95 protein-coding genes, 1 tRNA gene, 1 other RNA gene and 1 pseudogene are annotated in these 113,246 nt (G+C 72.4%); 35 read left to right on the top strand and 63 right to left on the bottom strand.

Features of this window, described 5'->3' with window-relative positions:
• Window positions 1-37 precede the first annotated feature (37 nt).
• The 3 genes from ACFYZS_RS13010 to ACFYZS_RS13000 form a co-directional block, all read right to left on the bottom strand.
• Window positions 38-424, bottom strand: a complete 387-nt coding sequence (locus tag ACFYZS_RS13010; protein ID WP_048475565.1) for a hypothetical protein — start codon at window positions 422-424, stop codon at window positions 38-40.
• A 218-nt stretch (window positions 425-642) separates the two neighbouring features.
• Window positions 643-1,368 carry a ribonuclease PH gene (gene rph, locus ACFYZS_RS13005; protein ID WP_030299875.1) on the bottom strand — a complete coding sequence of 242 codons (726 nt, stop codon included), beginning with the start codon at window positions 1,366-1,368 and terminating at the stop codon, window positions 643-645.
• Between the two features lie 107 nt (window positions 1,369-1,475).
• A complete protein-coding gene (locus ACFYZS_RS13000) occupies window positions 1,476-1,781 on the bottom strand; it encodes a glucose PTS transporter subunit EIIB (protein ID WP_389010510.1) in 306 nt (101 codons plus the stop codon).
• A 127-nt stretch (window positions 1,782-1,908) separates the two neighbouring features.
• Between ACFYZS_RS13000 and ACFYZS_RS12995 the strand changes: the two genes are divergently transcribed.
• Both ACFYZS_RS12995 and ACFYZS_RS12990 read left to right on the top strand, forming a co-directional pair.
• Window positions 1,909-3,213 (top strand): PTS transporter subunit EIIC, encoded by a 1,305-nt coding sequence (locus tag ACFYZS_RS12995; RefSeq protein ID WP_389010508.1) that lies wholly within the window; start codon window positions 1,909-1,911, stop codon window positions 3,211-3,213.
• Between the two features lie 275 nt (window positions 3,214-3,488).
• Window positions 3,489-4,766, top strand: coding sequence for a PTS transporter subunit EIIC (locus tag ACFYZS_RS12990; protein ID WP_389010505.1), 1,278 nt, complete (start codon window positions 3,489-3,491; stop codon window positions 4,764-4,766).
• A gap of 83 nt (window positions 4,767-4,849) precedes the next feature.
• On the opposite strand, the gene ACFYZS_RS12985 is transcribed toward ACFYZS_RS12990, so the two are convergent.
• A complete protein-coding gene (locus ACFYZS_RS12985) occupies window positions 4,850-5,602 on the bottom strand; it encodes an MBL fold metallo-hydrolase (RefSeq protein ID WP_389010502.1) in 753 nt (250 codons plus the stop codon).
• 205 nt (window positions 5,603-5,807) lie between these two features.
• On the opposite strand from ACFYZS_RS12985, the gene ACFYZS_RS12980 reads away from it, so the two are divergent.
• Both ACFYZS_RS12980 and ACFYZS_RS12975 read left to right on the top strand, forming a co-directional pair.
• The gene (locus ACFYZS_RS12980) at window positions 5,808-6,227 is read left to right on the top strand and encodes a hypothetical protein (RefSeq protein WP_389010498.1); all 420 of its coding nucleotides are present in this window, start codon (window positions 5,808-5,810) and stop codon (window positions 6,225-6,227) included.
• Complete coding sequence (locus tag ACFYZS_RS12975) at window positions 6,224-6,571, top strand: DUF488 domain-containing protein (protein WP_389010495.1); 348 nt, start codon at window positions 6,224-6,226, stop codon at window positions 6,569-6,571. Before ACFYZS_RS12980 ends, ACFYZS_RS12975 begins: the two co-directional genes overlap by 4 nt.
• Window positions 6,572-6,679: 108 nt before the next feature.
• Here ACFYZS_RS12975 and ACFYZS_RS12970 read toward each other — a convergent pair whose 3' ends face one another.
• From ACFYZS_RS12970 to clpS, 7 genes are all read right to left on the bottom strand, one after another.
• Complete coding sequence (locus tag ACFYZS_RS12970) at window positions 6,680-7,630, bottom strand: PLP-dependent cysteine synthase family protein (protein ID WP_030158636.1); 951 nt, start codon at window positions 7,628-7,630, stop codon at window positions 6,680-6,682.
• Complete coding sequence (locus ACFYZS_RS12965; RefSeq protein ID WP_030866524.1) at window positions 7,630-7,908, bottom strand: MoaD/ThiS family protein; 279 nt, start codon at window positions 7,906-7,908, stop codon at window positions 7,630-7,632. The genes ACFYZS_RS12970 and ACFYZS_RS12965 overlap by 1 nt, the downstream gene beginning before the upstream one ends.
• A gap of 79 nt (window positions 7,909-7,987) precedes the next feature.
• Entirely contained in the window at window positions 7,988-8,095 is a 108-nt protein-coding gene (locus ACFYZS_RS12960; protein ID WP_361920146.1) for a putative leader peptide, read from the bottom strand.
• Between the two features lie 77 nt (window positions 8,096-8,172).
• A complete protein-coding gene (locus ACFYZS_RS12955; RefSeq protein WP_389010490.1) occupies window positions 8,173-8,595 on the bottom strand; it encodes a Mov34/MPN/PAD-1 family protein in 423 nt (140 codons plus the stop codon).
• A 76-nt stretch (window positions 8,596-8,671) separates the two neighbouring features.
• Window positions 8,672-10,132, bottom strand: coding sequence for an amino acid permease (locus ACFYZS_RS12950; protein WP_389010487.1), 1,461 nt, complete (start codon window positions 10,130-10,132; stop codon window positions 8,672-8,674).
• 316 nt (window positions 10,133-10,448) lie between these two features.
• Window positions 10,449-11,069, bottom strand: coding sequence for a DUF2017 domain-containing protein (locus ACFYZS_RS12945; RefSeq protein WP_389010484.1), 621 nt, complete (start codon window positions 11,067-11,069; stop codon window positions 10,449-10,451).
• On the bottom strand, window positions 11,069-11,383 hold the full coding sequence (clpS, locus tag ACFYZS_RS12940) for an ATP-dependent Clp protease adapter ClpS (RefSeq protein ID WP_030866534.1): 315 nt from the start codon (window positions 11,381-11,383) through the stop codon (window positions 11,069-11,071). The genes ACFYZS_RS12945 and clpS overlap by 1 nt, the downstream gene beginning before the upstream one ends.
• Window positions 11,384-11,464: 81 nt before the next feature.
• Here clpS and ACFYZS_RS12935 point away from each other — a divergent pair, with 81 nt between their 5' ends.
• Window positions 11,465-12,793, top strand: coding sequence for a nicotinate phosphoribosyltransferase (locus ACFYZS_RS12935; protein WP_389010481.1), 1,329 nt, complete (start codon window positions 11,465-11,467; stop codon window positions 12,791-12,793).
• A 105-nt stretch (window positions 12,794-12,898) separates the two neighbouring features.
• Complete coding sequence (locus ACFYZS_RS12930; RefSeq protein ID WP_389010478.1) at window positions 12,899-13,501, top strand: nicotinamidase; 603 nt, start codon at window positions 12,899-12,901, stop codon at window positions 13,499-13,501.
• A 205-nt stretch (window positions 13,502-13,706) separates the two neighbouring features.
• Here the strand turns inward: ACFYZS_RS12930 and ACFYZS_RS12925 are convergent, their stop codons facing one another.
• Window positions 13,707-14,009, bottom strand: coding sequence for a hypothetical protein (locus tag ACFYZS_RS12925; protein ID WP_030158646.1), 303 nt, complete (start codon window positions 14,007-14,009; stop codon window positions 13,707-13,709).
• A 113-nt stretch (window positions 14,010-14,122) separates the two neighbouring features.
• Complete coding sequence (locus ACFYZS_RS12920; protein ID WP_389010475.1) at window positions 14,123-16,534, bottom strand: immune inhibitor A domain-containing protein; 2,412 nt, start codon at window positions 16,532-16,534, stop codon at window positions 14,123-14,125.
• Between the two features lie 384 nt (window positions 16,535-16,918).
• On the opposite strand from ACFYZS_RS12920, the gene ACFYZS_RS12915 reads away from it, so the two are divergent.
• Entirely contained in the window at window positions 16,919-17,287 is a 369-nt protein-coding gene (locus ACFYZS_RS12915) for a hypothetical protein (protein WP_389010472.1), read from the top strand.
• Between the two features lie 24 nt (window positions 17,288-17,311).
• On the opposite strand, the gene ACFYZS_RS12910 is transcribed toward ACFYZS_RS12915, so the two are convergent.
• Both ACFYZS_RS12910 and ACFYZS_RS12905 read right to left on the bottom strand, forming a co-directional pair.
• Entirely contained in the window at window positions 17,312-18,040 is a 729-nt protein-coding gene (locus tag ACFYZS_RS12910; protein ID WP_389010469.1) for an RDD family protein, read from the bottom strand.
• 91 nt (window positions 18,041-18,131) lie between these two features.
• The gene (locus tag ACFYZS_RS12905) at window positions 18,132-19,886 is read right to left on the bottom strand and encodes an RDD family protein (protein WP_389010467.1); all 1,755 of its coding nucleotides are present in this window, start codon (window positions 19,884-19,886) and stop codon (window positions 18,132-18,134) included.
• Window positions 19,887-20,161: 275 nt separating this feature from the next.
• Between ACFYZS_RS12905 and ACFYZS_RS12900 the strand changes: the two genes are divergently transcribed.
• Complete coding sequence (locus ACFYZS_RS12900) at window positions 20,162-20,641, top strand: SsgA family sporulation/cell division regulator (protein ID WP_389010464.1); 480 nt, start codon at window positions 20,162-20,164, stop codon at window positions 20,639-20,641.
• 65 nt (window positions 20,642-20,706) lie between these two features.
• Here ACFYZS_RS12900 and ACFYZS_RS12895 read toward each other — a convergent pair whose 3' ends face one another.
• The gene (locus ACFYZS_RS12895) at window positions 20,707-22,101 is read right to left on the bottom strand and encodes an FAD-binding oxidoreductase (RefSeq protein WP_389011639.1); all 1,395 of its coding nucleotides are present in this window, start codon (window positions 22,099-22,101) and stop codon (window positions 20,707-20,709) included.
• A 114-nt stretch (window positions 22,102-22,215) separates the two neighbouring features.
• Here ACFYZS_RS12895 and ACFYZS_RS12890 point away from each other — a divergent pair, with 114 nt between their 5' ends.
• Complete coding sequence (locus ACFYZS_RS12890; RefSeq protein WP_389010461.1) at window positions 22,216-23,853, top strand: hypothetical protein; 1,638 nt, start codon at window positions 22,216-22,218, stop codon at window positions 23,851-23,853.
• An 80-nt stretch (window positions 23,854-23,933) separates the two neighbouring features.
• On the opposite strand, the gene hppD is transcribed toward ACFYZS_RS12890, so the two are convergent.
• Window positions 23,934-25,088, bottom strand: coding sequence for a 4-hydroxyphenylpyruvate dioxygenase (gene hppD / locus ACFYZS_RS12885; RefSeq protein ID WP_389010458.1), 1,155 nt, complete (start codon window positions 25,086-25,088; stop codon window positions 23,934-23,936).
• A 129-nt stretch (window positions 25,089-25,217) separates the two neighbouring features.
• On the opposite strand from hppD, the gene ACFYZS_RS12880 reads away from it, so the two are divergent.
• From ACFYZS_RS12880 to ACFYZS_RS12870, 3 genes are all read left to right on the top strand, one after another.
• Window positions 25,218-25,688, top strand: a complete 471-nt coding sequence (locus tag ACFYZS_RS12880; protein WP_389010455.1) for an Lrp/AsnC family transcriptional regulator — start codon at window positions 25,218-25,220, stop codon at window positions 25,686-25,688.
• A 64-nt stretch (window positions 25,689-25,752) separates the two neighbouring features.
• Window positions 25,753-26,367 (top strand): ArsR/SmtB family transcription factor, encoded by a 615-nt coding sequence (locus ACFYZS_RS12875; protein ID WP_389010451.1) that lies wholly within the window; start codon window positions 25,753-25,755, stop codon window positions 26,365-26,367.
• A 101-nt stretch (window positions 26,368-26,468) separates the two neighbouring features.
• Window positions 26,469-27,779, top strand: coding sequence for an MFS transporter (locus ACFYZS_RS12870; RefSeq protein WP_389010448.1), 1,311 nt, complete (start codon window positions 26,469-26,471; stop codon window positions 27,777-27,779).
• On the opposite strand, the gene ACFYZS_RS12865 is transcribed toward ACFYZS_RS12870, so the two are convergent.
• The 6 genes from ACFYZS_RS12865 to ACFYZS_RS12840 form a co-directional block, all read right to left on the bottom strand.
• The gene (locus tag ACFYZS_RS12865) at window positions 27,709-28,506 is read right to left on the bottom strand and encodes a PDZ domain-containing protein (RefSeq protein ID WP_389010445.1); all 798 of its coding nucleotides are present in this window, start codon (window positions 28,504-28,506) and stop codon (window positions 27,709-27,711) included. The genes ACFYZS_RS12870 and ACFYZS_RS12865 overlap by 71 nt on opposite strands.
• A gap of 173 nt (window positions 28,507-28,679) precedes the next feature.
• Window positions 28,680-29,321 carry an IclR family transcriptional regulator gene (locus ACFYZS_RS12860; protein WP_030158675.1) on the bottom strand — a complete coding sequence of 214 codons (642 nt, stop codon included), beginning with the start codon at window positions 29,319-29,321 and terminating at the stop codon, window positions 28,680-28,682.
• A 417-nt stretch (window positions 29,322-29,738) separates the two neighbouring features.
• Window positions 29,739-31,523: a DEAD/DEAH box helicase gene (locus tag ACFYZS_RS12855; RefSeq protein ID WP_359175069.1), complete on the bottom strand. Its 1,785-nt coding sequence runs from the start codon at window positions 31,521-31,523 to the stop codon at window positions 29,739-29,741.
• Between the two features lie 116 nt (window positions 31,524-31,639).
• A complete protein-coding gene (locus ACFYZS_RS12850) occupies window positions 31,640-32,023 on the bottom strand; it encodes a type II toxin-antitoxin system death-on-curing family toxin (RefSeq protein WP_389010441.1) in 384 nt (127 codons plus the stop codon).
• A complete protein-coding gene (locus ACFYZS_RS12845; protein ID WP_389010438.1) occupies window positions 32,020-32,220 on the bottom strand; it encodes a hypothetical protein in 201 nt (66 codons plus the stop codon). Before ACFYZS_RS12845 ends, ACFYZS_RS12850 begins: the two co-directional genes overlap by 4 nt.
• A gap of 111 nt (window positions 32,221-32,331) precedes the next feature.
• Entirely contained in the window at window positions 32,332-33,876 is a 1,545-nt protein-coding gene (locus tag ACFYZS_RS12840) for an MFS transporter (RefSeq protein ID WP_389010435.1), read from the bottom strand.
• Window positions 33,877-34,057: 181 nt separating this feature from the next.
• Here ACFYZS_RS12840 and ACFYZS_RS12835 point away from each other — a divergent pair.
• Window positions 34,058-34,129: transfer RNA gene (locus ACFYZS_RS12835), tRNA-Cys, on the top strand.
• A gap of 62 nt (window positions 34,130-34,191) precedes the next feature.
• On the opposite strand, the gene ACFYZS_RS12830 is transcribed toward ACFYZS_RS12835, so the two are convergent.
• The 13 genes from ACFYZS_RS12830 to ACFYZS_RS12770 form a co-directional block, all read right to left on the bottom strand.
• Window positions 34,192-34,737: a hypothetical protein gene (locus ACFYZS_RS12830; RefSeq protein WP_389010433.1), complete on the bottom strand. Its 546-nt coding sequence runs from the start codon at window positions 34,735-34,737 to the stop codon at window positions 34,192-34,194.
• Entirely contained in the window at window positions 34,737-37,046 is a 2,310-nt protein-coding gene (locus ACFYZS_RS12825) for a hypothetical protein (protein WP_389010430.1), read from the bottom strand. Before ACFYZS_RS12825 ends, ACFYZS_RS12830 begins: the two co-directional genes overlap by 1 nt.
• A gap of 11 nt (window positions 37,047-37,057) precedes the next feature.
• On the bottom strand, window positions 37,058-37,483 hold the full coding sequence (locus tag ACFYZS_RS12820) for a hypothetical protein (RefSeq protein ID WP_389010427.1): 426 nt from the start codon (window positions 37,481-37,483) through the stop codon (window positions 37,058-37,060).
• A 25-nt stretch (window positions 37,484-37,508) separates the two neighbouring features.
• Window positions 37,509-38,738, bottom strand: coding sequence for a type VII secretion-associated serine protease mycosin (mycP, locus tag ACFYZS_RS12815; protein WP_389010424.1), 1,230 nt, complete (start codon window positions 38,736-38,738; stop codon window positions 37,509-37,511).
• A 9-nt stretch (window positions 38,739-38,747) separates the two neighbouring features.
• A complete protein-coding gene (gene mycP, locus ACFYZS_RS12810; RefSeq protein WP_389010421.1) occupies window positions 38,748-39,926 on the bottom strand; it encodes a type VII secretion-associated serine protease mycosin in 1,179 nt (392 codons plus the stop codon).
• Between the two features lie 21 nt (window positions 39,927-39,947).
• Window positions 39,948-41,393 carry a WXG100 family type VII secretion target gene (locus tag ACFYZS_RS12805; RefSeq protein ID WP_389010418.1) on the bottom strand — a complete coding sequence of 482 codons (1,446 nt, stop codon included), beginning with the start codon at window positions 41,391-41,393 and terminating at the stop codon, window positions 39,948-39,950.
• A complete protein-coding gene (locus tag ACFYZS_RS12800) occupies window positions 41,393-41,911 on the bottom strand; it encodes a DUF2563 family protein (RefSeq protein ID WP_389010415.1) in 519 nt (172 codons plus the stop codon). The genes ACFYZS_RS12805 and ACFYZS_RS12800 overlap by 1 nt, the downstream gene beginning before the upstream one ends.
• Window positions 41,912-42,064: 153 nt before the next feature.
• Complete coding sequence (locus tag ACFYZS_RS12795) at window positions 42,065-44,410, bottom strand: xanthine dehydrogenase family protein molybdopterin-binding subunit (protein WP_389010412.1); 2,346 nt, start codon at window positions 44,408-44,410, stop codon at window positions 42,065-42,067.
• Complete coding sequence (locus tag ACFYZS_RS12790; RefSeq protein WP_389010409.1) at window positions 44,407-46,515, bottom strand: 2Fe-2S iron-sulfur cluster-binding protein; 2,109 nt, start codon at window positions 46,513-46,515, stop codon at window positions 44,407-44,409. Before ACFYZS_RS12790 ends, ACFYZS_RS12795 begins: the two co-directional genes overlap by 4 nt.
• Window positions 46,516-46,529: 14 nt before the next feature.
• Window positions 46,530-47,432, bottom strand: a complete 903-nt coding sequence (locus ACFYZS_RS12785) for an FAD binding domain-containing protein (RefSeq protein ID WP_389010406.1) — start codon at window positions 47,430-47,432, stop codon at window positions 46,530-46,532.
• Between the two features lie 557 nt (window positions 47,433-47,989).
• Window positions 47,990-49,696 carry a beta-N-acetylhexosaminidase gene (locus ACFYZS_RS12780; RefSeq protein ID WP_389010403.1) on the bottom strand — a complete coding sequence of 569 codons (1,707 nt, stop codon included), beginning with the start codon at window positions 49,694-49,696 and terminating at the stop codon, window positions 47,990-47,992.
• 206 nt (window positions 49,697-49,902) lie between these two features.
• Window positions 49,903-50,187 carry a DUF3039 domain-containing protein gene (locus tag ACFYZS_RS12775; protein WP_030161320.1) on the bottom strand — a complete coding sequence of 95 codons (285 nt, stop codon included), beginning with the start codon at window positions 50,185-50,187 and terminating at the stop codon, window positions 49,903-49,905.
• A gap of 29 nt (window positions 50,188-50,216) precedes the next feature.
• A complete protein-coding gene (locus ACFYZS_RS12770) occupies window positions 50,217-50,777 on the bottom strand; it encodes a YqgE/AlgH family protein (RefSeq protein ID WP_134075669.1) in 561 nt (186 codons plus the stop codon).
• Between the two features lie 263 nt (window positions 50,778-51,040).
• On the opposite strand from ACFYZS_RS12770, the gene murA reads away from it, so the two are divergent.
• A complete protein-coding gene (gene murA, locus ACFYZS_RS12765) occupies window positions 51,041-52,384 on the top strand; it encodes a UDP-N-acetylglucosamine 1-carboxyvinyltransferase (protein WP_385475018.1) in 1,344 nt (447 codons plus the stop codon).
• Window positions 52,385-52,654: 270 nt separating this feature from the next.
• Here murA and ACFYZS_RS12760 read toward each other — a convergent pair whose 3' ends face one another.
• From ACFYZS_RS12760 to ACFYZS_RS12725, 8 genes are all read right to left on the bottom strand, one after another.
• Window positions 52,655-52,936 carry an HU family DNA-binding protein gene (locus ACFYZS_RS12760; RefSeq protein ID WP_030161324.1) on the bottom strand — a complete coding sequence of 94 codons (282 nt, stop codon included), beginning with the start codon at window positions 52,934-52,936 and terminating at the stop codon, window positions 52,655-52,657.
• A gap of 363 nt (window positions 52,937-53,299) precedes the next feature.
• A complete protein-coding gene (locus tag ACFYZS_RS12755) occupies window positions 53,300-54,703 on the bottom strand; it encodes an NAD-dependent malic enzyme (RefSeq protein ID WP_389010398.1) in 1,404 nt (467 codons plus the stop codon).
• A gap of 463 nt (window positions 54,704-55,166) precedes the next feature.
• A complete protein-coding gene (locus ACFYZS_RS12750; protein ID WP_389010396.1) occupies window positions 55,167-57,473 on the bottom strand; it encodes a HelD family protein in 2,307 nt (768 codons plus the stop codon).
• 126 nt (window positions 57,474-57,599) lie between these two features.
• Window positions 57,600-58,169 (bottom strand): CGNR zinc finger domain-containing protein, encoded by a 570-nt coding sequence (locus tag ACFYZS_RS12745; protein WP_389010393.1) that lies wholly within the window; start codon window positions 58,167-58,169, stop codon window positions 57,600-57,602.
• Window positions 58,170-58,266: 97 nt separating this feature from the next.
• Window positions 58,267-58,791: a GNAT family N-acetyltransferase gene (locus ACFYZS_RS12740; RefSeq protein ID WP_389011636.1), complete on the bottom strand. Its 525-nt coding sequence runs from the start codon at window positions 58,789-58,791 to the stop codon at window positions 58,267-58,269.
• Between the two features lie 170 nt (window positions 58,792-58,961).
• Window positions 58,962-60,131: a uroporphyrinogen-III synthase gene (locus ACFYZS_RS12735; protein ID WP_389010390.1), complete on the bottom strand. Its 1,170-nt coding sequence runs from the start codon at window positions 60,129-60,131 to the stop codon at window positions 58,962-58,964.
• 126 nt (window positions 60,132-60,257) lie between these two features.
• Entirely contained in the window at window positions 60,258-61,637 is a 1,380-nt protein-coding gene (locus ACFYZS_RS12730) for a nitrate/nitrite transporter (RefSeq protein ID WP_389010387.1), read from the bottom strand.
• A gap of 97 nt (window positions 61,638-61,734) precedes the next feature.
• Window positions 61,735-62,706 (bottom strand): LysR family transcriptional regulator, encoded by a 972-nt coding sequence (locus ACFYZS_RS12725; RefSeq protein WP_389010385.1) that lies wholly within the window; start codon window positions 62,704-62,706, stop codon window positions 61,735-61,737.
• An 84-nt stretch (window positions 62,707-62,790) separates the two neighbouring features.
• On the opposite strand from ACFYZS_RS12725, the gene ACFYZS_RS12720 reads away from it, so the two are divergent.
• Genes ACFYZS_RS12720 through ACFYZS_RS12710 form a run of 3 tightly spaced genes read left to right on the top strand, consistent with a single transcriptional unit; the run spans window position 62,791 to window position 64,596 of the window.
• Window positions 62,791-64,038 carry an MFS transporter gene (locus tag ACFYZS_RS12720; RefSeq protein ID WP_389010383.1) on the top strand — a complete coding sequence of 416 codons (1,248 nt, stop codon included), beginning with the start codon at window positions 62,791-62,793 and terminating at the stop codon, window positions 64,036-64,038.
• A gap of 28 nt (window positions 64,039-64,066) precedes the next feature.
• On the top strand, window positions 64,067-64,342 hold the full coding sequence (locus ACFYZS_RS12715; protein WP_053784891.1) for a type II toxin-antitoxin system Phd/YefM family antitoxin: 276 nt from the start codon (window positions 64,067-64,069) through the stop codon (window positions 64,340-64,342).
• Window positions 64,339-64,596: a Txe/YoeB family addiction module toxin gene (locus ACFYZS_RS12710; protein WP_099891968.1), complete on the top strand. Its 258-nt coding sequence runs from the start codon at window positions 64,339-64,341 to the stop codon at window positions 64,594-64,596. Before ACFYZS_RS12715 ends, ACFYZS_RS12710 begins: the two co-directional genes overlap by 4 nt.
• A 71-nt stretch (window positions 64,597-64,667) precedes the next feature.
• On the opposite strand, the gene ssrA is transcribed toward ACFYZS_RS12710, so the two are convergent.
• The 5 genes from ssrA to ftsE all read right to left on the bottom strand — a co-directional run bounded on the left by ssrA (window position 64,668) and on the right by ftsE (window position 68,554).
• Window positions 64,668-65,056: a transfer-messenger RNA gene (gene ssrA, locus ACFYZS_RS12705) on the bottom strand.
• An 84-nt stretch (window positions 65,057-65,140) separates the two neighbouring features.
• A complete protein-coding gene (smpB, locus tag ACFYZS_RS12700) occupies window positions 65,141-65,626 on the bottom strand; it encodes an SsrA-binding protein SmpB (RefSeq protein WP_389010378.1) in 486 nt (161 codons plus the stop codon).
• A gap of 18 nt (window positions 65,627-65,644) precedes the next feature.
• Window positions 65,645-66,847, bottom strand: coding sequence for a S41 family peptidase (locus ACFYZS_RS12695; RefSeq protein ID WP_389010376.1), 1,203 nt, complete (start codon window positions 66,845-66,847; stop codon window positions 65,645-65,647).
• Window positions 66,848-66,914: 67 nt separating this feature from the next.
• Window positions 66,915-67,847, bottom strand: coding sequence for a permease-like cell division protein FtsX (gene ftsX, locus ACFYZS_RS12690; protein ID WP_384712222.1), 933 nt, complete (start codon window positions 67,845-67,847; stop codon window positions 66,915-66,917).
• 17 nt (window positions 67,848-67,864) lie between these two features.
• Window positions 67,865-68,554, bottom strand: coding sequence for a cell division ATP-binding protein FtsE (ftsE, locus tag ACFYZS_RS12685; RefSeq protein WP_030161344.1), 690 nt, complete (start codon window positions 68,552-68,554; stop codon window positions 67,865-67,867).
• A 264-nt stretch (window positions 68,555-68,818) separates the two neighbouring features.
• Here ftsE and ACFYZS_RS12680 point away from each other — a divergent pair, with 264 nt between their 5' ends.
• Window positions 68,819-69,013 carry a hypothetical protein gene (locus ACFYZS_RS12680; protein ID WP_389010371.1) on the top strand — a complete coding sequence of 65 codons (195 nt, stop codon included), beginning with the start codon at window positions 68,819-68,821 and terminating at the stop codon, window positions 69,011-69,013.
• 101 nt (window positions 69,014-69,114) lie between these two features.
• Here ACFYZS_RS12680 and prfB read toward each other — a convergent pair whose 3' ends face one another.
• On the bottom strand, window positions 69,115-70,224 hold the full coding sequence (gene prfB / locus ACFYZS_RS12675; RefSeq protein ID WP_389010368.1) for a peptide chain release factor 2: 1,110 nt from the start codon (window positions 70,222-70,224) through the stop codon (window positions 69,115-69,117).
• A 313-nt stretch (window positions 70,225-70,537) separates the two neighbouring features.
• Between prfB and ACFYZS_RS12670 the strand changes: the two genes are divergently transcribed.
• A complete protein-coding gene (locus ACFYZS_RS12670) occupies window positions 70,538-71,569 on the top strand; it encodes an isopenicillin N synthase family dioxygenase (protein ID WP_389010365.1) in 1,032 nt (343 codons plus the stop codon).
• A 148-nt stretch (window positions 71,570-71,717) separates the two neighbouring features.
• On the opposite strand, the gene ACFYZS_RS12665 is transcribed toward ACFYZS_RS12670, so the two are convergent.
• Both ACFYZS_RS12665 and ACFYZS_RS12660 read right to left on the bottom strand, forming a co-directional pair.
• Window positions 71,718-72,977: a serine/threonine-protein kinase gene (locus ACFYZS_RS12665; protein ID WP_389010363.1), complete on the bottom strand. Its 1,260-nt coding sequence runs from the start codon at window positions 72,975-72,977 to the stop codon at window positions 71,718-71,720.
• A 162-nt stretch (window positions 72,978-73,139) separates the two neighbouring features.
• Window positions 73,140-74,942, bottom strand: a complete 1,803-nt coding sequence (locus ACFYZS_RS12660; RefSeq protein ID WP_389010360.1) for a serine/threonine-protein kinase — start codon at window positions 74,940-74,942, stop codon at window positions 73,140-73,142.
• Between the two features lie 449 nt (window positions 74,943-75,391).
• On the opposite strand from ACFYZS_RS12660, the gene ACFYZS_RS12655 reads away from it, so the two are divergent.
• The 5 genes from ACFYZS_RS12655 (at window position 75,392) to ACFYZS_RS12635 (ending at window position 84,624) form a co-directional block, all read left to right on the top strand.
• On the top strand, window positions 75,392-78,430 hold the full coding sequence (locus tag ACFYZS_RS12655; protein WP_389010357.1) for an FHA domain-containing protein: 3,039 nt from the start codon (window positions 75,392-75,394) through the stop codon (window positions 78,428-78,430).
• A 117-nt stretch (window positions 78,431-78,547) separates the two neighbouring features.
• A complete protein-coding gene (locus ACFYZS_RS12650; RefSeq protein ID WP_389010354.1) occupies window positions 78,548-79,957 on the top strand; it encodes an ABC transporter substrate-binding protein in 1,410 nt (469 codons plus the stop codon).
• Between the two features lie 4 nt (window positions 79,958-79,961).
• Window positions 79,962-81,332: a carbohydrate ABC transporter permease gene (locus tag ACFYZS_RS12645; protein ID WP_389010351.1), complete on the top strand. Its 1,371-nt coding sequence runs from the start codon at window positions 79,962-79,964 to the stop codon at window positions 81,330-81,332.
• Window positions 81,329-82,240 carry a carbohydrate ABC transporter permease gene (locus tag ACFYZS_RS12640; RefSeq protein ID WP_389010348.1) on the top strand — a complete coding sequence of 304 codons (912 nt, stop codon included), beginning with the start codon at window positions 81,329-81,331 and terminating at the stop codon, window positions 82,238-82,240. The genes ACFYZS_RS12645 and ACFYZS_RS12640 overlap by 4 nt, the downstream gene beginning before the upstream one ends.
• 134 nt (window positions 82,241-82,374) lie before the next feature.
• Window positions 82,375-84,624 carry a CDP-glycerol glycerophosphotransferase family protein gene (locus tag ACFYZS_RS12635; protein WP_389010345.1) on the top strand — a complete coding sequence of 750 codons (2,250 nt, stop codon included), beginning with the start codon at window positions 82,375-82,377 and terminating at the stop codon, window positions 84,622-84,624.
• 55 nt (window positions 84,625-84,679) lie between these two features.
• Here ACFYZS_RS12635 and ACFYZS_RS12630 read toward each other — a convergent pair whose 3' ends face one another.
• Window positions 84,680-85,321, bottom strand: coding sequence for a TetR/AcrR family transcriptional regulator (locus ACFYZS_RS12630; protein ID WP_389010342.1), 642 nt, complete (start codon window positions 85,319-85,321; stop codon window positions 84,680-84,682).
• Window positions 85,322-85,468: 147 nt separating this feature from the next.
• On the opposite strand from ACFYZS_RS12630, the gene ACFYZS_RS12625 reads away from it, so the two are divergent.
• Window positions 85,469-86,386: an ABC transporter permease gene (locus ACFYZS_RS12625; protein ID WP_389010339.1), complete on the top strand. Its 918-nt coding sequence runs from the start codon at window positions 85,469-85,471 to the stop codon at window positions 86,384-86,386.
• On the top strand, window positions 86,379-87,209 hold the full coding sequence (locus tag ACFYZS_RS12620) for an ABC transporter ATP-binding protein (protein WP_389010336.1): 831 nt from the start codon (window positions 86,379-86,381) through the stop codon (window positions 87,207-87,209). Before ACFYZS_RS12625 ends, ACFYZS_RS12620 begins: the two co-directional genes overlap by 8 nt.
• A gap of 94 nt (window positions 87,210-87,303) precedes the next feature.
• Here the strand turns inward: ACFYZS_RS12620 and ACFYZS_RS12615 are convergent, their stop codons facing one another.
• The 3 genes from ACFYZS_RS12615 to ACFYZS_RS12605 form a co-directional block, all read right to left on the bottom strand.
• A complete protein-coding gene (locus ACFYZS_RS12615; RefSeq protein WP_389010333.1) occupies window positions 87,304-92,271 on the bottom strand; it encodes an NAD-glutamate dehydrogenase in 4,968 nt (1,655 codons plus the stop codon).
• A 353-nt stretch (window positions 92,272-92,624) separates the two neighbouring features.
• Window positions 92,625-93,311, bottom strand: coding sequence for an HAD family hydrolase (locus tag ACFYZS_RS12610; RefSeq protein WP_389010330.1), 687 nt, complete (start codon window positions 93,309-93,311; stop codon window positions 92,625-92,627).
• A complete protein-coding gene (locus ACFYZS_RS12605) occupies window positions 93,308-93,808 on the bottom strand; it encodes a DUF6912 family protein (protein ID WP_389010327.1) in 501 nt (166 codons plus the stop codon). The genes ACFYZS_RS12610 and ACFYZS_RS12605 overlap by 4 nt, the downstream gene beginning before the upstream one ends.
• Window positions 93,809-94,167: 359 nt before the next feature.
• Between ACFYZS_RS12605 and ACFYZS_RS12600 the strand changes: the two are divergent.
• Window positions 94,168-94,542 (top strand): annotated as a pseudogene (locus tag ACFYZS_RS12600) (Rv3235 family protein); the annotation flags it as partial.
• 123 nt (window positions 94,543-94,665) lie between these two features.
• Here the strand turns inward: ACFYZS_RS12600 and secA are convergent.
• A complete protein-coding gene (secA, locus tag ACFYZS_RS12595) occupies window positions 94,666-97,455 on the bottom strand; it encodes a preprotein translocase subunit SecA (protein WP_389010324.1) in 2,790 nt (929 codons plus the stop codon).
• Window positions 97,456-97,696: 241 nt separating this feature from the next.
• Here secA and ACFYZS_RS12590 point away from each other — a divergent pair, with 241 nt between their 5' ends.
• Together ACFYZS_RS12590 and ACFYZS_RS12585 are read left to right on the top strand one after the other, a co-directional pair.
• Window positions 97,697-98,278 carry a GNAT family N-acetyltransferase gene (locus ACFYZS_RS12590; protein WP_389010321.1) on the top strand — a complete coding sequence of 194 codons (582 nt, stop codon included), beginning with the start codon at window positions 97,697-97,699 and terminating at the stop codon, window positions 98,276-98,278.
• Window positions 98,279-98,287: 9 nt separating this feature from the next.
• Window positions 98,288-99,457, top strand: coding sequence for a winged helix-turn-helix domain-containing protein (locus tag ACFYZS_RS12585; RefSeq protein WP_389010319.1), 1,170 nt, complete (start codon window positions 98,288-98,290; stop codon window positions 99,455-99,457).
• Window positions 99,458-99,492: 35 nt separating this feature from the next.
• Here ACFYZS_RS12585 and ACFYZS_RS12580 read toward each other — a convergent pair whose 3' ends face one another.
• The 6 genes from ACFYZS_RS12580 to mtrA all read right to left on the bottom strand — a co-directional run bounded on the left by ACFYZS_RS12580 (window position 99,493) and on the right by mtrA (window position 106,759).
• Window positions 99,493-100,194, bottom strand: coding sequence for a response regulator transcription factor (locus ACFYZS_RS12580; RefSeq protein ID WP_030161389.1), 702 nt, complete (start codon window positions 100,192-100,194; stop codon window positions 99,493-99,495).
• A gap of 199 nt (window positions 100,195-100,393) precedes the next feature.
• Window positions 100,394-101,089 (bottom strand): ribosome hibernation-promoting factor, HPF/YfiA family, encoded by a 696-nt coding sequence (gene hpf, locus ACFYZS_RS12575; protein WP_385589001.1) that lies wholly within the window; start codon window positions 101,087-101,089, stop codon window positions 100,394-100,396.
• 262 nt (window positions 101,090-101,351) lie between these two features.
• The gene (locus ACFYZS_RS12570) at window positions 101,352-102,104 is read right to left on the bottom strand and encodes a ComF family protein (protein ID WP_389010316.1); all 753 of its coding nucleotides are present in this window, start codon (window positions 102,102-102,104) and stop codon (window positions 101,352-101,354) included.
• Window positions 102,105-102,203: 99 nt separating this feature from the next.
• Window positions 102,204-104,057 carry an LpqB family beta-propeller domain-containing protein gene (locus tag ACFYZS_RS12565; RefSeq protein ID WP_389010313.1) on the bottom strand — a complete coding sequence of 618 codons (1,854 nt, stop codon included), beginning with the start codon at window positions 104,055-104,057 and terminating at the stop codon, window positions 102,204-102,206.
• Window positions 104,047-105,999: an MtrAB system histidine kinase MtrB gene (gene mtrB / locus ACFYZS_RS12560; RefSeq protein WP_389010310.1), complete on the bottom strand. Its 1,953-nt coding sequence runs from the start codon at window positions 105,997-105,999 to the stop codon at window positions 104,047-104,049. The genes ACFYZS_RS12565 and mtrB overlap by 11 nt, the downstream gene beginning before the upstream one ends.
• 70 nt (window positions 106,000-106,069) lie before the next feature.
• Entirely contained in the window at window positions 106,070-106,759 is a 690-nt protein-coding gene (mtrA, locus tag ACFYZS_RS12555) for a two-component system response regulator MtrA (RefSeq protein ID WP_189973359.1), read from the bottom strand.
• A gap of 241 nt (window positions 106,760-107,000) precedes the next feature.
• On the opposite strand from mtrA, the gene ACFYZS_RS12550 reads away from it, so the two are divergent.
• From ACFYZS_RS12550 to ACFYZS_RS12525, 6 genes are read left to right on the top strand one after another with little or no spacing between them, the layout of a single operon-like run.
• Window positions 107,001-108,308 carry a hypothetical protein gene (locus ACFYZS_RS12550; RefSeq protein WP_389010307.1) on the top strand — a complete coding sequence of 436 codons (1,308 nt, stop codon included), beginning with the start codon at window positions 107,001-107,003 and terminating at the stop codon, window positions 108,306-108,308.
• Window positions 108,309-108,315: 7 nt separating this feature from the next.
• Entirely contained in the window at window positions 108,316-108,996 is a 681-nt protein-coding gene (locus tag ACFYZS_RS12545; protein WP_389010304.1) for a DUF4129 domain-containing protein, read from the top strand.
• Complete coding sequence (locus ACFYZS_RS12540; RefSeq protein ID WP_389010301.1) at window positions 108,993-110,192, top strand: DUF4350 domain-containing protein; 1,200 nt, start codon at window positions 108,993-108,995, stop codon at window positions 110,190-110,192. Before ACFYZS_RS12545 ends, ACFYZS_RS12540 begins: the two co-directional genes overlap by 4 nt.
• A complete protein-coding gene (locus ACFYZS_RS12535; RefSeq protein WP_389010298.1) occupies window positions 110,189-111,151 on the top strand; it encodes an AAA family ATPase in 963 nt (320 codons plus the stop codon). Before ACFYZS_RS12540 ends, ACFYZS_RS12535 begins: the two co-directional genes overlap by 4 nt.
• Complete coding sequence (locus tag ACFYZS_RS12530; RefSeq protein ID WP_389010296.1) at window positions 111,151-112,461, top strand: DUF58 domain-containing protein; 1,311 nt, start codon at window positions 111,151-111,153, stop codon at window positions 112,459-112,461. The genes ACFYZS_RS12535 and ACFYZS_RS12530 overlap by 1 nt, the downstream gene beginning before the upstream one ends.
• 50 nt (window positions 112,462-112,511) lie before the next feature.
• A complete protein-coding gene (locus ACFYZS_RS12525; RefSeq protein ID WP_389010293.1) occupies window positions 112,512-113,108 on the top strand; it encodes a Uma2 family endonuclease in 597 nt (198 codons plus the stop codon).
• The last annotated feature ends 138 nt before the right edge of the window (window positions 113,109-113,246 follow it).

The following is a 113,246-nucleotide window of genomic DNA, read 5'->3' as shown; positions in this document are numbered from 1 at the left end:
CCGCCCATTATCCGGCCCCGTCCGAGCGGCCTGCGGATCAGCCCGGGGTGCAGACCTTGGAGAGTTCCTTGGCCGCGTCGGCCACCGGCTGGATGTCCGGGGTGGTGTTGCCGTTCTCGATGGCCGTGCGGACGTTCTTCACCGCCGTGGTCATGGAGGAGACGGCCTTGCTCAGGTCGGCGTTGTCCGTCTGGTCGCCGACCTTCTTGAGGTTCGCCTCGATCTGGTTGAGCGCGTTCTGGGCGTCCTGCGGGCTGTTGCCCGCCTGGGAGACCGCCTGCTGGAGGTCGTTGGCGCCGTCCGTGATGGCGACCGCCGTGTTCGCGCAGTCCATCGCCGTCGAGATCGCGTCACAGGACGTCAGCGCCGGTACGGCGAGAGCCGCGGCGAGCACGACCGCCGCTATGCGGTGCTTCGGGTTCATGTTCGGGTCTCCCAGGGATCGACACGGATGTGAGGACGGGCGCACGGCTTTGACACCGTGCGCCCGTACCCACGGGGACGCACCAGCGGCCCCTTCGGTTCTTTCTGTTGCCCGGAACCGCGGCCGGAACCGCGGCCGGAACCGCGGCCGGAACCGCGGCCGGAACCGCGGCCGGAGCTGTGACCGGAACCGCGACGGGGCCGCGGCCGGAGCCGCGCCTAGAGCTGGAGCGCGCCCAGCTGGATGGCCTCGAGGTCGGCGCAGCCGCCGGCGGCCAGGTCCAGGAGGGCGTTCAGCTCCTTGCGGTCGAACGGCTCGCCCTCGGCGGTGCCCTGGACCTCGACGAAGCGGCCGTCGCCGGTGCAGACCACGTTCATGTCGGTCTCGGCGCGCACGTCCTCCTCGTAGCAGAGGTCGAGCAGCGGGACTCCGTCCACGATGCCGACGCTGACGGCGGCGACGGTGCCGGTGAGCGGCTTGCGGCCGGCCTTGATCAGCTTCTTCTGCTGGCCCCAGGCGACGGCGTCGGCCAGGGCCACGTAGGCGCCGGTGATGGCGGCGGTACGGGTGCCGCCGTCGGCCTGGAGGACGTCGCAGTCCAGGACGATGGTGTTCTCGCCCAGCGCCTTGTAGTCGATCACGGCGCGCAGGGAGCGGCCGATGAGGCGGGAGATCTCGTGGGTGCGGCCGCCGATCTTGCCGCGTACGGATTCGCGGTCGCCGCGGGTGTTGGTGGAGCGGGGCAGCATCGAGTACTCGGAGGTGACCCAGCCTTCGCCGCTGCCCTTGCGCCAGCGCGGCACGCCTTCGGTGAAGGAGGCGGTGCAGAAGACTTTGGTGTCACCGAAGGAGATGAGGACGGAGCCCTCGGCGTGCTTGCTCCATCCGCGTTCGATGGTGACCGGGCGGAGCTGTTCGGGCGTACGGCCGTCGATGCGAGACATGCGTCCGAGCCTAGTCGGTGGCCGGGTGGGCGAGAGCCGGGTACGCGAAGACCCCGTCCGGGTGGGTCCGGTACGGGGTCTGGCGGAGGTCCGAGCGGGAGCTCAGCTCACATCATGTCTTCGATGTCGGCGGCGATCGGGTCGGCGTCGGTGCCGATGACGACCTGGACCGCGGTGCCCATCTTGACGACGCCGTGGGCGCCGGCGGCCTTCAGTGCGGCCTCGTCGACCAGGCCGGGGTCCTTGACCTCGGTGCGCAGGCGGGTGATGCAGCCCTCGACCTCTTCGATGTTGTCGATGCCGCCGAGCCCGGCGACGATCTTCTCAGCCTTGGTGGCCATGTTTTCTCCCTGAGTTCTACGAAGAACGACCTGCGCAATCCGCTTTGTCACGGTAACGCACGGTTGGCCCATCTACACGAGCGCGTGACCGAGGTCTGCCGAATCATGACGATCAGCAGCAGCCCGCCTCGCAACTGGTCTACACCAGTGTGCCGCACGCGCTGCCCCTGCCAAAACGGGCCGTTCAGGGAGGACGCCGATGAGCGCGAGCAGCGCCGCAGAAGCACCGCAGCAGCGGAAGTGGTGGAGCGGCTTGTACCCGGGGCTGCAGAAGATGGGGCGGAGCCTGCAGCTGCCGATCGCGGTGCTGCCCGCGGCCGGGCTCCTCAACGGACTCGGGCAGCCCGGAGTCTTCGGCGAGGACGGCCTGAACTGGACCATCGTGTCCAAGGTGATGGTGGCCGCGGGCGGCGCCCTGCTGAACGCGGACCTCGGCCTGCCGCTGCTCTTCTGCATCGGTGTCGCGATCGGCATGGCCAAGAAGGCCGACGGCTCGACGGCCCTCGCGGCGGTGGCGGGCTTTCTCGTCTACCGGGGCGTACTGCACGCCTTCCCCAACACCTGCCCGGTCGGCACCGCGGACATCGGCGGCGGCTGCCTGGGGCCGAACAACACCTTCGTGGAGTTCACGTACCAGAACCCCGGAGTGTTCGGCGGCATCATCATGGGCCTGCTCGCCGCCTGGTTCTGGCAGCGCTTCCACCGGGTCAAGCTGGTCGACTGGCTGGGCTTCTTCAACGGGCGCCGCCTGGTCCCGATCATCATGTCGTTCGTGGCGATCGGGTTCGCGGCGCTCTGCCTGTGGATCTGGCCGCCGGTCGGCAGCGCACTGGAGAGCTTCTCCGACTGGCTGGTGGGGCTGGGCTCCTGGGGTGCCGGAATCTTCGGCGTCGCCAACCGCGCGCTGCTGGTGATCGGCCTGCACCAGTTCCTGAACGTTCCCGTGTGGTTCCAGTTCGGCAGCTACACCAAGCCGGACGGACAGACGGTGCACGGCGACATCAACATGTTCCTGGCGGGCGACCCGAACGCCGGGCAGTTCCTGACCGGCTTCTTCCCGATCATGATGTTCGCGCTTCCGGCGGCGGCACTGGCGATCACGCACTGCGCGAAGCCGGCCCGGCGCAAGGAGGTCGGCGGCCTGATGCTGTCGGTGGCCCTGACATCCTTCGTCACCGGCATCACCGAGCCACTGGAATACTCGTTCCTCTTCGTGGCGCCGGTGCTGTACGCGATCCACGCGGTCCTGACAGGCGTGTCGATGGCGGTGACCTGGGCGCTGGGCGTCCACGACGGCTTCAGCTTCTCGGCGGGCCTGATCGACTACCTCATCAACTTCGGCCTGGCGACGAAGCCCTTGCTGATCATTCCGATCGGCCTGTGTTTCGCGGCGGTGTACTACGCCGTCTTCCGCTTCGCGATCACCAAGTTCAACATCCCGACCCCCGGACGCGAGTCGGACGAGGAGATCGCGGCCATGCAGGCGGAGAACACGAAGGCGTAACGAACCGCGCGCCGCGCGAGGCCCTCGGATCCGCGGATCCGGGGGCCTTCCGCTTGTCCCGGGCCCCGCCCGCGCGTCCGGCCGCTCCCGGAAGCGGAATGTGGCGTAGGCCACAGGAAATCGAAGGTTCCTTATCTATCCCCGACCATGCTACAACTGGTCTACACCATCAATTGGTGTAGACCACGCGGCCCCATCGGGGAGCCTGCGTACCCCCAACGAAGACGTCGCCGTCCCCATCTCCTCCGGCGGCGCCTTGCCCTCTGGAGGAAGTTGTGACCACGGCTGCCGCCGCCCCCGCGGCCCAGAAGAAGAAGGGCTCCGGCGCGATGGCTGTCATGCAGCGCATCGGCCGCAGCCTCATGCTCCCCGTCGCGGTGATGCCCGCCGCCGCGCTCCTGGTCCGCTTCGGCCAGGACGACATGCTGGCCCGCGCGTCCTTCCCGGACTTCATCCAGAAGCTGGCCGGCTACATGGCCGCGGGTGGCGACGCCATCCTCGGCAACATGGCGCTGCTGTTCTGCGTCGGCATCGCGATCGGCTTCGCGAAGAAGTCGGACGGCTCCACGGCGCTGGCCGCGGTCGCCGGTTACCTGGTCTTCCAGAAGGTGCTCGCCACCTTCACCGACTCGAACCTGCCGAAGGTGGCCAAGGTCGTCGAGGGCAAGATCGTCAACGTCGAGGCCCCGGTCAACGCCGGCGTCCTCGGCGGCGTCGTGATGGGCATCGTTGTCGCGCTCCTCTACCAGAAGTTCTACCGGACCAAGCTGCCGGACTGGGCGGGCTTCTTCGGCGGGCGCCGTCTCGTCCCGATCCTCTCCTCCTTCGCCGGCCTGGTCATCGGCATCGTCTTCGGCCTCATCTGGCCGGTGCTCGGCGCGGGTCTGCACAGCTTCAGTGAGTGGCTCGTCGGTTCCGGCGCCGTCGGCGCGGGCATCTTCGGTGTCGCCAACCGTGCGCTGATCCCGATCGGCATGCACCACCTGCTGAACTCCTTCCCGTGGTTCCAGGCCGGCTCCTACACCGACGGCGGCACCGACTACCACGGTGACATCGCCCGCTTCCTGCACGGCGACCCGACGGCCGGCCAGTTCATGACCGGCTTCTTCCCGATCATGATGTTCGCCCTTCCGGCGGCCTGCCTGGCCATCACCCACGCGGCCCGCCCCGAGCGCCGCAAGGTGGTCGGCGGCATGATGTTCTCGCTCGCGCTCACCGCCTTCGTCACCGGTGTGACCGAGCCGATCGAGTTCACCTTCATGTTCATCGCCCCGGTGCTGTACGCGATCCACGCGGTGCTGACCGGTGTCTCCATGGCCCTGACGTGGGGTCTGGGCATGAAGGACGGCTTCGGCTTCTCCGCCGGCGCGGTCGACTACCTGCTCAACCTGGGCAAGGCCAGCAACCCGCTGGGCCTGGCGGTCGTGGGCCTGTGCTTCGCGGCCCTCTACTACGTGATCTTCCGTGTCGCGATCACCAAGTTCAACATCCCGACGCCGGGCCGCGAGTCCGACGAGGAGCTCGCCGAGCTGGCGAAGGCCGAGGCCAAGTAGCCACGGCGGCGCAGTACGGCGAAGCCCCCGCTCTCCCTTCCGGGAGGGCGGGGGCTTCCTCGTGCGTGCGGCCGGGCCCGCGCTCAGACCTCGTAGACCGCGCCCGCGTACGCCAGGTCCACCGGGCCGTCGTAGACCGCGCGGGCGTCGGCCAGGTTCTGGCGGGCGTCCGTCCACGGCGGGATGTGGGTGAGCACCAGCCGGCCGACCCGGCCGCCGTGCGCGAACTCCCCGGCCTCGCGGCCGTTGAGGTGGAGGCCCGGGACGTCCTCCTTGCCGTGCGTGAAGGAGGCCTCGCACAGGAACAGGTCCGTGCCCTCGGCCAGCATCCCCAGCTCGGGGCAGACGCCCGTGTCTCCGGAGTACGTCAGGGAGCGGCCGCCGTGCTCGACGCGGATGCCGTAGGCCTCGACGGGGTGGCTGACGCGTTCGGTGCGGACCGTGAACGGGCCGATCTCGAAGCTGCCGGACTTCAGGTTCCGGAAGTCGAAGACCTCGCTCATGGAGCGCTCGTCGGGGACGTCGTCGTACGCGGTCGTCAGGCGCTTCTCGGTGCCCTCGGGGCCGTAGACGGGGATCGCGGCGCACCGGCCGCCCTCGTGCCGGTAGAACCGGGCGACGAAGTAGGCGCACATGTCGATGCAGTGGTCGGCGTGCAGATGGCTCAGGAAGATCGCGTCGAGGTCGTAGAGACCGATGTGGCGCTGCAGCTCGCCCAGGGCGCCGTTGCCCATGTCGAGGAGCAGCCGGAAGCCGTCGGCCTCGACGAGGTAGCTCGAGCAGGCCGATTCCGCGGACGGGAACGACCCCGAGCAGCCGACGACGGTGAGCTTCATGGAGCGAGAACCTCCGGGGACGGTCCGTGGACGGAATGCGGGCCGTGCGTGGGTCGAGCGTAAGGCGCGAAACGTCAGGTCGCTCCTCCGCGGCAGGCCGTTGTGGGGGGAATCACCTGTGCTGTCACCCGGGGGAGCGACGGTGGGCACGGGCGTGCCGGTGCACTGCCGTGCCGGGGGGTGGGGGCGAGGCTACCTTCGGAATATGGACACGTCCTGGTGGCCCGCGGCGGCCGCGGTGGTGGCCGTGGTGCTGGTGGTGCTGGTCGCGGGGCGGCGGCAGGGGCCGTCCCGGCGGATCCCGCCGCCGCACGGGCCGGGCGCGGCCCCGCGGCCGCGCCCCGGTGAGCTGTGGTCCCTCGCCGACGGGCGGCTGTGCCTGGTGCTGGCGGTGGCTTCCGTACGGGCCCACCGCGCGCGGGTCGCGTGGATCACCGGGAAGTACGACGACCGGCGGGCCGGGGTGATCCCGCTGCCGCCGGGGACGGTGGGGGCGCAGGGCCGGGCGGGCTTCCTGGAGGCGGACCGGCCGGCGGAGGTGTGGGTGTGGGAGTTCGCCGTGCGGCTGGGAGTCCTGGATCCCGCGGTGTGGGACGAGGTCAAGGGACTCGGAGGTGGGGCGTGATCCGGTTGAGGCGCGTGTACGACCCCCCGGAGCCGGAGGCGGACGGGGTGCGGGTCCTGGTGGACCGGCTGTGGCCGCGGGGCCTGGCGAAGGCGGCGGCCGCGGTGGACGAGTGGCCGAAGGCGGTGACCCCGTCGGGGGAACTGCGGAAGTGGTTCCACGCGGGCGGATCGCGGGAGGAGTTCCGGCAACGGTACGAGGCGGAGCTCGCGGAGCCGGCCGCCGCCGCGGAGCTGGACCGGCTGCGCGGCTTGGCCGGGGCGGGCCCGCTGACCCTCCTGACCGCGGTCAAGGACCCCGCGTCCAGCCACGCCGCCGTCCTCGCGGAGCTGCTTTCCGGCTGACACCAGGCCGCTACGCGGGGTGCCGGACCCCGCGAGCCCGGCCTGTTCGGCGGGACGCCCCCCAGGGGGTGTCTTGCCGCGAGCCCGGCATGATCGGCGAGACGCCCCCTAGGCCCAGAGCTGGCCCTGGAGGGTCTCGATCGCTTCCTCCGTCGTCTTCGCCGTGTAGACGCCCGTCGACAGGTACTTCCAGCCGCCGTCGGCCACGACGAAGACGATGTCCGCGCTCTCTCCGGCCGCGACCGCCTTGCGGCCCACGCCGATCGCCGCGTGCAGGGCGGCGCCGGTGGAGACGCCCGCGAAGATGCCCTCCTGCTGGAGGAGTTCGCGGGTGCGGGTCACCGCGTCCGCCGAGCCCACCGAGAAGCGGGTCGTCAGGACCGAGGCGTCGTACAGCTCGGGGACGAAGCCCTCGTCGAGGTTGCGCAGGCCGTAGACCAGGTCGTCGTACCGCGGCTCCGCCGCCACGATCCGTACGCCCGGCACGTGCTCGCGCAGGTAGCGGCCCACGCCCATCAGGGTGCCCGTCGTGCCCAGGCCCGCCACGAAGTGGGTGATCGAGGGCAGGTCCCGCAGGATCTCGGGGCCGGTGGTCGCGTAGTGCGCGCCCGCGTTGTCGGGGTTCCCGTACTGGTAGAGCATCACCCAGTCGGGGTGCTCCGCCGCCAGCTCCTTGGCCACCCGGACCGCGGTGTTCGACCCGCCCGCCGCCGGCGAAGAGATGATCTCGGCTCCCCACATGGCCAGCAGGTCGCGCCGCTCCTGGGAGGTGTTCTCCGGCATGACGCACACGATCCGGTAGCCCTTGAGCTTGGCCGCCATCGCCAGCGAGATGCCGGTGTTGCCCGAGGTCGGCTCCAGGATCGTGCAGCCGGGGGTGAGCCGGCCGTCCTTCTCGGCCTGCTCGACCATGTGGAGCGCGGGGCGGTCCTTGATCGAGCCGGTCGGGTTCCGGTCCTCCAGCTTGGCCCAGATGCGGACGTCGTCCGAGGGCGACAGCCGGGGCAGCCGGACGAGCGGCGTGTTGCCGACCGCGGCCAGCGGGGAGTCGTAGCGCATCAGACGGAGCCGCCGGCGACCGCCGGGAGGATGGTGACGCTGTCGCCGTCCTTGAGGGCGGTGGAGATGCCGTCCAGGAAGCGGACGTCCTCGTCGTTGAGGTAGACGTTCACGAAGCGGCGCAGCTTGCCGCCGTCCACGATGCGCTCCTCAATGCCCTTGTGGCGCGTCTCCAGGTCCGCGAACAGCTCGGACAGCGTGGTGCCCTCACCGCTGACGGCCTTCTCGCCGTCGGTGTAGGTGCGGAGGATGGTGGGGATGCGGACCTCGATGGCCATGGCAGGCTCCAGTGGTGAAGTAAGCGGGAGGGGCGAAAGGGCGCGCGGCGCAAGGCCCCCGCGCGAGGGGCTGTGGTGCTCAGGCGGCAGGACAGATGCTGCTGGCGAGGCGGCACAGGTCGACGTGCAGCCGCGCCACGAGCAGCAGGCTGCCGGGCGTCTCGATGCTCACGTCGTGGGGAACCATGCGGTCATGTTAACGATTCCCGGTCCCCCGTTTGGAGTGTGATCCCGCATTGTGGACGCAAACCGCTCACATCGTGGTCAGTAGCCCGCTACGACCTGCACTTCTTCCTCCGTGATGACGCCTTCGACGATCCGGTACGAGCGGAACTGGAACTCTCCGAGGCCGTCGGTGTCCGCCGTGGAGACCAGGACGTAGTGCGCGCCGGGCTCGTTCGCGTACGTGACGTCCGTGCGGGAGGGGTAGGCCTCGGTCGCGGTGTGCGAGTGGTAGACGATCACGGGCTCCTCGTCCCGGTCGTCGAGCTCGCGGTAGAGCTTCAGCAGATCCTTCGAGTCGAACTCGTAGAACGTGGGCGAGCGGGCCGCGTTGAGCATCGGGACGAACCGCTCGGGGCGGTCGGTGCCGGCCGGACCGGCCACGATGCCGCAGGCCTCGTCGGGGTGGTCCTTGCGGGCGTGCTCGACGATCCGGTCGTACAGCGCCTGGGTGAGGGTCAGCATGGTCGACAGGATAAGCAGACGGGCCCTCCCGTACCGAGGTGTGGTACGGGAGGGCCCGAATGCTGGACACGGCCGGTCAGGCGACCGGCTCCGAGACCTTGCCGGCCTTGTTGAAGGCGGCTCCGGCCGGGTTGCGCTTCTTGAGCACCAGGTAGGAGACGCCCAGGATCAGGCCCCACAGCGGCGCGCAGTACAGCGAGACGCGGGAGTCCTTGTCGATGCCCATCATCACGATGACCATGCCGATGAACAGCAGGGCGAACCAGCTGGTCCACGGGGCGCCGGGAGCCCGGAAGGGGGACTGCGGCAGCTCGCCGCGGTCGGCCTTGGCGCGGTAGCGGATCTGGCAGACCAGGATCATGATCCAGGCCCACATGCCGGAGATGGTGGCGAAGGAGACGACGTAGTCGAAGGCCTTGCCCGGGGCGACGTAGTTGATCCAGACGCCCACCAGCATCAGCGCGGCGGAGAAGGTGGTGCCCACGAGCGGGGTGCCGCTCTTGGTGAGCTTGGTGAAGAACTTCGGGCCCTGGCCGTTGAGCGCGAGGTCGCGCAGCATGCGGCCGGTGGAGTACATGCCCGAGTTGCAGGAGGAGAGCGCGGCGGTCAGCACGACGAAGTTGACGATCGCGGCGCCGACGCCGAGGCCCATCTTCTCGAAGGCCAGCACGAACGGGCTCTCGCCCGCCTTGAAGTTGGACCACGGGATGACCGACATGATCATGATGAGCGCGCCGACGTAGAAGACGGCGATGCGCCACGGCACGGTGTTGATGGCCTTGGGCAGGGTCTTCTCGGGGTCCTTGGACTCGCCGGCGGTGACGCCGACCAGCTCGACCGCCAGGAAGGCGAACATGACGATCTGGAGCGTCATCAGCGTCTCGCCGATGCCGTTCGGGAAGAAGCCGCGGTCGCTCCAGAGGTTGGAGACGGAGGCGGTGGCGGCGGCGTCGGAGAAGCCGACGGTGAGGATGCCGGCGCAGATCAGGATCATGCCGACGATGGCGGTGACCTTGACCATGGAGAACCAGAACTCGAGCTCGCCGAAGAGCTTCACCGAGATCAGGTTGGCGGCGTAGAGGATGACCGTGAAGATCAGCGCGTAGGCCCACTGCGGGAAGCTGTCATGGGTCCAGTACGACATGTACTTGGCGGCCGCGGTCACCTCGGTGATGCCGGTGACCACCCAGAAGAGCCAGTACGTCCACCCGGTCGCGTACCCCCAGAAGGGGCCGAGGAACTCCCGGGCGTAGTCCGAGAAGGAGCCCGAGACCGGGCGGTACATCAGCAGCTCGCCGAGGGCGCGCATGATGAAGAAGATGACCAGGCCCGCGATGGCGTAGGCCAGGATCAGGCTGGGGCCCGCCTTCGAGATCGCCTTGCCGGCGCCCAGGAAGAGGCCGGTGCCGATGGCTCCGCCGATCGCGATCATCTGGATCTGGCGGGCTCCGAGTGCGCGGTGGTATCCCTCGCCACCCTCGGCCGCGGCGCCCTCGCCGGGCGTCTTGTCGTGCTGCTCGACCTGCACAAAGGTCATGTCTTGGTGCGCCTTTCTCCACGCCGACCCGCGCCTCGAAGGCAGCGGATCGGGTCCTCGATCCCCCCGGATACGGATGGAGTTGCACCCGGCGGTCAGCCGGTTCAAGCGGGCCGGGGACATGGGTGGCGCCCCGCGGCGGTCGTGAAGATTTATCACGGGCTTATTGATAGCCGCGGCAGGGAAAAGTGATCCGGGTCACAAGAAATTCGGGACAGAGGTCCCGAAACGGATCAGACCACCGCATCGCGGTGATCTGATCGTTATCCGGATTTGAGCGTCCGCTGAGCGAACGGCGTTCGTGTCGTCGGAATTCTCAGAGCGTTTCGATCAGCGTCTCCTGGAGGCCACCGAGCCACAGGTACGCCATCACCATCGGCTTGCGCGGATCCTCGTCCGGCAGCCGGAAGAGCACCGCGCTCTCGTCGTCCTCGGTGATGTCCAGGCGCGCGGCGATCGTCAGGCGCAGGTCGTTGAGCGCGCCCAGCCAGCGCAGCGGGAGCTCCCCGGTGAGCTCCAGCACGGCCGCCCCGCCCTCGCCGTCGGGGGCGAGCCCGTCCAGGCTCCGTACGACGGCCAGCGCGTCCTCCCGCTTGCGGGTGCGCAGGTCGTTCTCGGTGAACCTGCGGAACTCCGCCGACCGGGCGGCCAGCTCGGCCGGGTCCACCTTCTGGTCCTCGGGGCCGGGGCCGCCGTAGGCGTCGGGGAAGAGCCGGATCAGCGCGGGGTCGGAGGGCCGCTCGGTGGGTCCCTGGTTGGCCTCGGCGAAGAGCACGGCGAGCGGGTCGGCGTCCTCCTCGGGCTCGGGCGCGCCCGGCCCGATGAGCTCCAGCAGCTGTACGGCCAGCGAGCGCAGGATGGAGATCTCGATCTCGTCCAGCGCGATGGCGGCGCCGCCACCCCCCAGGGCTTCGAACATCCCGGCGGAGCGCCCCATCAGATGCGGTCCTGGGAGAGGGTCGCCCACAGGCCGTAGCCGTGCATGGCCTGCACGTCGCGCTCCATTTCCTCGCGGGTGCCGCTGGACACGATCGCCCGCCCCTTGTGGTGGACGTCGAGCATCAGCTTGTGCGCCTTGTCCTTCGAATAGCCGAAGTACGCCTGGAACACGTACGTCACGTAGCTCATGAGGTTGACCGGGTCGTTGTGCACCAGGGTCACCCAGGGAACGTCGGGTTCTGGGACCGCGAAGGTCTCTTCGGCCGACTCGGTGCGTTCGATCTCAATGGGAGCAACACTCACTTGTCCCATGCTGCCACTGCGACCGGCCGGTCGCACAAACGGGTCCCGAGATCTCGTCACTCTGACGAAATGTGCGCTAGCATCCGAGGCATGAACCCTGCGGACCTGGGCCTGCCGGTGGACGTGCCGTCGACAGCGCTCTTCACGGATCATTACGAGCTCACGATGCTGCAGGCCGCCCTGGCGAACGGCACCGCCGACCGCCGGTCGGTCTTCGAGGTCTTCACCCGCCGGCTGCCCGAGGGGCGCCGCTACGGGGTGGTGGCGGGCACCGGCCGCGTCCTGGACGCGGTGGAGAACTTCCGCTTCGACACGGCCGTGCTGGAGTTCCTGCGCGAGCGGGCCGTCGTCGACATGCGGACGCTGGACTGGCTGGCCTCGTACCGCTTCTCCGGCGACATCTGGGGCTACCCGGAGGGCGAGGTCTACTTCCCCGGCTCGCCGCTCCTGCGCGTCGAGGGCAGCTTCGCCGAGTGCGTGCTGCTGGAGACCGTGATCCTGTCGATCCTGAACCACGACTCGGCGATCGCGGCCGCGGCCTCCCGGATGGCCTCGGCGGCCGGCGGCCGGCCGCTGATCGAGATGGGCGCGCGGCGCACGCACGAGCTGGCCGCGGTGGCCGCCTCGCGGGCCGCGTACGTCGGCGGCTTCACCTCCACCTCGGACCTGGCGGCCGGCTTCCGGTACGGGATCCCGACGGTCGGGACCTCGGCGCACGCCTTCACGCTGGTGCACGACACCGAGCGGGACGCCTTCCAGGCCCAGGTGGCCTCGCTGGGCAGCGGGACCACCCTGCTGGTCGACACCTACGACGTGGCCGAGGCCGTGCGGACGGCCGTCGAGGTCGCCGGTACGGGGCTGGGGGCGGTCCGGATCGACTCCGGCGACCTGCTGCTGGTCGCGCACCGGGTGCGCCAGCAGCTCGACGAGCTGGGGGCGACGGGGACGAGGATCGTGGTCACCTCGGACCTCGACGAGTACGCGATCGCCTCGCTGGCGGCGGCCCCGGTGGACGCGTACGGGGTCGGCACGCAGCTGGTGACGGGCAGCGGGCACCCGACGTGCTCGATGGTCTACAAGCTGGTGGCACGGGCCGCCTCGGCCGACCCGAAGGCGCCGCTGGTGCCGGTGGCGAAGAAGTCCTCGGGCGGCAAGACCTCGATCGGCGGCCGCAAGTGGGCGGCGCGGCGGACGGACGCGGAGGGCGTCGCGGAGGCGGAGGTCGTCGGGACCGGCGCGGTCCCGGCTTCGCTCGCGGACACCCAGCTCCTGGTCCAGCTGGTCAAGGCGGGCGAGGTCGTGGCGCGCGAGTCCCTGGAGGCCGCGCGCGACCGCCACCGCGAGGCCCTCGCGAGCCTCCCGCTCTCCGCGACGCAGCTGTCGCGGGGCGAGGCCGTGATCCCGACCGAGTACGCGTAGCCCCTGCGGGCAGGCCCCGCGGGCGGCCCGCCCCGGTTTCGGGGAGGGGCGGGGCGGGGGAAGAGCCCGCCCAGCGGCACACACGACAACCGAAGGACACGCGACATGCACCGCGCACTGATCGTCGTCGACGTACAGAACGACTTCTGCGAAGGCGGCAGCCTCGCGGTCACCGGCGGGGCCGATGTCGCCGCCGCGATCACCGAGCTGATCGGCCAGGCCACGGCCGGCTACCGGCACGTGGTCGCGACCCGCGACCACCACGTCGACCCCGGGTCGCACTTCGCGCACCCCCCGGCCGAGCCGGACTACGAGACCTCCTGGCCGGTCCACTGCGTCGCCGGCACCGAGGGCGTCGGGTTCCACCCGAACTTCGCCCCCGCCGTCGCCTCCGGCGCCGTCGCCGCGGTCTTCGACAAGGGCGCGTACGAGGCCGCGTACAGCGGTTTCGAGGGCGCCGACGAGAACGGCACCCGGCTCGCGCAGTGGCTGCGCGACCGGCAGGTCGGCGAGGTCGACGTCGTCGGGATCGCCACCGACCACTGCGTACGGGCCACGGCCCTCGACGCCGCCCGCGAGGGCTTCGCCACGCGCGTGCTGCTGGACCTGACGGCCGCAGTGGCCCCCCAGACGACCGCACGGGCCGTGGAGGAGCTCCGCTCGGCCGGCGTCGAGCTGATCGGCGAGAGCCCCCGCCAGGGGTCCTAGGGGGTGTCCGCAAAGTCCCGCCTGCCCCGCGGCGCCCGGCACGCGCTCTCGGCGCACCGGGCGAAATCCCGAGTACGTCCAGTACACGGGCTTCCGCCCGGCACACCGAGAGCACGCACCGGACGCCGCGGGAGCGCCCTGCGGGCGCACGGCGCTACTTTGCGGACACCCCCTAGGGACGCCTGGCGGGGGCCCCTCGCCAGGCCTAGTGCCCCAGCAGGGCCCGGATCGGGTGCCAGAGCTCCTGCGCCCGGTCCGGGGCGCCGCGCCACAGCAGTCCGTCCGGGTGGTGCAGGACGGCCGTGACCTCGTCCGGGGTCGGCGGCTGTGCGTTGCCGCGCAGGTACACCGCCCGCATGCCGAGGTTCCGCAGCCTGGTCAGGGCGCGGGCCCGGTTCGCGGCGTGCACCAGGACGCGGACGTTCCCGCCCTCGCCGCAGGGCCTCGGCAGCGTGAGCGCGACCACCACGCTGCCGCCTGGCAATCTGACGAAACCTCCACCGGGCATGATCTTCAGCTCCCCCGTCAATAAGAAAAACTCGCACCCGCATCTAAACGCGATCGGCCGCCGCCCGCTAGGGGGCGACGGCCGATCATGCTTTGACCTGCAGGTTTACCGAATTACTTGGCGGCGGGGCCGACCTCGACCGTCATCTGGAGACCGTCGTACGGCTCCTTCACGATCTTGATCTTGGTGTTGGTGTCAGCGACCTTCACCGAACCGGTCGGGTTCTCGTCGTAGTAGTACTTGCCCTTGTGGTCGTCGAAGACCAGGTTCGCGGGCTTCGGCTTCAGGAACAGCGACTCACCGTTCTTGTGCAGGGTGAACGCGTCCGTCGAGTACGCGCTGAACGTCGCGTCGTACGGCTGGATCTTGTTGCGCAGCAGGGTGCCGTCCGACCACTTCATCGGCTTGGCGTTGGCGTCGATCGGGAGGATCAGACCCGAGCCCGGGTGCTGGCTGGTGTTGTTGTCCTTCTGGGACTTGTCCCACAGCCAGATCAGCAGGCCGTCCTGGTACGGGTAGTGCTCGACCCAGCCCGGCTTGGAGTTGGCCCAGCCGAAGTTGTACGGGCCCACCTTGAGGGTGGAGTCGTACGAGACGTAGCGGCGGTTCTCCGCGATGTAGTACTGCGGGTACTCCTTGGTGAACCCGGCACCGACGCGGGAGAAGCCCTTGCCGGTCCAGCCGTTGTCGCCGTTCTCGGCGCCGTCGGTGAACAGGGTCTGGCCGTCCGCGGTGATCGCGAGGGCGTCGGCGGTGAAGCCCTTGCCGCCCGCGCCGCCGTCCGTCTGGTAGCGGAAGCGGAGGTCGATCTTCTTGCCGGCGTAGGCGTCGAGCGGGAACTTCAGGTCCTGCCAGCCGCCGGAGACGTCGGTCAGACCGGCGTTGCCCGCGGCGTCGGCCGGGATGGCCTTGCCATTGGCCGTGCCGTTCAGGACGGTCCAGGTGGCGCCGCCGTCGGTGGACACCTCGGTGTAGAGGTAGTCGTAGTCCTTCTCGATGTCCCACCAGCCCTTGAGGGACAGGGCGGCGGAGGACTTGCCGGTCAGGTCGACCGAGCGGGTGAGGGTGTTCTTGAGGTCGTCACCCATGTTGCTCCACCACTGCGAGGAGCCCTCGGCGGGAGCGACGATGTCGGTCTTGACCTGCTTCTTCGGCAGCTCGACGACCAGCGCCTGCTTGTCCTTGGTGTTGTACTCCGACACACCCAGCTTGTGGGTGGACTTCGTCGCGGCCTTGGCCGTGTCGTAGTTCAGCCAGCCCAGCTGGAGCTTGTCCCAGGCGGTCATGTCGCCCGGCATGTCGCCTATGGAGTCCTTGCCCTCGCCGAGCCAGGAGCCGGCGGACATCAGGGACCAGAAGCCGACCGAGTTCTCGCCGCCACCGGAGGTGTCGTAGAGGTCCGGCAGACCGAGGTCGTGGCCGTACTCGTGCGCGAAGACGCCGAGGCCGCCGTTCTCCGGCTGCATCGTGTAGTCGCCGACCCAGATGCCGGTGCTGCCGATCTGGGTGCCGCCGGCCTTGTTGTTCGCCGGGCCGGTCTTGCCCGCGTCGGTGCCGTAGGCGTACCAGCGGTGCGCCCACAGGGCGTTGGTGCCCTGCACGCCGCCGCCGGCCGACTCGTCCTCGCCCGCGTGGACGATCTGGAAGTGGTCGATGTAGCCGTCGGGCTCGTTGAAGTTGCCGTCGCCGTCGAAGTCGTTGCGGTCCCACTGGTCGTACTGGGCCAGCGTGGCCTTGATCTCGGCGTCGGTCTTGCCGGCCTTCTTCTGGGCGTCGACCCACGCGTTGACACCGTCGCGGACGGTGTCCCACACGTTGGCGCAGTTGGTCTGGCCGCAGTAGTTCGAGCCGTAGCGGGCCTCGTTGTTCGGGATCTTGACCCAGTCGGCGACCTGGCCGTCGACCGAGTAGCGACCCGAGGAGGTCTTCTCGTAGTAGGTCTTCAGCGAGTCCTTCCCCTTGCCGGTACCGAAGTACAGGTCCTGGAAGTAGTCGCGGCTGAAGTCCTTGCGCCAGGCGGTGCTGTTGTTGTCCTTGCGGTCCGGCTGCGCGATGGTGTTGTGCAGCGGACCGGGGGTGCCGCCGTACTTCGGGACCGCCGGCTTGGGGCCGTCGGGACCGTCCGGGTCGAACATGGTCGTGTTGTCGACCTGGTCGCCGAACTCGACGAGGATCGTGAAGATCTTGTCGGTCTTCTCGCGGCCGAGCTCCACGTACTTCTTGTCGTCGAGCTTGACGACCTTGGAAGCGCCCCGCTGCTCCACGGTCTTCTTGCCGGACAGGACCTGGTCCAGGGCGGCTTCGCGCGCCTGCGCCTGCTGGTCGCTGAACGGGCCCTTCAGGTTGTGCTGGACCTGCTCCTTGGCGGGAGCGGTCGGGTCCTGGCGGTCCGCGGCGGGCGCGGTCGACGGCGCCTCGGAAGCCTGGGCGGTGACGAGGAAGGCGCCGGAGGCCGCGGTGGCGGCCAGGGTCACACCGACGGCTGCGGCGCGCAGCGCTCGTCTGCGAGCGGAATTGCTGGTCACTTGATGTCGTTCCCCTCCCGCGGCCGCGACACAGGTCGGAACATCTCCGTTGGAGTGGGGGGTTCCGCGCGGCGCGCGTCTCAAGTGACGACATTTGACCGGAGAGTCGAGGGAAAAGACAGACCTTGACTTGTTCCTTACAACTGCACTATGCGGTCAGGCAGTTCCGGTATACGGACGTTCCTCTGCCATATGGGACGAAGGCCGCTTCCCACCCCCGGCGCGTGACACGGGAATGATCCCGTACGCCCCCCATGCGCCGGGCACCGTGGGTTAGGTCACGCTTACTGGCGGTTCCGCCCGGGAATCCACCGACGTAGAGTCCCTTCACGCGCGACCTAGTTGAGCAGACTCCCCCTCCCCGCCTTGAGGACGGATACCGCCATGCCGCGTCCGACTGCAGCCCAGTTGTTCTACGGGTCCGCGACCGTCGTCGTGTCGACCATCGCCATGCTGCTGCTCTCGCAGACGAGCACGGGGCGCGGGATCGCCGTCATCACCACCGCCGCCCTGGCCCTCGGACTGCTCGTCGCGCTCACCGCGGCCAGCCCCCGCCGGCGCGGCCGCCACGCGACTCCGGCCGGGACGGCCCGCGTCACCGCCCGTACCGCCCGGGTTTCCCCCGGTGTTACCGAAATCACGCCCGCGAGCGGGCCTCAGGCCGCGCCCGAGCCGGCCCCCGCGGACGCGGCGGCGGCCGCCCGGGTGCCTGAGCCCCGGGCGGCCGCCGTCGAACAGCCGGTGCACCACTGAGCCGTACGCCGGTGCACTCCTTCGTTATGCGCTGACCACCACCGTCTTGCCCACCTTGTCGTGAAGGCCCTGCTTGTAGGGCTTGTCCACGAGGATCGACACGATCAGCACGATCTGCCAGAGGCAGGGGCAGCAGATGAGCGCCGGCAGCCAGAGCATCGCGGCGCGCCCGAGCGAGGCGCCCGACTGCGGGACGCTGCCGTCGTTGAGCATCGCCACGCGCAGCCCGAGCGCCCTCTTGCCGATGGTCCTGCCGTCCTTCTTCGCGAACCACCAGTCGTAGCCGACGAAGAACAGGATCGAGATCAGCGTCATCGCCAGGCCGCTGCCGCTGTACGACTTGGTGAAGACCTCACTGACGTCCTCGCCCTTGTTCGTCTCGACCGTGTACCGGTTGGTGCCGAACGCCAGCTGGATGAGGAACAGCGGGATGAGCACGATGATCACGTCGATGATGCGGGCGCCCAGCCGCTTGCCGAAGTCCGCGAGCGGGGGCATCCCGGCGAGCGGGTCGGGCATGCCGTAGCCGCCGCTGCCGCCGTACGGGCCTCCGGGCGGCGGGGGCGGCGGCGGGGGCGGGTATCCGCCGCCGCCTCCCGCACCGCCGTACGGGCCGCCCGGCGGCGGGGGCGGCGGACCGCCCGGGGGCCGGTCGTACGGCGACCCGCCCGACGGAGGCGTCGGTTCCTGGGGCTTCTTGAGGAACGGGTCGTCCTCGGGCGGCTGGCCCGGCGGCGGCTGATCGGTACTCATGGCCCGAGTCGAACCCGGCTCCGCGGACCCCGCAACGGGACGGCGTCCGTTCGGGGGAAGGGGTCTCCCCCCGGCAGGCTGTCGGCCGCGGTCAGCGGGCCACGTACGTCTTGGCCGCCCGGTCGTGCCAGCCCCGGCGGCGGGGCCGGTCCCCGAGGCACCAGAGGCTGCCGGGGAGCCCGAGGACCGCGTACACCAGCCAGCGGCGCAGCGCCGCGCCGAAGGTGGGCGGGCGCAGGGTGGCGGCGGCCAGCACCCGGATCCCGAGGAGCTTCTTGCCGGGGGTGCGGCCCCAGCGGGCGGTGGGGAGCGCCTCGTAGAACACCCCGAAGAGCAGTACGGCGCCGAGGACGAGGCCGAGGTACCCGGCGATGGTGGCGTCGAAGAGCCACACGGTGGTGGTCCGGCCGCTGCCCTTGGCGGCGTCGACCTTGGCTTCGAGGTGGGCGGTGGCGGCGGGGACGAGCGGCCAGGCGGCGGCCGCCGCGACCGCGCCGAACACGAGGGTGTCCAGCGCGCGGGCCACGGCCCGGCGTACGAGCCCGGCGGGCCGGGTGGCCCGCTCCGCCATCCGCTCGAACACGGCCCGGTCGGTGACCCGGGGAACGCCGCGATCGGCCGCCGGTGCCGGTGCCTGTGCCGATGCCGACCGGCCGGGGGAGGCCGGGTCCGGGTCGGAGGCCTGGGCCTGGGCTTGGGCTTGGGCCGGAGCCTGGTGGCCGGAAGCCGAGCGGCCTCCCGCCGGGGCCGACGCGGCCTCGGGCGCGGACCGGCGGGCCGCCGGAGCCCGCGCGGCCGACGACGCCTCCGGCGCGAACCGGTCCTCCGGGGCCGCGGGCCCGCGCCGGGGCGGGGTCTCGGACCACGGGGCCCGGTCCACCGGCCCCTCGGGCCGGGACGGCGCCGACCGGTCGGGCCACATCGGCGCCTCGGGCTCGGGGCGGGCCGCCGGCTCCCAGCCGGCCGGGATCTCCGGCTCCGGGCGGACCGCGCGCTCGCGGTGGACCGGAGCCTGCGGCTCGGCGCGGACCGACGCGTCCCAGGCGTCCGGGGGCTCCGGCGCCGGGCGGGGTGCCGGGTCGCGGTGGAGGGGGGTCTGCGGCCAGGACGAGGTGAGGCCCGACGGGCCGGAGCCGCCGCCCGCGGCGGGCCAGTCGGGCTCGGCGGGAACCGGGGCAGGAGCGGGAACCGGGGCAGGAGTCGGGACCGGGGCAGGGGCAGGAGCCGGGGCGGCCGCCGGGGAGCGGGCCGACAGGATGCCCACGCTCTCGGCGGAGCCCCGTACGGCGGCCTGCGCGGGGAACCGCTCCGCGGTCGCGGAGGGCGTACGGGCGAAGGAGACCCCCGGCCCGCGCTCCGCACGGTCGGCCGCCTCCAGCGGCTCCGGGTGCGGCCCGCGGCCCTGGGGGACCCCCGCCGGCGCCGAACGGGCGGGCGCGTGGCCCCCGTCGGGCTCCGGCTGCGCCGGGCCGCCCCAGGACACCCGGTGGTCGCGGGGCCCGCCGAAGCCGGACTGGTGCAGGGGATCGGCCTGCCACGAAGCCGCCGGTGCCGCGGGCGCGACCGGCTCCGGCAGCGGTACCGGCAGGGGCTCCGGCTCCGGCAGCGGTACCGGCAGGGGCTCCGGCTCCGGCTCCGGCAGCGCCTCCGTCACGCCGGTCTCGTCCAGGAACACCGGCCCCGTCTCGTCGGCCCGGGCGGTGGCGGCTGCAGCGGCGGCCGCGGGGCGGCTCGTACCCGGAACCCAGTTCAGGCCGTTCCAGTACCGGACGAACCCGGGGATGGACGGATCGGGGTAGTAGCCCTCGCGGGCCGCGTGCTCGCCGTCACCAGGGGAGGCCGTCAATGTCCCCAACTCCGATCGTGGCTTGAGGCTTGTGCAAGGGGAGGACCATAGCCAAGAACCGTGCCCCGACAGGTCCGGTAACGGGAGAATCCAAGCCTTTGAGCGAACACGGTCGCCTACGACTGTTTTCGGTCACCCGACAGGATCCGGCCAATCCCCGATCCGGTGCACGAAGTCGCGTCATACCCGGGCACATCGGCGCTCTCTCCGGGTGTGGGGCCCGGACCCGGCCCCACGACGCCACCGGAGCACCGAAGAACCGAAGTGAGGCCGCCATGCACCACCCCGTCGTCGAACGCGAGCTGGAACTCAAGCTGGTCCTGTCCCCCGAGCGCAGCGTCGCCGTCCCGGCCCGGCTGGTCTACCTGACGGACGACCCGTACGCCGTGCACATCACCTTCCACACCGGCTCCAGCACCCCGGTCAACTGGACCTTCGCCCGCGAGCTGCTGGTCGAGGGGGTGTTCCGCCCGTGCGGCCACGGAGACGTCCGGATCTGGCCCACCAAGGTCGACAACAGGGCCGTCCTCTGCATGGCGCTCACCTCCCCCGACGGCGACGCCCTGCTGGAGGCCCCGGTCGCCGTCGTGTCGGCGTGGCTGGAGCGCACGCTGCGCGTGGTCCCGCCCGGCACCGAGGCCGAGCGGCTGGGCCTGGACGCCGCGCTGGCGGAGCTGCTCGCGCCGACCCCGGCCGACGACCTGTGGATGCGGGACCCGTGGCCCTCGGACGAGTCGGCGGACGGGGACCTGTGATCATGCGGATCCGCCACCTCCGCCTCGTCCGCCCCGTACGGTCACGGTCCATACCCGGCGTACGGTCAGAAGAGCTTTCCGGGATTGAGCAGGCCGAGCGGGTCGAAGGCCTGCTTGACCGCGCGCTGCATCTCCATCCCCACCGGCCCCAGTTCGCGCGCGAGCCACTCCTTCTTGAGGACCCCGACCCCGTGCTCGCCGGTGATGGTCCCGCCGAGGGCCAGGCCGAGCGCCATGATCTCGTCGAAGGACTCGCGGGCCCGCCGCGTCTCGTCCTCGTCGGCCGGGTCGAAGCAGACCACCGGGTGCGTGTTGCCGTCGCCGGCGTGCGCGCAGACCCCGATGAGCAGGTCGTACGCGCGGGCGATGGCGGCCGTCCCGTCCAGCATCTCGGCGAGCCGCGAGCGCGGGACGCAGACGTCGTCGATCATCGTGGCCGGGCGCAGGGCGTCGAGGGCGGTCAGCGACATCCGGCGGGCCTGGAGGAGCAGTTCGGACTCCGCCTCGTCCTCGGCGGGGACGACGGCGGTGGCCCCGGCGGCCCGGCAGAGCTCCCCGACGGCTGCGAGGTCCTCGGGCGCGTGCGGGGTGTCGAAGGCGGCCAGCAGCAGGGCCTCGGTGGTCTCGGGCAGGCCCATCTTGCCGAGCGCGTTGACGGCGCGGACGGTCGTACGGTCCATCAGCTCCAGCAGCGAGGGGGTGAGGCCGGCCTCCATGACGGCGCAGACGGCCGCGCAGGCGGCCGCGGCCGAGGGGAACTCGGCGGCCAGCGCGAGCTGCCGGGGCGGCGCCGGGCGCAGGGCGAGCACGGCCCGGACGACGACGCCGAGGCTGCCCTCGGAGCCGACGAAGAGCCGGGTGAGGTCGTATCCGGCGACGCCCTTGGCGGTGCGCCGTCCGGTACGCAGCAGCCGTCCGTCGGCGAGGACCACGTCGAGGCCGAGCACGTACTCGGCGGTGACCCCGTACTTGACGCAGCACAGGCCGCCGGACGCGGTGCCGATGTTGCCGCCGATCGTGCACTGCTCCCAGCTGGAGGGGTCGGGCGGATAGAACAGGCCCCGTTCGGCGACGGCCCGTGAGAGCACCGCGTTCACGACGCCGGGTTCGACGACGGCGACGCGGTCGACGGTGTTGATCTCCAGGATCCGGTCCATCTTGACGAGGGAGAGCAGGATGCAGCCGTCGGAGGCGTTGGCGGCGCCCGAGAGGCCGGTGCGGGCGCCCTGCGGCACGACGGGGACCCGCAGGGCGGTGGCGGTGCGCAGCACGTGCTGCACCTGTTCGACGGTGCGCGGCAGCACCACGGCCGCCGGGGTCCCGGCGGCGCAGAAGGCGGCCATGTCGGTGGCGTAGGAGGCGGTCACCTCGGGGTCGGTGAGGAGGGCCTCGGCCGGGAGCCCCTCCAGGAGGCTCGCGCGCAGCCGGAGCGAGAGATCGTCTTCCCCGGCGTCGTCCATGACATCGATGACATCCATGAGCCCAGCGTGGCACCGGGGGCCATCGGTGTGAACACGGCCGCGACGGGCTTCGGACACCTCGGCGAACTCTTCATATTGACGCACAGTGACCCCATGGACCGTGCCACCCGTACCGCGCGCATCTCCCGCATCGCCCGTACTGCTCGTGCTGCTCGCGCCGCCCGCATCGAAGAGGAAGCGCAGCAGCCCGCGCCACCCGTGACCTTCACCGGCCGCAAGACGCTCGTGGCGGCCGGGGTCGCGGTGGTTCTCATCGCCGGGGCCCTGCTGATCCGGCCGGCCCGCCAGGGCGACGACGCCCGCCCGCCGGGGCCCACCGAGCGGGCCGCCTCGGCGGTCGGCATGGGCGCGCCCGCTGCGGCGGTGGACCTGACGGCGCTGGTCGCGGACCGGGAGAAGTGGGTCGCGGGGCACGAGAAGGACGACGCCTCCTGGGCGGTGCTCGGGGCGGCCTACCTGGAGCAGGCCCGCCGGACGGCGGAGCCGGCCTGGTACCCGAAGGCCGAGAAGGCGCTGAAGCGGTCGCTGGAGATCCACCCGGCCGAGAAGGGCAACTTCGACGCGATGACGGGCATGGGCACGCTGGCCAATGCCCGGGGCGACTTCGGGACCGGCAAGAAGTGGGGCGAGCTCGTCCGGGCGCAGGCGCCGAAGCGGTGGACGGCGTACCCGGTGCTGGTGGACGCGTACACGGGCCTGGGCGACTACAAGGCCGCCGAGCGGTCGATGGAGCGGCTGCTGGACCTGCGGCCGGGGCTGGCCGCGTTCATCCGGGCCTCGCAGGTCTACCGGGACCGCGGCTGGCGCGAGGACGCGACGATGGCGATGGAGCACGCGGGGGGCGCGGCGAAGGCTCCGGCGGAGAAGGCGTACGTCCTGTTCCGGCTCGGGGAGCTGTCCTGGGAGCGGGGCGACGCGGCGGAGGCGCTGCGCCAGTACGAGGGCGCGCTGCGTGCCGATCCGGCGCAGGCCGAGGCGCTGGGCGGCCGGGCCAGGGCGCTGGCCGGGCTGGGCCGGGGCGGGGAGGCGGTCCGGGACTACCGGATGGCGCTGGGCCGGGCGCAGGTGCCGCGGCTGGCGCTGGAGCTGGGCGAGCTGCTGGACGCGCTGGGGCGCGCGGACGAGGCGAAGGCCCCGTACGACATGCTGCGGACGGCCGCGGCGCGGGGCGCGGCGGACGGGGTGAACGAGGCGGTGGTCCTCGGCCTGTTCGAGGCGGACCACGGGGATCCGGCGGCGGCGGTGCGGCGGCTGACGCAGGAGTGGTCGCGGCACAAGAGCATGGAGGTGGCGGACGCGCTGGCGTGGGCGCTGCACAAGACGGGCGACGACACGGCGGCGCTGGAGTACGCGAAGAAGTCCACGGACCGGGGGGTGCGCAACGCGGACTTCGCGTTCCACCGGGCGATGATCGAGCGGAGCCTGGGTGATGACGCCGGGGCCCGGCGCCACCTGCAGGAGGCGCTGCGGACGAACCCGCGCTTCTCGCCGGCCCGCGTCCCGCAGGCGAAGGCGGCCCTGGCCGCGATCGGCCAGCCGCCGGCGGGCGGCCCGGAGAACATGCAGCCGGCCAAGCCGTGGGTGGCCCCGGAGCTCCCGAAGGCGGCGAAGCCGAAGCCTGCGGCGAAGGCGGACAAGCCCGAAAAGGCAGAGAAGCCCGAAAAGACGGAGAAGACGGAGAAGACGGAGAAGGCGGACAAGCCCGCGAAGTCCGGCTCCGCCAGCACCTGAGACGCCGGAGGCCCTCCGGCGCCCCGGGTGCGCGGGGAGGGTCCGGGGGCAGGGCCCCCGGATCCCGGATCCCCGACCCGCTAGAGGTTGCCCCGCTTCTCCTGCTCCCGCTCGATCGCCTCGAACAGGGCCTTGAAGTTGCCCTTGCCGAAGCCCATCGACCCGTGGCGCTCGATGATCTCGAAGAACACCGTCGGACGGTCCTGCACCGGCTTGGTGAAGATCTGCAGCAGGTAGCCGTCCTCGTCGCGGTCGACGAGGATCTTCAGCTCGCGCAGGGTCTCCACGGGAACGCGCGTCTCGCCCGCCCACTCACCCAGCGTGTCGTAGTACGAGTCCGGGGTGTCCAGGAAGGCCACGCCCGCCGCCCGCATCGACCGTACGGTCGCCACGATGTCGTTCGAGGCGAGCGCGATGTGCTGGACGCCGGCGCCGCCGTAGAACTCCAGGTACTCGTCGATCTGCGACTTCTTCTTCGCGATCGCCGGCTCGTTGATCGGGAACTTCACCTTGAGGGTGCCGTCCGCGACCACCTTCGACATCAGCGCCGAGTACTCGGTGGCGATGTCGTCGCCCACGAACTCCTTCATGTTCGTGAAGCCCATGACCTTGTTGTAGAACGCGACCCACTCGTTCATCCGGCCGAGCTCGACGTTGCCCACGCAGTGGTCGATGGCCTGGAAGGTGCGCTTGGCCGGGGCCTCGACCAGCGGGTCGACGGCGACGTAGCCCGGCAGGTAGGGGCCGGTGTAGTCCTTGCGCTCGACCAGCGTGTGGCGGGTCTGGCCGTAGGTGGCGATGGCGGCGAGCACGACGGTGCCGTGCTCGTCCTTCACCTCGTACGGCTCGTCCAGGCCGCGGGCGCCGTGCTCGACGGCGAACGCGTACGCGGCACGCGCGTCCGGGACCTCGATCGCGAGGTCGACGACGCCGTCGCCGTGGTCGGCGACGTGCTCGGCGAGGAAGCGGCCGTGGTCCGTCGTCGCCTTGATGACCGAGGTCAGGACGAAGCGCGCGGCGCCGTTGGTCAGGACGTAGCTGGCCGTCTCGCGGACGCCGTTCTCCGGTCCGGAGTAGGCGACGAGCTTCATGCCGAAGGCGGTGGAGTAGTAGTGCGCGGCCTGCTTGGCGTTGCCCACGGCGAAGACGACCGCGTCCATTCCCTTCACCGGGAAGGGGTCCGCCTCACGCGCGGTGTGCGGGGCGGTCTCGAGGTTCACCAAAGACTCAGTCATGAGCGCAGAGTCCCGCCCTTCCACAAGCTGCGCAATAGTTTCCATTTCTGCTGTACAGACTGCCCAGCACGGGCGGAGGATGGCTGAGAGATCTGTGCAGTATGACCAGCCGATCGAGGGAAGGTTTCCATGGGCATCGACGAACTCGACGGCCGGCTCATCGTCCTGCTGGCGCGCGAGCCCCGGATCGGGGTCCTGGAGGCCTCCCGCCGGCTCGGCGTGGCCCGCGGCACCGTGCAGGCCCGGCTCGACCGGCTCCAGTCGAACGGGGTGATCCGCGGCTTCGGCCCCCAGGTGGACCCGGCGGCGCTCGGCTACCCGGTGACCGCCTTCGCGACGCTGGAGATCAAGCAGGGGCAGGGGGCCGACGTACGGGCGCACCTGAACGGGGTGCCGGAGGTGCTGGAGCTGCACACCACCACCGGCCACGGGGACATGCTGTGCCGGCTCGTGGCCCGGTCCAACGCCGATCTGCAGCGGGTCATCGACCGGGTGGTCGGGTACGAGGGGATCGTGCGCGCCTCGACGGCGATCGTCATGGAGAACCCGGTGCCGCTGCGGGTGATCCCCCTGGTGGAGCAGGCGGCCCAGGAGGGCTGAGTTCCAAAGGACACGCTGCAAAGAAACCCTTGCATAGAAGTCTTTGCAACTCTACGGTCGAGCCATGCCCGAAGAGCCGAACCCCGAAGAGCCCGGACCCGAAGCGCCCGGACCCGAAGAGCCCGACGTCCGTACGCTCGACGCCCGCTCGCTGCGCGGCCTCGCCCACCCGCTGCGCATCCGCATGCTGGCCGCGCTGCGCCACGACGGGCCGGCCACCGCCTCCCAACTGGCCGGGCGCCTCGGTGAGTCCAGCGGCTCCACCAGCTACCACCTGCGCCAGCTCGCCGCGCACGGCTTCGTCGAGGACGCGCCGGAGCACGGCAAGGGCCGCGAGCGGTGGTGGCGGGCGGCCCACGACGGCACCCGCTTCGACGAGAAGCTGCTGTACGACGAGGACCCGGCGACCCGCGGCGCTGCGGACCTCTTCCTGCACGAGATCGCGACGATCCACACGCAGGAGATGAGCACCTGGCTCGGCACGGCCCACGGCTGGTCCCAGGAGTGGCGGCGCGGCTCGGACATCAGCGACTTCACGTTGCGCCTGACGCCCGCGCAGAGCCTCGAACTCATCCACAAGATGCACGAGTTGATCGACGGCTACCGCGACCTGCCGCCCGCCGAGGGCACCGCGACGGTCCGCTTCCACACGCACGCGTTCCCGCGCGCCGACGGGTAGTCCGGCGCGTACCGCCCGCCCCGTCTCGCATTCCGAAGAAGAAGGAGTCCTGCCGTGCACGCCTTCACGCCCGCCGAGATCCGACCCGAGACGCACGCCGCATGAGCCGGCGGCCGTTCGCGGCGGTCCTGGCCGCCAACACCATCTCCATAGCCGGGAGTTCCGTCACCCTGATCGGCGTCCCGTGGTTCGTGCTCCAGACCACGGGCAGCGCCGGCCGGGCCGGGGTCGTCGCCTTCTGCGCCACCCTGCCCGTGGTCATCGCCGCGCTCGTCGGCGGCCCGGTCATCGACCGGATCGGCCGCCGCCGGGTCTCGGCCGTCTCCGACCTCGTCTGCGCCGTCTCGGTCGGCTCGATCCCGCTGCTGCACTACGGGGGCGTGCTGGAGTTCTGGATGCTGTGCGCGCTCATGGCCGTCGGAGGCCTCGTCCACACCCCGGGCCTGACCGCCCGCGGCGTCCTGCTGCCGAGCCTCGCCGAGCACGCCGGCACCCCGCTGACCCGGGCGGCCAGCCTGTACGACGCGGTCTCGCGCGGAGCCCGGATGATCGGGGCCGCGCTGGCCGGCGTACTGATCGCGGCCTTCGGGGCCGAGTCGGCCCTGCTGCTGGACGCGGCCACCTTCGCCGTCTCGGCGCTGCTGGTCGGCGCCTTCCTGCGCGGGGTCCCCGCCGCCGAGCCGCAGCCGGCCGCCGGGAAGATCTCCTTCTCCGGCTACCGGGCCGAACTGGCCGAGGGCTGGACCTTCCTGACCCGCGCCCCGCTGCTGATGGGCATCACCCTGATGGTGATGATGACCAACGGCCTGGACCAGGGCTGGTCCGCCGTACTGCTCCCCGTACACGGCCGCGAGGCCCTCGGCGGAGCCACGGCCGTCGGCCTGCTCGTCTCCGTCTTCGGCGGCTTCGCCCTGCTGGGCGCCCTGCTCTACGGGGTGTGGGGCGAGCGGTTCCCCCGCCGGGCGGTGTTCACGGCGGCCTTCCTGCTGTGCGGCGCACCCCGGTACGCGGCCGCCGCCTTCACCGACACCCCGCTGCCGCTCGCGGTGACGATGGCCCTGTCCGGGCTGGGCGCGGGCATGCTCAACCCGATCCTGACCACCGTGGTCTACGAGCGGATCCCCGAGGAGCTGCGCAGCCGCGTCTCGGGCGTCACCACCGCGGGCTGCGAGCTGACCATGCCGCTGGGCGGGCTCACGGCGGGCCTGCTGGTCGACGGGTTCGGGGCGACGCGGGCACTGCTGCTGTTCGGCGGCACGTACCTGCTGGTGACGCTCTCGCCGCTGGTCTTCCCGGCCTGGCGCACGATGGAGCGCCCACCGCGGAGCGCGTCCGCCGGGGTCAGCAGGACGGAACCGGCTCCCCCCGGGTCAGAGCACGCAGCGCCTGCACCGCGTCCGTCAGCGAACTGACGGGGATCAGCCGGAGCCCCTCGGGGAGTTCGGACTGCGCGTCGGAGCACTCCGCCTCCGGTACGAGGAACACGCTCGCCCCGTCGCGCTGCGCGGCCTGGGTCTTCAGGGCCACGCCGCCGACGGCGCCGACCTTGCCGTCCGCGCTGATGGTGCCCGTACCGGCGATGGTGCGGCCGCCGGTGAGGTCGCCGCCGCTGCCGTCGCCGTCGAGCTTGTCGACGATGCCGAGGGAGAAGAGCAGGCCGGCACTGGGGCCGCCCACGTCGGCGAGGTTCAGCTGGACCTTCACGTCCTTCGGGTCCTTGTGGAGGAAGCCGAGGGCGGCCTGGGTGGCCGTGGACTGCGACGCGGCCATTTGCTCCAGGTTGTGCGCCTCGATCTCCTTGTCGCTTCCGCCGGAGGGGTAGACCGCCTCCTTGGGCATGACCGCCCGGGTGCTGTCGAACCAGTCGTCGACGAGCTCGGGCAGGGTCACGGTGGTGGAGGGACCGGTGGCCTGGATGGTGGTCATCCGGAGCTGGCCGGTGGTCTGCCGGGTCGGGGCTCCCGTCACGGAGATGACCGGCTTGCCGTCGCGGTCGCCGAGCACGTCGGCCGTGAGGCCCGGCTGGGCGATCACGAAGGGCAGCGGCGCGAAGGCCGCCACGGCGAACAGCCCGAGCACGGGCACGGCGCAGACGGCCAGGGCGACGGGACGCGGCAGACGTGTGAGGCGAGAGAGCACCCGGCCAATGTATCGGGCGCCCCCGCCGCCCCCGCGCCCCACCGTGCGGGACGCGGCGGTGCGGCCTCCCCCGCGCCGCCGTCGCGCGCCCCGCGGCACGCACAAGCGCACCCGGTCCGGGCGGAGGCCAGGGGCCGGGTGTCGGGTGTCGGCGTACGTCCCGTACGCACGGCTCAGCGCAGGGCGTCGGCCACCTCTCGGGCCGCGTCCACGACGCGCGGGCCGACCCGCTCCGGCACGGCGTCGGCCAGCATCACGACGCCCACGCTGCCCTCCAGCCCCGTGATGCCCACGAGCGGCGCCGCCGCTCCGCTGGCGCCCGCTTCGAGCTCCCCGTGGGTCAGCGTGTACCCGGGCTCGGTGAGCGTGCCCTGACGGGCGGCCAGAATGGCCCGGCCGGCCGCCCCCCGGTCCAGCGGGTGGCGGAAGCCGGCCCGGTAGGCCACGTGGTAGTCGGTCCAGGTGGGCTCGACGACGGCCACGGCGAGCGCCTCGGTGCCGTCGACGAGGGTCAGGTGCGCGGTGGCTCCTATGTCCTCGGCGAGGGACCGCAGCGCGGGCAGGGCCGCCTCGCGTACGAGCGGATGCACCTGCCGCCCGAGCCTCAGTACGCCGAGCCCGACGCGGGCCCGGCCGCCGAGGTCGCGGCGGACCAGGGCGTGCTGCTCGAGTGTGGCCAACAGGCGGTAGACCACGGTGCGGTTCACACCGAGGCGGTTGGAGAGCTCGGTGACGGTCAGACCGTGGTCGGTGTCGGCGAGCAGTTTGAGGACTCTGAGTCCTCGGTCCAGAGTCTGGGAGGTTTCCGCGGTCACGACGCCTCTCCCTCTCTCGGTGAGCGGCGGTGACTCTCGGGGTGTATGCGGCGCCGGTCCCACGGCGACGCACGAGAGGCCGCCGGTAGCGGCCATGGCACCGGCTGCGCTCCCGCGGCGGCTCTGCCACGGGGCGTTCGATGCGGGGACATTAGCGAGCGGGTCCGCTCAGCGGAAGGGCTCGTCCAGAATCCGGGCGCCAACTACCCCTTTGTGCCGGTTGGCGATCGCCGGCGGAGTCGATTCGTCACCCCGGCCGACCGGTGGCGCCTGTGCGATCGGCCGACCCGGACCGGGGGTCGCGGGCCCCGGGCGCCGCCGGCCCAGGCCCCGGGTCCGGACACGGAGCGTGACGGCGCCCCCGTAGGAAGCTCCGCACCGCGCCCGCTTCCCGGTCCGTACGAACGGTGGCCGGGGTCACCGCATCCGGGTGGCCCACTCCTGCACCTTCTTGATCCGCTCCCGCAGCTGCCCCGCCGTCGCCTCCGCGCTCGGCGGCCCGCCGCACACGCGGCGCAGCTCGGTGTGGATCACCCCGTGCGGCTTGCCGCTCTGGTGGACGTACGCGCCCACCATCGTGTTCAGCGACTTCCGCAGTTCCAGCAGCTCCTTGTGCGAGACCACCGGCCGGCGCTCGGCCGGCAGCTCCAGCAGGTCCGCCTCCGCGTCCGGCTTGCGACGGCTGTGCGCGATCTGCCGCGACTGCCGCTTCTGGAGCAGCATCTGCACCTGGTCCGGCTCCAGCAGCCCCGGGATGCCGAGGTAGTCCTGCTCCTCCTCGCTGCCCGGGTGCGCCTGCATGCCGAACTCGGCGCCGTCGTACAGCACCCGGTCGAAGACGGCGTCGGACTCCAGCGCCTCGAAGGACATCTGCTCGTCCTCGCCGGTGTCCTCGTCCTCCTGCCGGTTCGCCTCGTCCATCTCCTTCTCGGACTCGGCGTACGGGTCCTCCTCGCCCTTCTTCTTGGGCTTGTCGAGGACGTGGTCGCGTTCGACCTCCATCTCGTTGGCGAAGCCCAGGAGATAGGGGATGGTCGGCAGGAACACGGAGGCCGTCTCGCCGCGCCTGCGCGACCGGACGAAACGTCCGACGGCCTGCGCGAAGAACAGCGGGGTGGAGATCGTCGTCGCGTACACGCCCACCGCGAGGCGCGGGACGTCGACGCCCTCGGACACCATGCGGACGGCGACCATCCAGCGGTCGTCGTTCCCGCTGAAGGTGTCGATGTTCTTCGACGCGCCGGTGTCGTCGGAGAGGACGAGGGTGGCCTTGGTGCCGGTGATCTCGCGGATCAGCTTGGCGTAGGCGCGCGCCGAGTCCTGGTCGGAGGCGATGACGAGGCCGCCCGCGTCCGGGATGCCCTTGCGGACCTCGGTCAGCCGCTGGTCGGCGGCGCGCAGCACGTTCGGCATCCAGTCGCCGCGCGGGTCCAGCGCCGTGCGCCAGGCCTGGGAGATGGCGTCCTTGGTCATCGGCTCGCCGAGGCGGGCGGCGATCTCGTCGCCGGCCTTGGTGCGCCAGCGCATGTTGCCGCTGTAGGACAGGAAGATCACGGGCCGGACGACGCCGTCGCCCAGCGCGTTCCCGTATCCGTAGGTGTAGTCGGCGGAGGACCGCCGGATCCCGTCGTTCCCCTCCTCGTACGTGACGAAGGGAATGGGGTTGGTGTCGGACCGGAAGGGCGTACCGGTCAGCGCGAGCCGGCGGGTCGCCGGGTCGAAGGCCTCCAGGCAGGCCTCGCCCCAGGACTTCGAGTCACCGGCGTGGTGGATCTCGTCGAGGATGACCAGCGTCTTGCGCTGCTCGCAGCGGTTGCGGTGCAGCATCGGCCGCACGCCCACACCCGCGTACGTGACGGCGACCCCGTGGTAGTCCTTGCTCAGCGGCCCGGCGGAGTACTCCGGGTCCAGCCGGATGCCTATCCGGGCGGCGGCCTCGGCCCACTGCTTCTTCAGGTGCTCGGTCGGCGCGACGACGGTCACCTGCTGCACGACGTGGTGGTGCAGCAGCCAGGACGCGAGCGTCAGCGCGAAGGTCGTCTTGCCCGCGCCGGGCGTGGCGACCGCGAGGAAGTCGCGGGGCTGGGTCTGGATGTACCGGTCCAGTGCACCCTGCTGCCAGGCGCGCAGCTTGCTGGCGGTACCCCAGGGGGCACGGCCGGGGAAGGCGGGTGAGAGGTGGTGGGAGGCGGTAGTAGTCACGGTCTCCGGTTCGGCTCTCGGCGGCGGTCGTACGTAGGACAACCGGGCCACCCTACCGGGGCCGGCAGGCCGCCCGGGGAGGGACAGGCCCGTGACCTCGGCGGGTGCGGCGAGCGTCACATCCGGCGCAACCGCCCGGCGATGCGGGCGACATCGGCCTCGGCGCCGGCGGCGACGTCGATGACCAGGTCGTACGCGGCGTCCTGGTCGGCGTCGGCGAGGTCGATGCCGTTCGCGGCCAGGAAGGTCGCGGCGGCGAGCCAGGCCGTCCGCTTGTTCCCGTCGACGAGGGGGTGGTTGATCGCGATCCCGTGCAGCAGCGCGGCGGCCTGCTCGTACGGGTCCTCGTACGCGGGCGTCCCGAACATGCGCGCCCGCGGCCGGTGCACGGCGGACTCCAGCAGCCCGGGGGCGCGCAGCTCGACGCGCTGCTCCAGGCAGGCGAGGCGGGCCAGGTCGAGCACCTCGGCAAGGGTCAGGTGCCGCACGTCGCGGCTCACTGGCCGAGCCGCTTCAGCAGCGCGTCGTGCCGCTGCGCCAACCGCGAGGCCGCGGCCGCGACCTGCGCCCGCTCGTTCCGCAGGTACTGCAGCACGGCGTCCCGCGCGACGTCCTCGGGGGACCGCCCGGTCGCATCGGCGAGATCGGCAAGCTCGGCCAGGTCGCCGCCCTCAAGCCGAATGATCAAGCTCTCCATCCCCGCAGCGTACGCACCGGCTCCCCCGCGCCTCACCACCTTTTCGGGCCCGGCGGTGCGGGCGCCGACCGTGCGGGCCCGGCTCCGGCCCGGGGCCCGGCTCCGGCCCGCTCACGCCCGGGCGGCCGCCGGCTCCGGGCCAGGCTCCGACCCCGGATCCGGCTGCTGCCTCGGCTGCTGCCCCGGCTGCTGCCCCGGCTTCGGGCCGTCCACGTACAGCCGGGTCGCGACCCACGCCCCCACCAGCGCCACACAGGCCATCGGCAGGAAGACCACGGCGAACGCGGCGGGGTGCGAACCCGAGGCCGCCCCCTCGGCGGCGACGGAGTGCGCGGCCCCCACCGCTCCCCCGCCGAGCGCGGCGAACGCCGCGCCCCCCGCCGCCAGCAGCACCACGTTGGCCAGCGCGTCCGAGATCTGCAGCGAGGCCGAATTGGCTCCCGCCTCCTCCGGCGCCGACAGCTCCAGCAGCAGCACGCTCGTCGAAGCGGTCACCAGCCCCATCCCCAGGCACCCCACCGCCCAGGCGACCGCCGTCGTCCACACCGGCACGGACTCGATCAGCACCGCCGGCGCGGCCGCGATGGCGAAGGCCACCAGCACCATCCCCACCACCATGAGCCGCGCCCGGTACGGCGCCATCCGCCCCTTGGACTGCAGCCACGAGCCGCCCGCCCAGGTCACCCCGCCCGCCGCCAGCGAGAAACCGGCCAGCGTCGGGCTCAGCCCCCGCTGGGTGACCAGCATCAGCGGTACGAAGCTCTCCGCCGCGATGAAGGACCCCGCCGCCACCCCGCGCAGCAGTACCACCGAAGGCAGCCCGCGCCGGGCCAGGTACGTACCGCGCGGCAGCAGCCCCCGTACGGCCGGCACCAGCAGCCCCGCCCCCGCGGCGGCCGGCAGCAGCGACAGCCACCGGAGGTCCTGGGCGGCGTACTGCAACAGCGCCGCCCCGGCGGAGATCCCGAACGCGAGCCGGATCCGCCGCCCGTCGAAGGCCGCGGGCGGCGCGTCCGGATCGACCGGCCCGGCCGCGGTGCGCCGTATGGCGGGCAGCGCGACGACGAGCGGTACGACCACGAGGACCGGTATCCCGACGAACACCCAGCGCCAGCCGAGGTGCTCGGTGACGGCCCCCGAGGCCAGCGGCCCGACGATGGACGGCACCACCCAGCTCGCCGCGAAGGCGGCCATGATCGCGGGCCGCAGCCGCTCCTCGTAGGCCCGGCTCACCACCACGTACAGCGCGACGATGACCAGCCCGCCTCCGAACCCCTGCACGGCCCGCCCGAGCACGAACACCCACATGACGGTGGCGGTCCCGGCGAGCAGCAGCCCGGCGGCGAAGGCGCCGATCCCGACGGTCAGGGGCCAGAGCGGCCCCTTCCTGTCGGCCCACTGGCCGGCCAGGACCATCCCGAAGAGGCTGGTGGTGAAGTAGGCGGAGAAGCCGAAGGCGTAGAGCCCGATCCCGTCCAGCTCGCGCGCGGCGACGGGCATGGCCGTCCCGACGGCGGTCGCCTCGAAGGCGATGAGGAAGACGACGGAGATGATCCCGATGCTGAGCGCCCGGTACGCGGACCCCAGAATCCCGCCCTCCGGCTCCGCCGGGACCGGCACACTGCTCTGCGACACACGGTCTTCAAGGGCACTCATCGCCCCAGAGTAAGCCCCGCTCCCCAGCTACGCCCCTGTCAATTGGACCTATCCCCCTCTGGTCCCCCGGACCTAGGCCCCCTGCCCCGTGAACGCAGCATGGCAATCACATTGCACCCCCCGCGCCCGCCTTCCCCACCCCGCCCGACAGCCCGTACGGTCACACCCATAACCACCCCACAGCCGTGTGCCCGAGTGGTTGAGGGACTCGCCTGCAAAGCGAGGCACGCGGGTTCAATTCCCGCCACGGCTTCTCCCGAAGGCCGCTCAGAAACACTCTGAGCGGCCTTCTCTTTGCCCAGCACGGTGCGCCGGCTAGACCCCGCACTGCGTCTGCTGCTTGCCCGCGTCGACGAACTTCTTCATGAGCCGGGTGAACAGTGGGCGGGAGCCGCCTTTCTCGACCTGGTCGGTGGAGCCGCTGAGCGACAGCTCGACCTGAAAGGTGTCCTGGCTCCCCTTGCAGATGAGGAGTACCCGAGCCCCGGTGTCGTACACGATGCCCTTGTCGCCCAGGGGCAGCGTGTCCGCCGGCGGCTTGATCAGCTGGGCGTTCCAGAAGAAGCTCTGCTCCAGGGGTTGGCGCGTCGCGGAGGCGAGGAAACGGCCCTCGCCGTCCACAGCGACGTTGCACGTGGCGGTCCGGCGGTACGCGTTCAGCTGCATTTCGGCAGGACCCGACTCCTTCACCTCCTGGCCGTTGCCCATCAAGGGCTCCAGGTCGGATCGGGTGAAGACACCGAAACAGGTGCGCTCGGGCAGCTTTGGGGCAGCGGCTTCACTCCCCCCGGTGCAGCCGGCCAGGACGGCAAGGGTCACCGGCGCCAGGGCCAGCGAGCGGACGGTGCGGTTGACGTGCATCAAGATCCACCGTTGGACGTCGCGACCTGGCCGCGGCCGACCGCATGGGCGTTCGCCGTCTCGGTCGACGCCACACCTGCGAGGGCATCTATGGTCCTCTGGCTCATACCTGTTCCCTCGGCCGCTTTCCGGACGGACTGCGCCGCCGACAGTCCGGCTTCCTGCTGCGCGTCGGTGTAGTCGATCACCGCCTTGTGGTCGGCCTCGCCGATCTTCTTGGCCTCGTCCTTCGTCGCCCGCTCGACCACACCTTCCGTGATGTCCTCCTGGAGCCACTCGACGACGTCCCCGGCCAGCGGAACCATTTCCAGGTACTTGCCGCCCGCCGCACTGATGGCGCGGTTGACCCACTTGGCGTTGTCCTCGACGCCCTTTACGTACTCCTCCTGCTTGTGGCCGTTCTCGGCGAACGCGCCCTCAGCCCTCGCCTCCGACAGGATTCCGGCGACCTGACCGCCCGGGTGGACGGCACTCTTGATCGCCGCGTCCACGTCGTCGTACTCGGCTCGATGCGCGATGACGTCGTTGACGAGCGTGGTCGTGAAGGCGCGCTGGGAGACGGTCATGGCACCGTACGCATCCGGGTCCTGGCCCACCGCTCCGATGAAGGCCGCCATGTCGGCCTTGTGGAACTCGGCCATCACCCCATTGGCCTTGATCATCCCGCTGCCGTTCTCCGCCGAAGCCTGGATGTCAGGCATGTATTCGGCGGCCATCTGACCGAAGTGGCCGGCCATTGCCTTCAGTCGACCGTCAGGCTCGCCCGGCTTCGCCGCGATCAGTTCCGGCTCATCGCCGATCTTTTCGACGACGCGTTCCATGATCGACGTCATTTCCTTGGTGTGCGGGACGGGCTTCGCGTCGTCGTCGCCCGGTACGCGGCCCGAGACGGCAGCTTCCAGGGCGCCGCCGAGGGCCTCCTGGGCCGGGCCCGCTTCGCCGTAGGGGTGGGTGGGCGTCCGGTCGAAGGCGTCCGCCCAGGACTCCTTGTCGAGCATGTAGTCGACCATGCCCCGCGCCTTGCCGTGCTGGCCGGACACGGGCTTGTCGGCCGTCGTGACGATGCCGTCGCCGTTGCTGTCCTGGCGGACCGGCTCGTTGAAGAAGGCCGTCGCCGCGTCGGGGTTGTGGGACATCGCGTCCATCAGGCCCGTCAGCGGGTAGAAGCCGCGGCTGCCGTCCTTGCCCTGGCTGAGCACCGTCTTCGGGTCGTACGGAGAGCCGTGCTCCCAGGCCTTCGGGTTCTCGCGGTCGAACGCGACCATGTCGCGGCCGACCGAGGTCAGGAAGTCCTTGTCGTACTTGCCCTCGTGGAGCAGCGCGCCCAGCGCCTGGTACCCGTAGATCTTGCTGGTCAGATCGCCGGTGACCTGCATCTCCTTGCGACCGGCCTTCATCAGGCCGGTGGTCCACGCCGCATCCAGGTAGCCGGGCGAGCTCTTCTGGGTGGCGAGCCCCAGCATCGCGCCCATGTCGTTCTGGATGTTGCCGACCATCGCCAGGCGGTCCTTGCCGGCCTCGCCCAGGGTCGACGCGTCGATGGACAGCTTCGCGTACGCCTCGAGCGTGCCCTCGGGGCCGAGCTTGCGGTAGAAGTCCGTCGAGAAGTCGGCCTCGTTGCGGTTGTCGTCGAGCAGGTCCTCCAGCTCGCGCAGCGCCCCGGGGTCGCGGGCCACGCCGCCCGGCTCCTTGCTGAGCTTCTTCATCAGCTCGGCCGCCCGGTCGGCCTGTTCGCCGTCCAGGGTCGTGTACTTCGGCGCGGTGAAGTCGTGGTCGTCCGAGACGTTCGCGCGCAGCGCGCGCACCAAGGAGTCGTCGGCGTCCGCGCAGTCCTCGACGAGCCGGTCCACCCTCGCCTGCCAGGCCTTGCGGTTCTCCTCCTGCTTGCGCTTGAACTCGGCGTAGTCCGGGTCGTGCCGGGCCGCGTACTCGGTCTTCGGGTCCATCGGGACGATCGAGACCTTGCCGGCCGCGTCCACGCGGAACCCGGCGGCCGGGATCTCCTCGTCGGCGGCCTTCTTGAGCGCGTCCCGGGCCGTCTTGAGGGTGGTGTGGCCGTCGCTGAGGAGCTGGTGGACGCCCTTGGCCTCTTTGGCCGCGTCCTCGAACTCCTTGGCCGTCTTGTCGACGAACGCCCGCCCGACGCCCGCGGTGACCCCGCTCCACTCGGCCTTGTCGGCCTTGGCCTTCATGCCGCCCCGAGCGGCCTCGGCCATCTCGTCCAGCTTGTCGGCCATGGCCTTCCAGTCCGTGACCGCCGTCTGGAGCTTGTCCAGGGGAGCGTTCATGACGTTCTCGTACGTCAGCATGGGAGCGCCGCCTACTTCAGGTACTTGTCGATCGCGGACGTGGTGAAGTCGGCGTGCAACTGCTGCTCTTCCTTGGCGTGGGAGGAGAGCGAGTAGTTGAGCCCGTTGGAGACGTTCGCACAGGCGGCCACGAGGGTCTTCACCTGGCTCTCCCACATGGTGTTGAGCCTCAGCAGCGCCGCCCCGCTGGCGAAGCTCTCCTTGGTGAGCGCCGCCGCGGCCTCGCCGGTGGCGGAGGCGGCGTGCTTGCCGTCCGTCTGGAGCCGCGAGTGCAGCTTGTACGCCTCGGTGCCGATGGCACCGATGTGGTCCTGGTTGAGCTCCAGGTCACCGCCGCCACCGCCGCCGCCGGGCTCGACCGGTACGTGGTTGAGCCGCATGGAGACGTTGGCAGCGGCCGTGGCGCGCGCCGCCGACCATTCCTCGTCGAACGACATCGCGTGCATTCCTCCTTGTGTCACATCAGCCTCTAACACGCTGATGTGCGCATGTGGTTACGGCCCCGGCCACGAGCAGGCAGGCTCCCATGCCGAGGACGATCCAGGGAAGGAACCTGCCGCCGTTGTTCGCCTTGTTCTGTACGTGCGACGCGGACACCGGAGCCGGTACGGATCCGGGCCGGCCCGGGGCTGGAGATGGTATCCCTTCGGCCGAGCCGAGGTCAGGGAGCGGGTGGACGTCCGCGGGACCGGGGTCACCGGGGGTGGTCAGCGCGCGGACGGGGCTGACGACTCCGTAGCCGAGGTGGTCGTCGTGCTGGATGCCGGGGCCGGGGTCGGGGCCGGGGTCCGGCTTTTCGGCCGTGTTCAGCAGGACGCGGAGTACCTGGTTGCCGGTCCAGCCGGGGTGGGCGGACCAGAGCAGGGCGGCGGAGGCGGAGACGAGGGCGGTGGCCTCGCTGGTGCCGTGGCTGACGCAGAGCCCGGAGTCGGGGCCGGGGGCGGGGGCGGAGTCGAGCTCGGATTCATCGGCGCAGCCGGTGGCGATGTCGACGCCGGGGGCTGACAGGTCCACCTGAGGGCCGTGCTGGGACTCCTGGGTCGCGGCACCGGAGTGGTCGACGGCGGAGACACCGACCACTCCGGGCGAGCCGGAGGGGTACATGACCTCGTTGGGCCCCTCCCCGTCGTTGCCGACGGAGGAGAAGACGAGCTTGCCGTGGTCCAGGGCGTACCGGACGGCGGCGTCGAGTTCCGCGCTCCTGCCCGGGCCGCCGAAGGAGATGTTCAGGACCTTGGCTTCGGAGTCCGCGGCGAAGCGGATCGCTTCGGCGATCGACTGATGGAGGCGGAGGTTCCCACCGCCCTCGGAGACCCGGAGCGGAAGGATCTTGGCCCCGGGTGCCAGCCCGTACGCCCCGTCGCCCGAGGGACGCCTGCCCGTACCGGCGATCAGTGCGGCGATGCCGGTGCCGTGCTTGCCGTAGTCGGTGCGTTCGTCGCCCTCGTAGCCGTGGGAGAAGTCCTTGCCCCGGACCACTTGGCCGTCGAGCTCGGGGATCCTGGCGACGCCGGTGTCGATGACGGCGACGGTGACGCCTTGGCCGGTGCCGAGTTTCCAGACGTCCCGGGCCTTCATGGCATCGAGATGCCATTGCTCCGGCCGAGCCGTGTGGGCGTGGGCGGCCGGGGCCGCGGCGGCCCCGGCCAGCAGGAGGCCGACCAGGGCCGAGGTCGTCCGAGGCGGCCGCACGGACCGCCGTCAGGCGTTCCTGCGCCGCACGACGACCGCCGTCACGGCTCCGCCGATGAGCACGCAGGCGCCGAGCCCGAGCCCGATCCAGAGGACGGGACTTCCGCCGTCCTCCTTGGCCTCGGCCGCGTCCTGGGGCGCACCCGACTCGGGCTTCTTGCCGCCGGCCGACGGGGAGGGCGCGTTCTTCGCGTCCGCCGCCGCGAGGTCGGGAAGCGGATACACGTCGGCGGGTCCGGGGTCACCGGGCGTGGGCACGGCGATCCGCGGCCGCACCGCGCCGTACCCGACGTAGTCGTTCCGCGGACCGTCATCGGGCTTGCCGGCCGTGTTCAGCAGGACCCGGAGCACCTGGTTGTTGGTCCAGTCGGGGTGAGCGGACCAGAGCAGCGCGGCCGAGGCCGAGGCGAGGGCCGATGCGTCACTGGTGCCGTGTGTTTTGCACAGCCCTGTCTTACCCGCGCACCCCGAGACCATGTCGATACCCGGTGCAGAAAGGTCTACCTGGGGGCCGTGCTCCGACTCCTTGGTCGCGACGCCGTCGGCGTCCACCGCGCCGACGCCGACAACTCCGGGCGTTGCAGCTGGATAGTTGACTCTGTTGAGGGTGTCTCCCTCATTCCCGACGGCAGCGAAGATCAGCTTGCCTTTTGAAAGCGCGTACTTCACCGCTTCAGCACGCGCCCGATCGTCTTCTGCTGTCCCCGGTCGCCCCTGGGAGATATTGATTACCTTGGCTTCCGAGTCGGCCGCAAACCGGATCGCGGCGACCCAGGAAGGGGTCGCATCCCCTTCCAGCACGTTGGGCACTCGGATCGGAAGGATCTTGACCCCGGGAGCGAGTCCGTAGGCGCCATCACCACTCGGGTGCTTCCCTGTACCGGCGATCAGCGCAGCCATACTCGTGCCGTGACCGTCGTAGTCATCTCGCCCGTCGCCCTCGGCCTTGGCGGGATCAAAGCTCTTGCCGGGCAGAACTTGCCCTTCGAGTTCCGGAATAGAACCGACACCGGTGTCGATCACCGCCACGGTGATGCCCTTGCCGGTACTGATCTTCCAGATGTCGTCGGCCTTCATGGCGTCGAGATGCCATTGCTGCGACCGAATGGTCGCCGCCTGGGCCGGGGTCGCGGCGACCCCGGCCAGCAGGAGGCCAGCCAGGGCCGCGGTCGCCTTGCGCATGCGCATCCCGTGCAACGTCCGTTCTGCTCAGTCGACCACCGGCGGAACAACGCGATCGTTGCTCTGCCAGGTCTCTTCGTCTTCGGCCAGGTAGTCGGGGCGCTCACCGCCCTGCTGGTCACGCCGGTTGCCCGGAGCGTGGAGGCCCGCACCCGCATGCCCCATAGCGCCGCGGGCTGAACCGGCCCCGGAGCCATTGCGTACGAGCCCCGAGCCGCCCTGCGTGAACGGCTGGCCTCCCGTGGTCGGACGGCCGATCGGGGCGGACTGACGCCCGCCGACGACACCGCCGGGCTCCATGGCGAGCCTACGGCCCATCGCGGAACCACCCGGGCCGCCGCCGTGGGGACCGCCCCCGCCTCCCGGGTGCATTCCGCCGCCCATGCCGCGACCGAGTCCCTGCTGGCCGCCGCCTTCCTGGCCGATCACCGTGCCGCGCGGGATACCCGCACTGGGCCCATTGGTGGTCACCGGGCGACCGCCCATGATCCCCGTGTCGCGCGGCAGAAGGCCGCCGGTGCCACTGACCTTGCCGAGGGGCGGGGTCGCGACCTGGAACTTACCGCCAGGTCCGCCGCCAACCGGGCTCGGCGCACCGATGGGCGGGAGGGCGACGGGGGGTGTGAACACCGGAGGGGTGCCACCAGTGGTCGGACTCGGCCCGGGAACGGTGGGCAGCCCCGTGACCGGCGGAAGGGTCTTGTCGGGAAGCGTCGAAACGTGGTTGAGGTCCACGTTGACGTCCTGGTCCGGGAGCCTGGGTACGGGCGTTGTGGGTCCGGTCGGCGATGGCAGAGTGGTGTCCCGCTGATGACCGGGGACGTCTCCGGTCGGGTTCGAAGGGGACGGACTGCTCGGCGAGTAGGACGACCCGTGCGACGAACCAGTCGCTCCGCCTGCCCCTCCACCCCGTTCCATGTCCACCCCATCGTTGTAATTCGATGGCGTGAACTCACCCGGCGGCGGCGGGAACGTCGGGATTTCCGCCTTGCCCATCTGCGTCGTCGACTGGTCGTACGAGCCGGCCAGCTTCGTCAGGGCGTCGACCGCCTTCTGGTGGTCGCCGTTCAGCTTCGCGTGGGCCTCCTGGCCCATCTTCTGGGCGTCCGGGTCGTTGTGGAAGTCATGGGCCGCCTTGAGGTTGGCCGCGGCGTCCGCGTCGTACGCCGGCATGTTCTTCTTGACCTCGACCATGGTCTGCGCGGCCTCGGTCATCCACTTGCCGCCGGCCTCGCTGTAGTCGCCCAGCCGCAGCGTCGCGCTGCCCGTCTGGCCGACCCAGTTCTCGAACGCCGTGGCGGCCTCGCCCTCCCAGCCCTTCACACGGTGCTTCTTGAGGCTCTCGCCGATCTCCTTGATCGTCTTGGCCGCCTCCGTCAGCTGCGTGCCGCGAGTCTTGACCGTCTCCGCGTCAAGAGAAGCGATCATGGCGAGCAGCTGCTGGTGCGTGTAGCCCTCGAAGTTCGTCGCCATTAGAGCTTGGTCCTCCCGTCCTTGCGCTCGCCCGTCGGAGCCGGCTGCGCCGCCTTCTCCTTTTCCTTCTCCTTGACCAGCGGGTCGCGGTCAGGAACGTAGTCCTTCTTCGCCTGCGCGACGATGGCGCGCATCCGCGCCTCCGTCTCCGCGTCGACCCCGCCGTAGCCCTTGCCCGCCGTCAGGATCGCGATGCCCAGGGCCTCGATCTGCCCCGCCAGGCCCTTCGACAGGTTCTGCAGCTGCGTGTGCACCGTCGAGTACGTCTTGTGGAGGGCTTCCGCCTCTCCGAAGCCGTGGCCCAACGCCCCATCGGGCAGGGTGCCGTGGGCCAGCTTCTTGTCGTCCGCCTGGGAGCCGTCGAGCTTGTCCAGGAGGTCGTCGACCCGGTTCTTGAAGTCCTTCATCGACTCGAACTCGACCTCAAGCGCCCTCGCCTGCGTCATGATCGCGTCCGCCAGACCCGAACCGAGGCCGCCCAGCCCCACCAGCGCGTCCGGTGCCTTCTCCTCTGCCACGATGGCCTCCCCGACTCCCCGTAATCCCCGGGGTCGCGGCGTTTCCGCCGCGGCCCCTCCCCGTTCGCACCGCTTTACGTCTTGCCGATCACTCTAGCGACCGGTGCCGACAGTCCCAACCTCAGGGTTGCACGTGCAATGCGGGTCACACGGTCATGAGTTGGGCGCCGCCACCGCCGCCGATGGCCGGATCGGGAGCCTGTTCACCGGGCGGCCCGTTGCCGCGCGCACCGCCGAGGCTACCGCCGCCGGGGCCGTCACCACAGGGATCGCGCTCGCCGCCTTCGCCCCGAACGGGGCCACCACGTCCCGCTCTTCGACCAGCTTCACGATCCGGACCACCGGCGCGTCCAGCGACGTCGGCAGCGCGTAGCCCGTCAGGTCGGGGTGGCGGACCAGACCCGACACCGAGCGGAGGTTCTCGCTCAGCGCCGCGCCCACGCCCTGCGTGACGCCCGCTTCGATACGGGCCTCCAGCTGGCGGGGGTTGAGGACGCGGCCCACGTCCTGGGCCACCGCCAGTTCGACCACCCGCACCGAGCCCAGTTCGATGTCCACGTCCACCACCGCGCGGATCGCGCAGAACGCGAGGCCCACGAAGGCGTCGCCCTGGCCGTCGCCGTCCAGGGGCTCCGTCGGGTGGGGGCGGCACTGGGCCGTCGCCCAGAGTTCCTTGCCCGCCATCGCCTCCGCGACCGTCGTCGAGAACGCGCCGTCATAGGACGTGATCCGGCCGTCCTGGACCTGCAGGAGTTCCGTCGACATGCCCAGCTTGTGGGCCATCGGCTGGAGGAGCTGGGTGCGGACCATCTTCGCCGCGCGCTCGACGGCGCCGCCCGACACCCACGTGTGGCGGCCGTGCGCCGCCGGGCCCGCCGGCGGCTGGTCGGTGTCGACCGGGGCCGTCACCACCTCGTCCACGCCCAGCGTCTCCTGGACGATCTGGCGGGCCAGCGTGGCGAAGCCCTGGCCGGTGTCCACGGCCGCGCAGATCACCGTCGCCACCCCGTCGACGACCTTGACCGTCGCCGTGGAGACCTCGTCCGTGCCCTCCGCGCCGAGCATGTGGACCATGCCCACGCCGTACCCGACCCCGCGCCGCACCGCGCCCGGCTCGCCCGCGCCCTCCGGGCCGCCGGGCAGCAGCCACTCCTCCTCCGGGGTGTCCTTGGGGAGGGAGGGCAGCTCGAAGTCCCGCACCGCGCGCAGCAGTTCCGCCACCGGCGCCGGACAGGTCACCGTCTGGCCCGTCGGGAGCAGGTCCCCCGTCGCCAGTACGTTGCGCAGGCGCAGCTCGGCGCCGTCGATGCCGAGCGCGGCCGCGAGCTTGTCCATCTGGCCCTCGTACGCGGCGCAGACCTGCATCGCGCCCTCGCCCCGCACGTGGCCCGACGGCGGGTTGTTCGTACGGACGGCCCAGCCCTCGACGAAGGCGTGCGGGACCACGTACGGGCCGCACGCGAACGCCACCGCCGCCGCCAGCGACTCGGAGGACGAGTCGGCGTACGCGCCCGCGTCCATCAGGATCTGGGCCTCGACCTTGACCAGCCGGCCCTCCGCGTCCGCGTGGTGGCGGTAGCGCAGCAGCGTCGGGTGGCGGTGGGTGTGGCCGAGGAAGGATTCCTCGCGGGTGGCGGCGAGCTTGACCGGGTAGCCGGTCCGCAGCGCGAGCAGCCCCAGCGGCAGCTGGAACGCCGCGTCCTCGCGGTCGGCCGTGGCGCCCGGGACGCCCGTGACCACGACGCGCACCCGGTCGGGTTCGAGGCCGAAGCAGGCCGCCGCCAGGTCGCGGTCCAGGTGCGGGTCGGTGGAGGCGGTGTAGATCTCCACGCCGCCGTCGGGCCGCGGCACGGCCAGCCCGGCCTCCGCGCCGATGGGCGCGGGGTCCTGGCGGCCGATCCGGTACAGGCCCTCGACGACGACCTCGCCGGTGGCCTCCGGGTCGCCGTAGCGGAGCGGGATGTGCCGGATCAGGTTGCCGTCGGGGTGCAGGGCGGGGGCGCCGAAGGACTGCTCCGGGTCCGTCACCGCGTCGAGCAGCTCGTACTCGACCGCGATCGCGGCCGCGGCGAGGCGCGCGGTGTCCGGGTGGTCGGCGGCGACGGCGGCGATGGGCTCGCCGTGGTGGCGCACGACGTCGTGCGCGAAGACGGGCCGGTCGGCGATGCGGCGGCCGTGCGTGGTGGCGCCGGGGACGTCGGCGTGGGTGACCACGGCGCGCACGCCGGGCATGGCGGCGGCCGCGGAGGTGTCGACGGACAGGATGCGGGCGTGGGCGTGCGGGGAGCGCAGGACGGCGGCCCACAGGAGGCCCTCGGCCCACAGGTCGGCGGCGTACGGGAAGGTGCCCTCGCTCTTGGCGCGCGTGTCGGCGGCGGGCACGGAGGCCCCGATGCCGCGCGGCACCTCCTGCTCGCCCGCCTCGGGCGCCGCGGCGGCCGAGGCGCCCGCGGAGACCGATACCGTCGTCGTGGCCGTGGCCGCGTCGTGCCCGCTCACGCCATGCCTCCGTTGTGGTGGATCCCGCCCTCGCCGGGCGGCGCCTGGTGCGGAATACGAGCCTCCGCACCCGAGCCGCTCCCGGCACCGTGTCCGGCCCCGCCCCCGGACGCGGGCGCGTCGGCCGCGGCCGACGCCTCACGCTCGGCGACGACCTCGCGGACGGCCTCGATGACGCCCTTGTACCCGGAGCAGCGGCACAGGTTCCCGCACAGGGCCTGCCGCGTCTCCAGCTCGCTGGGGGCGTGGTTGCCCTCCAGCAGGTCATGGATGGTCATGGCCATGCCGGGCACGCAGAACCCGCACTGCACCGCACCCGACCTGCACAACGCCTGCTGCACGTCCGAGAGTTCCCCGCCCCCGGCGAGCCCCTCCACGGTCCGCACCTCACTGCTCGCCGCCGTCGCGGCCGGGACCAGGCAGGAGGCGACGAGCCGGCCGTCGACCTGCACCGCGCACGCCCCGCACTCGCCCTGCGAGCAGCCGTCCTTGGCGCCGGCGAGGCCGAGGCGCTCGCGCAGCACGTAGAGCAGGGACTCGCCGATCCACGCACCGGTGACGGGCCGGTCGGCGCCGTTGACGCGCAGGACGTAGGAAGCCAGCGGGTGCTCGTGATGGGCGACGGCCTCGGCGGTCGCGTTTTCCTCGTACGCCTCCACCGCGCCCGGGAGCCCTTCGGGGCCCCCCGCGTCCGGCGTCGCCACGGCGATGTCGGCATCGTCCGCACCCGGCGCTCCCGGAGCCCCGGCTCCGCCCGGACCGGGGCCGGCCCCGAATCCCCGCCCGTCCGTGCCGCCGGGCTCCGCGGCGGGCTCCGCCGTGAACCCGTGCTCACCGCCCGGCCCGGGCTCCGCCCCGGCGGGGCCGTGGCCGGACACCGTGAACCCGTGCCCGTCGGTGTCCCCGGACTGCGCGAAGCCACCGTCACCGCCCCCGGCGACGCCGCCGACCCCGTGCCCGCCCGACAGCACGTACTCGGCGGCCGCGACGCTCGCCGCCTCGCGCTGCGGGGCCCGCTCGGCGTCCGCGCCGGCAGGAGCAGCCGCTGCGGCGGCCTCCGCACCCGGATGCGGCCGCTCCGCCGTGACCGGCGTCGGCGCCGGACCGTGGTCGGCCTCGATGTCGTGCGGGGCCGGGTGCGCCGGCTCCGGCTCCGCCGCCTCGGGGAGCGTGCCCACGCCGGGCCCGCCCAGGACGCGGGGACCGCGCCCGGAGCCGCCGACGCCGGGGCCGCCGAGCCGCCGCAGGCCCGCGCCCGAGGTGCCGGTGTCGCCCGCGTCGGGCCGCGCCTCGGGCAGCACGCCCGAGCTCATCGACGCGTCCGGATCCGGTACCTGGCCCGGAAGCGCGGCCGCCGCGGCCGCGAAGTCGGGGTGGGTCGCCCAGGGGGCCGCTGCGCCGCCCGGCAGCGTCGCCGGAGCCTGGCTCCAGTCGGCCGCCGGAGCGCTGTGGCGGAACTCGCCGGTCTGCTCGGGAAGTTCCGGGAGGGTCCACTGGCCGGTGGTCACGGGCTCGGAGTCCTGGACCGCCTCCGGGAACCGCCACTCGGCGGTGGCCCCGGGATCGTGCGCCCCCTCGGCCGAAGCCGAAGCCTGGCCCGAAGCAGAAGCCGAAGCCGAAGCATGATCCGGACCCTGGCCCGGAGCCTGCCCCGCGTCCCGCCCCGGCTCGGCACCCGAAATCCTGACGGGCTCGCGGCCCGCGGCCTCGAACGCCGCCGCCACGGACGCCGGAAGCGGGATCGAGGCCGGGATCGGCCCCCCGACCGGCGCGGGCGTGGACGTGGGCGCGGAAGCACTCCCGGCGCTCTGGCCCGCCGTCCCCGCCGTCCCCGCCTCCGGCCACTGCACCGGAATCGTCCACGTCCCCGTGGCCGCCGGATCCGCGCTCGCGGAGCCCAGCGGCACGATCATCGGCGGCGGCACGTAGCCGTGCCCGGGCGCCGCGAGCGGCTCACCGGTGCCGAGCGCGTCCAACATGTCCTGCGGCAGCTTCACGAAGGCCGTCGCGTCGGAGTCGTACTCGCCGCCCTGCGGGACCGGCTCCCAGCCCCAGCTCGTGCCGGTGTGGCCCGCGGGACCCGCGTCCCCCGTCGTTCCGCTCACGTTCTCGTTCCCACTCATGAGCTCAGCGCCCTCCCCAGGGCCCTCCGTGCCAGCACGGCGACCGTCCGCCGCAGATGCAGTACCCCGGGTGCCACCGGCTCCCCCTGGTCGGGGACGCAGGCGGCCGCGACGTACTCGCCGAAGGCCTCCAGCGCCTCGGGGGCCAGGGTCCGCTCCCCGTCCCAGTCGATCAGCGAGGCCACCCACTGCTCGGCCTCCAGCGGCCGCAGCGGCATGGGCGCGACCGCGCCGATCGCGCAGCGCACACCGCGGCGCGCGGGGTCCAGTACGAGCCCCACGGACGCCACCGCGCGCCCGGGTCCCGTACGCCCCGTGGCCTTCAGGAAGACCTGCGGCGCGTGCAGCAGCGGCACCCGTACGAAGCCGATCAGTTCACCGGGCCGCAGCATCTCGCGGCCGGCCAGCAGGTGCGAGACCGGGATCTCCCGGCGGGAGCCGCCCGGGCCGTGGATGACGAGGACCGCCTCCAGCGCGGCCAGCACGGGCAGCGCGTCGCCCGTCGGCGCGGCGGTGGCGATGTTGCCGCCGAGGGTGCCGGCGTTGCGGATCTGCGGGGGTCCGGCCGCCCGCGCGGCCGCCGCCAGCGCGGGGATCAGAGCGGCGAAATCCGGCCGTCCCATCCGCGCGTGGGTGAGCCCGGCGCCGAGCAGCGCGTGCCCGTCCTGGTACTGCCAGCCGCGGATCTCGTTGATCCGGCCCAGCCCGACGAGCGCGGCGGGCCGCAGCAGCCCGGCGTTGACGGAGGCCATGAGGTCGGTGCCGCCGGCGACGGGCACGGCGGCGGGCATGGCGGCGAGTGCCGCCACGGCCTCGTCGAGCGAGGCCGGCAGCGTCACGGACTGCGCCGCCTGCGGCCCCTGAGATGAATGCAGTGCATGCGGTGCGTGCGTGGTCAACCCAGCTGCCCCTTCCCGATGTCCCGGTCCCGGCGCTCACGCCTGTCCGCCGTACGGTACGTGCTCACCGCCGGGACGTGGCAACTCTGGCACATCTTCCCCACCGCCCGGCGCGAGGGTCCGGCGGGCGCCCCTTGACGCTTCCGGACGCCCGCTTTCCCCCGTATTCACCGAATCAACCGAATCGGTTCCGATCCACCGAATACCCCGAAATCGAGCAAGAGTTCCCGACCGCCCCCAAGAACGAAGGACGTCCCGGAACCCTCGGGAGTTCCGTGGAAGTCCGAAGCGTTCCGATCGGTACCGAACCGTCCGCAGGGCCGCCGGACCCGCCCGGGCATCGCGGAGGGCACCCGGAGGGCAGGGGAGGGCAGGGAGAGGACAGGGGGCGGGCAGGGGGCGGGCAGGGGGAGGGCAGGCAAGGCCGCGGGCGGGGGCAGGACGGCGCGGAAGGGTGTGCGGAAAGGTTCCGGCCATCCGCGGCCCCACCCCGGCGCCCCCGGCCGCCCCAGGCCGCCCCGCCGCCGCCCCCGACCACCCCTCGCGCCCCTCCCACGTCACACGTTCGGGGGCTCCCCCTCGATCGGACGCCCGAGCACCCCCGGCCGCCGCTGCCACGGCAACGGCCCGCCCGGCGGCCGGTAGTCCACGCCGAGCGCGTCAAGCCGCCGGTAGTGCGCGCCCATCCGGGCCTCGAAGCCGGCGTAGTCCCGCTCGCCCGGCTCCGGCAGCCGTGACCACACCACCTCCGCGAAGGCCGCCAGCCTCGGGAACACCTGGTAGTCGACCCGGCCCTGGTTCTCCATCACCTCGGTCCACACGTTGGCCTGCGCGCCCAGTACGCGGGACGCGGCCCGCTCCGACAGCTTCGGCGGCACCGGCTCGAAGCGGTACACGTCCTCCAGCGAGCGCACGTACCCGATCGGCATCGGCTCGTCCGGGCCGCCCGCCTGACGGTGGTCCAGGTACACCTGCTGCTCCGGGCACATCACCACGTCGTGCCCGGCCTCCGCCGCGGCGATGCCGCCCGCGTACCCGCGCCACGAGGAGACCGCCGCCCCCGGCGCGAGGCCGCCCTCCAGGATCTCGTCCCACCCGATCAGCCGCCGCCCGCGCTCCGCGAGCCAGCCGTCGAAGTGCCGGATGAACCAGGACTGCAGCCCGTCCTCCCCGTCCACCCCCAACTCGCGGATCCGCTCCTGCGCGAGGGCCGACGCGCGCCACTGGGTCTTGGGGCACTCGTCGCCGCCCACGTGCACGAACGGGGAGACCTCCGCCGGGAAGAGTTCCAGCAGCTCCTCGAAGACCCCCTCGTAGAAGCGCAGTACGGCCTCGGTCGGCGCGAGCACGTTCTCGTTGATCCCCCAGTCGTCCCACACCTCCAGCGCGCCGGTGTCCACGACGTCGGTGTTGCCGAGCTCCGGGTACGCGGCGATCGCGGCCTGCGAATGCCCCGGTACGTCGATCTCCGGGACCACCCGCACGTGCCGCTCGGCGGCGTACGCGACGATCTCGCGGATGTCGTCCTGCGTGTAGAAGCCGCCGTGCGGGGTCTCGTTCCACAGCGGCGAGGCCCGGTGCCCCCAACGGCTGCGCGGCCGCCACGCGCCGACCTCGGTGAGCCGCGGGTACCGCTTGATCTCGACCCGCCAGCCCTGGTCGTCCGTCAGGTGCAGGTGCAGCACGTTGAGCTTGTGCGCGGCGAGCAGGTCGACGTAGCGCAGCACCCCGTCCTTCGGCATGAAGTGCCGGGCCACGTCGAGCATCATCCCGCGCCACCCGAACCGGGGCCCGTCCTGGACCCCTCCCACGGGCAGCCGCCACTCGCGGCCCGCGGCCGCGGGCGCGCGCCGGTAGGCCTCGGGCCCCAGCAGCTGGCGCAGCGTCTGCGCGGCGTAGAAGAGGCCCGCCGGGTCGGCGCCTTCGAGCAGCACCCCGCGCCGGTCGACGTGCAGCTCGTACGACTCCGCGCCGACGCTCCGCGCGAGCTCCGGGCGGAGCACCAGCCGGATCACCGAGCGCCCCTCTGACGCCTCCCCCGGAGCCGGCGCGGGCAGCTCCCAGCCGGTGGCCGCGCCGAGCTCCCGGCGCAGCCAGCGGGCGGCGTTGCCGGTGCCGGGGCCGGCGTCGAGCAGCGGATCGTCCAGTACGCACACGCCATCGGCACCATCGGCGCCGTCGACGCCGTCGGCACCGGCACCGCCGTCCCCGCCGGCATCGCGGGCGAATCGCGCGTACCGCGGCTCCGGAATCAACTCGGGCATGGCCTCGACCCCTCCACCGTCCAGCCGTTGCGCGATGCGCAACGCGCGTTTCACAGGGCGCCCTGCGCCCGTGCGGCCGACCCTAGCCCTCCCCCCGGACGCGGCAAAGGCCCCCGGACGCGCATCGGCGCATCCGGGGGCCTTCGAGGGTTTTCGAGGACCTTGGGCCTACGGGAAAGGGGCCGGACGGACCCGACGGACCGGGCCTACTTGTCCTTGCCGCCCTTGTCCTTGTCCCCGCCGGGACCCATGGACTCGTAGATCTCCTTGCACATGGGGCAGACCGGGTACTTCTTCGGGTCGCGGCCCGGTACCCACACCTTGCCGCACAGCGCGACGACGGGGGTCCCGCCGAGCGCGCTCTCCATGATCTTGTCCTTCTGGACGTAGTGGGCGAAGCGCTCGTGGTCGCCGTCGCCGTGGGACACCTGCGGCGTCGGCTCTACGAGGGTCCCCGTACCAGTCCCGCGCTCGGGCTCAAGAGTGCTCATAAAAGCCAGGGTACCGACCCGTGCGCGGGTCAGTTGAGCGACGGGTCGTCGGGATACGTGGCGACCATCGCGAGCTCGCTGCGCTGGCGGCGCAGCACCGCCCGCCACAGCCTTTCCGGATCCGGGTACGACACGTCCCCCGGCTCGGACTCCACGACGTACCAGGCCCCGTCGCCGAGCTCGACCTCCAGCTGGCCCGGGCCCCAGCCCGAGTACCCGGCGAAGATCCGCAGCGAGCCGAGGGCCGCGGCCAGCAGTTCCGGCGGGGCCTCCAGGTCGACCAGGCCGATCGCCCCGTACACGCGGCGCCACCCGAGCGGCCCCTCCTCCCCGGGGATGACCGCCACGCCGAGGGCCGAGTCCAGGCCCACGGGCCCGCCCTGGAAGACGACCCCCGGATCGCCGGCCAGGGTCGCCCAGGGCAGCAGGATGTCGCCGACCCCCACGGGGGTGGGCCGGTTGAGGACCACGCCGAGCGACCCCTGCTCGTCGTGATCGAGCAGGAGCACCACCGCGCGGTCGAAGTTCGGGTCCGCGAGGGCGGGGGTGGCCACGAGCAGCCGCCCTGTGAGGGAGGACACCTCGGTCATGCCGACATGATCCCGCACATCGGCCGATCCGGGGAGCGGGCGGGGAGATCGGATCGCCCGCAGCTCAGGGCGCACGGCAGCAGCGGGCGGCGCGTGCCGCCGAAGCGGTGCGGAACGCAACACTCCGCCATGCGGTGGATACGGAGGGTGTTGTGCCGAATTCATGACAGTCCTACGGCCACGTCGGCCTTACGAACAAGGGGGTGGTGGCCCTTACCCTTTTCCCTGGCCCCCTGCCCACCCCTCTCCGGAACGCGAGATTCATGACCGGCATCAGTGACGATGTACTGCTTGTCCACGGCGGCACCCCGCTCGAGGGCGAGATCCGTGTCCGCGGTGCGAAGAACCTCGTGCCCAAGGCCATGGTCGCCGCTCTGCTCGGCAGCGGACCCAGCCGGCTGCGCAACGTCCCCGACATCCGTGACGTGCGCGTCGTACGCGGGCTGCTCCAGCTCCACGGGGTGACGGTCCGCCCCGGCGAGGAGCCGGGTGAGCTCGTGCTCGACCCGACGCACGTCGAGAGCGCGAACGTCGCGGACATCGACGCCCACGCGGGTTCGTCGCGCATCCCGATCCTGTTCTGCGGCCCGCTGCTGCACCGCCTCGGCCACGCCTTCATCCCGGGCCTGGGCGGCTGCGACATCGGCGGCCGGCCGATCGACTTCCACTTCGACGTGCTCCGCCAGTTCGGCGCGACCATCGAGAAGCGCGAGGGCGGCCAGTACCTGGAGGCCCCGCAGCGCCTCCGCGGCTGCAAGATCCGCCTGCCCTACCCCTCGGTCGGCTCGACCGAGCAGGTGCTGCTGACGGCCGTCCTGGCCGAGGGCGTCACCGAGCTCAGCAACGCCGCGGTGGAGCCGGAGATCGAGGACCTCATCTGCGTACTGCAGAAGATGGGCGCCATCATCTCCATGGACACCGACCGGACCATCCGGATCACCGGTGTCGACCGCCTCGGCGGCTACAACCACAAGGCGCTCCCGGACCGTCTGGAGGCCGCCTCCTGGGCTTCGGCCGCGCTGGCGACCGGCGGCAACATCTACGTCCGCGGGGCGCAGCAGCGCTCGATGATGACGTTCCTGAACACGTTCCGCCGCGTCGGGGGCGCGTTCGAGATCGACGACGAGGGCATCCGCTTCTGGCACCCGGGCGGCCCGCTCAACGCGATCGCGCTCGAGACGGACGTGCACCCCGGCTTCCAGACCGACTGGCAGCAGCCGCTGGTGGTCGCCCTGACCCAGGCCGCGGGCCTCTCGATCGTCCACGAGACGGTCTACGAGTCCCGTCTGGGATTCACCTCGGCACTCAACCAGATGGGTGCACACATCCAGCTGTACCGGGAGTGCCTGGGCGGCAGCGCCTGCCGGTTCGGGCAGCGCAACTTCCTGCACTCGGCGGTCGTCTCCGGCCCGACGAAGCTGCAGGGCGCCGACCTGGTCATCCCCGACCTGCGCGGCGGGTTCTCGTACCTGATCGCGGCGCTGGCGGCCGAGGGCACCTCGCGGGTCCACGGCATCGACCTCATCAACCGCGGCTACGAGAACTTCATGGAGAAGCTCGTGGAGCTGGGAGCCAAGGTCGAACTCCCCGGCGGAGACCTCGTCTGAGCCGTACGGCGGACCGAGAGCCCCCCGCGCCCCCACCAGGGGCCGGGGGGCTCTCGCATGCGCTCACCGGCCCGTACGCGGCCGTTCACCGGCCCGTACGACCGCCACCGGCCCGTACGCGGCCCGGGCGGCCCGTACGGCGCCACGGGGCCGGCAGGCCCCGGACAGGCCGAAGGGCGGCCTCCCCGCCCGGGGATGGCCGCCCTTCGCCAGTACTGCGTACTGCTCTGCCGCTCCGAAGGCCCGTACGGGCCCCGGTACGGGCAGGACTTACTTGCCCTTGGCGGCTTCCTTGAGCTTGGAGCCCGCGGAGACCTTCACGCTGAAGCCGGCCGGGATCTGGATGGGGTCGCCGGTCTGCGGGTTGCGCGCGGTGCGAGCGGCACGGTGGGTGCGCTCGAAGGTCAGGAAGCCGGGGATGGTGACCTTCTCGTCGCCCTTGGCGACAATCTCGCCGACGGTCTCGGCGAGCGCGGCCAGAACGGCGTCGGCGTCCTTGCGGGTCACCTCGGCGCGCTCGGACAGAGCGGCCACCAGCTCACTGCGGTTCATGTTGTACTCCCGTGTTCAACTTGCCTTAGAGGCGTGAGATCGAAGCCGATGCTGCCAGGGCCCTCGGACAGTCCCCGGACCCGGGTCTGAACGTCAGACCCTCTCGCCCGGTTACGCATCCTGCCCCCACCAGCGGCGGGAAAGCCAATCCGGCACCCGCCAGGGTCACACGAAAAGCGCCACAGTCACGCCGCGGTGACGCTCCGTCCGCACTCGGTGGATGCGGACCGCGGACCTCGCGGGCATCCCCGCAACCCTAGAGGCGGCCCGCCGGGCCCGCATCTCGCGACGCGCCGGGAGAGGCGAGCCGTGAGGGCCGTCACAGCGGCGGCCGGGCCCGGCGCGACTTCGTCCGACTCCGCGTCAGATCCCCGAGGCGGCCTTGCGGACGGCACCGGCGACCGCGCCGGCCACCTTGTCGTTGAACACCGACGGGATGATGTAGTTGGCGTTGAGCTCGTCCTCGCCGACGACGTCCGCGAGCGCGGTCGCGGCGGCCAGCATCATGTCCGTGTTCACCGTGCGGGACTGGGCGTCCAGCAGACCGCGGAAGACACCCGGGAAGACCAGCACGTTGTTGATCTGGTTCGGGAAGTCGGAGCGGCCGGTGGCCACGACGGCGGCGGTCTGGCGGGCGACGGCCGGGTCCACCTCGGGGTCCGGGTTCGCGAGCGCGAACACGATCGCACCCTCGGCCATGGCGGCGACGTCCTCGCCGGACAGCACGTTGGGGGCGGAGACGCCGATGAACACGTCGGCGCCGACCACGGCCTCCTTCAGAGTGCCGGTGTAGCCCTCGGGGTTGGTGTTGTCGGCGATCCAGCGCAGCGGGGAGTCGACGGCCGCGTCGACCAGGTCGGGGCGGCCCGCGTGCACGACACCGTGGATGTCGGCGCTGACCACGTTCTTCACGCCAGCCGCGAGGAGCAGCTTGAGGATGGCCGTACCGGCCGCGCCGGCACCCGACATGACGACCTTGACGTCGCCAACTGCCTTGCCCACCACGCGAAGTGCGTTGGTGAGGGCGGCGAGGACGACGATGGCCGTGCCGTGCTGGTCGTCGTGGAAGACGGGGATGTCGAGGGCCTCGCGCAGCCGGGCCTCGATCTCGAAGCAGCGGGGCGCGGAGATGTCCTCGAGGTTGATGCCGGCGAAGCCGGGGGCGATCGCCTTGACGATGGCGACGATCTCGTCGGAGTCCTGGGTGTCGAGGCAGATCGGCCAGGCGTCGATGCCCGCGAAGCGCTTGAAGAGGGCCGCCTTGCCCTCCATGACGGGCAGCGCGGCCATCGGGCCGATGTTGCCGAGGCCCAGTACGGCGGAGCCGTCCGTCACGACTGCGACGGAGTTGCGCTTGATGGTGAGGCGGCGCGCGTCCTCGGGGTTCTCGGCGATGGCCATGCACACGCGGGCGACGCCCGGGGTGTAGATCATCGAGAGGTCGTCGCGGTTGCGGATGGGGTGCTTGGACGCCATCTCGATCTTGCCGCCGAGGTGCATCAGGAAGGTTCGGTCGGAGACCTTGCCGAGGCTGACGCCCTCGATGCCGCGCAGCTTGCCGACGATCTCGTCGGCGTGCGCGGTGGAGGTCGCGGCGATGGTGACGTCGATACGGAGCTTCTCGTGACCGGAGGCGGTCACGTCGAGGCCGGTGACCGACCCACCGGAAGACTCCACGGCGGTGGTCAGCTGGGAGACCGCGGTTCCGCTCGCGGGCACTTCCAGGCGGACCGTCATCGAGTACGAGACGCTGGGCGCCGTTGCCATGGCCGTGTTCCTCTTCTGTCCCTGGTTTTTTGTACACACACAGGGCCCGCTGCGCCGACCAAGAACATGGCAGGTGCGGCAGGACCTGTTGTCCGATCGTCCCACCTACCAGCCAGTACAAGGTAACCAGCTACAAATTTCGGAAAGACACTTCCACCATACGAGATAGATCAGGCGTGCGGAAGCGTAGGGGCGTACGAAAAAGGTCCGCGCCCCTCGGAATCCGAGGAGCGCGGACCTGTATGAACGTCTATGACACCGACCCGCCATGCTCGCCTCGCGGCAAGTGGTCGCTCTAAGCGACGAAGGTTGGGCCCGGGGGCTTGGATCGAGTCGGTGCCGTACCCAGGCTAACAAAGGATCGCCGGAAGCGATCCCCCTCCGGGGAGTTGACCTCGTCTCACCACGCGTGTGGCCGCAGGCCATCCGGGTCCCGCCGGCGCAGCGCCGGCGAGGCCGTCCGCTACGGCTTCAGCAGCGCCGGGACCCCGTCCGCGTCGGGCTCGTCGCGGCCGGCGGAGACCACCGTCAGCTGCTGCGTCGCGCGCGTCAGGGCCACGTACAGGACCCGCAGGCCCGCCGGTGACTCGTCCGCGATCTCCGCCGGGGAGACGACCACCGTGGCGTCGTACTCCAGGCCCTTGGCCTCCAGGCTGCCGAGCGCCACCGCCCGGTCCCCCAGGTCCGCCAGCCAGCCCGCGGCCTCCGCGCGCCGGTCCATGGCCACGACCACGCCGACCGTGCCGTCGACCTGCTCCAGCAGCCGGCGCGTCTCCTCGCGGACCGCCGCGCCCAGATCCTCGCCGGCGGCCGCGAAACGGGGCTCCAGGCCCGTGGAGCGGACCGCTCTCGGCGGCTCCATGCCCGGCATCGCCAGCCGCAGCACCCGCGCCGCGACCTCCGCGACCTCCGCCGGGTTGCGGTAGTTCACCGTGAGGGTGAACCGGCGCCGCGGCCGGGACCCCAGGGCCTCGTCGCGCGCCGCGGCCGCCTCCTCCGGGTCCGTCCACGAGGACTGCGCCGGGTCGCCGACCACCGTCCACGTGCCGTGCCGGCCGCGCCGGCCCACCATCCGCCACTGCATCGGCGTCAGGTCCTGCGCCTCGTCGACGATCACGTGCGCGTACTCGGTGCGCTCCGCCGCGATCCGCTCCGCCCGCTCCCACTGGGTCTCCTCGCGGGTCGGCATCAGCTCCTCCAGCCCGCTGAGCTGGTCCAGCGGGTCCATCTGCCGCTTGCGCTTGGGCCGGGCCGGCGCGCCGAGCAGCAGCTGGAGCTCGTCCAGCAGCGCCACGTCGTGCACCGACAGCGGGCCCTTGCCGTCCGGGCCCACCCGGCGCAGCGAGCGCGCCAGCTGGCGGGTCTCGCGCGGGTTCAGGACCCGCCGCGACCAGCGGCCGAGCCGGCGTTCGTCGGCCATCGCGGCGAGCACCCCGCGCGGGGTCAGCTCGGGCCACCAGGCGTTCAGGAAGTCGATGAAGGCGTCCTCGGTGGAGATGTCCTCGTCGAACGCGGAGCGCAGCTCGGCCGCCAGCTCCGGGTCGCTGTGCCGGCCGGCCCCGCCGGATCTCGCGTACAGGGCGTCGAGGAGCAGCTTGCGGGCGCGCGGGCGCAGCAGGTTCACGGGCGCGGTGCCGCCGAGCACGTTCTGCCGGATCCGGTTCAGCTCGTCGGCCTCCAGCTCCTGGCGCCGCCCGAAGGCCACCACGCGCAGCCGCTCGGGCGCGTCACCGAGCTCGAGCGCGCCCCGGACGGCCTTGTGGAGCACCTTGCGCATGCGCGAGGAGCCCTTGACGCGGGCCACGGCCGGTTCGTCGTACGTGGTCGCCTCGGCGCCGTCGACCAGCGAGCCGAGCGCCCGGATGGCGACCTGGCCCTCCTCGCCGAGCGAGGGCAGCACGCCCTCGGTGTACGCGACGAGCAGCGGGGTCGGCGAGACGATCAGGATGCCGCCGGAGTAGCGGCGCCGGTCCTGGTAGAGCAGGTAGGCGGCGCGGTGCAGGGCGACGGCGGTCTTGCCGGTGCCGGGTCCGCCCGCGACCTCGGCGACCGAGGCGGCGGGGGCCCGGATCACCATGTCCTGCTCGGCCTGGATGGAGGAGACGATGTCCCGCATCGAGTGCGTGCGGGCCCGCCCGAGCGCGGCCATCAGGGCGCCGTCGCCGATGGCGGGCAGCTCCCGGCCGTCGAGGGAGGCGGTGATCTCCGGGCGCATCAGGTCGTCCTCGACGCCGAGCACCTTGCGGCCCTTGGAGCGGATGACGCGGCGCCGCACGACCCGGCCCGGGTCCTTGGGCGTGGAGCGGTAGAACGGCGCGGCGGCCGGCGCGCGCCAGTCGATGACCAGCGGCGCGTAGTCGGCGTCGAGCACGCCGATGCGCCCGATGTGGAGCGTCTCGGCGATGTCGGCGGTGAGGTCCGCGCGGATCGCGTCGTCGGCCGGCTCGACGGAGGTGTACGCGCCGTCGGGCCCGCGCTCCCCGTCCTTGCCGAGGACCAGGTCGATCCGGCCGAAGAGGAAGTCCTCGAACTCGTTGTTCAGCCGGTTCAGGTGGATGCCCGCCCGGAAGACCTGGGCGTCGCGCTCGGCGAGCGCGCCGGGCGTGCCGACCTGACCGCGTTTGGCCGCGTCGTTCATCAGGAACTCGGCCTCGTCGATCTTCTCCTCGAGGCGGCGGTACACCTGGTCCAGATGCGTCTGCTCGACCGCGATCTCCCGATCGCGGACGGAATCCGCCGTGCTGTCGACAGCGGCATTCTGCGCGGCCACCAAGGCCCCCTTCTGACGTGCATGGGCGACCGTCAACCGTACGCGAAGCGGCGCCCTGTCCGCACGCCCGTTCCGGTGACCGGGCGAAGATCACTGCCCGGCCGCCGTCCGGTCGCCACCGGGTCCCTACCCGGGACGGGCCGCGAGCACCCTGCGGCGGTGCCGGGCGACCCGCTCGCGGTTGCCGCACAGCTCGCTGGAGCACCAGCGCCGCCGGTGCCCGCGCGAAGTGTCCAGGTAGACGCGGGTGCAGCCGTCCCCCTCGCAGGAGCGCAGCAGGTCCCGTTCCCCCGGGTCGGTGAGCAGTTCCACGGCGTCGCGGGCCACGGCGGCGAGCAGCGCGCCGCATTCCACCCCGCCGCACAACTCCCGCACGAGGTGACCCTCTTGGTCCTGTACGGCACACAGTCCCGGGGGTGGACCGGCGGCCAGCGCGTTGACCCGGGCCAGCGCGCCCTCGTCGGGACCGGTCCCGGCGAGCCCGGCCCGTACGAGGCTCTCCACATCGCGGCGCAGCGCCCGGAAGGCCTCCACCCAGTCGGGGCCCACCCGGGCGATCGGCGTCCGGTCGGGCACGAGCCCGGCTCCGGCGAGCCAAAGGCGCAGCTCGTCGCCGTCGCGGATCTCCTCGGCGCCCGCGGGGGCGGCGAAGGTGGCCACCAGGTCCAGGCACACCCGCCCGGATTCGAACCACATGCCCGTCACCGCCTCTTGCCTAGGGGGTGCGTGCCTCTCAGAGTGCCGCGCGCCGCTGCGATGCGGAACCCCCCGTACGGGGGCCGGACGACACCCCCTAGAGGGGCGGCTCGTCGTGCAGGAGGCGCTGGAAGAGGCGGTGGTCGCGCCAGGCGCCGTTGATGTGCAGGTAGCGGGGCGCGAGCCCGTACTGCTCGAACCCGGCCTTCGCCAGGACCCGCTGCGAGGCCAGGTTGTCGACCAGGGTCCCGGCTTCGACGCGGTGCAGCCCGTACGCGTCGCGGGCGATGCGGCAGACCTCCTCGACCGCGGCGGTGGCCAGCCCCTTGCCGTGCCAGGCCCGGTCCACCCAGTAGCCGATGCCGCCGCTGCGGAAGGGGCCGAGGGCGATGCTGCCGAGGTTGATCATCCCGACGGGCGCGCCGGAGCCGGCCTCGACGAGCACGTACGAGGCGGCGCGCCCGGCGTCGCGCTCGGCGAGCAGCGCCCCGATCCGCGCGGCCTGCCCCTCCGCGGTGAAGAACACCTCGGAGCGCCACGGCTCGAACGGCGCCATGAATTCCCGGTTGCGCGTCAGCGTGTCGGCCAGCCCGGCGGCGTCCCCGACCCGGACGCCGCGCATCTCCACCCCGTCAATGATCACCAGGGCACGCTAGCCAACCCCGCCCGCCACATCCACCCCACCGGCAACCCCGAGGCGGAGTCCCGGCAGCGGCCCGGCACCCGATCCGCCCGGCCGAAGGCACGGGCCCCCAGGCAGCGCCCCGGCCGCGGCCGCGGAACCCGACCCGTTCAGCCGGCGGAGCCTCCTGCACACTCACCCGCGTCCAGTGCCAGCCGGTAGCCCCTCTTCACCACCGTCTGGATCAGGTTCGGCGCCCCCAGCGCCCCCCGCAGCCGGGCCATCGCCGTCTCCACGGCGTGCTCGTCCCGCCCCGCCCCCGGCAGCGCCCGCAGCAGCTCCTGACGTCCCACGACCCAGCCCGGCCGGCGCGCCAGCGCCCGCAGCAGCGCCATCCCCGCCGGCGGCACCGGCCGCAGCTCGGCGTCCACCAGCACCGCGTGCCCCCGGATCTCCACCCGGTGCCCCGCCACCGGCAGCACCCGGGCCCGCCCCGGCAGCTCCTGGCACAGCAGCTGCACCAGCGGCCCCAGCCGGAACCGCTCCGGCTGCACCGTGTCCACCCCGCGCGCCTGCAGCGGCAGCGCCGTCACCGGCCCCACGCACGCCGACAGCACGTCCCCCCGCAGCCCCGCGAGCACCGCCTCCGCCATCCCCCGCTCCTGCGCCCGCGACAGCAGCGAAGCCGCCGCCGGGGCCGAGGTGAAGCTCACCGCGTCGATCCCGCCCCCTGCCACCGCGTCCAGCAGCCGGTCCATCGGCGCGAGGTCCTCCGGGGCCATCCACCGGTACACGGGGACCACGACCACGTCCGCCCCGCCGGCCCGCAGCGCCTCGACGAACCCGGGCAGCGGCTCCCCGTGCAGCTGGAGCGCGATGCGCCGCCCGGCGACCCCGCCGGCCAGCATCCGGTCGAGCACCTCGGCCAGCGACTCCGACTGCGGGGACCAGGTCTCCACCAGCCCGGCGGCCCGGACGGCCCCCTTCACCTTCGGTCCGCGCGCCAGCAGTTCGGTGGCCCGCAGCCGCGCGAGCAGCTCCTCGCCGATGCCCCACCCGTCGGCAGCCTCGATCCACCCGCGGAACCCGATCGCAGTGGTGGCGACCACCGTGTCCGGCGCGCAGTGGATCAACTCCTTCGTGGCGGCGAGCAGTTCGCTGTCGTCGGCCAGCGGCACGATCCGCAGGGCCGGGGCGTGCACGACGGTGGCCCCGCGTCGGCGCAGCAGGGCGATCAGCTCGTCGGCCCGCCGGGCGGCGGTGACCCCCACGGTGAAACCCGCGAGCGGGCCCGCCGCGCCGGCGGCCGTAGGGGCGGCGGCTGTGCGGGTGTCGTCCATGGTGACCTGCCTTGCCCAGTGGGTCGTCATCACGTCGCGCGATCACGTGTCGCGGGAACGGAACCGAGCCTGTCAAGTCGGCGTGTCAGGCTCGGTTCCGCCGTATTTCGTATCCGTAAACCGCCGTTACACCGACGTGAGCTGCGGCTTCGCCTCGGCCCCGGCCGCGGGGAGCACCGCGGGGGCGGGCCGGCGAAGGTATACCGCCCACGTCACCGCGCAGCAGACCGCGTAGAAGCCGAGGAAGGTGACGAAGGCGGCCGTCCCGGACCCGGAGGTCGAGAAGGCCTCCCGGAAGGCCAGGTTGATGCCGAGCCCGCCGAGTGCGCCGACCGCGCCGATGAGCCCCATGGCGGCCCCCGACAGCCGGCGCCCGTAGGCTGCCGCCGCCTCGCCGCCCATGCCCCGCGCCAGCGCCTTGGCCTGGAAGATGCCGGGGATCATCTTGTACGTGGAGCCGTTCCCGAGCCCGCTCAGCACGAACAGCGCCACGAACCCGACGAGGAAGACGGGCAGGGACTCCTCGCCCGAGGCGTAGACGACGACCCCGGTCGCGGCGGCCATGGCGACGAACGTCGCGAGGGTGATCCGGGCGCCGCCGAAGCGGTCCGCGAGGGCGCCGCCGACGGGCCGGATCAGCGAGCCGAGCAGCGGCCCGACGAAGGTGAGCGAGGCGGCCTGGAGGGGGGTGCGGCCGAACTGCGTCTGCAGGACGAGCCCGAAGGCGAAGCTGTAGCCGATGAAGGAGCCGAAGGTGCCGATGTAGAGGAAGGCCATGATCCAGGTGTGGGCGTCGCGGACCGCCTCGCGCACGGCGCCGGTGTCGTTGCGCACGGGTGCCAGGTTGTCCATCCGCAGCAGGGCCAGCGCGGCCGCGGCCACGATCAGCGGCAGGTAGACGGCCAGCAGCAGCCGCGGGTGCCCGGCCCCGGCGACCGCGATGACCAGCAGGGCGACGAGCTGCACCACGGGCACGCCGATGTTGCCGCCGCCCGCGTTCAGACCGAGCGCCCAGCCCTTCTTGCGCAGCGGGAAGAAGGCGTTGATGTTGGTCATGGAGGAGGCGAAGTTCCCGCCGCCCACGCCCGTCAGCGCGGCCACGGCCAGGAAGGTCCCGTACGAGGTCCCCGGCTCCATGACCACCAGCGCGGCCGCGGTGGGTGCGAGCAGGAGCAGGGCGCTGACGACGGTCCAGTTCCGGCCGCCGAAACGGGCGACGGCGAAGGTGTACGGAACCCGGACGAGGGCGCCCACGAAGGTCGCCGTCCCGATGAGGAAGAACTTCCCGGCCGGGTCGATCCCGTACGCGGGGCCCATGAACAGCACCATCACCGACCACAGGGTCCAGATGGAGAACCCGATGTGCTCGGAGAGCACGGAGTAGAGCAGGTTCCGGCGGGCGATGCGCTCCCCGGACTCCTTCCAGAAGGTCTCGTCCTCGGGTTCCCACCGCTCGATCCAGCGGCCCCCCTTGCGTGCTCCTCGCGGTGCGGTCGTACCGGTCATCACAGGCCTCCACAGCTTTCGCGTCCGTGGTGACGACCGTAGGAACGGCGCGTTTCGGCCCCGGTCCCCGCCGGATGACCGGGGGGAAACCTTGCACTCACCCGCCGCCGGGGCCGCCTGTGAGCGCGGCGGGGCGCCAGCTCGCCGGGGGCACCTCCAGCCAGCCGTGGCCGGCGGCCAGGGCCGCCGCGGCCTGGTGCAGTGCGTCGAGCCCGGGGTGGCTGAAACCCTTGCGCCACACCATCGACAGCGGGGACAGCGGCACCGGGTCCACCAGCGGCCGTTTCACGCACCCGGGCAGGTCGAGGAAGTCCACGGTCACCAGGACCGGATTGCGGGTCTTGGCCATGACCCGGCGGAACTCCTCCTTCCCCATGGCCACGGGGGCGGGCGGCGCGAGCGCGATCCCGCGACCCTCCAGCAGCTCGCGGGCGAGCCCGGTCCACTCCAGGGTCCGCGGGTTGCCGGCCCCGGCGTACACGGTCTCCCCGGCCAGTGCGGCCAGCGGTACGGCGGCCCGCGCGGCCAGCGGATGCCCGTCGGGGAGCAGCACCGCGAGCGGCTCGTACCGTACGGGCCGGTGCGCGAGACGGGCCCGCAGCGCCGGGGCCAGGCCGTCGGCGTAGCCGAAGGACACGTCGAGCCGCCCGGCGGCGACCTCGGCGGCGGCGTAGGTCAGCCCGCTCTCGAAGCGGGCCATCAGCTCGCAGTCCGGGGCGAGTTCGCGGGCCCGCTCCAGGACGGTGCGGGCGGTGCTCGGCCCGTCGGTGTTGAGGTCGACGAGCAGCGCCCGGGGGGCGGCCGCGGCGAAGGCGGCGGCGAGCGCCTCGTGCGCGGCCAGCACCCGCCGCGCCAGGGGCAGCAGCCGTTCCCCGTCGGCGGTCAGCTCGACGGCGCGGGTGGTCCGTACGAACAGCCCGGCGCCCAGGGCGGTTTCCAGCCGCCGCACGTCGCGGCTCAGCGCCTGCTGGGCGACGTAGAGGCGGGAGGCGGCGCGGGTGAAGTGCAGTTCCTCGGCCACGGCGACGAACCCGCGCAGCAGCCGGGGTTCCACATCACGGGGTATCACGCAGGGAGACTAACAACGGAAACGGGTGAATGGCTCCGGAACAGGTGTTGGACGCCCGGGGACCCCGCGCCGGAGCCTTGGATCATGCCGCCGCTGATGACCGTGACGGGCTCGACGCTCGTGATAGCCCCCGCCCCGCACCACCACCGCCCCCGCCCGCGCCCCCAGGGCCCGTACGCCCGCCTCTTCTCGCATCCCGGGACCCGGGCCTTCACGGCCGGGAACCTGCTGGCCCGCCTCCCCATGGGCATGTTCGGCATCAGCGCGGTCATGATGATCGCCGGCCAGCGCGGCTCGTACGCCCTCGCCAGCGCGGTCACCGCCACCGGGCTGGCCGCCACCGCGCTGGTCGCGCCCTGGACCGCCCGCCTGGTCGACCGGTACGGCCAGGCCCGGGTCGCCGTACCGGCGACGCTGATCGCGGCGCTCGGCTCGGTGGCGCTCGTCCTGTGCGTCCGTGCGCACGCCCCCGCCTGGACCCTGTTCGCCTCGTACGCCGCCACCGCGACCACCCCCAACATCGGCGGCATGTCCCGGGCCCGCTGGACGCACCTGCTGCGCGACTCCCCCGCCGCGCACCACACGGCGATGTCCTTCGAGCAGGCCGCCGACGAGCTGTGCTACATGCTCGGCCCGGTGGTGGCGGCGTTCCTCTGCACGGCCGCCTTCCCGGAGGCGGGCACCCTCACCGCGGCCGCCCTGCTCCTGACGGGCATGCTCCTCTTCGCCTCCCAGCGCCGGACGGAGCCGCCGCCCTCGGCGCCCCGCGCCGGAAGGTCCCCCCTGCGCGCGCTGATGCCGATGCTCGCCCTCTTCGCTCCGCTGGGCGTGCTGTTCGGCTCGATGGAGGTGACGTCGATCGCCCACCTCGACGCCCGCGGCCTGGGCGCCGCCACCGGCCTGGTCCTGGCCCTCCAGGCGGCCGGCTCCTGCGCGGCCGGCCTGTTCTACGGCACCCTGCGCCCCCGGACCCTGCGGACCTGCCTGACCGCCCTGACCGCGGCCCTGGCCCTCCCCTGGGCGGCGGCGGCCACCGGCTCCCTCCCCCTGCTGGCCGCCGCCCTCCTCCTGGCCGGCATGGCCACGGCCCCGACGATGGTCACGGCGATGTCCCGCGTCCACGCCCTCGCCCCCGAGGGCCGCCTCAACGAGTCGATGACCCTGGCGGTGACGGCCATCCTGACGGGCATAGCCCTGGGCGCGGCCGCGGCGGGCACCCTGGTGGACCACCTGGGCCCCACCACCCCGTATGCCCTCCCGGCGGCGGCGGCCGTCCTGACACTCCTCATCTGCCAGACGGTACGACTTTCCGGTACGAGTCAGGTACCGTGAAGTGGTACCAAGACCGGAGGAGCGGACCATGTCCATAAGTGCCAGTGAAGCCAGGGCGACCCTGTTCCCGCTGATCGAACGCGTCAACACCGACCACGCCCCGGTGCGCATCACCTCCAAGAACGGTGACGCCGTTCTGATGTCCGCCGACGACTACGACTCCTGGCAGGAGACCGTCTACCTGCTGCGCTCCCCCGCCAACGCCCAGCGGCTGATGGAAGCCGTCGCGCGCGACCGCGAGGGCGCGGCGTCGGTCGCCAAGAGCATGGACGAGCTGCGGCAATTGGCCGGAGGGGAGGAGTGAGGAGCGTTCACTTCGACCCGGCCGGGTGGGAGGACTTCCTGTTCTGGCTCTCCTCCGACCTGAAGATGGCCCGCCGGATCACCCGTCTGATCGGCGAGATCCAGCGCGACCCGTTCACCGGCATCGGCAAGCCCGAACCACTGAAGGGCGAACTGTCCGGCTACTGGTCGCGCCGCATCGACGACGAACACCGCCTCGTGTACCGGGCGGACGAGAAGGAAGTGAAAGTACTCAAGGCGCGCTATCACTACTGATGCCGCGGACGCTCCGGACATGACGAAGGCCCCGCAGCCTGACGGCTGCGGGGCCTTCGCCCACATGGGATGAGTGGAGATGGCGGGAATCGAACCCGCGTCCAACGGTGCAGAAGCAGGGCTTCTCCGAGCGCAGTCCGCTGCGCTTTTCTCGGCCCCGGAGATCACACGGACAAGTCTCCGACGGGCTCAGTCACTGTTTGGTTTCCCTCCAACCCCCGTGACCGGGGCTAGAGGTTTAGATCCCTAATTGACGCCAGGATCCGGACCGGGACCACTTCCGGGCTGACGCTCCTCACAGAGGCTTCAGCTCACTGTTATTAGGCAGCGAGGGTGAAGCGGGAGTTATCGCTCTTGGAGTTGGCGATTATTTTTTGCGACATGTGGTTAGCGAGATCATTGCCGCTTCCTCGGCTCGCTTCCCCTGCATCGACATCCGCTGTCGAAACCGATCATCCCCATGTTTTGTTTACAAGCTGCTCCGACCCCGGAGGGGCGGTGCTGACGCCATGGTACGCGAAGTGGACCACGGGATGCCAGGAGATTACAGCTGACCGCGCTCCTTGCGCTTCACGGCCGAGATCACCCGGTTCGTCTCGCGCGTGTCCTGCTTCTCGCGCAGCGCCTGGCGCTTGTCGTACTCCTTCTTGCCCTTCGCCAGCGCGATCTCGATCTTCGCCCGGCCGTCCTTGAAGTACAGCGAGAGCGGCACGATCGTGTTGCCCGTCTCGCCGGTCTTCGAGTCCAGCTTGTCGATCTCCTCGCGGTGCAGCAGGAGCTTGCGCTTGCGGCGGGCGCTGTGGTTGGTCCAGGTGCCCTGGCTGTACTCCGGCACGTGCACGTTGTAGAGCCAGGCCTCCCCGCTCTCCACCGACACGAAGCCGTCCACCAGCGAGGCCCGGCCCTGGCGCAGGGACTTGACCTCGGTACCCGTGAGCACGAGGCCGCACTCGTAGGTGTCGATGATCGTGTAGTCGTGCCGCGCCTTCTTGTTCTGGGCGATCAGCTTGCGCCCTTGTTCCTTAGCCATAGTGCGGTCATTTTCGCACTACGGACCCACCCCGAGGCCACCCAATACCGTGCGGGCCCGCTCCTCGGCCCCGTCGCCGGCCGCCAGGTCCGGGGTGATGCCGCTGCCGTCGAGGCTGCGGCCCGCCGGGGTGCGGTACGTACCCACCGTCAGCTCCGCCACCGAGCCGTCCGGCAGCGGCGTCGGCATCTGCACCGAGCCCTTGCCGAAGGTCCTGCTGCCCACCGCCACCGCGCGGCCGCGGTCCTGGAGGGCGCCCGTCACCAGCTCGGCCGCGCTCATCGTGCCGCCGTCCACCAGCGCCACCAGAGGCCGGGCGGTGTCCCCGCCCGGGCTCGCGTACAGGGCGCGCTCGGCCCCCCGTACGTCGTACGTGGCCACCAGCCCGCCGTCCAGGAAGGCCGAGGCGGCCGTCACGGCCTCGGTGACCAGGCCGCCCGGGTTGCCCCGCAGGTCGAGCATGAAGCCGGCGCCGGGCGGGGCCGCGCGGACGGCGGCCCGGACCTGTTCGCCCGAGCCGCGGCTGAAGGAGGCGACCTTGATGACGGTGATCCCGCCCGGGAGTTCCCTTACGGTCACGGGCTCGGTGTGCAGCTGCTCGCGGCGCAGGGTCTCGGTGAGTTCGGCGCCGTCCCGGGTGAGGTGCAGGACGACCGGGGTGCCGGCGCCGCCGCGCAGCAGGGCGACCACGTCGCAGACGCGCAGGCCGGTGACGGCGTGGCCGTCGACGCTCAGCAGCCGGTCCCCCGCGCGCAGGCCGGCGCGGGCGGCGGGGCTGCCCTGCTGGACCTTCTCGACGGCGATGCGGTCGTCGCGGCGGCTCTCGATCCAGAGGCCGACGCCGGTCCATCGGCCGTCGAGGTCGTCGGTGAAGGCCTCGTACTCGCCCTGGTCGTAGACCATGCCCCAGCGGTCGCCGCTGCGGCTGACCACCTCCTGGGCGGCCTTCTTGCCGGACTTGCCCTCGGCGGCGGCTTCGGCCGCGGCGCGGGCCACGGCCTCGCGGTCGGCGGTTCCGGTCTCCCGGGGAGCCACGGGGCCGGGCGCGGGGCTCTGCGTACCGGAGGCCGCTAACCCGGCGCCCGCGGCGCCGGCGGCGTCCGCGCGGTCCCAGCAGCCGGTGCCCGCCGCGGCGCCCACGGCGGCGATGAAGGCCAACGTCAGAGCGGCCCCGCGACGCAGGTCGCGGGGCCGGAGACAGAAGGCGGGCAGTCCCGGCATGGCGCCGAGTCTAGGACAAGCCCCGTGGAGGCACGGCGGGTTGGGCCGACCTCACACGGGGCGCTTGTCACACCTTCAGGTACTTGCGCAATGCGATGAAGGCGGCCAGCGAGGGCATCAGCACCCCGATGACCAGCACCAACGGCAGCTTCGTCAACACGGAGTCCCAGCCGATGAAGTTGATCAGCTCCATCTTCGTCCGCAGCGAGGCGCCGTGGTCGATCACGAAGTACTGGCCGGCGCCGAGCATGCCGCAGGCGAACACGGCGCCGATGAGGCCCGCGAAGGCGGCCTCCATGATGAACGGCACCTGGATGTAGAAGCTGGAGGCGCCCACGAGCCGCATGATCCCCGTCTCCCGCCGCCGGCTGAAGGCGGAGACGCGCACGGTGTTGACGATCAGCAGCAGGGCCACGATCAGCATGATCAGCATGATGCCGAGGGCGGCCCAGTTGAGGTAGCCGAGCATCGTGAAGAGGTTGTCGAGCTCGGTGTGCTGGTCGGCGACCGACTGGACGCCGTCCCGGCCCGCGAAGGCGGTCGTGATGACCTTGTACTTCTCGGGCTGCTTGAGCTTCACCCGGAAGGAGTCGGGCATCTGGTCCGGGGTGATCACCGAGGCGAGCGCGGTGTGCCCGAAGCGCTCCTTGTAGTGCTTGTAGGCCTCGTCGGAGGACTCGTAGTGGACCGTCTCGACGAGGTCCATCTTCTTCAGGTCGGTCTCGATCTGCTGCTTCTGCTCGGGAGTGACCGCGCCCTTGGCGCAGGCCTTGCTCCCGCTCTCGCTGTTGTCCTCCGCGTCGCTCTTGTTGCAGAGGTAGATCGAGACGTTGACCTTGTCGTACCAGTAGCCCTTCATCTTGCTCACCTGGTCGCGCATGAGCAGGGAGCCGCCGAACAGGGCCAGCGACAGGGCCACGGAGATGATGACCGCGAAGGTCATGGTGAGATTGCGCCGGAGGCCGACGCCGATCTCCGACATGACGAACTGGGCGCGCATGACGTCTCAAGGGCCTTTCAGTGCTGGTAGCCGTAGACGCCGCGCGACTGGTCGCGCACGAGTCGGCCCTGTTCGAGTTCGATGACGCGCTTGCGCATCTGGTCCACGATCTGCTGGTCGTGCGTGGCCATGATCACGGTGGTGCCGGTCCGGTTGATCCGGTCCAGCAGCTTCATGATGCCGACCGAGGTCTGCGGGTCGAGGTTGCCGGTGGGCTCGTCCGCGATGAGGAGGGCCGGCCGGTTGACGAAGGCGCGGGCGATGGCCACGCGCTGCTGCTCACCGCCGGAGAGCTCGCCGGGCATGCGGTCCTCCTTGCCGCCGAGGCCCACGAGCTCCAGGACCTGCGGGACGGCCTTGCGGATCTCGCCTCTCGGCTTGCCGATGACCTCTTGGGCGAAGGCCACGTTCTCGGCCACCGTCTTGTTGGGGAGGAGGCGGAAGTCCTGGAACACGGTCCCCAGCTGGCGCCGCATCTGCGGGACCTTCCAGTTGGAGAGCTTGGCGAGGTCCTTGCCGAGGACGTGGACCTGGCCGTGGCTCGCCCGCTCCTCGCGCAGCACCAGCCGCAGGAAGGTGGACTTGCCGGAGCCGGAGGAGCCGACCAGGAAGACGAACTCGCCCTTCGCGATGTCCAGGGAGACATCTCTGAGTGCGGGGCGGTTCTGCTTCGGGTAGGACTTGGAGACGTTGTCGAATCGGATCACGGGTGCACCACGGTCGCCGGGAGTAGGTGTGCGGAGTCGGTGTGCGTGACCATACGCGAACGGGCGGGGGGTGGGGGCCCGGCGTCCGGAGTTGCCCGATATATCCCCTGGTCCGGGAGGGGATCGTCCCGGGACGGTCCGCGATTGCCCGGACGGGCCGCGCCGAATGTCGCCGGAGCTGGCACAGTGGTAGGGGAACGGAGTGCTTCCTTCAAGCGTTGTTCAAGGTGTTCGTTGTTCAAGGGGACGAGAGGAGGAGAGCGCATGACGTATGACCGGCTCGTGTGCGCGAACTGCGCCGCGCCCGTCAGCCAGGGCCGCTGCCCGGTGTGCCGGGCGAACCGGGAGCGCCTCCAGCAGCAGGAGGGCCCCTTCGGCGGGCTGAACCCCATGGCGCTCATCGTGCTCCTGGTGGTCCTCGTCGCGGCCCTGGCCCTGGTGGCACAGCAGACGGCGTAGAGCTCTCCCTCGCCGCGTCCCGATCATCGACCCGGACCGAAGCGGACATGCGAAGGGCCCGGACACCTGAGGTGTCCGGGCCCTTCGCATGTCCGCTGTCGTTACGCGGCCTGCTCCTGCTGCTTGCGCCAACGGATGCCGGCCTCCAGGAAGCCGTCGATCTCGCCGTCGAGCACCGCCTGCGGGTTGCCGACCTCGAACTCCGTCCGCAGGTCCTTGACCATCTGGTACGGGTGCAGGACGTAGGACCGCATCTGGTTGCCCCAGGAGCTTCCGCCGTCCTTGAGGGCGTCCATCTTGTCCTTCTCCTCCTGGCGGCGCCGCTCCAGCAGCTTGGCCTGGAGCACGTTCATCGCGCTGGCCTTGTTCTGGATCTGCGAGCGCTCGTTCTGGCAGGAGACCACGATGCCGGTCGGAATGTGCGTGATGCGCACGGCCGAGTCGGTCGTGTTGACGCCCTGCCCGCCGGGGCCGGAGGCGCGGTACACGTCCACGCGCAGCTCGGCCTCGTCGATCTCGACGTGGTCGCTGGTCTCGACGACCGGCAGCACCTCGACGCCCGCGAAGGAGGTCTGGCGGCGGCCCTGGTTGTCGAAGGGCGAGATGCGCACGAGGCGGTGGGTGCCCTGCTCGACCGAGAGGGTGCCGTAGGCGTACGGGGCCTTGACGACGAAGGTGGTCGACTTGATGCCGGCCTCTTCCGCGTACGAGGTCTCGTAGATCTCGGTGGGGTAGCCGTGGCGCTCGGCCCAGCGCAGGTACATGCGCTGCAGGCGCTCGGCGAAGTCGGAGGCGTCCACGCCGCCGGCCTCGGCACGGATGTTGACCAGCGCCTCGCGCTCGGCGTACTCGCCGGAGAGCAGGGTGCGGACCTCCATCTCGTCCAGCGCCTTGCGCACGGAGACCAGCTCGGTCTCCGCCTCCGCGAGGGTGTCCGCGTCGTCCATCTCCTGGGCGAGGTCGAACAGCACCGCCAGGTCGTCGATGCGCCCGCGCAGGGTCTCGGTCTTGCGGACCTCGGCCTGGAGGTGCGAAAGCTTGCTCGTGATCTTCTGAGCGGCCTCCGGGTCGTCCCACAGGGACGGCGCGGCGGCCTGCTCCTCGAGCACGGCGATTTCTGCCCTCAGCTTGTCGAGGTCCAGGACGGCCTCGATCGACCCCATGGTCGAGGAGAGGGACTTCAGCTCTTCGGAAACATCGACGACTGCCACGGGTCCAGCGTAGCCGGTCCGCGGGCGGCACTGTCCGGCCAGGCCGGATCACCCGTTCTGATGAACGCGCGAACGGGCGTACGCTCACGGTATGAATCTGCTCCTCGTCAAGCGCCGCCATGTGGACCACATGCGTGTCACGACGACGAGCTGTCTGCCGCCGGACCATCCCCAAGCCTGATCCACCCCGATCCGACTTGGTCCTGTACGCGGCCCAAGCGGCTCCGGCGCCATCCCTGCCGGCGGCCCTCCCCATCCGCTGCCCCGACACCTCTGGGGAACAGGACCCCGTGACATCCGAAACGGAGCCGTCATGCCGTCCGCGCACAATGATCTTTCCGCCGATTCCGCAGTCCCGGCGCTCCCCGTCATCGACCTGTCCCAGGCCGACGACCCGGCCCAGCGGGCCGACTTCCTGAAGAAGCTGCACGCCGTGGCCCGGGACACCGGCTTCCTGTACCTCACCGGGCACGGGATCACCGAGGCGGAGACCGCCCGCATCCTGGAGCTGACCAGGGCCTTCTTCGCCCTGCCGGAGGCCGACCGGCTCGCCGTGAGCAATCTGAACTCGCCGCACTTCCGCGGGTACACCCGCATCGGGCACGAGCTGACCGGCGGGGCCTCCGACTGGCGCGACCAGCTGGACGTGGGCGCCGAGCGCCCGGCGCCGGAGCTGGGGCCCGGCGACCCGGCGTACCTGTGGCTGGAGGGCCCGAACCAGTGGCCGCAGGCGCTGCCGGAGCTGCGGCCCGTGGTGCTGGAGTGGCAGGCCAAGCTGGCGGCGGTGGCCCACCGGCTGCTGCGGGAGCTGCTGACCTCGATCGGCGCGCCGTCCGACTTCTTCGACGAGGCCTTCGCGGACCGGCCGCACCTGCACACGAAGCTGATCCGCTACCCGGGATCCGCCCCGTCCGGGGCCGACCAGGGGGTCGGGGCGCACAAGGACTACGGGTTCCTGACGCTGCTGCTTCAGGACGGCGTGGGCGGGCTGCAGGTGCGGCAGGGGGACGGCTTCCTGGACATCCCGCCGCTGCCGGGAGCGTTCGTGGTCAACCTGGGCGAGCTGCTGGAGATCGCGACGGAGGGGTACCTGGTGGCCACGGACCACCGGGTGGTCAGCCCGCCGGGGGCGGTGGAGCGGTACTCGGTGCCGTTCTTCTACAACCCGCGGCTGGACGCGGTGATCGAGACGGTGCCGGGCGAGTACCTGCGGTCGGCTCCGGGTGTCGCGCACGACGCGTCGAACCCGCTGCACGCGGAGTACGGCCGCAACGAGCTGAAGGGCTGGACCCGGGCCCACCCGGCGGTGGCCCGCCGCTGGCACCCGGAACTCGTCGAGGCGTAGCCCGGCCGGTTCCCGGACCCTGCCCGGACCCGCGCGAGGGCTCCGGGCAGCGGCTCCGTGCGGCTCCGGCGGGGTTTAGGGGGTGTCCGCAAAGTCCCGCCTGTCGCGCGGCGCCCGGCGGCGCACGGCGCTACTTTCCGGACACCCCCTACGGCCTGGCCGGGGTCGAGTGCTTCGTGTCCCGGGGCGGCTGCTCGTCGCCGGAGGCGGCCAGCCAGGTGCCCACGCCGAGCGCGGCGGCCAGCGCCACGGCCCCCGCCGTCAGGGCCAGACGCCGCTTGCGGGCCGTCTCGGCGCGGTGGCGGGCCGAGCCCGGGCGGTGGCCGCCCGCGGGACGCGGGACCCGGGCCGTGCCCAGCGCGCCCCCGGCCAGCTCGTCCGGTCCCGGAACCCGCATCGAGGTGTGCGTGTCCCGGTTCGAGTCGGTCGCGGAGCCCGGCACCAGCGGCACCACGCCCCGGCGGCGGACCGGATCCGCCTCCGAGACGGACTCCGCCGGCTCCGGATCCGGGTCCGGTTCGTACGGCTCGTCCACGTCCAGCGGCGGCATCCCGGCCAGGAGCGGGAGCAGGTCCCGCAGCCGGAGCGAGAGCTCCGAGGCCCGCAGCCGCGAGGCCGGAGCCTTCGCGAGGCACTGCACGATCAGCTGCCACAGTTCGTCCGGGATGCCCGGCAGGGGGACGACCGTTTCCGTCACGTGCCGGCGCAGGACCGCGCCCGGGTGGCCCCCGCCGAAGGGGGTGAAACCCGCCAGCAGCTCGTACAGCACCGTGGCCAGGGCGTATATGTCCACCGCCGCCCTCGGCGGCAGCCCCTCCACGATCTCCGGGGCCAGGTAGTCCGGCGTGCCGATGATCCGGGTCGTCGGGGCCGAGGCCCGCGCGCCCGGCGCCCCGGAGGCCGCCCGCCGCGGCGAGTCGATCAGCTTGGCCACGCCGAAGTCGGTCAGCAGCGCCGGGTGCGAGCCGCCCGGCCCCAGCGGCCCCTGCATGTCCAGCAGGACGTTCTCGGGCTTCACGTCCCGGTGCACGACCCCCGCGGCGTGCGCCGCCGCCAGCGCGTCCGCGACGTCGGCGACGATCGCCACGGCCGCCTCGGGGGCGAGCCGCCGCTCCCGATCGAGGCGCGTGCGCAGGTCCGTGCCGCGTACGAGGTCCATGACCAGGGCCAGGTCGTTGCCGTCCACGACGAGGTCGCGGACGGAGACGATGTGCGGGTGGTCCAGGCCGAGCAGCGCGCTGCGCTCCTGGACGAAGCGTCCGACCAGCTCCTGGTCGGACGCGAGGTCCTCGCGCAGCAGTTTGACGGCGACGGGCCCGTCAGGCCCCTCGCCCAGCCACACCGTGCCCGCGCTGCCGCGCCCCAGGATCTGGTGCGCGGTGTACCGGCTGCCGATCTTCCGTGCCACGACTGCTCCCTCAGCGGCTGGCGTACGCACCAAAGCTACGCGGCCGGATGGGGGTTGAAGGCCCCGGAACACTGCGACCTTCACTTCTGGGGGCGAAATCACGTCCCGGAAGTCGACAAATCCACAACCCAGCCCCCGAAGTCGGCTCTACGGGGCCCCCGTTCAGGGCGTGCCGCCGCCCGAGCCGCTGCCGCCGGCGGAATCGCCGAGCGCGGTGACCCAGTCGGCGATGTCGGAGCCCCAGGTCCACAGCTGGTCCCACCAGCCCTTGCCGGTGCCGACCCACTCCTGGAGCGGGGTGAGCTCCCAGACCAGCCAGCCCGCCACCACGAACAGCAGGATCATCACCAGGCAGCCCTTGAGGCAGCCCAGGCCCGGGATCTTGATCGGGTTGGCGCTGCGCGGGCGCGGCTCGCGCGGCTCCCGGGGGGCGCGCTGCGGCGGCGGGGCCTGGGGCGGCTGCTGCTGCGGCGGCGCCTGCCGCTGGGGCTGGGGCTGCCGCTGGGGCTGTCGCTGAGGCTGCTGCTGCGGCTGCTGGTACGGCGCCTGCTGCGGCTGCTGGTACTGCTGGGGCGGCGGCTGCTGCTGGTAGTACGGCTGCTGCGGGGGCTGCTGGTACTGCGGCTGCTGCTGGTACTGCTGGGGCGGCGGGCCCTGGCGGTACTGCGGGGGCTGCTGGGGCCGCTGCTGCGGCGGCGGGGGTGCCTGCCGCTGCGGGCGCCGGCGCAGCGGGTCCTCGCCCGGGTCGAGGTACTGCATCTGCGTCTGCTCGTTGCGGTCGCGCGCGGCCTGCATCTGCGACTGCCACGGGTGCGGCTGGTCCGGCTGCTGCACCGGGGGCATGACCGAGGTCGGGTCGGCGCCGGGGCCGCCGGGGCCGCCCGTGCTGGGCAGCACCGAGGTGGCGTCGGCCGCGCCGATCGGCGGGAGCACGCTGGTCATGCCGTTCGGGTCGTACGCGCCCATCGGCGAAGCGGTGGCGGCGCGGCCCGGGAGCACCTGGGTCGGGTCGGCGGCGCCGCCGGCCCCCGGCGTCTCGGGGACCGGCGCCGGAGAGGGGTCGGGCGCGAGCAGCGCGCCGACGCCGAGGGCGGCCTCCACCTCGGAGGGGGCGCTGTGCACGCCGATGCCGGAGGCGACCACGCGCAGCCCGCGGGCCAGGTTCTCGGCGCTGGGGCGCTCGTTCGGCTCCTTGCGCAGGCAGCGCTCGATGACGATCCAGAGCGGCTCGGGCACGTTCGGCGGCCGCTGCGGGTCCTCGCTGAGGTGGCGGTGGAGGACTTCGAGGGCGGTGCCGCCGGCGAACGGCGGGCGTCCGGTGACCAGTTCGTAGAGCAGGATGCCGGCGCCGTAGATGTCGACGGCGGAGGTCTGCGGGCGGCCCTCGGCGGACTCGGGGGCCACGTAGGCGGGGGTGCCGACGAACTCGTGCGTGCGCGTCAGGCCCGGGGAGTCGGCGAGGCGGGCGATGCCGAAGTCGGTGAGCATCGGCTTCATCTGGCCGCCGCGCTCGTCGAGCAGGACGTTGGCGGGCTTCAGGTCGCGGTGGACCACGCCGTCGGCGTGGCTGGCGGCGAGCGCGTCCGCGATCTGGGCGGTCAGCAGGCTCGCGGCGACCGGCGTGAAGGGGCCGTTCTGCCGGATGTACTTGTGCAGGTCCGGACCGTCGATCAGGTCCATCACGAGGGCGAGCAGGTCGCCCTCGACGACGAGGTCGCGGGTGCGCACGATGTTGGGGTGCGTCAGGCGCAGCAGGACCGAGCGCTCACGCAGGAAGCGCATGACGATGTCCGCGTCCTGGGCCAGCTCCTCCTTGAGGACCTTGATGGCCACGGTCTCGCCGGGCTGCCCGGCGACGGCTGCCTCCGCGCCGGCGGTCTCCCGCTGGCGGGCACGCCAGACGGTGCCCGTGGCGCCGCGTCCGAGCGGCTCCTCGAGCAGGTACTTGCTGCCGACTGGCCGCACGTCTCGCGCTCCCTGCTGTCGTCCTGCTGTGGTTCGTTTTCGTGCTTCGTTTTTCCGGCCCACTCTAGGGGGTGTCGTCGGGGAAGACGCGGGGTGCCGGAGGTTGGTTGCCGCACATTTGTACGAAGGGTGAGTTTTGAGGGGTATGCCAGGGGCGATTTTCCCCGGCCGCGCCCCCCTTTTCGGCCAGGCCGCGCGCGCGGGCGTGTACGCGACACGCGCAGGGGTGTGATCATTCAAGATCATTTATTGCCGGGTGCCGGGCGTGTTGTCAGCGACAGGTGCGAGGATGCACCCGTACGGAACGGCCGGGACGGGAGCCCGCGTTCCGGGCAGACCTGACCGGACGACGCGCCGTGCCGGGTGGGGGGTTGATCGGGCGGCCATGCCCGTCGCACCCCTGCCGGGCGCACGCACCGCGCACCGCGCAGAAGGGACCGCTGACGGCGATGCAGATCCGGCTGACCGTCCTTGGGTCGCGCAGCGGCCACCAGACCGCGCCCGCCGGCTGTGACGTGCTCGTCACCGCGCCCGTGGGCACCGCGCTCGCCGCCGTGGCCTCCGGGCTGGCGGCGACCGTCGGCGGGCCCGACACCGGCGGCACGGTCGTGCTGTACGCCGGTACGGAGCGGCTCGACCTCCAGCGGCGGGTGCTCGGGGAGCCGCCGCTGGTGGACGGGGCGGTGCTGGGGCTGCACGCGCCGGTGCCGGGCGTCCTGCCGGACGGGGACGTCCTGCCGGCCGGGACGGACGGCGCGCAGCTGCACGTGGTGGCGGGACCGGACGCGGGCGGGGTGCACCTGCTGCACCCGGGGGCGATCCGGATCGGGCGCTCGGCCGATGCCGACGTCCCGCTGGACGACCCGGACGTCTCGCGGCTGCACTGCGCGGTGACGGTGATGCCGGACGGCCGGGTGGCCGTGGCCGACCTGGACTCGACGAACGGCACGACGGTGGACGGCGCGCCGGTCGGCGCGCGGCCGGTGTCGCTGGCGCCGGGAGCACTGCTGCGCATCGGCGAATCGACGCTCCGCCTGGCTCCCGACACCCCGGCCCCCCTCCGGGTGGTCCCGGACCTCGAAGGCCACCTGTCCCTCCCGGGCGGCGACCCGCAGGCATCGTCCCCCCTCCCCGCCCCTTCCCGGAGCGGCGGCTCCGCCGCCGACCCCGACGAGCACCGCCCGGGGCCGCGCCCCGACCCGGCTCCGCCGTCGCGCCCCGGCGCCCAGTGGCCCGGCGGACCCGGCTCCGCCGCCGACGGGTCCGGGTGGAGCGGTGGGCCCGCATCCGCCCCGAGCCCGGCGTACGGCGCGCCCTCCGGGGCCGGAGCGGGCACCGGCATGCACATCGGTACGCCCGGTGCGGGCCGGGCCGCGGCGGAGCCCGACGCCTCCGACGGGACCTGGGGCGGCGCGGCCGGCGGCGGGCAGCGGTCACGGAAGCGGGGGCTCGGGGCCTGGGCCCGCAGGTGGGTGCGCGGGGAGGGCCTCGACGAGGTCGGGGGCGTGAGCGACGGCGAAGCCGTCGCGGCCGCCGTGCCCGATGCCGACGATCCCGCCGCGCTGCTGCTCGCCGCACTGGGGCCCACCCGGCGGCTCTGGTCCCGCGACCGGGGCCGGCTCGACGTCGGGCTCGGGGCCGGGAGCCGGATCGCGCTCCAGGAGGTCGGCGCGCTCGGCATCGCCGGGCCCCGCGCCCGGCTGACCGGGGTGGCCCGGTCCGTCGTCGCCCAGCTCGCCGCCCTGCACGGGCCCGGCGAGCTGGAGATCGTGCTCCTCGCCGCCGACCGGGCCCGCGGCCTCGCCGAGCGGCGCGGCGACTGGGGCTGGCTCGGCTGGCTGCCGCACGTACGGCCCGCCCACGGCCAGGACTGCCGGCTGCTCCTCGCCTACGACCGCGACCAGGCCGCCGCCCGCACCTCGGAGCTGACCCGCCGCCTCGACGAGAGCCCCGCCGGCGAAGCCCACCAAGGCCCCTTCACGCTCCTCGTCGTCGACGGCGATCCCGGCGCCGCCGCCCTGCGCGACATCACCGGCCGGCTCGCCCCGCACGGCCCGGCCGCCGGGATACACCTCCTCGTGCTCGCCGAGACCCCGGCCGCCACACCCGCCTCCCCGCTCACCGAGACGTACGAGGCCGCCGGCGCGAGCAGCCCCGCCTTCCGGACCTGCGGCGCGGCCGCCCTGCTCAGCGGCGACGTGGCCACCACCGTACGGACGTTCACGGTGAGCGGTGGCAGGCCCTGGCCGCCCGGGACCACCGCCACCGCCGACGCCGTCTCCGCCGCCTGGGCCGAGCGCTTCGCCCGGGCCCTGGCCCCGCTGCGCGCCGAGCCCTCCCCCTCCGGGCCCCGCCCGGCCGTCGCCGCCGCACTGCCGAACACCGCCCGCCTGCTCGACGAGTTGGGCCTGGCCCGAGCCACCCCGGCCTCCCTGATGGCCCGTTGGGCGGCCACCACCGACCAGGGGCAGGGCGTCGGCGGCCGCGCCGAGCTCGTGCTCGGCAGCGGCCGGCGCGGCCCGGTCGGCGCCGAGCTGGTCCAGGACGGCCCTCACCTGCTCGTCGAGGGGCCCGCCGGCAGCGGCCGTACGGAGCTGCTGCGCTCGGTGGCCGCCTCCCTCGCCGCGGCCGCCCGGCCCGACCGGCTCGGGCTGGTGCTCCTCGACGGGGCCGGCGGCGAGCGCGGCGACGGGCTCCAGCCCTGCACCGAGCTCCCGCACGTCTCGGCACACCTCGTCGCCTCCGACCCCGTCCGCATGCGCGAGTTCGCCCAGGCGCTCGGCGCCGAGCTCAAGCGCCGGGCCGAGCTCCTGGACGGGGTCCCGTTCGCCGAGTGGCACGCCCGGCGGGAGGTCTCCGACCGGATGGTCGCGCCCCGCCAGCCCGGCCCCGGCGAGCTCCACGGCGATCTCGACCCACAGCGCACCGGCACGCTCCGGCTGCGCGCCTCCGCCGTGCGCACCGACCCGGCCGGGCCGAGCCCGCTGCCCCGCCTGGTGGTGCTGGTGGACGACTTCGACGCGCTGGTCGCGCCGGGGCTCGGCAGTACGGGCCGCCCCGCCGCCGGATCCGTCGTACGGGCGCTGGACGCGGTGGCCCGCGACGGCGCCCGGCTCGGGGTGCACCTGGTGGCTTCCAGCGCCCGCCCCGACCGTACGGCCGACACGGAGCTGGCCCGTGCGAACCCCCTCCGGATCGATCTGGACGCACCCGACCAGCCGGGCCCCGGCCGCGGCCGGCTCCGTTACTCCGACGGGCGGACGGTGCCGTTCCAGGGCGGCCGGGTGACCGGCCGGATCCCCCGGACGGCGACGCAGCGGCCGACGGTGGTGCCGGTGGAGTGGGAGCGGATGGGCGATCCCCCGGCCCGCCGGCCCGTGCGCGAGCTGGGCAACGGCCCCACCGACCTGGCGCTGCTGGCGAGCGCCCTGGACCGGGCGTCGCACCTGGTCTCGGCGATACCCGTGCTGTTCCCGCCCGCCCCCTGAGCCGCCCCGGAGCGCCGCGACGCGGTTCGACGCGGTATTGCGGGGGTACGCGGCTCGGCGTAGACCTTGTGGGACGAGTCACACCACGGGCACACCACGGGCATCGGGGGCAGAGCCATGCGAAGGCAGGGAACGAGCCGCACGAAGGACCGTAGCCGCACGGGCGACCGGAGAAGGAGCCGTGCCGCCGCCTGGACGGCCCTCGCGGCCGCGGGCGCGCTGACCCTCGGCGCGTGCGGGGACGGCGGGGACAAGAAGGACGATCCGCCGCAGGGCGGGGAATCCTCCCCGCAGGCCAGGCCGCCGGTCGAATTACCGAAGCTGCCCGGCGAGAAGCTGGAGGTCGCCGCGGTCTGGACGGGTCCGGAGCAGGCGAACTTCACGAAGGTCCTGAAGGAGTTCGAGAAGCGCACGGGAGCCACGGTCACCTTCGTCCCGGCCCAGGACCCGATCGTCACCTTCCTCGGTACGAAGATCGCGGGCGGCCAGCCGCCGGACGTGGCGCTGCTCCCGCAGGTCGGCGCCCTGACCGCCGCGGTGCAGAACAAATGGGTGCAGCCGGTCGGCCCGGAGGCCAAGGCGCAGCTCGACGCGAACTACGCGGACGGCTGGAAGAAGCTGGGCGCGGTCGACGGCACCCAGTACGGCGTGTACTACAAGGCGGCCAACAAGTCGCTGATCTGGTACAACGCGAAGGCCTTCAAGGCGGCGGGCGTACAGCCCCCCAAGACCTGGAAGGAGCTGGTGGAGGCGGCCGACACGCTCTCCGCCTCCGGTACCCCGGCCGTCTCCGTGGCCGGCGCGGACGGCTGGACCCTGACCGACTGGTTCGAGAACGTCTACCTCTCCCAGGCGGGTCCGCAGAAGTACGACCAGCTGGCCAAGCACGAGATCAAGTGGACGGACGACAGCGTCAAGCAGGCGTTGACCACGCTGGGCGAGCTGTTCGGGCGAAAGGACTTCCTGGCGGGCGGGGCGAGCGGGGCGCTGGCCACCGAGTTCCCGAAGTCGGTGACGCAGACCTTCACGGGCGGCGACCGCCCGGCGGCCGCGATGGTCTTCGAGGGCGACTTCGTGGCGGTGAACATCGCCCAGACGGAGGCGAAGGTCGGCGAGGACGCCCTCGTCTTCGACTTCCCGGCGGTCGGCGCCAAGCCGCCCGTCATCTCGGGCGGCGACGTGGCGGTCGCGCTGAAGCCCTCGAAGGGCGCGCAGGCGCTGCTGACCTTCCTGGCCTCCCCGGACGCGGCGGAGATCCAGGCCCGTGAGGGCGGGTTCATCTCCCCGAACAAGTCGGTGGACCTGAAGGCCTATCCGAACCGCATCCAGCAGGACATCGCCAAGGCCCTGATCGCGGCGGGCGACGACTTCCGCTTCGACATGTCGGACCAGGCCCCGGCGGCGTTCGGCGGTACCCCGGGGGCCGGCGAGTGGAAGGCGCTCCAGGACTTCCTGGCCAACCCGTCGGACGTGGCGGGCACCCAGGCCAGACTGGAGGCGGACGCGGCCAAGGCCTACGGGAACTGATCCCGTGGCAGCCAAGGCCACCACACCCGCGCAGGCCGCCGCGCCCACCGGGGCCGCGGCGGCCGGGACGGGGCGGTCCGCGGAGACCCGGCGCCGCCGCCTCGTCGCGGCGGCGTTCCTCCTGCCCGCCCTGGTGCTGCTCGGCGCGCTCGTCGTGCACCCGATCGGCTACTCGCTCTACCGCAGCTTCTTCGACCGCTCCGGGGACACCTTCGTGGGCGGCGGCAACTACGGCGAGATCCTGCACGACGACACGATCCGCACGGCCCTGAAGAACACGGCGCTGTGGGTGGTGCTCGCGCCGACCACGGCCACCGCCCTGGGCCTGATCTTCGCGGTGCTCACCGAACGCGTGCGCTGGGGCACGGCGTTCAAGCTGCTCGTCTTCATGCCGATGGCGATCTCGATGCTGGCGGCCGGCATCATCTTCCGGCTCGTGTACGACCACGATCCCGACCGGGGCATCGCCAACGCGGTCTGGGTCGGGGTGCACGACACCTTCGCGGAGTCCTCTGCCTTCCCGAAGGCCCGCCCGGGCCGCGACTCCCCGCTGGTCCCGGCCGCCGGGGCCGACGCGGGCGGCTTCACGACCCGTGATCCCGTACGGGCGGGCGTGCCGGTGCTGCTCCCGCTGGTCGGCGTGGCCCCGGAGGACCTGCCCGGCGGGACCCGTACGGCCAGGGCCGCGCCCGCCGAGCCCGGCAAGGTGACCGGGACGGCCTGGCAGGACTTCACCCGGGGCGGGGGCGGCCGTACGAACGCGGTCGACCCCACCGAGTCGGGGCTGGCCGGGATCCGGGTGGAGGCGGTCAAGGACGGCCGGGTGGTCGACTCGGCGACGGCCCGCGCCGACGGCACCTTCACCCTGTCCGCGAAGGCGGACGGGGCCCTGCTGCGGCTGCCCGCGTCGAACTTCCGCGAGGCGTACGCGGGGGTGGAGTGGCTCGGCCCGACGCTGGTGACCCCGGCGGTGATCGGGGCGTACGTGTGGATGTGGGCCGGGTTCGCGATGGTGCTGATCGGGGCCGGGCTGGCCGCCGTACCGCGGGAGCTGCTGGAGGCGGCGCGGGTGGACGGGGCGAACGAGTGGCAGGTGTTCCGCCGGGTCACCGTGCCGCTGCTGGCGCCCCTGCTGGTGGTGGTCCTCGTCACCCTCGTCATCAACGTGATGAAGATCTTCGACCTGGTCTTCGTGATCGCGCCGGGCTCGGTGCAGGACGACGCGAACGTCCTGGCCCTCCAGCTGTACCGGACCTCCTTCGGCACCGACGCCGATCCGGGGCTGGGCAGCGCCATCGCGGTGCTGCTGCTGGTGCTGGTCCTGCCGGTCATGCTCTACAACATCCGCAGGCTGCGGAAGGAGGGGGCCCGATGAGCGCCGCCGCGCAGGCCCGCCCCAAGGCACGTGCCGGGGCCCGTACCGCCGCGGGGGGCGGGGCCCGGGCGGGCCGGCTCGCCGCCGGGGCCGCGGCGGGGGCCGTCCGCGTGTTCCTGGTCCTGGCCGCGCTGTTCTGGCTGATGCCCACGCTCGGACTGCTGATCTCCTCCTTCCTCTCCCCCACCGACCTGAACAAGGGCGGCTGGTGGCAGGCGCTGACCGCCCCGGCCCGGCTGACGGCCGACAACTACGAGCGGATCCTCGCCGACGACACCATCACCGGCGCCCTGCTCAGCACGGTGGCCATCGCGGTCCCGGCGACCCTGCTCGTGGTGGCGCTGGGCTCGCTCGCCGGATACGCCTTCGCCTGGCTGGAGTTCCCCGGCCGGGACTGGCTGTTCCTGATCGTGGTCGGGCTGCTCGTCGTCCCCGTACAGGTGGCCCTGATCCCCGTCTCGGAACTCTTCGGCGCCATCGGGCTGTTCGAGACCACGGCCGGGGTGGTCCTGTTCCACACCGCGTTCGGGCTGCCGTTCGCCGTCTTCCTGCTGCGCAACTTCTTCGCGGAGATCCCGCGCGAGCTGCTGGAGGCGGCCCGCCTCGACGGGGCGGGCGAACTGCGGCTGTTCGCCCGGGTGGTGCTGCCGCTGGGCGGCCCGGCGATCGCCTCGCTCGGCATCTTCCAGTTCCTGTGGGTGTGGAACGACATGCTGGTCGCGCTGGTGTTCGCGGACTCGGCGAACCCCCCGATCACGGTCGCCCTCCAGCAGCAGGTGCGGCAGTTCGGGAACAACATCGACGTGCTGGCGCCCGGCGCGTTCCTGTCGATGCTCGTCCCGCTGGCGGTCTTCTTCGCCTTCCAGCGGCAGTTCGTCACGGGGGTGATGGCGGGGGCGGTCAAGTAGCGCACAGCCGACCGCCGCATGCCGGTTGACGTGCGGCGTTGACGCTGGGTAACCCGAATGCCACACGCTGCGTAACCCGATCGCCACGCCGGGGGTTCCTTGGCAATATGCCCGCGCCGACCCCTGGATGTGCCGTGCCCCGGTTCAGCGTCATCGTGCCCGCGTACAAGGTTCAGGCGTACCTCCAGGAGACTCTGGACTCGGTCCTGTCCCAGTCGTTCCCGGATCTGGAACTGATCGCGGTCGACGACGCCTCCCCGGACGCCTGCGGTTCGATCATCGACGAGTACGCGGCCCGGGACCCCCGGGTGACCGCCGTGCACCTGGCGCACAACCTCGGCCTGGGCCCGGCCCGCAACGCGGGTCTGGCCCGGGCGAGCGGCGACTACCTGATCTTCCTCGACGGCGACGACACCCTCGCCCCCGGCGCCCTCCAGGCCGTCACCGACCGGCTCAAGGACACCGGCTCCCCGGACGTCCTCGTCTACGACTACGCGCGCACCTTCTGGACCGGGGAGCTCGTGCGCAACCGCCTCGCGCACCGGCTGTCCGAGGAGGGCCCGGCCAGCTTCCGGCTCGCCGACCGCCCGGCCCTGCTCGGCATGCTGATGGTCGTGTGGAACAAGGCGTACCGCCGCGAGTACGTGGAGCGCGAGGGCCTGGAGTTCCCGCCCGGCTTCTACGAGGACACCCCCTGGACCTACCCGGCGCTGCTGGCCGCCGAGTCCATCGCCGTCCTGGACCGGGTCTGCGTGCACTACCGCCAGCGCCGCACCGGCTCGATCCTGACCACCACCAGCCGCCGCCACCTGGACATCTTCGACCAGTACGACCGCGTCTTCGGCCACCTCGCCGCCCGCCCCGAGCTGGAGCGCTGGCGCCCCACCGTGCACCGGCGGATGGCCGAGCACTTCTGCGCCCTGTACGCCGACCCGCGCCGCCTCCCGCGCGCCCGCCGGGCCGAGTTCTTCCAGCGGGCCTCCGCACTGCTGCGCCGCTACCGGGCCGCCGGCTCGCCCCCGCTGTCCCTGTCGCGCACCGACCGGATCCGGCACCTGCTGATGCGGCTCGGCGTGCGCCGTACGTACCGCACGCTGTCGGTGCTCCGCTCGGCCGCCCTGGCGGCGGGGCGCACGGGGGCGTCGCTGTGGCGGGGCCTGCGCGAGAGCGCGCTGCGCCTGCACTACCGCGGCCAGCGGCTGCTGCCGCTGCGCCCGGAGCTGGCGGTGTTCTCCGCGTACTGGCACGGCGGCTACGCCTGCAACCCGGCGGCCATCGAGGCCAAGCTGCGCGAGCTCGCGCCCCGGATGCGGACGGCGTGGATCTGCGACCCGCGGCACGCGGCGACGCTCCCGGCGGAGACGGCCGTGCTCCGGCCGGGCTCGGCGGCGTACTGGACGGCGCTGGCCAGGGCCACGTACCTCACCACGAACGTCAACTTCGAGCGCGCCCTGGTCAAGCGGCCGGGCCAGGTCCTGCTCCAGACCCAGCACGGGACCCCGCTCAAGCGGGTCGGCCTGGACCTGCAGGACCGGCCGGCCGCCACCCCGACCACGGATTTCGCGGGCCTGCTGCGCGGGGCGGACCAGTGGGACTACCTGCTGTCCGCGAACCGCCACTCCACCCTGGTGTGGGAGAAGGCGATCCCGTCCTCGTACACGACGCTGGAGTACGGCTACCCGCGCAACGACGCCTTCCACCGGGCCGGGCTGGACGACGTGGTGGCCCTGCGCGAACGCCTCGGCATCCCGCCCGGCTCGACGGCGATCCTGTACGCGCCGACCCACCGCGACTACCGGCGCAGCCGGCCCGAACACCTGGACTTCGAGCGGGTGCTGCGGGATCTGGGCCCGCGCTTCACGATCCTGACGCGTACGCACCTGACGTACGCGGACGCGCCCGCCGAGCCGGTGCGCCACGCGCGCCTGGTCGACGTCTCCGCCCACCCGTCGGTGGAGGAACTCTGCCTGGCGTCCGACGCGTTGGTGACGGACTACTCGTCGCTGATGTTCGACTACGCGGCGCTGGACCGGCCGATCGTGATCCACGCGGACGACTGGGAGGCGTACGAGGCCGCCCGCGGCACGTACTTCGACCTGCGGGCCTGTCCGCCGGGGGCGATCGCCCGCACGGAGGACGAGCTGGTCGACATCTTCACCACGGGCCACTGGCAGGGCTCGCGCTCGGCGCAGCTGCGCGCGGCGTTCCGCTCGCGCTTCTGCTCGTACGACGACGGGCACGCGGCGGAGCGCGTGGTCCGCCGGGTCTTCCTGAACCAGCCGGCGGCGATCCCCCCGATCACGCCCCTGGAAGAGCGCCGGCCTGCGCCCACGGCCCCCCGCCCCGCCCCGGAGCCCGCCCTCATGACCAGCCTCTGGCCGTAGCCGCAGCCTCAGCCGCGGCGGGATCCGCCCCGGTCCCGGTCCGGTCCGGGTCCGGTCAGCCGGCCGAGGCCGTCAGCCCCGCCACCACGGACCGGGCCAGGTCGTCCAGGTACCCCGCCGGGACGGCGTCCCGCACCACCACCTGCCGCCAGTACAGCGGCCCGATCGCCAGGTCCAACGCCCGCCCCGGATCGGTCCCCTCGGCCAGTTCGCCCCGCGCGACGGCCTCCGACACGATCCCCTCCGCCATCCGCCGCTCCCCCTCCAGCAGGGAGCCGCGCACCGCGTCCGCGATCTCCGGATTCCGCGCCGCCTCCACCAGCAGGTCCGGGATCACCGCCGACGCCACCGGATGCCGCAGCACATGCGACATGACCTCCAGCAGGGCCCGTACGTCCCCGTACAGCGAGCCCGTCGCCGGCACCGGGAGGCCGTCCACCGCGAAGGCCCCCACCAGGTCCAGCACCAGGTGCAGCTTGGACTTCCAGCGCCGGTACACGGCCGTCTTGCCGACGCCCGCCCGCCGCGCGATCCCCTCGATCGACATCCGCGAGAAGCCGACCGCGGCCAGTTCCTCCAGCACCGCGGCCCGGATCGCCTCCGTCACGTCCTCGCGCAGGACGGCGGCCCCGGCGGGGGCCCGGCGGGCGGTGGCGGGTGCGGGTGCGGGGCCGGCGGCAGGGTCCGTGGAGGTCATGCACCGAGCATAGCCGCGCACGCCGCCACCCACCCGTCACGACGATACGGTTGCGTTCCGTCGCACCGGCCCCTAATCTCGCCGTAGCGACGATACGGACCCGTCCCATCGCCACCCGACGCCCGACCCCCGTCGAAAGCGACCCCCGTGACAGTGACCACCCATCCCGCCGAGCCGGCGGCGAAGACCCCCGCCCCGGCCACGCTCGCCGACCTGGCGGCGGCGCACGGCCTGACCGTCAGCGGCGCCCGCCCCTCGCTCCCGAGCTACGTGCGCCAGCTCTGGGGCCGCCGCCACTTCGTGACCGCGTACGCCACCGCCCGGATGCACGCCACGTACAGCACGGCCAAGCTGGGCCAGGTCTGGCACCTGGTGACCCCGCTGCTCAACGCGGCCGTCTACTACTTCATCTTCGGCATCATCCTGAACGCCAGCCACGGCGTGGCGGACTACGTCCCGTTCCTGATCACCGGCGTCTTCGTCTGGGACTTCATCGGCAGCTCCATCAACGCCTCGACCCGCGCCGTCCACGGCAACCTCGGCCTGGTCCGCGCCCTGCACTTCCCGCGCGCCAGCCTGCCCCTGTCCACCGTCGTCCAGCTGTTCCAGCAACTGCTGGTCACCATGGGCGCGCTGGTGCTCATGCTGCTCGCGTTCGGCCAGACCCCGTCCCTGAAGTGGCTGATGGCCGCGCCCACCCTGGCCCTGATGGCCGTCTTCTGCGCAGGCGTCGCCATGATCATGGCCCGCATCGGCAGCAAGAGCCCGGACATCAGCCAGCTGATGCCGTTCATCCTGCGCACCTGGATGTACTCGTCCGGGGTCATGTGGTCCATCGACTCGATGCTCAGCAAGGACCACCTCGCGCCCTGGGTCACCGTCGTCCTCAAGACCAACCCGGCGGCCGTCTACATCGACCTCATGCGCTACGCGCTGATCGACAGCTTCCCCGCGCACGCGCTCCCGCACCACGTGTGGGCGATCGCCCTCGGCTGGGCCCTGCTCGCGGGCGTCGGCGGATTCATCTACTTCTGGAAGGCTGAGGAGGAGTACGGCCGTGGCTGACACCGAAACCGCACCCGCACCCGCACCCGCACCGGCCGCGGCCGCCTTCGACCCGCGCGACACCCGGGTCCCCACCGTCATCGCCGACGACGTCCACGTCGTCTACAAGGTGCATGGCGCCGGCGGCCGCAAGGGCAGCGCCACCGCCGCCCTCAGCCGCATCTTCTCCCGCAAGCCCGCCCCCGGGATGCGCGAGGTGCACGCCGTCAGGGGCGTCATCTTCGTCGCCTACAAGGGCGAGGCCATCGGCCTGATCGGCTCCAACGGCTCCGGCAAGTCCACCCTGCTCTCCGCGATCGCCGGCCTCCAGCCCGTGGCCCGCGGCCGGATCTACTCCCACGGCCAGCCCTCGCTCCTCGGCGTGAACGCGGCCCTGATGAACGACCTCACCGGCGAGCGCAACGTGGTCCTCGGCGGCCTCGCGATGGGCATGTCCAAGCAGCAGATCCACGAGCGCTACCAGGGCATCGTCGACTTCTCCGGCATCAACGAGAAGGGCGACTTCATCTCCCTGCCCATGCGTACGTACTCCTCCGGCATGGGGGCCCGGCTGCGCTTCTCCATCGCCGCCGCCAAGGACCACGACGTACTCATGATCGACGAGGCCCTGGCCACCGGCGACGCCAACTTCCAGCGCCGCAGCCAGGCCCGCATCGAGGAGCTCCGCGAGCAGGCCGGCACCGTCTTCCTCGTCAGCCACAGCATCGGCACGGTCCGCGAGACCTGCGACCGGGCGATCTGGCTGGAGTCCGGCGTGCTGCGCATGGACGGCCCGTCCGCCGAGGTCTGCGACGCGTACGAGAGGTACACCTCGGGCCGCTGACCGGGCGGACGCACGCGGGGGACGCACGCGGGGGACGCGAAAGGGCGGCCCGGGCACAAGCCCGGGCCGCCCTTTCGTCACTGCCCCGCGGGGACTACGCGTGCGCCCTCAGCAGCGAACGCATCGTCCGCATCGCGACCGACAGGTTCGCCAGGTCGAAGTCGTCCGAGCCCCGGATCTCGTCCAGGGTCGTCCGGGCCCGGCTGATGATCGCCGCGTTCTTGTCCTCCCAGGCCTTGAAGCGGTCCTCGGGAGTCGAGTCGCCGTTGCCCACCGCCAGCACGTCGGCCGTCAGCGCCGCGTGCGCCGCGAACAGGTCCTCGCGGATGGACGCGCGGGCCATCGACTGCCAGCGGTCGGCCCGCGGCAGCTCGATGATCCGGTCCATCAGCTGGGTGATGTTCAGGCGGTCGGCGAGGTCGTAGTACACCTCGGCGACGTCCAGCGGGTTGACCCCGGTGCGGTCCGAGATCGCGACGATGTCCAGCGTCGGGAAGGCCGAGGAGAACCCGGCGACCTTGGCCGCCAGCTCCTCCGGAACGCCCTCGCCGATCAGCTCGTCCATGATCGACTGATACCACTCCAGGTCCGCGCCGCGCACCAGCTTGGGCAGCTCGGCCCAGACCTCGCTCACCCGGTCGGAGAACAGCTCGATCGTCTCGGTGATCTGGAGCGGCTGCGGCCGGTTGTTCAGCAGCCAGCGGGTACCGCGCTCGACCAGGCGCCGCGAGTGCAGGCGCACCCGGGTCTGGACGTCGGCCGCGACCTTGTTGTCCAGCGACTCGACCGCGTCCCACACCTCGGCCAGGCCGAAGATCTCGCGGGCCGCGAGCTGCGCCCGGACGATCTCCTCCGTGGAGGCTCCGCTCTCCTCGCGCAGGCGGTGCAGGAAGGTCGAACCACCGGTGTTGACGGTGTCGTTGACCAGCAGCGTCGTGATGATCTCGCGGCGCAGCGCGTGCGCGTCGATCTGCTCCGGGAACTTCGCGCGCAGGGCGCCCGGGAAGTACGCGTGCAGCAGGCGGCGCAGGTACGGGTCGTCCGGCAGCTCGGTGGCGATGAGCTCGTCCGCCACCGTGATCTTGGTGTAGGCGAACAGCACGGCCAGCTCCGGCTGGGTCAGGCCCTTGCCGGCGCCCAGCAGTTCGCGGATCTGCCGGTCGGTGGGCAGGAACTCGATGTTCCGGTCCAGCCGTCCGGCCGCCTCCAGGCGGCGCATGAAGCGCTGCTGGGCGTGGAGCAGGCTGGGGGCCTGGGCGATGCCGTTGGCGAGGGCCACGTTCTGCGCGTAGTTGTTGCGCAGTACCAGGTGGCCGACCTCGTCGGTCATCTCCGCCAGCAGCTTGTTGCGCTGCTTGACGGTCATGTCCCCGTCCGCGACGACCGCGTTCAGCAGGATCTTGATGTTCACCTCGTGGTCGGAGGTGTCCACGCCCGCGCTGTTGTCGATGGCGTCGGTGTTGACCTTGCCGCCCTCGCCGCCGGCGCCGACCCGGGCGAACTCGATGCGGCCGAGCTGGGTCAGGCCGAGGTTGCCGCCCTCGCCGATGACCTTGGCCCGGACGTCCGCGCCGTTGACGCGGATGGCGTCGTTGGCCTTGTCGCCGACGTCGGTGTGCGTCTCGGAGGACGCCTTGACGTAGGTGCCGATGCCGCCGTTCCACACCAGGTCCACGGGGGCCTGGAGGATGGTCTGCATCAGCTCGGCGGGGGTCATCTTGGTGACGCCCGGCTCGATGCCGAGGGCCGCGCGCATCTGCGCGTTGACCGGGATGGCCTTCGCCGTACGCGGGTGGACGCCGCCGCCCGCGGAGAGCAGTTCGGCGTTGTAGTCGGCCCACGAGGAGCGCGGCAGCTCGAACAGGCGCCGGCGCTCGGCGTACGAGGTCGCCGCGTCCGGGGTCGGGTCGATGAAGATGTGCCGGTGGTCGAAGGCGGCGACCAGGCGGATGTGCTCGGAGAGCAGCATGCCGTTGCCGAACACGTCGCCGGACATGTCGCCGACGCCGACGACCGTGAAGTCCTCGGTCTGGGTGTCGTGGCCCAGCTCGCGGAAGTGCCGCTTGACGGACTCCCAGGCGCCGCGGGCGGTGATGCCCATGCCCTTGTGGTCGTAGCCGGCCGACCCGCCCGAGGCGAACGCGTCGCCCAGCCAGAAGCCGTACGACTCGGCGACGCCGTTGGCGATGTCGGAGAAGGTCGCGGTGCCCTTGTCGGCGGCGACGACGAGGTAGGTGTCGTCCTCGTCGTGGCGGACCACGCCGGTCGGCGGGACGACCTCGCCGCCGACCATGTTGTCGGTGATGTCGAGGAGCGCCGAGATGAAGATCTTGTACGAGGCGATGCCCTCGGCGAGCCAGGCGTCGCGGTCCACCGACGGGTCCGGCAGGTTCTTGGCGACGAAGCCGCCCTTGGCGCCGACCGGCACGATGACGGTGTTCTTGACCATCTGCGCCTTGACCAGGCCGAGGATCTCCGTACGGAAGTCCTCGCGGCGGTCGGACCAGCGCAGGCCGCCTCGGGCGACCTTGCCGAAGCGCAGGTGGACGCCCTCGACGCGCGGGGAGTACACCCAGATCTCGTACGCCGGGCGCGGCGCCGGGAGCTCCGGGATGGCCTGCGGGTCGAACTTCATCGACACGTACGCGTGCTGCTCGCCCGCGTCGTTGAGCTGGAAGAAGTTGGTCCGCAGGGTGGCCTTGATCAGGGTGAGGAAGGACCGCAGGATCCGGTCCTCGTCCAGCGAGGCGACCTGGTCCAGGGCCCCGGCCAGCTCCTCCAGCATGGCGTCGATGAGCTCGGTGCCGGCGGACTGGCGGCCGGGCGACATCCGGGCCTCGAAGAGCGAGACCAGCAGCCGGGTGGTGTGGACGTTGTTGCGGAGGGTGTCCTCCATGTAGTCCTGGCTGAAGTTCACGCCGGCCTGGCGCAGGTACTTGGCGTACGCGCGCAGCACCACGGCCTGGCGCCAGGTGAGACCGGCGGACAGCACCAGGGTGTTGAAGTTGTCGTTCTCGGCGTCGCCCTGCCAGACCGCGGCGAAGGCGTCCTGGAACCGCTCGCGGGCGTCGTCGCCCAGGTAGGCGTCGCCGTTGCCGGAGGGCAGCGGCATCCGCAGGCCGAAGTCGTAGATCCACGCGTTGGTGCGGTCGCTGCAGCGCAGCTCGTACGGGCGCTCGTCGGTGACCTCGACGCCCAGGCGCTGGAGCACGGGCAGGACCGCGGACAGCGAGACCTGCTCGCCCGTGCGGTAGATCTTGAACCGGCGCTCGCCGGGGCCCGCGCCGACCGGCTCGTACAGCGAGAGCGCGAACTCCCGGTCGCTGGCGGAGAGCCGCTCCAGGTGGCAGAGGTCGGCCACGGCCGCGCGCGGCTTGTGGTCGGCCTTGTAGCCCTCGGGGAAGGAGGTGCCGTACTTGCGCAGCAGCTCGGCGGCGCGCTCCTCGCCCACCTCGGCGACCAGGGCGTCGGCGAAGCCGTCGGCCCAGGAGCGGGCGGCCTCGACGAGGCGGGCCTCGATGCGCTCGACGTCGGCGTCCGTCAGGACGGGCAGCTCCTTGCCCTGCGGGACGCGGATGACGAAGTGGATGCGGGCCAGGATCGACTCGGTGTTCCAGGCGGTGAAGTCGACGCTGCTGCCGTCGAGCTCCTCCTGCAGGATCGCGATCAGGCGCAGCCGCACGCCGGTGGTGTAGCGGTCGCGCGGCAGGTAGACGAGCGCCGAGTAGTAGCGCCCGTACTCGTCCTGGCGCAGGTACAGCCGCAGCCGGCGGCGCTCCTGCAGGTACAGGACGGAGGTGGCGATCTCGCGGAGCTTGTCGACCGGGGTCTGGAACAGCTCGTCGCGCGGGTAGGTCTCCAGGATCTGGAGCAGGTCGCGGCCGTCGTGGCTGTTCGGCGAGAAGCCGGCGCCGTCGAGGACCTCGGCGACCTTGCGGCGGATGACCGGGACCCGGCGCACCGACTCGGTGTACGCGGCGGAGGAGAACAGGCCGAGGAAGCGGCGCTCGCCGACGACGTTGCCCTCGGCGTCGAACTTCTTGACGCCGACGTAGTCCAGGTACGAGGGGCGGTGCACGGTGGCGCGGCTGTTGGCCTTGGTCAGCACCAGCAGGCGGTGCTCGCGGGCCTTGGCGCGGGCGTCGGCCGGCAGCCGGTTGAAGGACGGCGAGACGGGGTGGTCGTCCTCCTGGCCGCTGTGGTGCGGGTCGGAGCGCAGGATGCCGAGGCCGGTGCCGGGCACGGCGGCCAGGGCGTCGCCGTCGACGAGGTTGTACTCGCGGTAGCCGAGGAAGGTGAAGTGGTCGTCGGCGAGCCAGCGCAGCAGCTCGCGGGCCTCTTCGAGCTCGTACTCGCGCAGGTCGGGGGCGGTCGGCTCGTCCGGGAGGTCGTCGGCGATGCGCAGCGCGGCGTCGCGCATCTTCTCCCAGTCCTCGACGGACTCGCGGACGTCGGACAGGACGCGGCGCAGGTCGTCGGTGATCTGCTTGAGGTCGGCGCGGTCGGTCTCGCGGTCGGTCTCGACGTGGATCCAGGACTCGACGAGGGAGTCGTGGGGGCGCGCGGTCTTGGGGCCGTGCGCGTCGCAGTCGGGGCCGAGGATCTCGATCAGCTTGCCGGTGACGTCACGGCGCACGACGACCTGCGGGTGGATCACGACGTGGATGCCGCGGTTCTGGCGGGACAGTTCGTTCGTGACGGAGTCCACGAGGAACGGCATGTCGTCGGTGACGACCTCGACGACGGAGTGGCTGGAGGTCCACCCGTTCTCCTCGACCGTCGGGGTGTGCACGCGCACGTTCGCGGTGCCCTGCGGCCGGGTCTCGGCGAGCCGGTAGTGGGAGAGGGCCGCCCCGAACACGTCGACCGGGTCCCGGTCCAGGAGGTCCTCTGGGGCGGTGTGCAGGTAGTAGCGCTGGAGGTAGGCGAGAGTGGTGTCCCGGTCGGGACGCTCCCCCTGCTCGGACCCAGTCGGAAGTAGCCCCCCGGCCGGGCTGTGCTCAGCTACCCGGGCCGCCCGCGCGAGCAGCTCGGCCTTTGCTTCGTCCAGCTTGGTCTGCATGTCCTCTGGCTCCTGTCGCGCGCCATTGCGTGACGTAGGTGAAGGAAGGAATGGCGTGGCGCCGAGATGCGGGGTGACCGCTGGGGACCGGCGCTGCGCCGTGGAGAGAGCCGACCGGGAAGGAACTGGCCATGATCGGCCGGGGCTCCCGGTGGCAGGGATCAGCGAAGGCCCGGGCACGGTCGTGCGCCGGGCGCAGGCCGGAGGCTGCGGCGCCCCCGATGACTATCGCGCTGATCACGGGTACCAGGCTATCTCGCCGGACCCCCTGTCCGTCACGCGCTGGATCTGTACAAAAGGAGGTCTCGAACTTTGACGATGTGCGCAGTGACGGGGGCATATTCTGGGCGTACTTATCCGGCCATGCGGCGAGCAGCGGATACGGCTTCTGCCAGGGTGTCGACGACTTCCACCCCTGCCGATTCCAGACTGCGTCGGCTGTGCGAACCACCCGTGTAGAGGACGGCTCTCGCGCCGACGTGCTGCGCGGCCAGGGCGTCGTCCACGGCATCCCCCACCAGGACCGTACGGGCGGCGGTGACACCCGTCTCCTCCAGGGCCGCCATATGGCGTACGAGATGCCCTGCCTTGCTGGTGTGCGACGGCCCGATCCGGCCGTCGACGCGCACGAAGTGACGGTCGATGCCGTGCGCCTGCACGAGGGGCACGAGCTTCTCGTGGGGCGCGAGGGAGAGCAGGGACTGCGTGAGCCCCTCCGCCTGCCAGTCGCGCAGCAGCTCGCGGGCCCCGGCGGTGAGCCCGGCGGCGGCCGCCGCCGCCCAGTAGTGGCGGTGGAAGGTCTCGTCCATGACCTCCCACTCGGCATCGGTGGGCAGCCGGCCCATGATGCGCTCGTAGAACCTCGGCACCGGCACGACGTACAGCTCGCGGTAGCGCTCCAGCGTGATCGGCTCGAAGCCGAACTCGGCGAAGGAGGCGTTGGTGGCGGCGATGACGGCGTCGACGTCGTGCAGGAGCGTGCCGTTCCAGTCCCAGACTATGTGGACCGGAGGCGTGGCGGGAGTGACCGGAACGCTCATTTCAGCAGCCCCGGGATCTCCTGGACGCCGAACCACAGCAGCTCGTGGTCCTCGGCGCCGTCCACGGTGAACTGCGCGTCGCCGTCCCCGGCGTCGGCGGCCTCCAGGGCGTCGGCCGCTGCCGTCACGTCGCCCAGGGCGTCATCGGCGTCCACGTGCACGGCGGCGGCCACCGCGAGCCGTACGACCGCGGCGAGGGTCACCTGGCCCGGCGTGGCCTCGTCGCCCCCGGGGGTCGCAGCGGCGGCCTTGTCGTCCACGTCGACGGCGACGACCACGCGCTTGCGCGGGGCGGCCCCGTCGGCGGCGAGCATCCGCAGGGACGCGGCGGCGGCCCGCCCGAGGGCCGCGTACTCCAGCTCCTCCAGGTCGTCCGACACGTACCACTCCCGCAGCCCGGGGGTGACGGCGTACGCCCGCAGCGGGGCGGGGCCCAGCTCACCCGCCTCGTGCGCCTCGGCGAGCCCGGGGAGGGTCAGGGGGACGTACACGCGCATGGCCGGCTGCTTTCGGTAGTCGGAAACGCCCTCAGGATACGACCGACCCCACCCGTCGCGGAGACCTCCCCGCGGTGCCGGCCCCTTCCCGGCCCGGAAGGGCGCACCGGACTCCGGTGGGTGACGGGCGGGGTCCCCCTTCGGGGTGCCGGGCCGCGGCCGGACTCCGTCCACCGCACTCCCCCACCGGCGCCGGGACCGGCCCGGGGCCGCACCGCGCCCACCCGGATAGGTGAAGCGGCCCGGCCCGTCCGGGCCCGGGGGGCCTCGTTGCGCAGGGCGGTCACGGACCGTAGAAGTCCCCTACCAAGTTACCGCCCGGTACCGCTCCGGGCCCGGACTTCTCGGGGACGACCGCCATGACCAGGACCAGGAACACCGCCCGGCCCCCCGGCCGCCACGACCAGCGCCGCCCCCGCACCGCACGCACCCCGCGCGGCCCGCAGGACTGGTTCGCCGAGCGGCTGCTGGCCGTGGTCAGCGGCCAGCGGCCCGTCCACTCGCTGCTGGGCCACACGGTCGGCCCGGCCTACGACCAGCTGGTCACCCTGGCCCCCGCCGCCCCGCCGCGCGACCGTCTGCGCCCGGTCCTGCGCCAGTGCGGCCGCTTCCACCCCGGCCCGGGCGTCATCGAGGCCTTCGCCCGCATCGCGACGGGCGACCGCGTCTCGGCGATGGCCTTCCGCCTGGAACAGGGCCCGGACCTCCGCTGGCGCTGCGCGGCCATCGAGATGGCCCCCCCTGGCGTGAGCGGCCCCCTGCCGCCCGGTCCGCCGGACAGCGGCCCCGTACAACGGCGCCGGGGCCGGACACCGTGTGGTGTCCGGCCCCGGCGGGGGTGCCCGTACGGGCAGGGGTCACTTCTTGCGGCGGCGGCCGCCCGCGGCCTTCTGCGCCTTGCGGCGCTCGGCACGCGTCATGCCGTCGCCCGCCTCATCGGCGTCGAAGTCGCCCTCGACGACCCCGCCCTCCCCGTCCACCGTCGGGGCCGAGAAGTGCAGCCGGTCCGGCCGCTGCGGGGCGTCCAGGCCCTTGGCCCGGATCTCCGGCCGCGCGCCCGCCGGCTCCTTGGCCAGCGAAGGCGCCGCGTCCTGCACCGGGACCTCCTCGACCTGCTGCTCGACCTGGACCTCCAGGTTGAACAGGTAGCCGACGGACTCCTCCTTGATGCCCTCCATCATGGCGTTGAACATGTCGAAGCCCTCGCGCTGGTACTCGACCAGCGGGTCCTTCTGGGCCATCGCCCGCAGGCCGATGCCCTCCTGCAGGTAGTCCATCTCGTACAGGTGCTCGCGCCACTTGCGGTCCAGGACCGACAGGACCACGCGCCGCTCCAGCTCGCGCATGATGTCGGAGCCCAGCGCCTTCTCGCGCGCCTCGTACTGCTCGTGGATGTCGTCCTTGACGGACTCCGCGATGAACTCGGCGGTGATGCCCGCACGGTCGCCCGCCGCGTCCTCCAGCTCGGCGACCGTGACCTTGATCGGGTAGAGCTGCTTGAAGGCGCCCCACAGCCGGTCCAGGTCCCACTCCTCGGCGAAGCCCTCGACCGTCTCGGCCGCGATGTACGCGTCGATCGTGTCGTCCATGAAGAAGCGCACCTGCTCATGCAGGTCCTCGCCCTCCAGGACGCGGCGGCGCTCGCCGTAGATGACCTCGCGCTGGCTGTTGAGGACCTCGTCGTACTTCAGGACGTTCTTGCGCGTCTCGAAGTTCTGGGTCTCGACCTGCGACTGGGCCGACGCGATCGCGCGCGTCACCATCTTGTTCTCGATCGGCACGTCGTCCGGCACGTTCGCCATCGACATCACGCGCTCCACCATCTGCGCCTTGAACAGGCGCATCAGGTCGTCGCCCAGCGACAGGTAGAACCGGGACTCGCCCGGGTCGCCCTGACGGCCGGAGCGACCGCGCAGCTGGTTGTCGATACGGCGCGACTCGTGCCGCTCGGTGCCCAGCACGTACAGCCCGCCGAGGGACTTGACCTCTTCGAACTCGGCCTTCACGGCCGCCTCGGCGCGCTCGAGCGCGGCGGGCAGCGCGTGCGCCCACTGCTCGATGTGCTCTTCCGGGTCCAGGCCCTGCTGGCGCAGCTCGGCCTCGGCCAGGTCGTCCGGGTTGCCGCCGAGCTTGATGTCGGTACCGCGGCCGGCCATGTTCGTGGCGACCGTGACGGCGCCGCGGCGGCCGGCCTGGGCGACGATCGAGGCCTCGCGCTCGTGCTGCTTCGCGTTGAGCACCTCGTGCGGGATGCCCCGCTTGGAGAGCTGCTGCGAGAGGTACTCGGACTTCTCGACCGAGGTGGTGCCGACGAGGATCGGCTGCCCCTTCTCGTGCTTCTCCGCGATGTCGTCGACGACGGCGGCGAACTTCGCGACCTCGGTCCGGTAGATCAGGTCCGGCTGGTCCTTGCGGACCATGTCGCGGTTGGTCGGGATCGGGACGACACCGAGCTTGTAGATCTGGTGGAACTCGGCGGCCTCGGTCATGGCCGTACCGGTCATGCCCGACAGCTTCGAGTACAGGCGGAAGAAGTTCTGGAGGGTGATCGTGGCGAGGGTCTGGTTCTCGTCCTTGATGTCCACCCCTTCCTTCGCCTCGATCGCCTGGTGCATGCCCTCGTTGTAGCGGCGGCCGGCGAGGATACGGCCGGTGTGCTCGTCGACGATCATGACTTCGCCGTCGATGACGACGTAGTCCTTGTCCTTCTTGAACAGTTCCTTCGCCTTGATGGCGTTGTTCAGGTAGCCGACGAGCGGGGTGTTCACCGACTCGTAGAGGTTCTCGATGCCGAGCCAGTCCTCGACCTTGGCGACACCGGCCTCGTGGATGGCGACCGTGCGCTTCTTCTCGTCGACCTCGTAGTCGCCGGTCTCCTCGATCCCCTTGAGGGGCTCGCCGGGCTCGCCCTTCTTCAGGCGGGTGACCAGCTTCGCGAAGTCGGCGTACCACTTCGTGGCCTGGTCGGCCGGGCCGGAGATGATCAGCGGGGTACGGGCCTCGTCGACCAGGATCGAGTCGACCTCGTCGACCACGGCGAAGTTGTGGCCGCGCTGGACGAGCTCGTCCTGCGACCACGCCATGTTGTCGCGCAGGTAGTCGAAGCCGAACTCGTTGTTCGTGCCGTACGTGATGTCGCTGTTGTACTGCTCCCGGCGCTGGGCCGGCGACATGTTCGCCAGGATGCAGCCGACCTCGAGACCGAGGAACTTGTGCACCCGGCCCATCATCTCGGAGTCGCGCTCGGCGAGGTAGTCGTTCACCGTGATCAGGTGGACGCCCTTGCCGGACAGCGCGTTCAGGTACGCGGGGAGCGTGCCGACGAGGGTCTTGCCCTCACCGGTCTTCATCTCGGCCACGTAGCCGAGGTGCAGCGCGGCACCGCCCATGATCTGGACGTCGTAGTGCCGCTGGCCGAGGACGCGCTTGGCGGCCTCGCGGACGGTCGCGAACGCCTCGGGCAGCAGGTCGTCCAGGCTCTCGCCGTCCTGGTAGCGCTGCTTGTACTCGTCCGTGAGCGCCCGCAACTCGGCGTCGGAGAGGTTGACGAAGTCCTCTTCGATGGAGTTGACCTGGTCCGCGATGCGGTGCAGTTTGCGCAGGATCTTGCCTTCGCCTGCACGCATGAGCTTGTTGAAGACGGACACCGAGGTTTGTCTCCTTGCCGGTCGGGCCTGGCACTGGTTCGTACACGGGCACGGAGGGTGGGCCCCACCGCAACGGCCATCGTAAGCGAGGACGCGGCCGCGCCGGGAGGCCCGCCGTATCCCGCAGGGCACGGGCGCCCTGAAGGAGAACGTACGAGGTGCCCGGAAGGTGCCGGTGTCCCCGACACGTCTTGCCCGAAAACTGCTCGCCCGACCCGCCCCGGCCCCGCAGAATCCGTACATGGAGCCCACGACACTGAGCACGGCCCGACTGCATTTGCGCCCCTTCGTCCCGGCGGACGAGGAGGAGGTGTACACCGCGGTGCAGGACCCCGAGATCCAGCGCTGGACCATGGTCCCCTCCCCCTACTCGCGCGAGCACGCGCGCGGCTTCGTCCTGGAGACCGTCCCGGCCGGCTGGCGCGAGGACACGGCGTACAGCTTCGCGGTCCGCCTCGGGGCGGACGGCCCGCTGGTCGCGGCCGTCGGCGTGCACGTGCGCGGGCAGGGCTCGTACGAGATCGGGTACTGGGCGGCGAAGGAGCACCGGGGCCGCGGCTACATGGCCGAGGCCGTCGCCGCCGTCTCCCGCTGGGCCTTCACCGAAGTGGGCGCCGTACGGCTGGAATGGCGCGCGGAGGTCGGCAACACGGGCTCCCGGGCCGTCGCGGAGAAGACCGGCTTCCGCTTCGAGGGCGTCCTGCGGGCCGCGGTGCTCCGCGGCGGCACCGCGCGGGACTCCTGGATCGGCGCCCTGCTGCCCACGGACCTGGGCCTGCCCCCCTCATTGCCGTACCTGCCCGCTGTCAGTGGCGGCGCCTAGCATGCGGGCATGACGCTCGCAGCCTCCGTGTCCCTGTCCGCCGACGACGCGCGCCGGATCGCCCTGCGCGCGCAGGGCTTCCTGGGAGCGCCCGACCGCAAGGGCGGCGTGCGCGGCGTCCTGCGGCACCTGGGCGCCGTCCAGCTGGACACCATCTCCGTCCTGGCCCGCTCGCACGAGCTGATCCCGTACGCGCGCCTGGGCGCGGTGGGCCGGCCGGCGGTGGAGAAGGCGTACTGGTCCGACCGGCACGCCTTCGAGTACTGGTCGCACGCGGCCTGCATCCTGCCGATCGAGGAGTGGCCGCACTTCGCGTTCCGGCGCCGGATCAAGCGCGCGCACGGCTACCGCTGGCACAAGATGAAGGACAAGGAGGCCTCCTGCCGGCTGGTCCTGGACCGGCTGCGCGCCGAGGGCCCGCTGACCTCGACCGAGCTGGGCGGCGCGAAGAACGGCGGCCCGTGGTGGGACTGGTCCGAGACCAAGATCGCGGTGGAGTGGCTGCTGGACGCAGGTGACGTGGTCGTCACCGAGCGCCGCGGCTGGAAGCGGGTCTACGACCTGCCCGAGCGGGCGGTCCCGGACGCACTGCTCCACGACGACCTGGACGACCGCGAGTGCCTGCGCCGCCTGGTGGCGCTGGCCGGGCAGAGCCTGGGCGTCGGCACCCGCGCCGACATCGCGGACTACCACCGGCTCAAGGGCGAGCAGGTCGACTCGGTGATCGCCGACTCGGGGCTGGTCCCCGTCGAGGTCGAGGGCTGGGCCAAGGCGGCCTGGGCCGACCCGGCCGCGCTGGCGACGGTCCCCCGCGGCCGCCACCGCACCACCCTGCTCTCCCCGTTCGACTCCCTGGTCTGGGACCGGCCGCGCACGGAGCGGATCTTCGACTTCGCGCACCGGCTGGAGGCGTACGTCCCCAAGCCCAAGCGGATCCACGGGTACTTCGCGATGCCGCTGCTGGCGGGCGGGCGGCTCCAGGGCCGGGTGGACCCGGCCCGCGAGGGCTCCACGCTGGTGGCCCGGCAGCTGTCGCTGACCGCCCCCGGGGCGGCCCGCCCGATGGCCGAGGCGCTGCGCGAGGCGGCGCAGTGGGTCGGCTGCGACTCCGTCCGCGTCGAGCGCGCGGGCTCCCCCGAGGAGGCGGCCGCGGTCACGGCGGAACTGGCCGCCCTCTGAGGACCTCGGCGGACCTCTGAGGACCTCGGCGGAGCTCAGCGGATCTCGAGGATCTTCTCCCGCATCGCGTAGACCACGGCTTCCATCCTGGAGTGCAGCTGGAGCTTCTCCAGGATGTTGCGGACGTGGTTCTTCACGGTGTTCTCGGAGATGAACAACTCCTTCGCGATGTCGCGGTTGTTCATCCCGGTCGCCACCAGCTTGAGCACTTCCAGCTCGCGGTCCGTCAGCCGGGGCGCCGGCACCAGCCGCCGCTCGTCCGTCCGCTGGATCATCGACTTGAACTCGGTCAGCAGCTTCGACGCCATCGACGGACTGATCTGCGACTGCCCGTCGGCCACCGCGCGGATCGCCGTCGCCACCTCGTCGGTCGAGATCTCCTTCAGGAGGTACCCGGTGGCGCCCGCCTTGATCGCGTCGTAGAGGTCCGCCTCCTCGTCGCTGATCGTCAGCATGATGATCTTCGCGGAGGGGGCCACCTCCTTGATCGAGGTGCAGGCCTCGATCCCGCCGCGCCGGGGCATCCGCACGTCCATGAGCACGATGTCCGGCAGCAGGTCCGCCGCCTTGTCCACCGCCTCCGCGCCGTCCCCCGCCTCACCGACGACCTGGATGTCCTCCTCCTGCGCGAGGACGATCTCCAGCCCGCGCCGGAACAGGGCGTGGTCGTCGACGACGAGCACCCGGATCGGCTCGCCGCCGTCATCACCGCGCACCGGCCCGAAGCTGTCCGCCATCGTTCCTCCCCCTGCATGTACCGAGCTGCCGGGTCAACCGGACGGGAAACCGCGCCGGTTGACTGCCCGCCATGATTCCATGCCCGCGCCACCCGGCGGGGAGCCTGCGACGGCCACCTGGCGTATACGAGTCATACAGAGGCCCCCGGGGACGCCGCGGCGTCCCCGGGGGCACTTCACCGAAAATCAGGACGCGGCGTCAGCCACCGAGCGCCCCGCCCGCGCCCGCGCCGGGCTCGGCGGAGCTGGAGGCCTCGTCGGCATTGAGGTGGATCACGCCGTAGTCATAGCCGTGGCGCCGGTAGACGACGCTCGGCATCTTGGTGTCGGAGTCGACGAACAGGTAGAAGTCGTGGCCGACCAGTTCCATTTCGTACAGCGCCTGGTCGAGCGGCATGGGTGCCGCGGAGTGCGTCTTCTCGCGGACGATGAGCGGGCCTTCGCCCTGCACTTCCAGCGATCCGATCCGAGTGGTCGGGATCGCGTCCCCCGGCTCCTCCGTGACCGGCTGGCCGCTGCCGTTGAGCCGGGCCGCGCCGGGAACCGCGTCGGCGACCTCGGCCGCCGAGAGCCGGCCGTTGCCACGGCGCGTGTAGCGCTTGTCGTGCTGCTTGCGCAGCTGCGCCTCGAGCTTCTCCTGTGCCAGGTCGAGCGCCGCGTACGGGTCGGTGGCGGCGGCTTCGGCGCGGACCACGGGGCCCCGCGAACGCAGGGTGATCTCCACGCGGTCGGAACGGTCGGCCTGGCGCGGGTTGTGCTCCTTGGACACCTCGACGTCCAAGCTGATCACCTTGGCGTCGAGCTTCTGGATCCGCTCGGGATTCAGCTTCTCGGCCACGTGCTTGCGGAACCGCTCGGGCACCTCGGTCTTGCGGCCCTTGACGACGATGTCCACGCAGAACTCCGTTCCCGGATAGCTCCGCCTCATGGGGCGAAGCGTCTCCCTTTCGCACCAGGCTCCGGTGAACACCGGAGCCGCGGACTTGGCGACGTTCACCTCCCGATCCGGTGCGTGTGGCCAGGACTCGCCAGTTCCTTACAACCGAACATATCCCTCCATGCCGGTTGTCGGCACCCGCTACCGGACCATACCTCCGTTCAGGTGGCTGTTCTCTCTTACTACCTGCAACGATGCGCCTTCCCCGAGAGTTCCAAATCTATTCACAAGAGCGTTGCTCTGTACGGGTTGTCGACCGATTTCGCACGAAGGATCCTGCCGGAGCGGCCACCACGGCCGCCGCCGCCACCGGTCCCATCGAAGCCGCCCGCAGCGCCCGGGCCGCCTCCGCCAGCGTGGCCCCGGTGGTGATCAGGTCGTCCACCAGCACGATCCGCGCGACGGCCGGAATCGACTCCCCGCCCCCGCGGCGCACCCCCAGCGCCCCCGTGAGGTTCTCCCGCCGCTCCCGGGCCCCCAGCCCCGCCTGGTCGGCCACCGGCCGTACCTGGCGCAGTACGGACGCCACCCGCGCGGGCACCCCGGCCCCCCGCAGCCGCGCCGCGGCCGCCAGGGCGGTCCTGCGCGCCGGATCGTGCCCGCGCGCCCGCACCTGCCGGCGCGCCGAGGGCACGGGTACGAGGACCAGCTCCCGCCCCGCCGGGGCGGCGCCCCCTCCCACGGCGGCGGCCCCCTCGACCGCCGCCGCCAGGGCGGCGCCCAGCGGCCCGGCCAGCGGCAGCGCCCCGCGCTCCTTGTGCGCCAGTACGACCTCCCGTACCGCCCCCTCGTACGCGGCGGCCGCATACACCACGGGCAGCCCCGCAGGCCGCGGAGAGGGCCTCACACGGCCCGCCGCGGCCCCGCTCAGCGCCTGCGCGCAGCCGGGGCACAACAGCACCCGGGCAGCCCCACAGCCGCCGCAGCCGCCCGGCAGGACCAGCCCGGCGAGCTCCCGCCACCACCCCCGCATCCGTCCACTGTGCCGGGACGCCCGCACACCCCGCCAGCCCTGTGGACAACCGCGGCGGACCATCCGGGACACCCCGCAGCGGGCGGCGCAAGGGCAGGGTCAGCCCGGGTAGACCGGATCCCGGCCGCCCGGCGCCACCGTGCGCCACTGCGCCCCCGGCGGCAGCCACACGATCCCGTCCTCGTCCGAGTGCGCGACCACCGGCTTCTTCTCGTCCTCCGTCGCCGCGACCGCGTCCAGCCCCGTCGCCCCCGGCAGGCTCGCCGCGACCATCGAGCCGTCGGCCAGCATGTACCGGGCCTGCACGACCCCGCCGTTCTCCCGGCCCACCACCAGCAGCCGGCCGCGCGGCGCCCAGCTCAGCGCCGTCACGCTCGCCATCTGCGGGGCCGCCGGGCGCAGCTCGCGCACCGACACCGGCGCCGCGTCGCCCTTGCCCTCGGGCCGCTCGATCCGCCCGATGTACAGGGTCTTGCCGTTCCCCGACTGCACCAGCAGCGCGATCCGCACCCCGTCCGGCGACGCCTTCAGCCCGGTGATCCGCCCGCCGTCGAGCCCGGCCACGTCGATCTTCTGCGGGACCCCCGTCCCGCCCGGCACCCGGTACAGCGCCGGATTCTGCGGATCCTGGTCCGCGACCCACAGATCGCCCGCCGCGTCCCAGCTCGGCGCGGACAGCCCGTTCGGCTTGGCGCCCTTGGCGGTCAGCACCGGCTGCGGCATCGGCCCGGCCGTCGTCAGGTTCACCAGGTACAGCCCGTGCCCGTCCTCCGACACCGCGGCCGCGCGCTTCTCGTCGTACGAGACGGCCGCGGAGCCGACCTTGAACCCCGGGTTCCCGGCGCTGGGGGACAGCGGCCCCGGCACCGGCTCCGGCCTGTACTGCTGGTCCTCGTTGGTGACGTCGAGCTTCATCCGGACGAACCGGCTCTCGGCGTCGACGTAGTACTGGTACTCCGGCCCCTGCGGCCGGTGCGCGATCCCCGCCGCGGTCGGCTCGGTCACCGAGCACAGCGAGGAGCGGTCCGAACGCAGCAGCTCGACCCGCGCCATCCGGGAGGACGTCAGATCCTGCACCGTGTACATGAGTTGCGCGGCCATCTTCTCGCACTGCGGCTGCGCGACGTTGTCGACCTTGTCGTTGAGCGGCACCTTCAGCACGTTCTGCCCGTCGTACGCCAGCGACTTGGTGCCCTCCCGCAGTTCGGTGCCGGTCGGGAAGCTCGAAGTGACCACGGGGCCGAGCCACTTGGACGGGCCGGCCAGCAGCGACTGCACGGTCTGCGTGGTCGGGTCCATCCGCGAGTCGGGGTCGCTGCGCTGGCGCACGTACACCGGGTCGGCGACGAGGCTGCCGCCCGCGAAGTAGTACTTGTTGACCGGCATGTAGATGCGCTGGAAGTCGGACTCGCTGAGCACGAGGCCGTTCGGCGGCGTCGCGATCCGCCACTGCTTGTTCTCCTGGACCAGCTGGAGGTACTCCTCGTAGCGCCGGCCCGCGGGCTCCGGCTGGTACGCGCTGCGCTCGTCCACCGTCGCGAGCTTCTTGCCGGTCATCTTCCAGCGGGGTCCCGGGGCGTCCTTCTCGTTGCCCACCGAGAACCGGTCGATGCCCGCCGAGAGCACGGTGACGGCGGAACCGGGCTTCCAGTTCTTCGCCGCCTCCTCGGTGAGGTACTTGCGGGCGGTCTGCAGCTGCGGGTCGTCGCTGGTCATGGCCTCCAGGAAGCCGTCGACGATGTCGGCCGGACCGGCCTTGTCGGCCGGCGGCACCCCGAACACCCGCACCTGCGAGTCGACGCCCTGCGAGGCCTTCACCTCGCGGATCTCACCGTGGTCGGGCATGGAGGCACAGCCCGCCAGCAGCAGCCCGGCCGCGCCGAAGGCGTACGCCCGCACCGCCCGCCACCGGCGGCGGCCGTCCCTGCGCACCCGTGCGGGCTCAGCGTCCACCTGCGCCATCCTCCTGTGCTGCCGACTGCTCGGCGCCGGCAGCGCGCTCGGCTGCCGCCCGCTCCGCCGCCGCCTGGTCGTGATCGGCCGGGCGGGCCACGACGCGTGCCCCGCTCCCCGGCAGGGCCGTCGGGTCCGCGGGCACCGGCAGCGCACCGGCGACCGCCGACCGGGGCGGTATCGGCGACCGGTCGCCGCGGCCCGGCCCCTGCTGCGCCTTCGGGGAAGCCTGCGAGCCCGCAGCCTCGGCCGCGGCCCGGGCCCGGTTGGACCGCGAGTCCTCCGGCTCCAGCGGGATCGGCGACCCGCGCAGCGGCTCGTCGGCGGTCCGCGGCAGGGTCAGCCGGAACTGCGAACCGCCGCCCGGCTCGCCCCACGCCTGCAGCCAGCCGCCGTGCAGCCGCGCGTCCTCGACGGCGATGGACAGGCCCAGGCCCGTCCCGCCCGTCGTCCGCGCCCGCGCCGGATCCGCCCGCCAGAAGCGGTTGAACACGCGGGTGGCCTCGCCGGGCTTGAGCCCTACCCCGTAGTCCCGTACGGCCACGGCGACGGCCCCGCCCGCCGAAGCCAGCCGGACCACCACATCGCGCCCCTCGCCGTGCTCCACGGCGTTGACGACGAGGTTGCGCAGCACCCGCTCCACGCGCCGGGAGTCGGCCTCCGCTATGACGGGCTGGGTGTCGCCGAGCACCCGGATCCGGGTGCCCTTGTGCTCGGCGAGCGGCTCGGCCCCGTCGATGACCCGCCTTACGACGTCCCGCAGGTCGATCGGCTCCGCCTCCAGGGCCGCGGCGCCCGCGTCGAACCGGCTGATCTCCAGCAGGTCCGCGAGCAGCGACTCGAAACGGTCGAGCTGGCCCGCGAGCAGCTCGGCGGAGCGGGCGGTGATCGGGTCGAAGTCGACGCGGGCGTCGTGGATGACGTCGGCAGCCATCCGTACGGTCGTCAGCGGCGTGCGCAGCTCGTGCGAGACGTCGGAGACGAACCGGCGCTGCATCCGCGACAGGTCCTCCAGCTGCTGGATCTTGAGCTGGAGGTTCTGCGCCATCTTGTTGAAGGCCTCGCCCAGACGGGCGATGTCGTCCTCGCCGGTGACCTTCATCCGCTCCTGGAGCCGCCCGGCCGAGAGCCGCTCGGCGATCCCGGCGGCCATCCGCACGGGCGTCACGACCTGCCGTACGACGAGCCAGGCGATCGCGCCGAGCAGCACGACCACGAACACGCCCGCGGTGGCGATGGTGACCTTGATGAGGTTGAGGGACTCCTCCTCCTGCGTGAGCGGGAAGAGGTAGTAGAGGTCGTACGGATCCCCGTTGATGTCGGTGAGCCGCTTGCCCACCACCAGCGCGGGCTCCGGCGCCTTGTCCCCGGACCCGGCGGTGTACCGGATCTGCGAGAAGGTCTTGAAGGTCCCGGTCGCGTGGTTGACGTTGCGGCGCAGCGCCGCGGGAACGCTCGCCGTCGGGTCGACGTTCCCCGAGGCCCGGGCGCCCTTGACGCCCGAGACGAACGGCCCGCTCGGCTGCCCGCCCGCCTCGGGGCCGGCCCCGAGCGCGACCACCTCGAACGCGGTCTGGCCGCCACTGGCGAGCTGCTTGACCAGCGAGTTCATCCAGGTACTGGCGTCCCGCCCGACCTTGTTGTCGGTGGCGTCGGGCCCGTCCACGGCCGAGGGCGTATTGGCCTTCTCCTGCGCCACGGCGAACCCGCCCGCCGCCTGGCTCTGCGCGGCCTCCTCCTTGGCGTCGAGGAGCCCCTTGCTGACCTGGGCGATCACCACGAAACCGAGCGCGAGGACCACGGCCAGCGACATCAGCAGCGTCGCGGCGACCACGCGCAGCTGGATGTTGCGCCGCCACAGCCGGACAGCCGGAAGCAGCGGCCGTCGTACGAGGCGTACGAACAACCGCAGCACGGGACCGCCCGGCGCTCCGTCGGCCATCTGACGGAGCTGCCGGCCTCCCCGCAGGACTCCTCGGCGGGAGCCGCTGTGGGGCTTGCCGGGCGGCACGTCAGCTCGGTCCGGCCTTGTAGCCGACACCGCGCACCGTCACGACGATCTCGGGGCGCTCGGGGTCCTTCTCGACCTTGGAGCGCAGCCGCTGCACATGCACGTTGACCAGGCGGGTGTCCGCCGCGTGCCGGTAGCCCCAGACCTGCTCCAGCAGCACCTCGCGGGTGAACACCTGCCAGGGCTTGCGCGCGAGGGCGACCAGCAGGTCGAACTCGAGCGGGGTCAGGGCGATCGAGGCGCCGTCGCGCTTGACCGAGTGCCCGGCCACGTCGATGACCAGGTCACCGATGGCCAGCTGCTCGGGCGCGGGCTCCTCCGACCGGCGCAGGCGGGCCCGGATGCGGGCCACCAGCTCCTTCGGCTTGAACGGCTTGACGATGTAGTCGTCGGCCCCGGACTCCAGGCCCACGACGACGTCGACCGTGTCGCTCTTCGCGGTGAGCATGACGATCGGCACGCCTGATTCGGCCCGGATCAGCCTGCAGACCTCTATGCCGTCCCGACCGGGCAGCATCAGGTCGAGCAGCACGAGATCCGGCTTCGCCTCGCGGAAGGCAGCCAGCGCCTTGTCGCCGTCCGCTACGAACGACGGCTCAAAACCTTCTCCACGCAGCACAATGCCGAGCATCTCGGCCAGCGCGGTGTCGTCGTCGACGACAAGGACTCGTCCCTTCATGCTTGACATCATCCCATTAGCTAATCGTTACCTGGCGGTGAGCTGTCCCACAGCCAAAAGGGCTGGAAATCGCCCCTCGGACCTGCGTGGAGATCAGAGCGACCAGTCTGCCCCGGATCCGGGCGACAATTGAAGGCGCGGGCTGCCGGAGATCCGGGGGGACGGCCGGTCCGCTCAACGTTCCCACGTGGCACGATGGCAGCCGACCAGCGCCCCCCGCCCCCGCCCCCGCAGTGCACGTGAAGGAGCGACGATGAACGACTCTCCGGGCTGGGCCGTGCCCGGACCCTCCCCGTCCGACGGCGATCGGCCGGGCGCACCCGACGGCCGGGACGGCAGCGAGGGCGCTCAGCCGCCCGCGCAGCAGCCTCCCGCCGGCGGGCCGAAGTGGTCCGCCGAGCAGCCGCCGCCCGGCGAGTGGTCCAGCCCCGGCAGCCCCCAGGCACCCCAGACCCCTCAGCAGCCTCAGCAGCAGCCGCCGCAGCCCGGCGCGGGCTGGGGCTCGTACGCGGGCCCCCAGGCCGGCCACAGCGGCGGCCACAGCGGCGGCCAGTACGGCTACCCGGGCAGCCCCGGCCAGTGGGGCAAGCCCCCGGCCGCCAAGCCCGGCGTGATCCCGCTGCGCCCCCTGGACCTGGGCGAGATCCTCGACGGCGCCGTCGCCACCATGCGCAGCCACTGGCGCTCGGTCCTGCCGATCACCCTGGTCGTGGCCACCGTCGTCCAGGTCATCAGCGTGATCGTGCAGAAGTACACGCTCTCCGACCTGCCCGTCACCTCCGGCGACGAGGCGAGCCTGCGCGACCTCGTCGACACCCTCGGCGGCAGCATGCTCGCCCTGGTCGCGAACGGGTTCATCCAGCTCATCGGCACCATCGTGGCCACCGCCATGCTCACGATGATCTTCAGCCGCGCCGTGCTCGGCCACAGCTCCACCATCGGCACCGCCTGGCGCGAGGCCCGCCCCCAGCTGCTCCGCCTGCTCGGGCTGACCCTCCTGCTGGGCATCGGCGGCGCCCTCCTCGTCGGCGTCCTGATCCTGCCCGGCATCGCCCTGCGCAGCATCGGCCTCGGCCTCCTCGGCGGCTTCGCCGCCCTCCCGCTCCTCATCTGGCTCGGAATCAAGTTCAGCCTGGCCTCGCCCGCCCTGATGCTGGAGAAGAGCGGCGTGGCCACCTCGCTGCGCCGCTCCTCGCGGCTCGTCCAGGGCTCCTGGTGGCGCATCTTCGGCATCACCGCCCTGACCGGCCTCATCACCACCTTCGTCTCGGCCATCATCGTCTGGCCGCTGACCGCCGTCGGGCTCGCGATCGGCCTCGCCGACGGCGGAGTCTCCGGACTGGAGGACGGCACCGCCGCCACCGGCTGGGCCGCGCTCATCCTCTCCGCGGTCGGCGCCGTCATCGCGCAGACCATCACCATGCCGATCCAGTCGGGCGTCACCGTCCTCCTCTACGTCGACCAGCGCATCCGCCGCGAGGCCCTCGACCTGGAGCTCGCCCGGGCGGCGGGCCTGGAGAACTACGGCTCGGACCCGGCCGCACCGCCGACCGGAGGCTGATGCGCCGATGATGAGTACGGGGGGCCTCATCACACACTCCGCGGCGCTCCTGCCGACCGCGGAGAAACCACCGGTGACGACACCGCGCGATCCCGCCCGCGAGGCGGCCGAACGCGAGCTGTCCAAGCCGCTCTACCACCAGGACGACCCGGGGCTGCTCCAGCGCGCCCTGGACCGGTTCTGGGAGTGGGTGGGCAACCTCTTCGACCACGCCTCGGGCGCCACCCCCGGCGGCACCCTGGGCCTGGTCGCGATCGCCGCCCTGGTCGTCCTCGCCATCGCCGCCCTGTGGTGGCGGCTCGGCTCCCCCCGCCGGACCGCCACCGCCGCCGCGGGGGTCTTCGGCGACAGCCTGCGCAGCGCCGCAGACCACCGCACCGCCGCCGAGGCGTACGCCGCCGACAGCCGCTGGACCGCGGCCGTCCAGGAACGCATGCGGGCCGTCGTCCGCTCCCTGGAGGAGCGCACCGTGCTCGACCCGCGCCCCGGCCGCACCGCCGACGAGGCCGCCGCCGAAGCCGCCGCCGCCCTCCCCGACCACGCCGAAGCCCTCCGCACCGCGGCCCGCGCCTTCGACGACGTCACGTACGGCGGCCACCCCGCCGACGCCGAGATGTACGCCCACCTGCGCACCCTGGACCTCGCCCTGACCCGGACGAAGCCCCTCCTGACGGGACCCCGGCCATGACCGCCCCGAACCAGGCCCCCGCGACGGCGGCCGCCGGGATCACCCCCGCCGCCGCCTGGCGGCGCGGGCGCGGCTTCCTGATCTGCCTCGGCATCCTGCTCCTCGCCGCCGTCACGCTCGCCGCCCTCGCCTCCGGCAGCCGGCACGGACGGCTCGACCCGCGCTCCGCCGACCCCGACGGCAGCCGGGCCGTGGCCGAACTCCTCCAGGCCCGCGGAGTCACCACCCGCGTCGTCACCACCGCCCGCGAGGCCGCCGCCGCGGCCGGCCCCGACACCACCCTGCTGGTCACCAACCCCGACCTGCTCGGCGAGAGCGGGCTGCGCGCCATCCGCTCCGCCATCGACCTCTCCGGCGGCCGCACCGTCCTGCTCGCCCCCAGCGCCCTCAGCCTCCCCGACCTGGCCCCCGCCGCCCGCACCAAGGGCACCGCCGCCGACCGGAACCTCGACCCCGGCTGCACCCTGCCCGCCGCCGTCTCCGCCGGCCGCGCCACCACCGGCGGCGACCACCGCTACACCACCGACGGAGCCACCGGCACCGCCTGCTACCCCAGCGGCGGCCACCCCACCCTCCTCGTCCTCCCCACCGGCACCACCGGCGGCGACACCGTCCTCCTCGGCTCCGAGACGATCCTCCTCAACAAGAAGCTCGCCTCCGAGGGCAACGCCTCCCTCGCCCTCCAACTCCTCGGCTCCCGCCCCGACCTCGTCTGGTACCTGCCCTCCCTCGCCGACGCCCAGGACGAGGCCCCCGCCCGGGAACAAGACTTCCTCGACCTCCTCCCCCGCGGCTGGAGCCGGGCCCTCCTCCAGCTCTTCCTCGCCGCCGCCCTCGCCGCCCTCTGGCGCGCCCGCCGACTCGGCCCCCTCGTCACCGAGAAACTGCCCGTCGCCATCCGCGCCTCCGAGACCACCGAGGGCCGCGCCCGCCTCTACCGCAAGGCCGACGCCCGCGACCGCGCCGCCACCGTGCTGCGCGCCGCCGCCCGCGAACGCCTGGCCGCACTGACCGGCGTACCGCCCACCCAGGCCCACGACCCCGCGGCCCTGCTCCCCGCCGTGTCCACCCGCCTGACGGAGGGACACCAGGACCTGGCGGCCCTCCTCTTCGGCACCACACCCACCACGGACGCGGCGCTCGTCGCGCTCGCCGACCACCTCGACGCCCTCGAAAGAGAGGTCCGCACCTCATGACGGCCACCACGGACAGCGCCCGCTCCTCCCTGGAAGCGATCCGCACCGAGATCGGAAAGGCCGTCGTCGGCCAGGACTCGGCCGTCACCGGTCTCGTCGTCGCCCTCCTGTGCCGCGGCCACGTCCTCCTCGAAGGCGTACCCGGAGTCGCCAAGACCCTCCTCGTGCGGGCCCTCGCCGCCTCCCTCGAACTCGACACCAAGCGCGTCCAGTTCACCCCCGACCTGATGCCCAGCGACGTCACCGGCTCCCTCGTCTACGACGCCCGCACCGCCGAGTTCTCCTTCCAGAACGGCCCGGTCTTCACCAACCTCCTCCTCGCGGACGAGATCAACAGGACCCCGCCCAAGACCCAGTCCTCCCTCCTCGAAGCCATGGAGGAGCGCCAGGTCACCGTCGACGGCACCCCGCGCCGACTGCCGGAACCCTTCCTCGTCGCGGCCACCATGAACCCCGTCGAGTACGAGGGCACCTACCCCCTCCCCGAGGCCCAGCTCGACCGCTTCCTCCTCAAGCTCACCGTGCCCCTCCCCTCCCGCGAGGACGAGATCGGCGTCCTGACCCGGCACGCCGCCGGCTTCAACCCCCGCGACCTCCACGCCGCGGGCCTGCGCCCCGTCGCCGGCCCGGCCGAGCTCGAAGCCGCCCGCGACGCCGTCGCCGAGGTGTCCGTCTCCCCGGAGATCGCCGGCTACGTCGTCGACGTCTGCCGCGCCACCCGCGAATCGCCGTCCCTCACCCTCGGCGTCTCCCCGCGCGGCGCGACCGCCCTGCTGGCCACCGCCCGCGCCTGGGCCTGGCTCACCGGCCGCGACTACGTCACCCCCGACGACGTCAAGGCCCTCGCCCTGCCGACCCTGCGCCACCGCGTCCAGCTCCGCCCGGAGGCCGAGATGGAAGGGGTCACGGCCGACGCCGTCATCACCGCGATCCTGTCCCACGTCCCCGTCCCGCGCTGATGGCCCTCACCGGACGCGCCGCCCTGCTGGCGGCCCTCGGCAGCATCCCCGTCGGCATCCTGGAACCCGGCTGGACGGGGATGCTCGCCGTCAACGGCACCCTCGCCCTGGCCTGCGCCGTCGACTACGCCCTCGCGGCCCCGGTCCGCGGCCTCACACTCACCCGCTCGGGCGACACCTCGGTCCGCCTCGGCGAACCCGCCGAGGTCCACCTCACCGTCACCAACCCGGGCACCCGGCCGCTGCGCGCCCGCATCCGCGACGCCTGGCCCCCCAGCAGCTGGCTCCCGGGCACCGAGACCGACGCCTCCCGCCACACCCTCGCGATCCCGGCCGGCGAACGCCGCCGGATCACCACCCGGCTGCTCCCCACCCGCCGCGGCGACCGGCAGGCCGACCGCGTGACGATCCGCTCGTACGGACCGCTGGGCCTGCTCGCCCGCCAGGGCACCCACACCGTCCCCTGGACGGTCCGGGTCCTGCCGCCCTTCACCAGCCGCAAGCACCTGCCCTCGCGCTTGGCCCGCCTGCGCGAACTGGACGGTCGTACGAGCGTCCTGACCCGCGGCGAGGGCACCGAGTTCGACAGCCTGCGCGACTACGTCCCCGGCGACGACACCCGCTCCATCGACTGGCGGGCCACCGCCCGCCAGGACAAGGTCGCCGTCCGCACCTGGCGCCCGGAACGCGACCGGCACATCCTGATCTGCCTGGACACCGGCCGCACCTCGGCGGGCCGCGTCGGCGACGCCCCCCGCCTGGACTCGGCCATGGACGCGGCCCTGCTGCTGGCCGCCCTCGCCTCCCGCGCCGGCGACCGCGTCGACCTGCTGGCCCACGACCGCCGCACCCGCGCCCAGGTACAGGGCCGCGCGGCCGGCGACGTCCTGCCGGCCTTCGTCAACGCCATGGCCACGCTGGAACCGGAGCTCGTCGAGACCGACGCCCGCACGCTGGTCTCGACAGTCCTGCGCAGTGCCCCGCGCCGGTCCCTGGTGGTCCTCCTGACGAGCCTGGACGCGGCCCCGATAGAGGAAGGCCTGCTCCCGCTCCTCCCCCGCCTCACCCAGCGCCACACGGTCCTGCTGGCCTCGGTGGCGGACCCCCGCGTCGAGGAGATGACCCGCTCCCGCGGCACCCTCGACGCGGTCTACGAGGCGGCGGCCGGCACCCAGTCCCAGGCCACCCGCCGCCGCACGGCGGAGCAGCTGTCCCGCCACGGAGTCCACGTGGTCGACGCCACCCCCGACACCCTGGCCCCGGCCCTGGCCGACGCCTACCTGTCCCTGAAGGCCGCGGGCCGCCTCTAGCGGGTGGCCCGACTGGCTACGCTGGTCGGGCACCCACCAGGAGGACCAGCATGGCCGACTTCACGCCCGAGCAGATGCGCCGCATGCACGATTTCGCGGAGCAACTCTCAGAGCTGGCCGAGCACCAGGAAGACCAGTGGAAGGTTCAGACCACCGACGGTCAGATCTTCCTCACGATGATGAGCCCCACGGCTCCCCACGGGCTCAACGTGGTGCGGCTGCGCCGCCAAATCGAGGCCCAGACACCCGAGGTCATGGCCCTCAGCGACACGAACATGGGCGACCCGGTGACTGGTCTGACCAAAGTCCCCGACCTCATGGTCATCGCGGAGGAGGAAACAGACGACACCGCGAAGGTCGTCAATTCCCGCGATGTCCTGATGGTGGTGGAAGTCGTCTCCCGTACGAATTCCCTCACCGACATCCGCGACAAGCTGCACGACTACCCCCGCATGGGTGTCCCGCTGTACGTCGTCGTGGACCCGCGCAAGGACAAGAAGACCGTCACGGTGCACAGCGACCCCTCGGAGGGACCCGACGGCACCCGCTACCGCAAGAAGGTCCCGTACGCGTTCGGGGACACCGTCATCGCCGGCCGCTGGACCCTCGACACCGCCAGCCTCAAGAGCTACCCCGCCGACTGGTAAGGGAAGGCGGGAGCCGATTACCTCCGCACCAAAACGGGCCCAGAACGCAGAAAAGCCCCGCACCGAACCCGTGAAGGGCTGGTGCGGGGCTTTCCCACAATGATTGTTCGGCGGCGTCCTACTCTCCCACAGGGTCCC

This window comes from Streptomyces sp. NPDC001903, assembly GCF_042891345.1.
GTDB lineage: Bacteria > Actinomycetota > Actinomycetes > Streptomycetales > Streptomycetaceae > Streptomyces.
The sequence above is the reverse complement of the archived record's forward strand: the minus strand, read 5'-3'. Positions and strand labels throughout refer to the sequence as shown.

What these genes read in the sequence shown, in the direction of transcription:
- ACFYZS_RS13010 (WP_048475565.1), bottom strand. Translation starts at nt 424, where the DNA reads ATGAACCCGAAGCACCGCATAGCGGCGGTCGTGCTCGCCGCGGCTCTC.
- rph (WP_030299875.1), bottom strand. Translation starts at nt 1,368, where the DNA reads ATGTCTCGCATCGACGGCCGTACGCCCGAACAGCTCCGCCCGGTCACC.
- ACFYZS_RS13000 (WP_389010510.1), bottom strand. Translation starts at nt 1,781, where the DNA reads ATGGGCCAACCGTGCGTTACCGTGACAAAGCGGATTGCGCAGGTCGTT.
- ACFYZS_RS12995 (WP_389010508.1), top strand. Translation starts at nt 1,909, where the DNA reads ATGAGCGCGAGCAGCGCCGCAGAAGCACCGCAGCAGCGGAAGTGGTGG.
- ACFYZS_RS12985 (WP_389010502.1), bottom strand. Translation starts at nt 5,602, where the DNA reads ATGAAGCTCACCGTCGTCGGCTGCTCGGGGTCGTTCCCGTCCGCGGAA.
- ACFYZS_RS12980 (WP_389010498.1), top strand. Translation starts at nt 5,808, where the DNA reads ATGGACACGTCCTGGTGGCCCGCGGCGGCCGCGGTGGTGGCCGTGGTG.
- ACFYZS_RS12970 (WP_030158636.1), bottom strand. Translation starts at nt 7,630, where the DNA reads ATGCGCTACGACTCCCCGCTGGCCGCGGTCGGCAACACGCCGCTCGTC.
- ACFYZS_RS12965 (WP_030866524.1), bottom strand. Translation starts at nt 7,908, where the DNA reads ATGGCCATCGAGGTCCGCATCCCCACCATCCTCCGCACCTACACCGAC.
- ACFYZS_RS12960 (WP_361920146.1), bottom strand. Translation starts at nt 8,095, where the DNA reads ATGGTTCCCCACGACGTGAGCATCGAGACGCCCGGCAGCCTGCTGCTC.
- ACFYZS_RS12955 (WP_389010490.1), bottom strand. Translation starts at nt 8,595, where the DNA reads ATGCTGACCCTCACCCAGGCGCTGTACGACCGGATCGTCGAGCACGCC.
- ACFYZS_RS12950 (WP_389010487.1), bottom strand. Translation starts at nt 10,132, where the DNA reads ATGACCTTTGTGCAGGTCGAGCAGCACGACAAGACGCCCGGCGAGGGC.
- ACFYZS_RS12945 (WP_389010484.1), bottom strand. Translation starts at nt 11,069, where the DNA reads ATGGGGCGCTCCGCCGGGATGTTCGAAGCCCTGGGGGGTGGCGGCGCC.
- clpS (WP_030866534.1), bottom strand. Translation starts at nt 11,383, where the DNA reads ATGGGACAAGTGAGTGTTGCTCCCATTGAGATCGAACGCACCGAGTCG.
- ACFYZS_RS12935 (WP_389010481.1), top strand. Translation starts at nt 11,465, where the DNA reads ATGAACCCTGCGGACCTGGGCCTGCCGGTGGACGTGCCGTCGACAGCG.
- ACFYZS_RS12930 (WP_389010478.1), top strand. Translation starts at nt 12,899, where the DNA reads ATGCACCGCGCACTGATCGTCGTCGACGTACAGAACGACTTCTGCGAA.
- ACFYZS_RS12925 (WP_030158646.1), bottom strand. Translation starts at nt 14,009, where the DNA reads ATGCCCGGTGGAGGTTTCGTCAGATTGCCAGGCGGCAGCGTGGTGGTC.
- ACFYZS_RS12915 (WP_389010472.1), top strand. Translation starts at nt 16,919, where the DNA reads ATGCCGCGTCCGACTGCAGCCCAGTTGTTCTACGGGTCCGCGACCGTC.
- ACFYZS_RS12910 (WP_389010469.1), bottom strand. Translation starts at nt 18,040, where the DNA reads ATGAGTACCGATCAGCCGCCGCCGGGCCAGCCGCCCGAGGACGACCCG.
- ACFYZS_RS12900 (WP_389010464.1), top strand. Translation starts at nt 20,162, where the DNA reads ATGCACCACCCCGTCGTCGAACGCGAGCTGGAACTCAAGCTGGTCCTG.
- ACFYZS_RS12895 (WP_389011639.1), bottom strand. Translation starts at nt 22,101, where the DNA reads ATGGACGACGCCGGGGAAGACGATCTCTCGCTCCGGCTGCGCGCGAGC.
- ACFYZS_RS12890 (WP_389010461.1), top strand. Translation starts at nt 22,216, where the DNA reads ATGGACCGTGCCACCCGTACCGCGCGCATCTCCCGCATCGCCCGTACT.
- hppD (WP_389010458.1), bottom strand. Translation starts at nt 25,088, where the DNA reads ATGACTGAGTCTTTGGTGAACCTCGAGACCGCCCCGCACACCGCGCGT.
- ACFYZS_RS12880 (WP_389010455.1), top strand. Translation starts at nt 25,218, where the DNA reads ATGGGCATCGACGAACTCGACGGCCGGCTCATCGTCCTGCTGGCGCGC.
- ACFYZS_RS12875 (WP_389010451.1), top strand. Translation starts at nt 25,753, where the DNA reads ATGCCCGAAGAGCCGAACCCCGAAGAGCCCGGACCCGAAGCGCCCGGA.
- ACFYZS_RS12870 (WP_389010448.1), top strand. Translation starts at nt 26,469, where the DNA reads ATGAGCCGGCGGCCGTTCGCGGCGGTCCTGGCCGCCAACACCATCTCC.
- ACFYZS_RS12845 (WP_389010438.1), bottom strand. Translation starts at nt 32,220, where the DNA reads ATGGAGAGCTTGATCATTCGGCTTGAGGGCGGCGACCTGGCCGAGCTT.
- ACFYZS_RS12840 (WP_389010435.1), bottom strand. Translation starts at nt 33,876, where the DNA reads ATGAGTGCCCTTGAAGACCGTGTGTCGCAGAGCAGTGTGCCGGTCCCG.
- ACFYZS_RS12830 (WP_389010433.1), bottom strand. Translation starts at nt 34,737, where the DNA reads ATGCACGTCAACCGCACCGTCCGCTCGCTGGCCCTGGCGCCGGTGACC.
- ACFYZS_RS12825 (WP_389010430.1), bottom strand. Translation starts at nt 37,046, where the DNA reads ATGCTGACGTACGAGAACGTCATGAACGCTCCCCTGGACAAGCTCCAG.
- ACFYZS_RS12820 (WP_389010427.1), bottom strand. Translation starts at nt 37,483, where the DNA reads ATGTCGTTCGACGAGGAATGGTCGGCGGCGCGCGCCACGGCCGCTGCC.
- mycP (WP_389010421.1), bottom strand. Translation starts at nt 39,926, where the DNA reads ATGCGCATGCGCAAGGCGACCGCGGCCCTGGCTGGCCTCCTGCTGGCC.
- ACFYZS_RS12805 (WP_389010418.1), bottom strand. Translation starts at nt 41,393, where the DNA reads ATGGCGACGAACTTCGAGGGCTACACGCACCAGCAGCTGCTCGCCATG.
- ACFYZS_RS12780 (WP_389010403.1), bottom strand. Translation starts at nt 49,696, where the DNA reads ATGCCCGAGTTGATTCCGGAGCCGCGGTACGCGCGATTCGCCCGCGAT.
- ACFYZS_RS12775 (WP_030161320.1), bottom strand. Translation starts at nt 50,187, where the DNA reads ATGAGCACTCTTGAGCCCGAGCGCGGGACTGGTACGGGGACCCTCGTA.
- ACFYZS_RS12770 (WP_134075669.1), bottom strand. Translation starts at nt 50,777, where the DNA reads ATGACCGAGGTGTCCTCCCTCACAGGGCGGCTGCTCGTGGCCACCCCC.
- murA (WP_385475018.1), top strand. Translation starts at nt 51,041, where the DNA reads ATGACCGGCATCAGTGACGATGTACTGCTTGTCCACGGCGGCACCCCG.
- ACFYZS_RS12760 (WP_030161324.1), bottom strand. Translation starts at nt 52,936, where the DNA reads ATGAACCGCAGTGAGCTGGTGGCCGCTCTGTCCGAGCGCGCCGAGGTG.
- ACFYZS_RS12755 (WP_389010398.1), bottom strand. Translation starts at nt 54,703, where the DNA reads ATGGCAACGGCGCCCAGCGTCTCGTACTCGATGACGGTCCGCCTGGAA.
- ACFYZS_RS12745 (WP_389010393.1), bottom strand. Translation starts at nt 58,169, where the DNA reads ATGTGGTTCGAATCCGGGCGGGTGTGCCTGGACCTGGTGGCCACCTTC.
- ACFYZS_RS12740 (WP_389011636.1), bottom strand. Translation starts at nt 58,791, where the DNA reads ATGCGCGGCGTCCGGGTCGGGGACGCCGCCGGGCTGGCCGACACGCTG.
- ACFYZS_RS12735 (WP_389010390.1), bottom strand. Translation starts at nt 60,131, where the DNA reads ATGGACGACACCCGCACAGCCGCCGCCCCTACGGCCGCCGGCGCGGCG.
- ACFYZS_RS12730 (WP_389010387.1), bottom strand. Translation starts at nt 61,637, where the DNA reads ATGACCGGTACGACCGCACCGCGAGGAGCACGCAAGGGGGGCCGCTGG.
- ACFYZS_RS12720 (WP_389010383.1), top strand. Translation starts at nt 62,791, where the DNA reads ATGCCGCCGCTGATGACCGTGACGGGCTCGACGCTCGTGATAGCCCCC.
- ACFYZS_RS12715 (WP_053784891.1), top strand. Translation starts at nt 64,067, where the DNA reads ATGTCCATAAGTGCCAGTGAAGCCAGGGCGACCCTGTTCCCGCTGATC.
- smpB (WP_389010378.1), bottom strand. Translation starts at nt 65,626, where the DNA reads ATGGCTAAGGAACAAGGGCGCAAGCTGATCGCCCAGAACAAGAAGGCG.
- ACFYZS_RS12695 (WP_389010376.1), bottom strand. Translation starts at nt 66,847, where the DNA reads ATGCCGGGACTGCCCGCCTTCTGTCTCCGGCCCCGCGACCTGCGTCGC.
- ftsX (WP_384712222.1), bottom strand. Translation starts at nt 67,847, where the DNA reads ATGCGCGCCCAGTTCGTCATGTCGGAGATCGGCGTCGGCCTCCGGCGC.
- ACFYZS_RS12680 (WP_389010371.1), top strand. Translation starts at nt 68,819, where the DNA reads ATGACGTATGACCGGCTCGTGTGCGCGAACTGCGCCGCGCCCGTCAGC.
- ACFYZS_RS12670 (WP_389010365.1), top strand. Translation starts at nt 70,538, where the DNA reads ATGCCGTCCGCGCACAATGATCTTTCCGCCGATTCCGCAGTCCCGGCG.
- ACFYZS_RS12655 (WP_389010357.1), top strand. Translation starts at nt 75,392, where the DNA reads ATGCAGATCCGGCTGACCGTCCTTGGGTCGCGCAGCGGCCACCAGACC.
- ACFYZS_RS12650 (WP_389010354.1), top strand. Translation starts at nt 78,548, where the DNA reads ATGCGAAGGCAGGGAACGAGCCGCACGAAGGACCGTAGCCGCACGGGC.
- ACFYZS_RS12640 (WP_389010348.1), top strand. Translation starts at nt 81,329, where the DNA reads ATGAGCGCCGCCGCGCAGGCCCGCCCCAAGGCACGTGCCGGGGCCCGT.
- ACFYZS_RS12630 (WP_389010342.1), bottom strand. Translation starts at nt 85,321, where the DNA reads ATGACCTCCACGGACCCTGCCGCCGGCCCCGCACCCGCACCCGCCACC.
- ACFYZS_RS12615 (WP_389010333.1), bottom strand. Translation starts at nt 92,271, where the DNA reads ATGCAGACCAAGCTGGACGAAGCAAAGGCCGAGCTGCTCGCGCGGGCG.
- ACFYZS_RS12610 (WP_389010330.1), bottom strand. Translation starts at nt 93,311, where the DNA reads ATGAGCGTTCCGGTCACTCCCGCCACGCCTCCGGTCCACATAGTCTGG.
- ACFYZS_RS12605 (WP_389010327.1), bottom strand. Translation starts at nt 93,808, where the DNA reads ATGCGCGTGTACGTCCCCCTGACCCTCCCCGGGCTCGCCGAGGCGCAC.
- ACFYZS_RS12590 (WP_389010321.1), top strand. Translation starts at nt 97,697, where the DNA reads ATGGAGCCCACGACACTGAGCACGGCCCGACTGCATTTGCGCCCCTTC.
- ACFYZS_RS12585 (WP_389010319.1), top strand. Translation starts at nt 98,288, where the DNA reads ATGACGCTCGCAGCCTCCGTGTCCCTGTCCGCCGACGACGCGCGCCGG.
- ACFYZS_RS12580 (WP_030161389.1), bottom strand. Translation starts at nt 100,194, where the DNA reads ATGGCGGACAGCTTCGGGCCGGTGCGCGGTGATGACGGCGGCGAGCCG.
- ACFYZS_RS12570 (WP_389010316.1), bottom strand. Translation starts at nt 102,104, where the DNA reads ATGCGGGGGTGGTGGCGGGAGCTCGCCGGGCTGGTCCTGCCGGGCGGC.
- mtrB (WP_389010310.1), bottom strand. Translation starts at nt 105,999, where the DNA reads ATGGCCGACGGAGCGCCGGGCGGTCCCGTGCTGCGGTTGTTCGTACGC.
- mtrA (WP_189973359.1), bottom strand. Translation starts at nt 106,759, where the DNA reads ATGATGTCAAGCATGAAGGGACGAGTCCTTGTCGTCGACGACGACACC.
- ACFYZS_RS12550 (WP_389010307.1), top strand. Translation starts at nt 107,001, where the DNA reads ATGAACGACTCTCCGGGCTGGGCCGTGCCCGGACCCTCCCCGTCCGAC.
- ACFYZS_RS12545 (WP_389010304.1), top strand. Translation starts at nt 108,316, where the DNA reads ATGATGAGTACGGGGGGCCTCATCACACACTCCGCGGCGCTCCTGCCG.
- ACFYZS_RS12540 (WP_389010301.1), top strand. Translation starts at nt 108,993, where the DNA reads ATGACCGCCCCGAACCAGGCCCCCGCGACGGCGGCCGCCGGGATCACC.
- ACFYZS_RS12535 (WP_389010298.1), top strand. Translation starts at nt 110,189, where the DNA reads ATGACGGCCACCACGGACAGCGCCCGCTCCTCCCTGGAAGCGATCCGC.
- ACFYZS_RS12530 (WP_389010296.1), top strand. Translation starts at nt 111,151, where the DNA reads ATGGCCCTCACCGGACGCGCCGCCCTGCTGGCGGCCCTCGGCAGCATC.
- ACFYZS_RS12525 (WP_389010293.1), top strand. Translation starts at nt 112,512, where the DNA reads ATGGCCGACTTCACGCCCGAGCAGATGCGCCGCATGCACGATTTCGCG.